The 115,343-nt window shown below is 71.5% G+C and carries 89 protein-coding genes and 3 tRNA genes (1 of these 92 running past the window's edge); 85 read left to right on the top strand and 7 right to left on the bottom strand.

Annotation, left to right across the window (positions count from 1 at the left end; all coding sequences use genetic code 11):
• The 4 genes from WC326_07755 to WC326_07740 all read left to right on the top strand — a co-directional run.
• Positions 1-948, top strand: partial view of a PorV/PorQ family protein gene (locus WC326_07755; GenBank protein ID MFA7330950.1) — the 3' portion only. 51 nt of this gene lie to the left of the window's left edge; the window shows 948 of its 999 coding nt (coding positions 52-999); its start codon lies off the left edge, out of view; its stop codon occupies positions 946-948.
• A 115-nt stretch (positions 949-1,063) separates the two neighbouring features.
• Positions 1,064-1,477: a Co2+/Mg2+ efflux protein ApaG gene (gene apaG, locus WC326_07750; GenBank protein MFA7330949.1), complete on the top strand. Its 414-nt coding sequence runs from the start codon at positions 1,064-1,066 to the stop codon at positions 1,475-1,477.
• 542 nt (positions 1,478-2,019) lie between these two features.
• The gene (der, locus tag WC326_07745) at positions 2,020-3,642 is read left to right on the top strand and encodes a ribosome biogenesis GTPase Der (protein MFA7330948.1); all 1,623 of its coding nucleotides are present in this window, start codon (positions 2,020-2,022) and stop codon (positions 3,640-3,642) included.
• 61 nt (positions 3,643-3,703) lie between these two features.
• On the top strand, positions 3,704-4,609 hold the full coding sequence (locus tag WC326_07740; protein MFA7330947.1) for a carbohydrate kinase family protein: 906 nt from the start codon (positions 3,704-3,706) through the stop codon (positions 4,607-4,609).
• A gap of 201 nt (positions 4,610-4,810) precedes the next feature.
• Here WC326_07740 and WC326_07735 read toward each other — a convergent pair whose 3' ends face one another.
• Positions 4,811-6,664 (bottom strand): tetratricopeptide repeat protein, encoded by a 1,854-nt coding sequence (locus tag WC326_07735; GenBank protein MFA7330946.1) that lies wholly within the window; start codon positions 6,662-6,664, stop codon positions 4,811-4,813.
• Positions 6,665-6,908: 244 nt separating this feature from the next.
• On the opposite strand from WC326_07735, the gene WC326_07730 reads away from it, so the two are divergent.
• The 14 genes from WC326_07730 (at position 6,909) to WC326_07665 (ending at position 22,618) form a co-directional block, all read left to right on the top strand.
• Positions 6,909-9,584 (top strand): S8 family peptidase, encoded by a 2,676-nt coding sequence (locus WC326_07730; GenBank protein MFA7330945.1) that lies wholly within the window; start codon positions 6,909-6,911, stop codon positions 9,582-9,584.
• A 137-nt stretch (positions 9,585-9,721) separates the two neighbouring features.
• Positions 9,722-11,419, top strand: a complete 1,698-nt coding sequence (gene hutU / locus WC326_07725) for a urocanate hydratase (protein MFA7330944.1) — start codon at positions 9,722-9,724, stop codon at positions 11,417-11,419.
• Positions 11,420-11,502: 83 nt separating this feature from the next.
• Positions 11,503-12,105 carry a lysophospholipid acyltransferase family protein gene (locus WC326_07720; protein ID MFA7330943.1) on the top strand — a complete coding sequence of 201 codons (603 nt, stop codon included), beginning with the start codon at positions 11,503-11,505 and terminating at the stop codon, positions 12,103-12,105.
• Entirely contained in the window at positions 12,102-13,334 is a 1,233-nt protein-coding gene (gene hutI, locus WC326_07715; GenBank protein MFA7330942.1) for an imidazolonepropionase, read from the top strand. Before WC326_07720 ends, hutI begins: the two co-directional genes overlap by 4 nt.
• A gap of 59 nt (positions 13,335-13,393) precedes the next feature.
• The gene (locus WC326_07710; GenBank protein ID MFA7330941.1) at positions 13,394-14,938 is read left to right on the top strand and encodes a sensor domain-containing diguanylate cyclase; all 1,545 of its coding nucleotides are present in this window, start codon (positions 13,394-13,396) and stop codon (positions 14,936-14,938) included.
• Between the two features lie 33 nt (positions 14,939-14,971).
• On the top strand, positions 14,972-15,877 hold the full coding sequence (locus tag WC326_07705) for an isopentenyl transferase family protein (protein ID MFA7330940.1): 906 nt from the start codon (positions 14,972-14,974) through the stop codon (positions 15,875-15,877).
• Positions 15,878-16,682: 805 nt separating this feature from the next.
• Positions 16,683-17,396: a glycosyltransferase family 2 protein gene (locus tag WC326_07700; protein MFA7330939.1), complete on the top strand. Its 714-nt coding sequence runs from the start codon at positions 16,683-16,685 to the stop codon at positions 17,394-17,396.
• Positions 17,393-18,055: a protein-L-isoaspartate(D-aspartate) O-methyltransferase gene (locus WC326_07695; protein ID MFA7330938.1), complete on the top strand. Its 663-nt coding sequence runs from the start codon at positions 17,393-17,395 to the stop codon at positions 18,053-18,055. The genes WC326_07700 and WC326_07695 overlap by 4 nt, the downstream gene beginning before the upstream one ends.
• 32 nt (positions 18,056-18,087) lie before the next feature.
• Complete coding sequence (locus tag WC326_07690) at positions 18,088-18,672, top strand: YqaA family protein (protein MFA7330937.1); 585 nt, start codon at positions 18,088-18,090, stop codon at positions 18,670-18,672.
• Between the two features lie 92 nt (positions 18,673-18,764).
• On the top strand, positions 18,765-19,001 hold the full coding sequence (locus WC326_07685) for a ferredoxin (GenBank protein ID MFA7330936.1): 237 nt from the start codon (positions 18,765-18,767) through the stop codon (positions 18,999-19,001).
• Positions 19,002-19,061: 60 nt separating this feature from the next.
• Positions 19,062-20,099 (top strand): GNAT family N-acetyltransferase, encoded by a 1,038-nt coding sequence (locus tag WC326_07680; GenBank protein ID MFA7330935.1) that lies wholly within the window; start codon positions 19,062-19,064, stop codon positions 20,097-20,099.
• A 20-nt stretch (positions 20,100-20,119) separates the two neighbouring features.
• The gene (locus WC326_07675; protein MFA7330934.1) at positions 20,120-20,737 is read left to right on the top strand and encodes a YbhB/YbcL family Raf kinase inhibitor-like protein; all 618 of its coding nucleotides are present in this window, start codon (positions 20,120-20,122) and stop codon (positions 20,735-20,737) included.
• A gap of 10 nt (positions 20,738-20,747) precedes the next feature.
• The gene (locus WC326_07670; protein MFA7330933.1) at positions 20,748-22,190 is read left to right on the top strand and encodes a GNAT family N-acetyltransferase; all 1,443 of its coding nucleotides are present in this window, start codon (positions 20,748-20,750) and stop codon (positions 22,188-22,190) included.
• 32 nt (positions 22,191-22,222) lie between these two features.
• The gene (locus tag WC326_07665; GenBank protein ID MFA7330932.1) at positions 22,223-22,618 is read left to right on the top strand and encodes a VOC family protein; all 396 of its coding nucleotides are present in this window, start codon (positions 22,223-22,225) and stop codon (positions 22,616-22,618) included.
• A gap of 94 nt (positions 22,619-22,712) precedes the next feature.
• Here the strand turns inward: WC326_07665 and WC326_07660 are convergent, their stop codons facing one another.
• Positions 22,713-23,480, bottom strand: coding sequence for an acyl-CoA dehydratase activase (locus WC326_07660; protein ID MFA7330931.1), 768 nt, complete (start codon positions 23,478-23,480; stop codon positions 22,713-22,715).
• Between the two features lie 22 nt (positions 23,481-23,502).
• Complete coding sequence (locus WC326_07655) at positions 23,503-24,777, bottom strand: double-cubane-cluster-containing anaerobic reductase (GenBank protein MFA7330930.1); 1,275 nt, start codon at positions 24,775-24,777, stop codon at positions 23,503-23,505.
• 310 nt (positions 24,778-25,087) lie between these two features.
• On the opposite strand from WC326_07655, the gene WC326_07650 reads away from it, so the two are divergent.
• The 38 genes from WC326_07650 to WC326_07465 all read left to right on the top strand — a co-directional run bounded on the left by WC326_07650 (position 25,088) and on the right by WC326_07465 (position 74,119).
• Complete coding sequence (locus WC326_07650) at positions 25,088-25,996, top strand: hypothetical protein (GenBank protein MFA7330929.1); 909 nt, start codon at positions 25,088-25,090, stop codon at positions 25,994-25,996.
• Between the two features lie 39 nt (positions 25,997-26,035).
• Positions 26,036-26,959, top strand: coding sequence for a hypothetical protein (locus tag WC326_07645; GenBank protein MFA7330928.1), 924 nt, complete (start codon positions 26,036-26,038; stop codon positions 26,957-26,959).
• A gap of 4 nt (positions 26,960-26,963) precedes the next feature.
• Positions 26,964-27,410, top strand: a complete 447-nt coding sequence (locus WC326_07640; GenBank protein ID MFA7330927.1) for a DUF420 domain-containing protein — start codon at positions 26,964-26,966, stop codon at positions 27,408-27,410.
• A 46-nt stretch (positions 27,411-27,456) separates the two neighbouring features.
• The gene (locus tag WC326_07635; protein MFA7330926.1) at positions 27,457-28,449 is read left to right on the top strand and encodes a glycosyltransferase; all 993 of its coding nucleotides are present in this window, start codon (positions 27,457-27,459) and stop codon (positions 28,447-28,449) included.
• A 28-nt stretch (positions 28,450-28,477) separates the two neighbouring features.
• Positions 28,478-29,443, top strand: a complete 966-nt coding sequence (locus WC326_07630) for an NAD-dependent epimerase/dehydratase family protein (protein ID MFA7330925.1) — start codon at positions 28,478-28,480, stop codon at positions 29,441-29,443.
• 143 nt (positions 29,444-29,586) lie between these two features.
• Positions 29,587-30,147, top strand: coding sequence for a DUF6305 family protein (locus tag WC326_07625; protein MFA7330924.1), 561 nt, complete (start codon positions 29,587-29,589; stop codon positions 30,145-30,147).
• Positions 30,148-30,165: 18 nt separating this feature from the next.
• On the top strand, positions 30,166-30,645 hold the full coding sequence (gene smpB, locus WC326_07620) for an SsrA-binding protein SmpB (protein ID MFA7330923.1): 480 nt from the start codon (positions 30,166-30,168) through the stop codon (positions 30,643-30,645).
• Positions 30,642-31,874, top strand: coding sequence for a tyrosine--tRNA ligase (gene tyrS / locus WC326_07615; GenBank protein ID MFA7330922.1), 1,233 nt, complete (start codon positions 30,642-30,644; stop codon positions 31,872-31,874). The genes smpB and tyrS overlap by 4 nt, the downstream gene beginning before the upstream one ends.
• A complete protein-coding gene (locus WC326_07610; protein ID MFA7330921.1) occupies positions 31,871-32,845 on the top strand; it encodes a polyprenyl synthetase family protein in 975 nt (324 codons plus the stop codon). The genes tyrS and WC326_07610 overlap by 4 nt, the downstream gene beginning before the upstream one ends.
• A 48-nt stretch (positions 32,846-32,893) precedes the next feature.
• Positions 32,894-33,820 (top strand): FAD:protein FMN transferase, encoded by a 927-nt coding sequence (locus WC326_07605; protein MFA7330920.1) that lies wholly within the window; start codon positions 32,894-32,896, stop codon positions 33,818-33,820.
• Positions 33,817-34,803 (top strand): glycosyltransferase family 9 protein, encoded by a 987-nt coding sequence (locus WC326_07600; protein MFA7330919.1) that lies wholly within the window; start codon positions 33,817-33,819, stop codon positions 34,801-34,803. Before WC326_07605 ends, WC326_07600 begins: the two co-directional genes overlap by 4 nt.
• Positions 34,797-36,101 (top strand): glycosyltransferase N-terminal domain-containing protein, encoded by a 1,305-nt coding sequence (locus WC326_07595; protein MFA7330918.1) that lies wholly within the window; start codon positions 34,797-34,799, stop codon positions 36,099-36,101. The genes WC326_07600 and WC326_07595 overlap by 7 nt, the downstream gene beginning before the upstream one ends.
• A 170-nt stretch (positions 36,102-36,271) precedes the next feature.
• A complete protein-coding gene (locus WC326_07590; GenBank protein MFA7330917.1) occupies positions 36,272-39,190 on the top strand; it encodes a response regulator in 2,919 nt (972 codons plus the stop codon).
• Complete coding sequence (locus WC326_07585; GenBank protein ID MFA7330916.1) at positions 39,187-40,578, top strand: sigma-54 dependent transcriptional regulator; 1,392 nt, start codon at positions 39,187-39,189, stop codon at positions 40,576-40,578. The genes WC326_07590 and WC326_07585 overlap by 4 nt, the downstream gene beginning before the upstream one ends.
• A 15-nt stretch (positions 40,579-40,593) precedes the next feature.
• The gene (locus tag WC326_07580) at positions 40,594-43,278 is read left to right on the top strand and encodes a diguanylate cyclase (GenBank protein MFA7330915.1); all 2,685 of its coding nucleotides are present in this window, start codon (positions 40,594-40,596) and stop codon (positions 43,276-43,278) included.
• A gap of 45 nt (positions 43,279-43,323) precedes the next feature.
• Positions 43,324-43,397, top strand: a tRNA-Ala gene (locus WC326_07575).
• A gap of 50 nt (positions 43,398-43,447) precedes the next feature.
• A tRNA-Gly gene (locus tag WC326_07570) sits at positions 43,448-43,520 on the top strand.
• 35 nt (positions 43,521-43,555) lie between these two features.
• Positions 43,556-43,626, top strand: a tRNA-Cys gene (locus WC326_07565).
• A 253-nt stretch (positions 43,627-43,879) separates the two neighbouring features.
• Positions 43,880-44,575 carry a hypothetical protein gene (locus WC326_07560; protein ID MFA7330914.1) on the top strand — a complete coding sequence of 232 codons (696 nt, stop codon included), beginning with the start codon at positions 43,880-43,882 and terminating at the stop codon, positions 44,573-44,575.
• Positions 44,568-47,474: a GAF domain-containing protein gene (locus WC326_07555; GenBank protein ID MFA7330913.1), complete on the top strand. Its 2,907-nt coding sequence runs from the start codon at positions 44,568-44,570 to the stop codon at positions 47,472-47,474. The genes WC326_07560 and WC326_07555 overlap by 8 nt, the downstream gene beginning before the upstream one ends.
• A 95-nt stretch (positions 47,475-47,569) precedes the next feature.
• The gene (locus WC326_07550; protein MFA7330912.1) at positions 47,570-47,950 is read left to right on the top strand and encodes a response regulator; all 381 of its coding nucleotides are present in this window, start codon (positions 47,570-47,572) and stop codon (positions 47,948-47,950) included.
• Positions 47,947-48,330 (top strand): response regulator, encoded by a 384-nt coding sequence (locus WC326_07545; GenBank protein ID MFA7330911.1) that lies wholly within the window; start codon positions 47,947-47,949, stop codon positions 48,328-48,330. Before WC326_07550 ends, WC326_07545 begins: the two co-directional genes overlap by 4 nt.
• A 15-nt stretch (positions 48,331-48,345) precedes the next feature.
• Positions 48,346-50,025 carry a nucleoside kinase gene (locus WC326_07540; protein MFA7330910.1) on the top strand — a complete coding sequence of 560 codons (1,680 nt, stop codon included), beginning with the start codon at positions 48,346-48,348 and terminating at the stop codon, positions 50,023-50,025.
• Positions 50,026-50,209: 184 nt separating this feature from the next.
• Entirely contained in the window at positions 50,210-50,488 is a 279-nt protein-coding gene (locus WC326_07535) for a BMC domain-containing protein (protein ID MFA7330909.1), read from the top strand.
• Between the two features lie 41 nt (positions 50,489-50,529).
• Positions 50,530-51,027, top strand: a complete 498-nt coding sequence (locus WC326_07530; GenBank protein ID MFA7330908.1) for a BMC domain-containing protein — start codon at positions 50,530-50,532, stop codon at positions 51,025-51,027.
• Positions 51,028-51,167: 140 nt separating this feature from the next.
• The gene (locus tag WC326_07525) at positions 51,168-53,897 is read left to right on the top strand and encodes a S8 family serine peptidase (protein ID MFA7330907.1); all 2,730 of its coding nucleotides are present in this window, start codon (positions 51,168-51,170) and stop codon (positions 53,895-53,897) included.
• A 20-nt stretch (positions 53,898-53,917) separates the two neighbouring features.
• Positions 53,918-59,128: a right-handed parallel beta-helix repeat-containing protein gene (locus WC326_07520; protein MFA7330906.1), complete on the top strand. Its 5,211-nt coding sequence runs from the start codon at positions 53,918-53,920 to the stop codon at positions 59,126-59,128.
• A 120-nt stretch (positions 59,129-59,248) separates the two neighbouring features.
• Positions 59,249-59,689 carry a YraN family protein gene (locus WC326_07515; protein MFA7330905.1) on the top strand — a complete coding sequence of 147 codons (441 nt, stop codon included), beginning with the start codon at positions 59,249-59,251 and terminating at the stop codon, positions 59,687-59,689.
• A complete protein-coding gene (locus WC326_07510) occupies positions 59,682-62,120 on the top strand; it encodes a DNA internalization-related competence protein ComEC/Rec2 (protein MFA7330904.1) in 2,439 nt (812 codons plus the stop codon). The genes WC326_07515 and WC326_07510 overlap by 8 nt, the downstream gene beginning before the upstream one ends.
• Positions 62,121-62,193: 73 nt before the next feature.
• Complete coding sequence (locus WC326_07505; GenBank protein ID MFA7330903.1) at positions 62,194-64,179, top strand: hypothetical protein; 1,986 nt, start codon at positions 62,194-62,196, stop codon at positions 64,177-64,179.
• A gap of 323 nt (positions 64,180-64,502) precedes the next feature.
• On the top strand, positions 64,503-65,204 hold the full coding sequence (locus WC326_07500) for a TetR/AcrR family transcriptional regulator (protein MFA7330902.1): 702 nt from the start codon (positions 64,503-64,505) through the stop codon (positions 65,202-65,204).
• Entirely contained in the window at positions 65,201-66,271 is a 1,071-nt protein-coding gene (gene aroF / locus WC326_07495; protein MFA7330901.1) for a 3-deoxy-7-phosphoheptulonate synthase, read from the top strand. The genes WC326_07500 and aroF overlap by 4 nt, the downstream gene beginning before the upstream one ends.
• Positions 66,262-67,554, top strand: a complete 1,293-nt coding sequence (locus WC326_07490; GenBank protein MFA7330900.1) for an isochorismate synthase — start codon at positions 66,262-66,264, stop codon at positions 67,552-67,554. The genes aroF and WC326_07490 overlap by 10 nt, the downstream gene beginning before the upstream one ends.
• Entirely contained in the window at positions 67,551-70,004 is a 2,454-nt protein-coding gene (gene menD / locus WC326_07485) for a 2-succinyl-5-enolpyruvyl-6-hydroxy-3-cyclohexene-1-carboxylic-acid synthase (GenBank protein ID MFA7330899.1), read from the top strand. The genes WC326_07490 and menD overlap by 4 nt, the downstream gene beginning before the upstream one ends.
• Positions 70,005-70,018: 14 nt before the next feature.
• A complete protein-coding gene (gene menB / locus WC326_07480; protein MFA7330898.1) occupies positions 70,019-70,855 on the top strand; it encodes a 1,4-dihydroxy-2-naphthoyl-CoA synthase in 837 nt (278 codons plus the stop codon).
• 29 nt (positions 70,856-70,884) lie between these two features.
• A complete protein-coding gene (locus WC326_07475; GenBank protein MFA7330897.1) occupies positions 70,885-71,784 on the top strand; it encodes a 1,4-dihydroxy-2-naphthoate polyprenyltransferase in 900 nt (299 codons plus the stop codon).
• A 2-nt stretch (positions 71,785-71,786) separates the two neighbouring features.
• Positions 71,787-72,746, top strand: a complete 960-nt coding sequence (locus WC326_07470; GenBank protein ID MFA7330896.1) for an enolase C-terminal domain-like protein — start codon at positions 71,787-71,789, stop codon at positions 72,744-72,746.
• Positions 72,743-74,119, top strand: a complete 1,377-nt coding sequence (locus tag WC326_07465) for an AMP-binding protein (protein MFA7330895.1) — start codon at positions 72,743-72,745, stop codon at positions 74,117-74,119. Before WC326_07470 ends, WC326_07465 begins: the two co-directional genes overlap by 4 nt.
• Here the strand turns inward: WC326_07465 and WC326_07460 are convergent.
• Positions 74,107-76,482 (bottom strand): ATP-binding protein, encoded by a 2,376-nt coding sequence (locus WC326_07460; GenBank protein ID MFA7330894.1) that lies wholly within the window; start codon positions 76,480-76,482, stop codon positions 74,107-74,109. The two genes, WC326_07465 and WC326_07460, sit on opposite strands and share 13 nt — an antisense overlap.
• Positions 76,483-76,645: 163 nt before the next feature.
• Between WC326_07460 and WC326_07455 the strand changes: the two genes are divergently transcribed.
• Positions 76,646-77,929, top strand: coding sequence for an MFS transporter (locus tag WC326_07455; GenBank protein MFA7330893.1), 1,284 nt, complete (start codon positions 76,646-76,648; stop codon positions 77,927-77,929).
• A gap of 10 nt (positions 77,930-77,939) precedes the next feature.
• On the opposite strand, the gene WC326_07450 is transcribed toward WC326_07455, so the two are convergent.
• Together WC326_07450 and WC326_07445 are read right to left on the bottom strand one after the other, a co-directional pair.
• Positions 77,940-80,585 carry a methyl-accepting chemotaxis protein gene (locus WC326_07450; protein MFA7330892.1) on the bottom strand — a complete coding sequence of 882 codons (2,646 nt, stop codon included), beginning with the start codon at positions 80,583-80,585 and terminating at the stop codon, positions 77,940-77,942.
• Positions 80,586-80,613: 28 nt separating this feature from the next.
• Positions 80,614-81,375 carry a substrate-binding domain-containing protein gene (locus WC326_07445; protein ID MFA7330891.1) on the bottom strand — a complete coding sequence of 254 codons (762 nt, stop codon included), beginning with the start codon at positions 81,373-81,375 and terminating at the stop codon, positions 80,614-80,616.
• A gap of 240 nt (positions 81,376-81,615) precedes the next feature.
• Here WC326_07445 and WC326_07440 point away from each other — a divergent pair, with 240 nt between their 5' ends.
• The 9 genes from WC326_07440 to WC326_07400 all read left to right on the top strand — a co-directional run bounded on the left by WC326_07440 (position 81,616) and on the right by WC326_07400 (position 93,806).
• Positions 81,616-83,445 carry a long-chain fatty acid--CoA ligase gene (locus tag WC326_07440; GenBank protein MFA7330890.1) on the top strand — a complete coding sequence of 610 codons (1,830 nt, stop codon included), beginning with the start codon at positions 81,616-81,618 and terminating at the stop codon, positions 83,443-83,445.
• A gap of 261 nt (positions 83,446-83,706) precedes the next feature.
• Positions 83,707-84,714, top strand: coding sequence for a phosphoribosylformylglycinamidine cyclo-ligase (gene purM, locus WC326_07435; protein ID MFA7330889.1), 1,008 nt, complete (start codon positions 83,707-83,709; stop codon positions 84,712-84,714).
• Between the two features lie 193 nt (positions 84,715-84,907).
• The gene (gene alaS / locus WC326_07430; GenBank protein MFA7330888.1) at positions 84,908-87,517 is read left to right on the top strand and encodes an alanine--tRNA ligase; all 2,610 of its coding nucleotides are present in this window, start codon (positions 84,908-84,910) and stop codon (positions 87,515-87,517) included.
• 40 nt (positions 87,518-87,557) lie between these two features.
• Positions 87,558-88,343 carry a fumarylacetoacetate hydrolase family protein gene (locus tag WC326_07425; protein ID MFA7330887.1) on the top strand — a complete coding sequence of 262 codons (786 nt, stop codon included), beginning with the start codon at positions 87,558-87,560 and terminating at the stop codon, positions 88,341-88,343.
• A complete protein-coding gene (locus WC326_07420; protein MFA7330886.1) occupies positions 88,333-89,103 on the top strand; it encodes a phosphoglycerol geranylgeranyltransferase in 771 nt (256 codons plus the stop codon). The genes WC326_07425 and WC326_07420 overlap by 11 nt, the downstream gene beginning before the upstream one ends.
• A complete protein-coding gene (locus WC326_07415) occupies positions 89,100-89,675 on the top strand; it encodes an SIS domain-containing protein (GenBank protein ID MFA7330885.1) in 576 nt (191 codons plus the stop codon). Before WC326_07420 ends, WC326_07415 begins: the two co-directional genes overlap by 4 nt.
• The gene (locus WC326_07410; GenBank protein MFA7330884.1) at positions 89,675-91,702 is read left to right on the top strand and encodes a BatA domain-containing protein; all 2,028 of its coding nucleotides are present in this window, start codon (positions 89,675-89,677) and stop codon (positions 91,700-91,702) included. Before WC326_07415 ends, WC326_07410 begins: the two co-directional genes overlap by 1 nt.
• Before the next feature lie 3 nt (positions 91,703-91,705).
• The gene (hflX, locus tag WC326_07405) at positions 91,706-93,028 is read left to right on the top strand and encodes a GTPase HflX (protein MFA7330883.1); all 1,323 of its coding nucleotides are present in this window, start codon (positions 91,706-91,708) and stop codon (positions 93,026-93,028) included.
• 127 nt (positions 93,029-93,155) lie between these two features.
• Positions 93,156-93,806, top strand: coding sequence for a hypothetical protein (locus tag WC326_07400; GenBank protein MFA7330882.1), 651 nt, complete (start codon positions 93,156-93,158; stop codon positions 93,804-93,806).
• Between the two features lie 55 nt (positions 93,807-93,861).
• Here the strand turns inward: WC326_07400 and WC326_07395 are convergent, their stop codons facing one another.
• Positions 93,862-94,068: a hypothetical protein gene (locus tag WC326_07395; protein MFA7330881.1), complete on the bottom strand. Its 207-nt coding sequence runs from the start codon at positions 94,066-94,068 to the stop codon at positions 93,862-93,864.
• A gap of 206 nt (positions 94,069-94,274) precedes the next feature.
• Here WC326_07395 and WC326_07390 point away from each other — a divergent pair, with 206 nt between their 5' ends.
• The 19 genes from WC326_07390 (at position 94,275) to ftsY (ending at position 114,716) form a co-directional block, all read left to right on the top strand.
• The gene (locus tag WC326_07390; protein ID MFA7330880.1) at positions 94,275-94,667 is read left to right on the top strand and encodes a Rid family detoxifying hydrolase; all 393 of its coding nucleotides are present in this window, start codon (positions 94,275-94,277) and stop codon (positions 94,665-94,667) included.
• A gap of 23 nt (positions 94,668-94,690) precedes the next feature.
• Complete coding sequence (locus WC326_07385) at positions 94,691-95,185, top strand: DUF5683 domain-containing protein (GenBank protein MFA7330879.1); 495 nt, start codon at positions 94,691-94,693, stop codon at positions 95,183-95,185.
• A 26-nt stretch (positions 95,186-95,211) separates the two neighbouring features.
• Positions 95,212-96,609, top strand: a complete 1,398-nt coding sequence (locus tag WC326_07380; protein MFA7330878.1) for a sodium-dependent transporter — start codon at positions 95,212-95,214, stop codon at positions 96,607-96,609.
• Positions 96,606-98,063: an amidophosphoribosyltransferase gene (purF, locus tag WC326_07375; protein MFA7330877.1), complete on the top strand. Its 1,458-nt coding sequence runs from the start codon at positions 96,606-96,608 to the stop codon at positions 98,061-98,063. The genes WC326_07380 and purF overlap by 4 nt, the downstream gene beginning before the upstream one ends.
• Positions 98,060-98,335: a hypothetical protein gene (locus WC326_07370; protein ID MFA7330876.1), complete on the top strand. Its 276-nt coding sequence runs from the start codon at positions 98,060-98,062 to the stop codon at positions 98,333-98,335. Before purF ends, WC326_07370 begins: the two co-directional genes overlap by 4 nt.
• Positions 98,332-98,820 carry a response regulator gene (locus WC326_07365; GenBank protein ID MFA7330875.1) on the top strand — a complete coding sequence of 163 codons (489 nt, stop codon included), beginning with the start codon at positions 98,332-98,334 and terminating at the stop codon, positions 98,818-98,820. Before WC326_07370 ends, WC326_07365 begins: the two co-directional genes overlap by 4 nt.
• The gene (locus WC326_07360; protein MFA7330874.1) at positions 98,811-100,028 is read left to right on the top strand and encodes an ATP-binding protein; all 1,218 of its coding nucleotides are present in this window, start codon (positions 98,811-98,813) and stop codon (positions 100,026-100,028) included. The genes WC326_07365 and WC326_07360 overlap by 10 nt, the downstream gene beginning before the upstream one ends.
• A gap of 239 nt (positions 100,029-100,267) precedes the next feature.
• Complete coding sequence (locus WC326_07355) at positions 100,268-101,683, top strand: sigma-54 dependent transcriptional regulator (protein ID MFA7330873.1); 1,416 nt, start codon at positions 100,268-100,270, stop codon at positions 101,681-101,683.
• 107 nt (positions 101,684-101,790) lie between these two features.
• Positions 101,791-103,950 (top strand): adenylate/guanylate cyclase domain-containing protein, encoded by a 2,160-nt coding sequence (locus WC326_07350; protein MFA7330872.1) that lies wholly within the window; start codon positions 101,791-101,793, stop codon positions 103,948-103,950.
• Positions 103,947-104,813: a lysophospholipid acyltransferase family protein gene (locus WC326_07345; protein MFA7330871.1), complete on the top strand. Its 867-nt coding sequence runs from the start codon at positions 103,947-103,949 to the stop codon at positions 104,811-104,813. Before WC326_07350 ends, WC326_07345 begins: the two co-directional genes overlap by 4 nt.
• Positions 104,814-104,907: 94 nt before the next feature.
• Positions 104,908-105,954 (top strand): glycosyltransferase family 9 protein, encoded by a 1,047-nt coding sequence (locus WC326_07340; protein ID MFA7330870.1) that lies wholly within the window; start codon positions 104,908-104,910, stop codon positions 105,952-105,954.
• A gap of 135 nt (positions 105,955-106,089) precedes the next feature.
• Positions 106,090-107,370, top strand: coding sequence for a cystathionine gamma-synthase family protein (locus tag WC326_07335; protein MFA7330869.1), 1,281 nt, complete (start codon positions 106,090-106,092; stop codon positions 107,368-107,370).
• A 161-nt stretch (positions 107,371-107,531) separates the two neighbouring features.
• Positions 107,532-108,257 (top strand): hypothetical protein, encoded by a 726-nt coding sequence (locus WC326_07330; GenBank protein MFA7330868.1) that lies wholly within the window; start codon positions 107,532-107,534, stop codon positions 108,255-108,257.
• Positions 108,258-108,467: 210 nt separating this feature from the next.
• Positions 108,468-110,666 carry a LysM peptidoglycan-binding domain-containing protein gene (locus WC326_07325; protein ID MFA7330867.1) on the top strand — a complete coding sequence of 733 codons (2,199 nt, stop codon included), beginning with the start codon at positions 108,468-108,470 and terminating at the stop codon, positions 110,664-110,666.
• On the top strand, positions 110,663-110,947 hold the full coding sequence (locus tag WC326_07320) for an HU family DNA-binding protein (GenBank protein ID MFA7330866.1): 285 nt from the start codon (positions 110,663-110,665) through the stop codon (positions 110,945-110,947). Before WC326_07325 ends, WC326_07320 begins: the two co-directional genes overlap by 4 nt.
• A 200-nt stretch (positions 110,948-111,147) precedes the next feature.
• Positions 111,148-112,599: an exodeoxyribonuclease VII large subunit gene (xseA, locus tag WC326_07315; GenBank protein MFA7330865.1), complete on the top strand. Its 1,452-nt coding sequence runs from the start codon at positions 111,148-111,150 to the stop codon at positions 112,597-112,599.
• Positions 112,596-112,829 (top strand): exodeoxyribonuclease VII small subunit, encoded by a 234-nt coding sequence (xseB, locus tag WC326_07310; protein MFA7330864.1) that lies wholly within the window; start codon positions 112,596-112,598, stop codon positions 112,827-112,829. Before xseA ends, xseB begins: the two co-directional genes overlap by 4 nt.
• Positions 112,826-113,770 carry an NAD(+)/NADH kinase gene (locus tag WC326_07305; GenBank protein ID MFA7330863.1) on the top strand — a complete coding sequence of 315 codons (945 nt, stop codon included), beginning with the start codon at positions 112,826-112,828 and terminating at the stop codon, positions 113,768-113,770. The genes xseB and WC326_07305 overlap by 4 nt, the downstream gene beginning before the upstream one ends.
• Positions 113,771-113,792: 22 nt before the next feature.
• Positions 113,793-114,716, top strand: coding sequence for a signal recognition particle-docking protein FtsY (gene ftsY, locus WC326_07300; protein MFA7330862.1), 924 nt, complete (start codon positions 113,793-113,795; stop codon positions 114,714-114,716).
• The last annotated feature ends 627 nt before the right edge of the window (positions 114,717-115,343 follow it).

Below are 115,343 nucleotides of genomic sequence, written 5' to 3'. Positions count from 1 at the left end.
CCCGCGTCGGCCTTCCGGCGCGCGGGCACCTCGGGGGCGACCTTTCTCAAACTGGTCCAAGACGCGCGTTCCGCCGGTCTGGCCGGGGCCACGGCCGCGCTGCCCGGCGCCTTCCAGGGCCGCTGGCCGGGTCCGGGCAACGCCTTCGTCAACCCCGCCGGCCCGGCGGGCGGACTGGAACGCTCGCTCAGCCTGTCCCAGGAGCGGCGCTTCGCCGAGATCCGCCACGGCCTGCTCCAGGCCAGCTGGCCGCTGTCCGAGAAGAGCGCGCTGCTGGCCGGGGCCAACTGGCTGACGGTGCCCGAGCAGGAGATCACCACCCTGGAGCAGCCCGAGGGCACGGGTGCGAGCTACGCCTACCGCGACCTGAGCCTCGAGCTGGGGCTCTCCACCCGGCTGACCGACCGGCTCTCCGTGGGCGGGACCGTGCGCTGGATCCGCCAGGAGCTGCACCGGGAGAAGGCCGAAGGTCCGGCCCTGGACCTGGGCCTGCTGTTGGAGACCGGCTGGCGCGACCTGCGGCTGGGCATGGCCCTCTCCAACTTCGGGCCGCGCCTGAGCCTGGCGGGCGAGGATCTGCTGCTCCCCAGCGCCGACGGCCGTCCGGCGCAGCTGGACGTGGAGGAGTTCGCGCTGCCCCTCTTGTTCCGCGTGGCGCTCTCCGACCGCCTCTGGAGCCGGGGCGAGCAGCGCGTGCTGGGCCTGTTGCAGGCCGAGCATCCCAACGACGGGCGCGAGAACCTGCGGGCCGGGCTGGAGTACGCCTGGCGCGAACAGCTCTACTTGCGGGTGGGCCGCTACTTCCGCCGGGACCTGGAGCAGGCCGCGCTGGGCGTGGGTTTCGTGCTGCCCCTGCCGGACCGCCAGCGCCTGGTGCTGGACTACGCCTGGACCTCCCAGCAGCGCCTGCAGGGCACGCACCTGCTGAGCGCCAGCCTGCTCTATTAGGCTTGGCGGGGGCTGTCTGAACAAAAACAGGGCGGGGCCTTGGATTGCCGCCCGCGCCTGCGTTCCTTTCGCCGCACCGCAGACCGCCAGCGACCGGTGCGGAAAGGATCTCGCCATGCCCAGCAACACGGCCTCCGAGCGGGTGACCCGGCAGATCCGGGTCGTGGCCGAGCCCCAGTATCTGCCGCACTACTCCGAACCCGAGAACGACCACTACGTCTATTCCTACCGCATCCGCATCCGCAACGAGTCCCCCCGCACCGTGATGGTGGCCGCGCGCCATTGGCTGATCATCGACACGGACGGCAACCGCGACGTGGTGGACGGCCTGGGCGTCGTGGGCGAGCAGCCCGTCCTCGAGCCGGGGATGGATTTCGAGTACAGCAGCTTCTGCCCGCTGTCCTGCACCTTCGGGACCATGGAGGGCTGGTACGAGGTGGTGGGCGAGGAGGGCGAGCGCTTCCAGGTGGAGATCGGGCGCTTCTATCTGGTGGCCCGGCCGGACGAAGAGCTGGAGCAGGTCAGCTGAGCGGCTGCCCGACTGGAATTCCCAACCCGCTGCGGCGGGTTTTTTCATGCTGGGGGGAGGTGGAGACCAGCGGAGCGGGCAACGCGGGCAGGCGGTGATTCGTCCGGGAGCGTGGGAGCGGACGGAGGAGGAGCGGGCTAAAAAGTCGAAAGGGCCGACCTGGGTGGGTCAGCCCTTCCGATTGTGCCCTAAAACCTGCTTTGTGGGGATGTAAAGCAGTAAAAGAAGGAGCTTATGGTCACTCGCCGTGGCGAGGAAACGTCGTTCTCCAAAATGCCGTGCTGTTGGGGTGCTGTTTTTGCTATTGCCCGAAGGACAGGCCAAGAGTATCACTTGCGGCGGAACCGCGCAAGGCGATTCACGGAAAAATGCCGGCCGGCGGGAAAAAACTTTGGAACCACGTAGAGCGGGGATGGGCGCAGGGTTTGGACGCTCTCCTTACCTTGGACCCCGCGACGCTGCCGCCGGACCTGGTCCGGCGCCGCGTCCGCACGGATCATCCGCCGGTCGGACGCCCTCCGGCCGCAAACAACAAGGCAGGCATGTCTCACAAACCCATCGTCGCCGTGGTCGGCCGTCCCAACGTGGGCAAGTCCACGCTCTTCAACCGGCTGGCCAAGACCCGCAAGGCCATCGTGGACGACCAGCCGGGGGTGACCCGCGACCGGCACTACGCCGAGGTCCAGTGGGGGCACCGCGAGTTCATGTTGATGGACACGGGCGGCTTCGTGCCCGAGGGCCACGACATGTTCAACGTGGCCATCCGCGAGCAGGTGGAGGTGGGGCTGGCGGAGTCCGACCTGGTGCTGCTGGTGGTGGACGCCAAGACCGGCGCCACGGAGACCGACCAGGTGCTGGCCCGGATGATCCGGGACACGGGCAAGCCCGCCCTCTTGGTGGTGAACAAGGCCGACAACGAGCGCCTGGAGCTGGAGGCGGCGGAGTTCTGGAAGCTGGGCCTGGACGAACCGCTGCCGGTCTCGGCCATCAGCGGGCGCTTGAGCGGCGACCTGCTGGACCGGGTGGTGGCCCTCTTGCCGGAGCGCGGCGGGTCGGGCCTGGACGGCGACCTGCGCGTGGCAATCATCGGCCGGCCCAACGTGGGCAAGTCCAGCCTGGTGAACCGCCTGCTGGGCGAGGAGCGCGTGATGGTCACACCCGTGGCCGGCACCACGCGGGATTCCATTGACAGCCTGCTGCCCTACAAGGGGTTGCGCTACGTGCTGGTGGACACGGCCGGCCTGCGCCGGCGCACGCGGATCCGCGAAAACGTGGAGTTCTACGCCAGCCTGCGCAGCCAGGCGGCCATCGACAGCGCCGACGTCTGCGTGCTGCTGGTGGACGCCGAAGAGGGCCTGACGCACCAGGACGTCCAAGTGCTGGAGGAGGCCATCACGGCGCGCAAGGGCGTGCTGATCGCGGTGAACAAGTGGGACCTGGTGCCGGACAAGGCGACCAACAGCGCCCGCGACAAGGAGCGGCGCATCCGCGATCAGATCCCCACCCTCTCCTGGGTGGAGGTGGTCTTCATCTCGGCGCTCACCGGGCTGCGCGCGCGCCGGATCCTTGACCTGGCCTGGGAGATCCACCAACGCCACCACCGGCACCTCTTGCGCTCCGAGCTGGAGGCCGTGCTGCTGCCCGAGGTGATCAAGCATCCGCCCGCCTCCCACGGCGGGCGCTGGGTACGCATCGAAGGCGTGCGCCAAGTGCGGGACAATCCGCCCTGGCTCGTCTTCCAGTGCAATTTCCCGGAAGCCCTGGACTCGCATTACGCCCGCTTCCTGGAGAACCGCCTGCGCGGGGCCTTCGACCTGCGCGGCGTGCCCGTGCGGCTGGATTTCCGCCGCCGCCGCGAATTTTTGGAAGCCTTTGGACCCATTCCGCCGGAGGACGAGGTGATGAAGACGGAACGCATGCTGGCCGAGGATGCGCGCAACCGGGACATCGAGGACGACGACTACGAGCTGGATCAGGATGGTGCGCTGGAGCCCCGCGGCCCCCGGGGCCTGGATCCGGACGAGGACGAGGAGGGCGAGGAGGAGGACGGACCGCTGATCTGGGATCCGGACTCGGACGAGCCCTTCGACCCCGAGGAGGAGGAACTCGATCCGGACGAGGACGAGGACTGGAGCGAGGACGGGGACGAAGACGAGACCCGCTGAGCCGGCCCCGCTCCGCGTCGGCCTGATCGGCACCTTCAACCTGGACCGCCTGCTGCTGCAGGTGGAAGGGGAGGAACGCGTCCTGGTCTCGGCGGGCGGGCTGGCCTACAGCCTGCTGGCCCTGCGTTGTCTGCTGCCCGGCGCGACCCTGCTGCCGCTGGCCTGGTTGTCGGAACCGGACGCGGAGCCCTTCCGCCCCTTGCTGGCCCAGCCGGGCGTCGCCCCGGAGGGCCTGCTGCGCTGGCCGGAGCCGGGCAATCAGGTCACTCTGGACTGCCGGACGGAGGCCAAGCCGGAAACCGCCTGGCTGCGCGTGCCGCCCCTGCCCCGGGAGGCGCTGGAACCCGCCCTGAGCTGTCCGCATCTGCTGCTCAATTGCACATCCGGCCGGGACCTGGAACTGGAGACCTGGCGCGCGCTGGTGCGCGACTGGCGCCGGGTCCACCCGAAGGGTTGGCTGCAGCTGGACTGGCACTCCCTGAGCCTGGACTGGGAAGAGGATCGCCCGCGACGGCTGCGCCAGGTGCCCCAAGCCTTCGCCTGGGTGGAGGGGCTGGACCTGCTCCAATTGACCCTGGCCGAGTGCGCCTCGTTGACGCCGCGACCGCCCCGGCGGCTGGAGGACGCGGCGGACCTCTGCCTGCGCCTGCGCAAGGCGGGCTGCCGGCGGGTGGTGGTCAGCGATGGGGCGCGGGGATTCCTCTACTCAGATGCGGGCGGTTGCCGCCGCCAGGCGGCCTGGCCGCTGGACCGGGTGGTGGACACCACGGGCTGCGGAGATGTGCTGGGGGCCGCGCTGCTGGCCACTCTCGGTCAGGGCTGGAAGGTGGAGGAGGCGCTGGCGCTGGCGGCGGAGGCGGCGGGCCGGGTCTGCGAGGCGGCGGGGCTGGAAAGTCTGGCGGCCTTGTCGGATCTATCCGTGCCAAGTCCGGGTGGTGGCGGCGGTTCAACTAATCCAGTTAAGTGAACACACGAGCCCTCCCACCTCCCCCCACCCGCCCAAAGGCGTTGGGGAGCGGCGGCTGAACAGAAAAATCGTCCATTCAGGTTCCCCTGCAATTCCCACGATTTGACCCCATTCAGAAGTTTCTGTCCAGAATGACGGTCATTCATCTCCAAACATCCCCCATTGCCCTCCGGACTTGCTGCACGCCCCGCGCTGAGCCGTTCACGGCGACTCGGGCAGCCCGTCCAGGGTCTGCCGCAACCGGCTCAATCCCCGGCCCCGATACGGCGTGGCCCAAGCCGCGCGCCAGGCCTGCTCCGCCGCCGCCCGCTCGCCTCGCGCCGCCGCCGCCAATCCCAGTTGGCATTCCACCAGCCCCAGATTCCAGGCCGCGTCCTGCAGGCCCGGCCGCAGCCGCAACGCTTCCCGGTAGCAGGCGCGCGCTCCGGGCAGATCGCCCAGCCCCTGGCGCAGGGTGCCCAGGTTGTTCCAGGCCTTGGCGCTGCGCGGATCCAGCTCCAGTTCCGCCCGGAACAGGCTCTCCGCCCGGGCGGGATGTTGCGCGCGCGCCAACAGGCCCAGGTTCAGGCGCACCTCCGGCAGGGCGGGCCAGGCCGCCAGCGCCCGTTCGTAGGCCACCCGGGCCGAATCCTCGGCCCCCAGCCGCAGCCAGGCGTTGCCCAGCTGGAAGTGCTGCCAACCCGCCTGGGATCGGGCCTCGTCGCTGTCCAGCGCCCGGGCCTCGAACAAGCCGGCTGCGCCCAGCGCCAGCACCACGAGGCCGGCCAGTCCCATCCTGAGGCGGTCGGGCCGCCAGGGCGGCGCCGCGGAGTCCCGGCGCAGTCGGCGCCCGAGCTCCACCAGCAGCTCGGCTGCCGGGAAGGCCAGCAGCGGCAGCAGGGGCAGACGGAAGCGGCCGGTGATGAAGAAGGGCAGGAAACTGCCGGCGTAGAGCAGCAGGGCGCCCAGCAGCCAGTGGCGCAGGGCCCGGTTGCGCGGCAGGCCCAGGGCCAGACCCAGCAGGCCGGGCAGCGCCAGGCTCCACCAGGAGAGCGCCAGCAGGCCGGCCAGCCAACTCCGGCGCGCGGCCAGCACGGGCGGACTGGTGTTGTTGCCCAGCTCCGCCGGGCCCAGCAGCCAGCCCAGTTTGCGCAGGGTCAGGCGCGCCGCGGCGACGGGGTGCTCCAGCACCCAGCGCCGGGCTTCGCGCTGGAAGAGGCGATCCTCCTCCCCGGCCGTGAGGGTCCGGCCGGCCAGCCGCTGGGCCTGTTCGCGGGCGTCCGCGCGCTCCCAGGCGTGGCCCGTTCCCGGCAGCACGGCGCTGCGTCCGTCCGCCTGGGGATTGTTGCCGATCCAGAGGTTGACCCCGCCCTGGCTGGCCACCAGCACGCCGGAGCCCGGCCAACCGTTCAGCGCGGCCACCAGCAGCAGCGGCGGGAGCCAGCCCACGCTCCACCAGGCCAGCCGGCGCAGCCGTTGCCCCGCAGGTTCGGCCATCCGCAGCAGCAGGAACACGGCCAGGGGCGCCAGCAGCAGGGCGTTGGGTCGGGTGAGGGCGGCCAGGGAGAGGGCCAGGCCCAGGCCCGCGTCGGCGAGGCCGGGGGGCCGCTCCTGCAGCCCGAGCCAGGCCAGGGTGGCGGTCAGCAGCAGGAAGAGCACCTGGTGCTCGAGCAGCAGCTGCGGCTCGTAGTAGATCCAGGCGCCGCTCAGTCCGCCCAGCGCCAGCAACCAGAGCGCAGCCCCGCGCCCCAGCCAGCGCGCGCCCATCCAGGCCATCAGCAGCAGGCTGCCCAGCCCCAGCAGGCTGCCGGCCCAGCGCAGGCCGGCCAGGCCGAGCTCTCCGCGTTGCAGCAGGCCCAGCCACCACGGATAGAGCGGCGCGCGGAAGTAGGGTCGCTCGGGCGAGCCGAGGCCGGCCGCCAGACGTTGGGCCCAGTCCCAGTGCAGGGCTTCATCGATGGCGGGGGAGAAGTAGAGCGGCAGTTCGCGGAAGGCCAGGTGCCAGTCCACGCGCAGCAGGACGGCCACCAGGATGAGCAGTGCGGCGATCCAGCGCGGCCGGGATTCCGTCGTCATGGGCACGCGCTTCCACACGCTTGTCTGGATTTCCAGATGGATCCGCCGCCGGTTGCGCGGGGGGAGGAATGCAAGAGCATGTCACTCAACCAACTTGACTTTTCTGTTTATCGAAGGGCGCGCCGCTTCGCAAGGCATGAGAATTGCACGATATTGCTGGGCGAAGCCAGGCCCGGTGCGGGCCGGCGATTTCCGGAACTTGCTTCTACACGCAAGCCAAACATATCAAAGGGGAGGGTTCCTCTTGCGACTCACCATGCTGTTGATGGCCGGCCTGACGGCCGCTCCGGGCCTGTGGGCCTCACCGGGTCATTCCTACGTCCCGGGCCGCTTGTCCGTCCGCTTCCTCGAGCACCCGGACGTCACGGACCGCGCCGGCGGCATCAGCCTGGGCGCGGAGTTCGACGCCCTGTTGGCCGGGCAGCCGGCCCTGGGCGTGCGGCCCCTCTATCCTCACCTGCGGATGGCCACCACGCCGGATCTCTCGCTCAACTACGTGCTGAGCTTCGACGCGGGTCAGGACATGGAGGCGCTGGCCGCGGCCTTCGAGGCCAGCGGGCTGGTGGAATACGCCGAGCCCGACTACCTCATGCCCGTGTATCGCACGCCCAACGACCCGAGCATCAACCAGCAGTACACGCTCAGCCGCGTGGACGCCTACGAGGCCTGGGACCTGATTCCCACCACGCCCAGCAACCCGGACATGATCATCGCGATCATCGACTCCGGCGTGGACTGGAACCATCCGGACCTGATCAACCGCATCTGGGTCAACCCGGCCGAGGACCTGGACAGCGACGGCGTCATGTCCACCAACTCCACCCCCGGCGAACCGGGCGACATCAACGCCAGCGACGACGGCGGCAACGGCTACGTGGACGACTTCTACGGCTATGACTTCGTGGACGGCGTGGACGGCGCCAACGGCGAGGACAGCGACGACGAAGACAACAACCCGATGGACTTCGACGGGCACGGCACCCACTGTTCGGGCATCGCCGCGGCCCAAACCAACAACGGGGTGGGCGGAGCCTCCATCGCCTGGGACGCGCGCATCATGTGCCTGCGGGCCGGCTACCACGCGCAGGACGGCAACGGCTACGTGCTGCAGACGGCGGCCTCCGAGGCCATCTACTACGCCATGGCCAACGGCGCCAAGCTCATCAGCATGAGCTTCGGCGGCTCGGGCAGCATCCGCACCGCGGCCACGGCGGCCTACAACGCCGGCCTGCTCTGCTTCCACGCCGCGGGCAACGACAACGTCACCACCCAGGACGCCCTTGACCGCTCCGCGGGCATGATCAGCGTGGCCGCCACGGAGTCCAACGACTGCAAGGCGGACTACTCCAACTACGGCGACTGGATCGACGTGAGCGCCCCGGGCTCCAACATCTACTCCACCTTCTTCAACAACACCTACGCCAGTCTCTACGGCACCTCGATGGCCTGCCCCAACGCGGCCAGCTGCGCGGCGCTGATCTGGTGGATGAACCCCGAACTGACCAACGTGGAAGTGCGCGAGCGCCTGCTGGGCACCGTGGACGACATCTACGGACTGGGCTGCAACTCGGACTACGATGGCCTGCTGGGCACCGGCCGGATCAACGCCCGCAAGGGCCTGCTCAACCTGCGCGAGACCACGCTGGGCCTGAGCGGCGTGCACGTGGTGGACCTGGACGGCGACGGCCACTACCTGGCCGGCGACACGCTGCGGGTGGGCTACACGGTCTCCAACTCGGGCATCAATCCCAGCCAGGAGCTGAGCGTCGCCCTGAGCTGCCCCGACGCCGCCGTGGAGGTCATCACGCCCACGCTGGGCCTGCCCGCGCTGGCGCCGGACGGCACCCTGGACGGCGACCTGCACCCCGTGCTGCTGCGCATCCTGGACGGCAGCCCGCACTACATCGACCTGACCCTCACCCTCGCGGCGGCCAACGCGCCGGAGCAGTCCGCCGAGGCCTCGGCCATGCTGGGCCTGCCCACCATCCTGCTCTACGACGACAGCGCGGGGGAGAGCAACCTGGTCACCTACTACAAGGCCGCCTTCCGGCAGCTGGGCTGGATCCTCGACTGGTACCGCTCCAGCACGGCCAGTTTCCCGGAATTGACGGGCATGGAACTGGATCCCGCCCGCTACGAGTGGATCCTCTACGCCTCGGGCCAGAACCCCGTCACGGCGGATTCCAGCGAGCAGGCCCTGCTCACGGACTACGTGGCCGCCGGACACGACCTGATCTTCGTCAGCCAGTTCGCCGACGAGGAGTTGAACGGCACGCCCTTCTTCAGCCAGTTCCTGGAGGCCGCGGACGGCACGGCCACCAGCAACACGCGCGGCGCCAAGGGTGTGGCCGAGACCCTCACGGCCGGCATGAGCCTGATCCTGCAGGGTTCGGGTGGCGCCAACAACCAGTCGGTCCCCATCACCGAGGTCACCCCCGCCGGCGACGGCCAGACCATCTTCCTGGACAACGCCAACGTGTTCTCCGTGGGCGTCCACAACGGCTACGACGCCAACCGCGTGGTCTACCTGGCCTTCGCGCTGGAGTCCGCCGGCGGCGCCGGCTCCTCGGTGAACACGGGCGAGGTGCTCCAGGTGCTGGTGGACCAGTACCTGCACGGCACGGACGTGGCGGGCGGCGCGGCCCTCCGGCCCTTGCGCTCGCACTTGACCCCGGCCTGGCCCAATCCCTTCAACCCGGTCACGCGCGTGGGCTTCGAGCTGCTGCAGCCGGCCGACGTGCGCCTGAGCGCCTGCAACGTGCTGGGCCAGGAAGTGGCCGTGCTGCAGGACGGCCGCCTGGCCGCGGGCACGCACAGCCGTCTCTTCCAGGGCGCCGGGCTGCCCAGCGGCCTCTACCTGCTGAGCCTGCAACTGGACGGCCGCCCGGCCGACCAGCAGAAGATCATGCTGGTGAAGTAGTCCGCCGACTTTCGACAACGACACGCGCAGCGGCGGTCCCCCGGGGCCGCCGCTGCTGGTTTCGGGCTTGGCGCGGACCCGTTCTTTCCTACCTTTTTCCGCGTTCGAACCCCATCACGCTGGATCACGAGGACCGCATGTCGAACCCCATCGTCCGCCGCGCGCCGCGCGGCACCGACCTCACCTGCAAGGGCTGGCTGCAGGAAGCCGCCTACCGCATGCTGCTGAACAACCTGGACCCCGAGGTGGCGGAGGACCCCGAGCAGCTCATCGTCTACGGCGGCACGGGCAAGGCCGCGCGCAATCCCGAGTGTCTGGAGGCGATCCTGGCCGCCCTGCGCGGGCTGGAGGCCGACGAGACCCTGCTGGTGCAGAGCGGCAAACCCGTCGGCATCGCGCGCACCCACGCCGACGCCCCGCGCGTGATGATCGCCAACTCCAACCTGGTGCCGCGCTGGGCCACCTGGGAGCACTTCCACGAGCTGGAGGCGGCCGGCCTGATGATGTACGGCCAGATGACCGCCGGGTCGTGGATCTACATCGGCACCCAGGGCATCCTGCAGGGCACCTACGAAACCTTCGTGGCCGCCGCCCGCCAGGACCTGGGCAAGGACGACCTGAGCGGCACGCTCACGGTCTCGGGCGGGCTGGGCGGCATGAGCGGAGCCCAGCCCCTGGCCGCCGTGATGGCCGGCGGCGTCTATCTGGGCGCCGAGGTGGATCCCGCCCGGCTGGCCCGGCGCGCCGCCAGCATGCGGCCGCGCTACCTGGACGAGGTGATCGAGGACCTGGACGCGGCCATCGACCGCGCGCTGGCGGCCCGGGCTGCGGGCCAGGCGCTGAGCATCGGCTGGCGCGGCAACATCGTCACCCTGCTGCAGCGGTTGCTGGAGCGCGGCGTGACCCCGGACCTGCTCACCGACCAGACCAGCGCGCACGACGAGCTCAACGGCTACGTACCCGACGGCCTGCCCTTCGCGGAGGCCCTGCGCCTGCGCGCGGCGGATCCCGCCGCCTACTGCGCGGCCAGTTTCCGCACCATGGCCGAGCACGTGCGGGCCATGCGCGCCCTGCAGCAGCGCGGCGCCATCACCTTCGACTACGGCAACAACCTGCGCGCCAAGGCCCTGGACGGCGGCTTCCTGCGCTCGGAGGAGATCCGCGCCGCCGACGGCCACTGGCTCTATCCGGGCTTCGTGCCGGCCTACGTGCGCCCGCTCTTCTGCCAGGGCAAGGGCCCCTTCCGCTGGGCGGCCCTCTCCGGAGACCCGGCGGACATCGCCGAGACCGACCGGATCATCTTGGAGCTCTTCCCGGACAACGCGCCCCTGGCCAACTGGATCCGCAAGGCCGGGGAGATGATTCCCTTCCAAGGCCTGCCCGCGCGCATCTGTTGGCTGGGCTACGGCGAACGCCACCTGGCGGGCCTGGCCTTCAACCGCGCCGTGGCCGAGGGCCGCCTCAAGGCGCCTATCGTCATCGGCCGGGATCACCTGGATTGCGGCAGCGTGGCCAGCCCCAACCGCGAGACCGAGGCCATGCGCGACGGCAGCGACGCCGTGGCCGACTGGCCCCTGCTCAACCTGATGCTCGCCACGGCCTCCGGCGCCAGCTGGGTGAGTTTCCACCACGGCGGCGGCGTGGGGATGGGCTACAGCCTGCACGCCGGCCAGGTGGTGGTGGCGGACGGCACGCCCGCCGCCGCGGCCCGCCTGGAGCGCGTGTTGACCAACGATCCGTTGATGGGCGTGCTGCGCCACTCGGACGCCGGCTATCCCGCGGCCCTGGACTGCGCCCGCCGGACGGGCGTGCGGATCCCCCTGGCGGACCGCTGAACGGCGCCGCTCCGCCACCCGGTGGAGTCCGGCGGCCGCTCTCCGGACCGCGAACCTGGGTTTCGACCCTCAGCCGCTGGGGCGTGCGCCTGATCGCCGTGCCCTACGGCCGCTTTCAGGTGGAGGCCCGGGCGCCCCTGCCCCAAGGCGCCTGGATCGGCATCTTCAACCACGCCTCGGTGGCGGACGTGCCCGCGCTGGCCTGGTCCATGGACGTGCCCGTGGGCTTCTGGGCCAAGGCGGAACTGGGGCAGCGGCCCCTGCTGGGCCGCTGGCTGCGCGCCTGCGGGGCGGTCTTCGTCCGGCGCGGCCAGCACGACGAGGAGGCCTTCCGCGAGGCCCTGGGCCGCGTGCGCGCCGGCCAGCCCTTCGTGCTGGCCCCCGAAGGCACCCGCCGCCACGGCGAGAGCCAGGCGCGCGTGCACACGGGCTTCGTGCGCCTGGCCCTGGAGGCGGGCTGTCCCGTGGTGCCCTTCGCCATTGCCGGGGCCCGGCGCGTGCTGCCTCCCGACGCCCGCCTCCCGCGCTGGGGCCGGCCGCTCGTACGAGTCGTGCGCGGCGCGCCCATCTGGCTGCCGGAGCGGCCTCTGGGCGAGGAGCACCGCGACGAGCTGGCGCTCCTGGCCGGCGAGTTGATGGCCGCGATCTACCGCACGCGGGACGAACTGGAGGATCGGGAGCGATGAAGGACCTGCTGCTGACCGGTTGCGGCTCCCTCTGGCACCCCAGCACGGAGCAGGACTATCAGCTGGAGCGCCTGGCGGGCGACTGCCTGCTGGCCCGCCAGGGCCGGGTGGAGTGGATCGGCGACTCCCACGACGAACCCGCGCGCCGCGCCCGGGACGAGGGTGTCCCCGCGCTGGACGCCGGGGGCGCGCTGGTGCTGCCGGGCTTCGTGGACAGCCACACCCACCCCGTCTTCTTCGCCGACCGCGCCGGCGAGTACGAACTGCGCAACGCCGGCCGCAGCTACCTGGAGATCCAGCAGGCCGGGGGCGGGATTCTCAGCAGCCGCCGCAGTTTGCTGGCCGCCGATCCACCTGAATTGAAAGAGCGCGTGCGCGCCCGCCTGCGCCGCTTCCTGCAATTGGGCACCACCACCATCGAGGCCAAGAGCGGCTACGGCCTGACCGTGGAGCACGAGTTGCTCTCGCTCTCCATCCTGAAGGAACTGGCTCGGGAGGAGCCCATCGGGATCCACCCCACGCTGCTGGCGGCCCACAGCGTGCCGCCCGAGCACCGCGAGAACCGCGCCGAGTGGTTCCGGCTGATCCGCGAGGAGCTGCTGCCCGTGGTGGTGCGCGCCGGGCTGGCGGAGGCCCTGGACGCCTTCTGCGAGCCGGGCGTGATCAGCGTGGAGGAGACCGAGGCCCTGATGCGGGCGGGGCAGGAGCTGGGCCTGCAGGTCCACCTGCACGCCGACCAGCTGGCGGCCGGCGGGGCGGGCGGACGGCTGGCGGCACGACTGGGCGCGCGCTCCGCCGACCATCTGGAGCAGCTGGACGAGGAGGGTCTGCGGGCCATGGTCCGCGCGGGCGTGGTCTTCGGTCTGCTGCCCGGTTCAACCTTCTTCCTGGGCCAGCATGACTACGCCCCGGCCCGGCGGATCATCGCGGCCGGCGGACGCATCGCCCTGGCCACGGACTTCAACCCGGGTTCGAGCCACATCCAGTCCATGCCCTTCATCCTGACCCTGGCCACCTGCCAGCTCAAGCTGACGGCCCGCGAGGCCCTCTGGGCGGCCACCCGGGGCGGTGCCCTTTCGCTGGGGCAGGAGAACCGGGTGGGTGGACTGAAGCCCGGCTATCAGGCGGACCTGGCCCTCTGGCCCTTCGAGAACCTGGAGCAGCTGCCTTACACGGCGGGGGACAACCGGCCCACGGCGGTCTTCCGCGGCGGCGAGCGCGTGGCCTGAGGCCGGACCGGCCGCCTGTGGACGCTGTTCATTCCAGCGCCGGCGTGTTACCTTCGTCCATGGATGCATTGATCCGCCAGCACCTGGATGCCCCCAACCCCCTGCATCTGCAGGAGGAGTTCTCTCAACACACCCTGGGCCAGCTGATCCTCACGCTGGAGAACCTGGCCGCCGAGGAGCGCCGGGCCTTCCGCGTGGTGCACGGTTGGCGCGCCGGGCTCTTCCCGGATCTGCCTCTGCTGCCCGTCAACCGGCACCTGCCGCTCTCCGCCTACCAGGACCTGGGCTCCCACCTGGAGGAGGACTCCCCCACCCTGCTCTACCTGTTCGACAACGGCTCGGAGTGCTTCTCCCTGCTGGGGCAGCTGGTGGACCGGCCGGAGGTCAGCGTCTTCCAGCAGCGCCTGCCCGTCCGGACCCTCTGGAGTTTCAGCCGCGAGCTGCAGGAGACCCTGCTGCACGAGCTCGAGCGCCGCGTGCCCTTCCGGCCCATTCCCCTGCCCGAGCGCGCCGAGCCCTCGGGCCTGGACGCGCGCTTCCACGGCCACCTGATCAAGTACCTGGAGGAGAGCCTGCTGGAGACCCGGCAGTCGCTCAACTTGATCACGGGCATCCTGCGGGTTCAGAAGACCATCAGCCGCGAGCTGGACTTCGAGCGCCTGCTGGAGCTGATCGGCGACACGCTGCTGGAGACCTTCCGCTTCCAGCTGGGCGAGCTGGAGCTCTGGGTGCCCGAGGAGGGGCGGCTGGTGCACCAGGTCACCTGGAACATGAACGGACCGGGCCAGGCCCTGAGCCAGCACCTGCAGATCCTGCTGGACGTGGAGCGCGAGATCAGCCTGTTCCAGGCCGGCGCTCCGGTGGTGATGGACGCCCTGCGCCGCCATCCGCTGGTGCTCAACCATCGCCTGGTGGAGATCCTGGGCCTGCGCTTCGCCATCCTGCTGCCGCTCTTCGCCGGCGAGGAGAAGGTGGGCCTGCTCAAGCTCTACTACGGCCACCCCGAGGTGATCAGCCCCATGCGGCTGGCTTGGCTGGAAGAACTCTCCAGCCTGATGGCCAGCGCCATCCTCAACGCCCGGGAGCACACGCGGGTCTTCGAGCTGGCCACCAAGGACGGGCTCACCAGCCTGCACAACCGGCGCTATTTCGAGGAGCAGTTCAACCTGGAACTGGCCCGCACCCGGCGTACCGGCGCGCCCCTGAGCCTGCTGATGCTCGACGTGGACAACTTCAAGACCTACAACGACCGCAACGGCCACGTGGCCGGCGACCACGTGCTGGTCCAGGTGGCGCGGCTGGTCAAGCAGGGCATCCGCTCCGTGGACCTGATCGCCCGCTACGGCGGCGAGGAATTCATCGTCCTGCTCACCGGCGGCGACTTGGGCGTGGGCCGCAGCGTGGCGGAGAAGATCCGCGCCGCCGTGGCCGACTTCGACTTCCCCCATGGCGAGGGCCAGCCCGGCGGCCGTCTGACGGTCTCCATTGGCGTGGCCGAACTCAAACCCTCCATCCGCAGTCTGGAGGACCTGATCCGCCGCTCCGACGCCGCGCTCTACCAGGCCAAGGAGCAGGGGCGAAACCGCGTGGTGGCGGCCGGCTGAATGAGGCTGGACGCGCTCCGAGCGGGGGATTGGGTGCTGCTGGGACCCACGGCGGCGGGCAAGACCCGGCTGGCCGCGCGGCTGGCCCGGGCCCTGGGCGCGGACGTGGTGGTGGTGGATAGCCGCCAGGTCTACCGCGGCCTGGACCTGTGCAGCGGCAAGGACCGGGCCGACTACGAACTGGACGACGGCCCCGTCCTCGTCCACGGGATGGATCGGGTGGAGCTGGCGGACGAGTACTCGCTCTTCGAATTCGCCCGGGACGCCCGCGACTGCGCGGCCGGGTTGAGCGCGGCCGGCCGGAGCGCCGTCTGGTGCGGCGGAACGGGCCTCTACCTGGACGCCCTGCTGCGCGGCTATCACCTGCCCGAGGCGCCCGTGGACGAGGCCTGGCGCCGGGTGGCCGACTCGCGCCCGCTGGCAGAGCTGGAGCGCGAGTTGCGCGCGGGCGCGCTTCCCCTGCACAACCGGACGGATCTCGAAGGGCGCGGGCGCCTGCTGCGCGCCCTGGAGGTGTCCCGCGCCGGCCGGGGCCGGCAGGCCGAAGGTCCGGAGCGCGGGCGCGACGTGACGGTGCTGGGGCTGCGCTGGCCGGCCGGGCGGCTGCGCGAGCGCATCGCGCGCCGGCTGGACGAGCGGCTGGAGCAGGGCCTGGTGCGCGAAGTTGAAGAGCTGCTGGCGGCGGGGGTTCCCGCCTCGCGCTTGCACCGGTTGGGCCTGGAGCCGCGCTGGATCCTGCGCCACCTGCAAGAGGGGTTGAGCCTGCCCGAGCTGCGGACGGGCCTGGCCGGCGAGATCTGGCAACTGGCCCGCGGCCAACTGTCCTGGTTCAGGCGCCTGGAGCGCGCCGGCGTGCGCATCCACTGGCTGGACGCCGAGGCGCCCGGCGACTTGCTGGAGCGGGCCCTGGCCCTGCGCAGCCAAGCCGCGCCGCTCTAGGGGGGCGTCAACACAGAGGCACAGAGGCACAGAGTGTTGATTGGTCCTGGCCGGGGTTGTCGGTGACATATCCCAGAGTCTGCTTGAGCACGAAGGCTCTAAGGCTCAAAGACTCAAGAGCGATCGATGATTCGTGAGGTGAAGGCCGTCAGGCCTGAACCAGAACCAGGTGGTGACGGCGTCAGCCGGAACCAGCTACGTGGTTGCAGGAAGTAGTCGCTGCCGCCAGCGGAAGCCCGCCGGGAGGCGGGCTGACTCTGGCGGGTGAGAAAAAGCGCCTCTTTGGCTCCACCTTTCTGGCGCAAGCAGAAAGGTGGAAAACAAGGCGTCCCAGGCCCCTGCTGGGTTGGTAACGGTGACGTCGACTCAGGAACACAGAGGCGCAGAGGCACAGAGCGCTGATGGGTCTCGGCCCGAGTCGGGTGTGACACATCCCGGAGTCACTTTGAACACGAAGGCTCGAAGACTCAGAGGATCAAAGGCCCATCTGAGGCCATGTTTCGCGAGGTGAAGGCCGTCAGGCCTGAACCAGAAACTGGGTGAAGTCCGCAGGACGAACCAACTACCTGGTTGCAGGAAGTCCAAACGCCGGCTAGCGGAAGGCCACCGCGAGGTGGCCTGACTCTAGCCGTTGAGAAAAAGCGCCTCTTTGGCTCCACCTTTCTGGCGCCAGCAGAAAGGTGGAAAACAAGGCGCCCCAGCCTCTGACGGGAGGAGGGGATCCCCCGGTCAAGCCGGGGGATGACGGACGCTGGAAACCATCACGGCCCCCGGCGAGAGTCGGACGAACGGACGAGAGGAGCTCATGAGCCAGCCGGCAGAGACCCGCGTCAGCGCCCTTGCAGTGCTGATCCCGGCCTACCACGCCGAGCGCAGCCTGCCCGCGCTGCTGGGCGAGTTGCGTGCCGCGCTGCCCGGCGCGCCCGTGCTGGTGCTGGACGACGGCTCGCGCGACGGCACCGCCGCCTGCGCCGCGGCCGCCGGCGCCGAGGTCTTCTCGCACCTGCGCAACCAAGGCAAGGGCGCGGCCCTGCGCCGGGGCTGGGACCTGCTCTTCAAGCGCGGCCACGCGGCCGTGCTCTGCCTGGACGCCGACGGTCAGCACGACCCGGCGGAAGCCGGGCGCTTCGTGGAGCTCTGGGAGCGCGAGCAACCGGACCTGATCGTTGGGGACCGCGGCCTGGCCGCCGCCCCCATGGCCTGGGACCGCCGCCTGAGCAACCGGCTCTCCACGGGCCTGCTGAACCGGGCCAGCGGCCTCGAGCTGCGCGACAGCCAGTGTGGGTTCAGGCTGCTGGGGCGCGGGCTCTGGCAGCGCCTGCGGCTGACGGGCCGGGCCTTCGACCTGGAGAGCCAACTGCTCCTGCAGGCCGCCCGGCTGGGCGCCACGGTGCGCCAGGTGCCCGTCCGCCAGCGGCCGGCCGTGGTCCCCAGCCACATCCGGCGCCTGCCCGACAGCCTGCGCTTCCTGGGCCGGCTGCTGGAGGCGCGGCTCGCGCACCCCGGGGAGGACGCGTGAGCGAGCACCTGGAAGAGGCCCGCCGGGAGATGGTGGAGCGGCATCTGCGGGCCCGGGGCATCCACGACGAGCGTGTGCTGGAGGCCATGGGCCGGCTGGAGCGCCACCAGTTCGTGGACGGGCCGATGATGAACCGCGCCTACGAGGACCGGGCCCTGCCCATCGGCCAGGGCCAGACCATCAGCCAGCCCTGGATCGTGGCCCTGATGACCGAGGCGCTGCAGCTGGTGGGGGACGAGCGCGTGCTGGAGGTGGGCACGGGCAGCGGCTACCAGGCCGCGCTGCTCTCCTTGCTCTGCACCAAGGTGTACACCATCGAGCGCCACAGCGAGCTGTTGATCCGCGCCCGGCGCATCTTCGAGACCCTCGAGCTGGACAACATCATCAGTCGGCGCGGGGACGGCAGCATCGGCTGGCCGGCGGAAGCCCCCTTCGACCGGATCATCGTCACCGCCGGCGCGCCCCAGGTGCCCGAGGCCCTGGTACGCCAACTGGCCATCGGCGGCCGGCTGGTCCTGCCCGTGGGGGACCGGCGCGAGCAGGAACTGAAAATCATCGACCGCCTGTCGGAGAGCGCCTTTCGCGGGCGCTCCGCCGGGTCCTGCGCCTTCGTGCCGCTGCTGGGCAAGGAAGGCTGGTCGCCCAACCAGCCGGGCTGATCACAGCCTGTCAACCCGTGAGGAATGCGTCCATGCTGCGCCGTCTCTACGCCTGGATCCTGCACTGGGCCGACCACCGCTTGGCCGTGCCCGCGCTGTTCGGCCTGGCCTTCGCCGAGTCCAGTTTCTTCCCCATCCCGCCCGACGTGCTGCTCATCGCCCTGACCCTGGGCCGGCCGGCCCGGGCCTGGTGGTACGCGGCCGTCTGTTCCGTGGGCTCGATCCTGGGCGGAATCGCGGGCTATGCGATCGGCGCCCTGCTCTGGGAGGTCCTGCACGACTGGTTCATCCCGCTGGTGTTCTCCCAGCAGGTTTTCGACCACGTGGGCGAACTGTACCGCCAGAATGCCTTCCTGGCGATTTTCACCGCCGCCTTCACGCCCATTCCCTACAAGGTGTTCACCATCGCCGCAGGCGTTTTCCACGACCAGGTCAGCCTGGGCATGCTGGTGCTGGCCTCGGCCATCGGCCGGCCGCTGCGCTTCTTTCTGGTGGCCGGCCTGCTGCGCTGGTTCGGCGAACCGATGAAGGGGTTCATCGACAAGCACTTCGATTGGCTGGCGCTGCTGTTCACGGCCCTGCTGGTGGGCAGTTTCCTGCTCATCAAGCTGCTTTGACCCTGAGCTTTTTATCCGGCGAGTGGCTCCGACCCCCGGGGTTTGCCACTTTCCCTCACGACCCGAATCCGTCCTGTGAAAGGAGTTCCCCAATGGCCGACAAGGCACGCAAATTCCCCGACAACGTCCCCGGCAAATTCTACGTGGACGAGGATTGCATCTGCTGCGGCGCGTGCGTGGACGCGGCGCCCAACAACTTCAAGGAATCCGCCGAAGGCGATCACGACTTCGTCTACAAGCAACCGGAGACTGAGACGGAATTGCAGCAGTGCAAGGACGCCATGTCCGAATGCCCCGTGGACTGCATCGGCGAAGACGGCGAAGACTAAGCCCCCCGCCGGGGCGACGAAAGGGGCGCCTGGGCGCCCCTTTGCTTTTTGGAGGGGACCATGGCCATCACGGCTGAAGAGCTCTTCCGCTCGCACGTAGACAACTGCACGCGCCTGGTGGACCAGGCCGCCGGCCTGCTGCACGCCGCCGGACCCCAGGGCCTGAGCCCGCGGGGCGGCCGCTGGACGGCGCCCGAGATCCTGGGGCATCTGTGGGACAGCGCCCAGCTCAACCACCTGCGCCTGCTGCGCAGCCTGGACGGGGAGGACCTGCTCTTTCCCGGCTACGACCAGGACCGCTGGGTGGCCCTGCAGGAGCCCGCCGGACTGCCCTGGGGCTGTCTGGTGGAAGGCTGGCGCTGCGCCAACCTGCGCCTCCTGCACCTGCTCGACCGGCTGGATCCCGCCCTGCGCACCCGTCCCCATGCCCGGCACAGCCTGGACCGCATCGGCTGGCAGCCCTTCCTGGCGGGCGAGCCCGCCAGCCTGGAGGATCTGGCCCGCGACTACCTGGGCCACCTGCTCCACCACCTGCGGCGCCTGGAGCCGCAGCTGGTGCCGCCCCTGCCCCTCGCCCCCGGCCTGGGCCGCGCCGGCCTGCCGCTGGAAACCGCCCGCCTCAGGCTGCGCGCTTTCCGGGAGGACGACCTGAATGCCCTGGCGCCCATTCTGGCGGATCCCGAGGTGGTGCGCTACCTGCCGGGACCGCCCCGCACGCGCGAGCAGAGTGCGCGCACCCTGGCCTGGTTCCGCAATCAGCAAGAGCGCGATGGTTGCAGCGCCTGGGCGCTGGAGACCCGCGCCGAGGGCCGGCTGATCGGCTGGTGCGGGCTGGCCGAGTTCGACAACACGGGCGAGGTGGAGCTGCTCTACTGCCTGGAACCCGGCAGCTGGGGCCAGGGCCTGGCCAGCGAGGCCGCCCGGGCCTGCGTGGACTGCGCGCGCGAGGGGCTCGGCCTGCCCCGGCTCATCGCCGCCGTGCTGCCAGAGAACAAGGCCTCGCGCCGCGTGCTGGAGAAGAGCGGCCTGAGCTACTGGAAACCCGGGCGCTGGTTCGGCCTGGAGCTGGACATGTACCGGCTGGAGTTCCGCCCTTGACCCGGCTGCCGGGAGGCCCCATGAATCTGCTGTTCCGTCGATCATTTACCACCGGGCTCCGGGCCGGGCTGGCGAGCCTATGCCTGGTCCTGCTGCAGGCTTGCGGGGTGCCCGCTCCGGCGCCACCGGCGCAGCCGGCCGGCGGAGGCGGGGCGGCGGACGGGTTCCGCCTGAGTTCGGTCGCCTTCGCCGACGGCGGCCCCATCCCGGCGCGCTACACGTGCGAGGGTCTGGACCTCTCGCCGCCCCTGGCCTGGAGCGCGCCCCCCGCCGGCACGCTCAGTCTGGCCCTGCTGGTGAGCGATCCCGACGCGCCGGACCCTGCCGCCCCGCAGCTGACCTGGACGCACTGGGTCCGGCTCAACCTGCCGCCCGAGGCCGGCCGGCTGGACGAGCAGGCCGGCAACGGCCCCGCCGCCCCACCGGCGCTGGACGGCTTGAACGACTGGGGACGCGGCGGCTGGGGCGGGCCCTGTCCGCCCGTCGGCCGCCATCGCTACCAGTTCCAGCTTCTGGCGCTGGACACCCGGCTGGAGGCCCGCGGCGACTGGACGCGCACTCAGCTGGAGGAGGCCGCCCGGGGCCACGAGCTGGGCCGCGCCCGGCTCACCGGCACCTACCAGAAATCCCAACCCTGAGGGAGCCCGCATGAACCACTCCACCCGCGAGCCCATCCCGCCCGCCGAAGTCTCGGAACACTACGCGCACTATCTGGCCTGCTGCCCGGCCGGCGACCTGCCGGAGATCCTCGAAGAGCAGCGCCTGCGCGTGCTGGAGGAGCTGGGCGGCTGGGACGACGAGGCCGGCCGGCTGGCCTACGCGCCCGGCAAGTGGAGCGGTGCGGCCCTGCTGGGCCATTTGGCGGACACCGAGCAGGTCTTCTTCGAGCGCGCCCTGCGCGCGGCCCGCGGGGATTCCAGCCCCCAGCCCGGCTTCTCCGAGGACGCGTTCGCCGCCGCCTTCGAGCCCCTGCTCTCCGCCCAGCTGGAGCGCTGGCACCTGCAGCGCCGCTTGATCGAGCTGGAGGTCGCGCGGCTGGAGCCCGCCGCCTGGCTGCGGCTGAGTCGCGTGCTGGACCGCCATGCCAGCGTGCGGGCCCTGCTGCGCATCCTGGTGGGACACTGCGAACACCATCTGACGGTCTGGCGCGAGCGCTACCGTCCGCTGCTGCCCGCCGGCCGCCGGCCGCCGGTGGCCCAGCTGGAGCAGGGTTTGAGCCTGCGTCAGGTGGACCTGGCGGATCTGGACGAGCTGTTGGCCCTAAGCGTCGCCAATCAGGAGCGCCTGGGCCGCTGGCTGGGCTGGGCCGAACCGGGCATCGATCCGGCGGGCACGCGCCGCTTCCTCGTGGCCGCCCGGGAAGCCTGGCTGCTGCGCGGGCTGCCCAACCTGGCCCTGCGCCTGGAAGACCGGCTGGTGGGCCTGATCGGGCTGAACCCGCTGGAGGCGCGCAGCGCGCACATCGGCTACTGGATCGCCGCCGGCGCGGAGGGGCGCGGCCACGTGCGCGCCGCCGTGCGCTGGCTGACGGCCCACGCCTTCGACACCTTGAACCTGGACCGGGTGGAGATCCGCTGCGCGCTGGAGAACCGCCGCAGCCGCGCCGTGCCCGAGTCGCTGGGCTTCCGGCTCGAGGGCGTCCTGAGGGGCGCCCAGCGCTTGGAGCGCGGCGTGCAGGACCTGGCCCTCTATGCCCTGGCCGCCGCAGACTGGCCCGTGCTGAGGGCGGCCTGGGCGGCCGGGGGGCCGGAGCGGAGCCCGGGGGGCGCCTGTCGCGTGCTGCGGGCAGCGGAGGCCGAGCCCGTGCTGGAGCAGGCGGGCCTGCGCGGCTGGCGGCTGGGCCAGGACGGCGAGCGCCGCTTCGTGAGTGTCCGGCTGGAACCCGGGGCCGTGCTGGCGCCCCATCCCGTCCCGGACCGCGCCCTGTTCTGGGTGGCGGCCGGCGCGGGCCGGCTGGAGGTGGACGGCCAGTCGCTGGAGCTGGTGGCCGGCGATCTGGCCCTGGTGGAGGGCGGCGCCGCCCGGGGCTGGACCGGTACGGGGTCTGTGCCGCTGGAGCTGCGCGTGGTGCGCGGCTGGCCCGCGGCCTGAGTCCGGGCGGATGGACGATGGGGGAGGGCCGGATGGGCGGGCTGCATCACGTGGAACTCTATGTCGCGGATCTGGAGCAGGCGCGCGCCTTCTGGCCCTGGTGGCTGGGCGAGCTGGGCTGGACGCCATACCAGGACTGGGAGCAGGGCTTCAGCCTGCGCCTGGGCGCCAGCTACCTGGTCTTCGTGCGCTCGCAGCGGCCCGCCGAGGCTTTTCACCGCTGCCGGCCCGGCCTCAACCACCTGGCCTTCCACGCCACCGACCGGGCCCAAGTGGATCGCCTGACCCGCGCAGTCCGGGACCGGGGTTGGACCGTGCTCTATCCGGAGCGCCACCCCCACGCCGGCGGACCGGATTCCTACGCGCTCTTCTTCGAGGGTCCCGAGCGGCTCAAGCTGGAGCTGGTGGCGCCGGACGGAAACGAGTGACGGGATCCTGTTGCCAGGATCCCGTCGATGAGGCGCGCGGATCGACCCGCTGGGGAGCAGGTCGTCACCTGGATTCCGCGCCCTCGCCAGGAATCTACGAACCAGAGGCAGAAAAAACCGTCTCCGGTATGGAGGCGCTGAGCGCGCAGCCCAGGGACGCCACGTGCTGGGCGTGCTCAGGAAGCAGCAGCTCCAGCTGGAGCGACAGTTCGCGCACCAGGCAGGCGTTCAGGGCCCCGCCCCCCGTGAAGAGCAGCGGGCCTTCCAGCTCCAACCCGCGCACCAGGGCCAGCGTGCGCTGAACCACGCTGCGGTGGATGCCCAGCGCCAGTCCTTCGCGGCCCGCCCCGCGCGCGATGTGGCTGATCACCTCCGACTCGGCGAAGACCGCGCACATGCTGGAGAGGGACTCCGCCCCGTCGGCGGCCAGGGCCGCGGCCACGAATTCCTCCAGCCGCAGACCCATGGCCGTGGCCATCACTTCCAGGAAGCGGCCCGTGCCCGCTGCGCAGCGGTCGTTCATCACGAATTTCTGCAGCCGGCCGCGCTCGTCCAGCCGGATGGCCTTGGTGTCCTGTCCACCGATGTCCACCACGCCCCGCACTTCCGGGTGCAGGAGCGCGGCGCCCCGGGCCACGGCCTTGATCTCCGTCAGGGCCGGGCAGCCGTAGTGCCGCGCGCCCAGGTGCCGGCCGTAGCCGGTCACCGCCAGGGCGTCCCAGCGCTCGCCGGCCAGCAGGTCGTCGCAGACCTTGAGGGGATCCCAGCCGCCGGGCGCCAGCTTGTGCGCCCGCAGCCGGCCGTCGTCCAGCAGCGTGACCTTGACGGCCCGCGAGCCGATGTCCACGCCCGCGCATCTCATGGGCGCGCCTCCGCGGCGGGTCTCACGCTTCCAGCCTTTCCAGAAAGGCCTCCACGCGCGTGCGCAGCTGGCCCGTGTCCTCGGGGCTGTAGTCCGTGTCGATGCGCAGCACCGGGCGGCCGCGCTCCTCGAGCACGGGCTCCACCTGCAGGGCCTCGAACTGGTAGGGCTGGCAGAACTGCAGGCAGTAGTGGATCACGCCGTCTGCGGCCAGCTCGCCCGCCATCCCGTCGATGTGCCCCAGGCGCTCCGGATTGGGGCTGAAGATCGCGCAGTCGATCTGGAAGTAGCGCCCCACCAGGGCGTCCAGCTGGTCGGGCAGGGTGGCGGCCTCGGCCACCAGCGTGCGCAAGCCGCGCGCGCCGATGCAGGACTCCTCGCCCACGATCACGGCGCCGGCCTGCTCCACGATCTGGGGCAGCTTCCAGTTGGGCACGGCCATCGGGCAGCCGCTGAGCAGCAGGCGCGGGCGCCGGTCCGCGTGCACGCCGCTGCCGGCCTGCACGCGCTGCTCGAGTTCGTCGCAGAGGGCGTTCAGCGCGCCGGTGAAGCGCACGGGATCGTCGTAGAAGGAAATCTGCTGGATCAGCAGGGCGTCCAGGCCGCTGATCGGCGCGGGGACGGCGCGGCGCAGGCCGTTCAGGCGGGCCAGGGCCGCGCGCTTGGCGTTCACCACGCGGATGGCCTCGCCCAGGGCTTCGGCGGTCACCGGGCGGCCCAGGGTCTCCAGCCGCCGCTGCAGGATCTCGTACTGGTCGCGCAAAAGGTTCCGCCCGCTCTCGTTCTTGACCTGGGGCAGATCCAGCACGTGCAGGTCGCGGACGAAGCGGCCGAAGCTCTCCCAGGCCTTCTTCTTGCCGTCGCAGGTGTTCTCGCCCACCACCAGGTCGCTGGCGGCCAGGTAGGGGCAGACCCTGGCGGAGGCGAAGCCGAAGGCGCCGCGGATCAGCGCGCAGGTGTTGCGCGGCAGCAGGCGGTCCACCTCGGGCGTGCTCCACTCCGCCCCGGCGCAGAGCCCCACGCAGATGCCGCCTGCGGCGAGCACCAGCTCCTCGGGCACGAAGGTGCAGAAGGTTCCCACCACGAAGCCGCCCCGGGCCTTGTGGTCCAGCAGTTCGCGGATGCGCAGGCCGTGGACCTCGCTCATGACGAAGTTGAAGTAGTCCATCCCCTGGGGACGGTTGGGCTGGCTCAGGAAGACGTCCTGGTAGAGGGGTCCCAGCACGCCGAGCAGGGCGTCGTGGGCCTCCAGATCCAGGCCTAGTTCCTGCCACATGGGATGGTAGTCGACGGACATGATGCCTCCTTGCGACGCCTCCGCGTCCAAGGGGCGGGGAGGAGTCAGTTGCTGGGGTGGGTCGAACTCGCCGCAGGAAGCGGGCCTCAGGTATGGCCCGCCGGGCGGTTCAGTTGATAAGGCTGGATTCGCTCAAACATCAGGATCACTCCTTGAACGACCCCAAGAAGGAATTTTGTCAACAAACCAACAAGTCGCCGGAATCGGGGGCCTGTCGCGTCGCCGGCTCTCGCCTTCCCGCCCCTCACTTCCGATGTTGAGCCCGCGCCGCCGGCCCGGTCCGACTGGCCCAGCTTGCAGGAGATCCCCCATGCCTTGTTTCGTGCCGCTCCCGAAGTCCTGGAACCCCTGGCTCCGTCTTGGTCCCGCCCTGCTGGTCCTGGGAGGGCTGCAGGCCTGCAGCGAGGAGGAGTCCTCGGAAGAGACGGGCTTACGCCTGGCTCTCGTGGAGGGCACCGTGCTGGGCTACGAGCTGCGCGAGGTCTGGACCTATCACGATCTGGCGGACACGACGGCGGCCCTGGGCGGCGACAGCCTGTGGGCCTACGTCAGCCAGACCGTGGCGGAGGCCGGCGCGCTCTACGGCCAACCCGCCCGGCGGGTGCGCGAACGCACGGACTGGTTCGAGTGGGACAACTCGCTCCAACCCGTGCTGACCGAGAACGCCGACCTCTACTACCAAGAGCGCGACGAGGCCCTGTTGCTGCTGGCCAGCAGCGGTCCCTACACCCTGACCCTGGGCCAGCCCGGTCCGGGTTTCTGCCTGCCCCGGGACGGCACCCTGACCCGCGGCGGCCTCCTGCCCGGCCGGGACGCCCCCGCGGCCACGAAGACCCAGCGCTTCGGCGACGACATCTACCTGGAGGATCCGCCCCTGGTGGTGCTGCTGTATCCGCTGGAGGTGGACCTGCAGTGGTCCTACCGCCAGGCGGGCTATCCCTGGCGCATCGACAAGCGCGTGACGGCGCTGGGGCCGGCGGATCCGGACAGCCTGGGCGAGCGCGAGTGCGTCAGCACCGAGTGGTGGTTCGACCTGGACCGGGACGAGGTCTGGGACACGGACACGCGCCTGAGCAGCGTGATGGACGAGCGGGGCCTGGTGAGGTCCGTGCTGGTGCAGGAGGACCTGCGGGTCACGGATCCCGAGACGAACCTGCAGCTGGGCGCCACCCGGCGCGTGGAGCTGTGGCGCGTGACGGACTCCACGCTGGATGATTGAGCGTGCGGGTGGCCGCGAAATGATCGGACTCTGCCGGACATGAAACTGGAAAGCTGGTTGCACCGCCTGGAGGAGGCCCGGGAGACGGATCCCTCCACTTCGGTGGGAATCTGCCTGGACGCCTTGCGCCAGGCCCCGGGCGCCGTGGTGGTGCGGGCCCTGGGACAGCTGCGACGCCTGGGCCACGACGGTTTCGCGGAGGCGGCCCTGGCGGCCTTCCCGCGCCTCTGCCAGGACGGCCGGCGCGCGGATCCGGGCTGCGCCGGGCGGATGGCCATCGCCGAGGGCCTGCTGGCCCTGGACTGGAACCAGACCGAGCCCTGGCACACGGGCATCGGCCTGGTGCAGTGGGAGCCCGTCTTCGGCGGTCGCGTGGACGCCGCCGCCGGCCTGCGCGGCCTCTGCGCCCTGGGCCTGGTGCGGGCCGAGGATGCCCGGGCGCCCCTGGCCCTGGCGCGCCTGCTGGCCGATTCCCAGGGCGAGGCCCGGCGCGGCGCCATCCGCGCCCTGCGCGAGGCCCCGGAGAGCTGGGCCCTGCCGCTCTTGGCCCATCGCGCCCTGCTGCGCACGGAGGACGTGGACGCCCAGCTGGATCTGTTCCACGGCCTGCTGGAGCGCGAGCACGCCGCCGCCTTCGAGCTGGTGGCGGACTTCCTCTGCGCCGACTGGGAGGAGGGCCGCGAGGCCGCGGCCATCGCCCTGGGCGAGCGCGGCGGCGAAGCGGGGGCCAGGCGGCTCTGGGAGTGCCTGGACGCCGAACCGCTGCGCGAGCGGCGCCGGCCCTACTGGCTGGGCCTGGCCCTCTCCCGGGCCGAGGCCGGCCGGGGCGAGCTGCTGGCCCGCCTGGGCACGGGCGGACGCGAGCTGAGGCGCGAGGTGGAACTGGCCCTGGACGGCGTGCTGGACGACACCCTGCGGGCCGCCCTGGCCGGCGGCCGGGCCTCGGCCCGGCGGGGAGGCTGAGCGCATGATGATCCCCGGCACCCGCGCCTCCTGGCTGGCGGGCGTGGAGCTGCTCCTGGGCCTGCTGATCACGGGCGTCCTGCTGGCCGGGGTGCGCCAAGCCTGGCTGGGCCGTCGGGAGGTCCACGTGCGCACCATGCGCCGGCTGCTCCTCCTGCTGGGAGCCTTCCTGGCTGTGTTCGTGGCGAATGTCGCCCGGCGCGGCGGCGTGGAGGCCCTGGGCCCGGCCAGCGGCCCGGCCTTTCTGGGCCTCTTGCTCCTGCACGTGCTGCTGGCGCTGGCCGGCGGCGTGCTGCTGCTGCGCGTGATCGGCTGGGGCTGGCGGGGCCGGCGGCCGGGCGGCGCGGCCCAGCTGGCGCGGCACCGCCGCTGGGGCGGCTTCACGGCGGGCTTCTGGCTGGTGAACAGCCTGCTGGGCGCCCTGGTCTTTCTGGTGGCCTACGTCCTGTGACCGGCGCGCCGCCGGCGCGAACACTCATGCAAGGGGAATCCGGCCGGTGCTCAGCGTGCTCATCCCGCTCTTCGACGGCGTTCGCACCCTGGCGGCCTGCCTGGCGGACTGGCGCGCCCAGGTTGGCGTGGAGCTGGAGCTGGTGGTGGTGGACAACGGCTCCAGCGACGACAGCCTGGCCCTGGCCACGGAACTGACCGCGCGACCCGGGGCGCCCGTCCGCGTGTTCCGGGAGGCCACGCCCGGCCAGTCCGCGGCCACCAACCGGGCCGCCCGGGAGGCGCGCGGCGAGTGGCTCCTGCTCAGCGCCCAGGACATGCGCGTGCCCGCCGACCTGGCCCGCCGCCACCTGGAAGCCCACGCCCGCCACGCCCGGCCCGGCGAGCTGCTAGCCCTCCAGGGCCACATCGCCTACCCGCCCGCGGCCCTGGCCACGCCCTTCATGCGCTGCCTGGTGGAGGAGACCGCCTTCCAGTTCGCCTTCGAGCAGGCAGGCAACCTCCTGGACGCGGACCCCACGGTCTGCTACGCGCCGCACCTCTCGCTGCACGCCGCCGTCTACCGGCGGCTGGGCGGCTTCGACGAGGACTTCCCTTACGGCTGGCAGGACACGGACCTGGGCTGCCGCCTGCGCGCGGCGGGCGGGCGGCTGGTCTACGAGCCCGGGCTGGTGGCCTGGCACGACCATCCGGTGGAGGGCCGGGCCTATTGCCGGCGCATGGAGACGGTGGGGCGCGACCTGCCGCGCTTCGTGGACAAGCAGCCCGGCGTGCTGGATCTGGAGCGGATCCGCCAGGGCGTGGGCGTGCACTTCCTCCAGGGCGGCCGGCTGGCCTCCGCCGCCCAGCGCCTGCTGCGCGTGGCCGAGGAGCATCCCGGGGCCCTCCTGCCGCCGCTGGAGGTGGAGGAGGTCCGCCACGACCCGGTCCACGCGGCCTGGGTCATCCTGCTCAAGTACCATTTCCACAAGGGCGTGCACGACGGCGGGCGCCGGCACTGGGGCGCGGACTGCTGGCGCGGCCTGGGCGGACGGATCTGAACCACGGACTCAACAAGCGGGGTGCGACGTGCGCGTGCTGATGCTGGGCGGCGGGATCTTCCTGGGGCGGGCCATCGCCCGGGAGCTGGTGGCAGGCGGCGCGGAGCTGACCTGTCTGACGCGCGGGCAGCACGGACCCGGCCCCGTGGCCGGCGTGCGGCTGGTGACGGGCGAGCGCCGGGATCCGCAGGTCTTGCGCGAACTGGCCCGGACGGACTGGGACGCGCTGGTGGACACCTGCGCCTACCGGCCCGCCGACCTGGAGGCGCCGCTGGAGATCCTGGGGGAGAGCTGCGGCTGCTGGCAGCTGATCAGCACGATCAGCGTCTACGCCCCGCCCTATCCGCCGCGACCGGCCGAGGACGCCCCCTTGCTGCCGCCGGTGGACCCCGCGGCGCCCCTGGCGGAGAACTACGGCGCCCTCAAGGCCATGTGCGAGGACATGCTGGAGGAGGAGCTGGGCGAGCGCGCCCTGGTGCTGCGGCCGGGCCTGATCGTCGGTCCGGAGGACCCCAGCGAGCGCTTCGGCTGGTGGGTGCGCCAACTGGCCGCCGGCGGTCCCGTGGGCTGGCCCGACGCCCGCCGCCAGCCCTGCCAGTGGGTGGACGTGCGCGACCTGGCGGCCTTCTGCGTTCACCTGCTGCGCGAGGGCGCCGCGGGCATCGTCCAGGTGGCCGGACCCGCCGAGCCCCCCAGCCTGCCCGAGGTGCTGGAGCGGATGGCCCGGGTCTTCCAGCCCGACATCCGGCCGCGCCTGCTGCCGGAAGCCCGCTGGCTGGCCGCCGGCGTGCGGCCCTGGGCCGACCTGCCCCTCTGGCTGCCCGAAGAGGAGTACGAGAGCTTCCGGGTGGACATCTCCCAGGCCCTGGCCGCCGGCCTGCAGCTGCGGCCCCTGGAGGAGACGGTGCGCGACACCTGGGACTGGCTGCGCGACCGGCCGGCTCCCGCCGCCGGCCCCACGCTGGCCCACTGGCTGCAGACCCTGGGTGCGTAGGTCGCCCGCCGGCGGGCACGGCTGACGGCACGGGTTTCCTACATTTTCCGCGCAAATCGCGGCGTCGGGACGCTCCGCGGGCACAGCGCCCGGGCAGCGGCGCGCCGCCTCCACCCGTCGTCCGGATCAATCACGAGACAAGCATGCGCCTTCTTCTCTTCGTCCTGATCAGCTGGCTGGGCCTGGCTCCCGTCGTGGCCGGCGCCGCCGCCCCGCGCTTCAGCGGACCGGCCGTGATCACCTCCGCGGGCCAGAGCAGCGACATCCTGCTGGCCCGCCAGCTCTTCGTCAAGGCGGGCGTGCCGGCCCGGGTCAGCGAAAAGTTCGCCGCGGATTCCCTGGCCGGCGTCAAAAGCCTGGTCCTCGTGCTGGGTGGCAGCTCCAAGGGGCTGGGCCAGGCCAAGAACGCCACGGACAAGGAGCTGGCGCGCGTGGACGCGCTGCTCAAGAAGGCCCGCGCGGCCCGCGTGCCCGTCCTCTGCCTGCACATGGGCGGGGAGGCCCGCCGCGGCCCGCTCTCCGATCCCTTCATCAAGCCCGTGGTGGGACTCTGCCAGCAGGTGCTGGTGCTCAGCGGCGGCAACAAGGACGGCCTGTTCACGCGGCTGGCCCAGGCCGGCAAGGTGCCGCTGCAGGAGGCCACGGACTACAAGGCGCTGGTCGCCCGCATCGCCGAGGCCTACGGCAAGCCGGCCGGCAAGTAGAAGAAAGCTCCCCCACCCATGAGCAAGAAAGCGGCCGCGGCGGAACCCCGCTACATCGCGCAGAACCGCAAGGCCCGCCACGACTACCAGATCCTCCAGACCTGGGAGGCCGGGATCGCCCTGTGCGGCACAGAAGTGAAGTCCTGCCGCGAGGGCCACGCCAGTCTGAAGGAGGCCTGGGCCCGGGTGGTGGCGGGCGAGATCTTCGTCATCGGCATGCACATTTCGCCCTACGCCCAGGGCACGGTGGGCGCCCACGACGAGACGCGCATGCGCAAGCTGCTGCTCCACGCCACCGAGATCCGCAAGATCTCGCGCGAGGTGGAGGGCGAAGGCCGCACGCTGGTGCCGCTGGCCCTCTACTGGAAGAAGCACCTGGTGAAGTGCCGCCTGGCCCTGGTGGCCGGCAAGCGCCAGTCCGACAAGCGCGCCGACGTCTCCAAGCGCGAGGCCGAGCGCGACATCAAGCGCATCATGAAGGAAAGGAACCAGCGGTGAGCGCATCCACGCCGAGCGCGTTTCCACCCGTGAAGGAGCAGCTGGCCGAGATCCGCAGCGGAGTGGCGGAGATCGTGCCCGAGCCCGAGCTGGAGAAGAAGCTGGAGCGCTCGCGGTCCACGGGCCGGCCGCTGCTGATCAAGTTCGGCGCCGACCCCAGCGCGCCGGACCTGCACATCGGCCACGCGGTGGTGATCAACAAACTGCGCACCTTCCAGCGCCTGGGGCACCAGGTGGTCTTCCTGATCGGCGACTTCACCGGGATGATCGGCGACCCCAGCGGCAAGTCCAAGACGCGCAAGGCGCTGAGCCGGGAGGACGTGCTGGCCAACGCCGAGACCTACAAGGCCCAGATCTACAAGCTGCTGGACCCCGAGCGGACCCAGATCCGCTTCAACAGCGAGTGGTTCGCCCCGATGCCCATCGACGAGTTCATGAAACTGACCAGCCGCTACACGGTGGCCCGGCTGCTGGAGCGCGACGACTTCCGCAAGCGCTTCACGGAGCAGACGCCCATCACCATGATGGAGATGCTCTACCCGCTGATCCAGGGCTACGACAGCGTGGCCCTCCAGGCCGACGTGGAGCTGGGCGGCCGGGACCAGACCTTCAACCTGCTGGTGGGCCGCACGCTCCAGGAGGCCTACGGCCAGGAGCCGCAGGTGATCCTGACCATGCCCATCCTCGAGGGCACGGACGGCGAGCAGAAGATGAGCAAGAGCCTGGGCAACTACATCGGCGTCTGCGACAGCCCGCGCGACATCTTCGGCCGCACCATGAGCATCCCCGACGGCCTGATCCTGCGCTGGTTCCGGCTGGCCACGGACCTGCCCGCGGCGGAACTGGACGCCATCGAGGCCGCGCTGGGCTCGGGCGAGAATCCCAGCACCTTCAAGCGCCGGCTGGGTCGCGAGCTGGTGCGCCTCTACCACGACGGGGAGCAGGCCCGGGCCGCGGAGGAGGAGTTCAACAGCCTGTTCCGCCAGGGCGGCGTGCCCGAGGACGTGGCCGAGCGGGTCCTGACCGAATCCGTCGCGCTCGTCGACCTGCTCTGCCAGGCCGAGTTGGCCGAGAGCAAGGGCGAGGCGCGCAAGCTCATCCGCCAGGGCGCGGTCAGCCTGGACGGCGTGAAGCTGCTGGACGAGGTCGGCCGCTTGGAGCCCAGCGCGGCCGCGCGCGTGCTGAAAGTGGGCAAGCGGCGCTTCCTCAGACTCACGAGCGGCGCATGATCCGCCTGGACGACGTGCAGGAGCTGGTCAAGCCCGAGCTGGCTGAGTTCAAGCGGCGCTACGACGAGGCCATCAAGACCGGCAAGTCGCCGATCATCGACCAGGTGGTGCGCTTCCTGGCCGGCAAGCGCGGCAAGATGTTGCGCCCCACCCTGACCTACCTGTCCGCCCGCCTGCTGGGGGAGAGCAACGAGCGCACGCACTTCGCCGCCGTGGTGGTGGAGCTGCTGCACAACGCCACGCTGCTCCACGACGACGTGGTGGACGGCAGCGACAAGCGCCGGGGCATGCCCAGCCTCAACGCGATTTTCGGCAACAAGATCAGCGTGCTGTTCGGCGACTACCTGCTGGCCAACAGCCTGCTGGCCATGCTGGAGTGCGGCGACACGCGGGTCTTCGAAGTGCTGGCCCGAACGGCCCGGCGCCTGGCCAAGGGCGAGCTCGACCAAGCGGCGCGCAGCCGCAACCTGGACATGGACGAGGAGACCTACTACCGGATGGTCTCCAACAAGACCGGCGCGCTGGTGGCCGCCAGCTGCGTGCTGGGCGGCCTCTCCAACCGGGCCGACGAATCCCAGGTGGAGGCGCTGCGCGCCTTCGGCGAGGCGCTGGGCGTGGCTTTCCAGATCCAGGACGACCTGCTGGACTACACGGGCAAGGAATCCATCCTGGGCAAGCCCGTCGGCGAGGATCTGAAGGAGCGCAAGATCACCCTGCCGCTGATCCACGCCTTCGCCCAGAGCGACTCCCAGGACGTGCGCGAGATCAAGCGCATGGTGGCCCGGCCCAAGCTGGGCGAACTGCGCAAGGTGGCGCGCTTCGCCCAGGAGCGCGGCGGCGTGGACTACGCGCGCCAGCGGGCCCGCGAGTTCAGCGCCCAGGCCCTCCAGGCCCTGGAGGTCTTTCCCGACAGCCAGGTGCGCCGCCTGCTGCATGACTTCAGCTCCTTCGCCGTGGAGCGCACGCACTGACGCCAGTGGACCGTTCCCGGTGAATGGTCCAATTCGGAGGCCGGACCCATGAATCGACTGCGATGGCTCGTGCTGTTCTGGCTGGCCGCGGGCGCGGCCGTGGCCGGGGACCCGGTGGTCTGGAAAGCTCCGGTGGGCGCCTGGGAGGCCCGGCTGCGCGTGGAGCAGCCCAATCCGGCCCGGGACCTGGCCGCCGATCTGGCCGCCACCGGAGCCATGCTGGAGCGCCACTGGAGCCAGCTGCGGCGGGAGGGCGCGGGCTCGGAGATCACCCAGGTCAACGTCCTGGCCGGCCAGCGCAGCGGACGGCTCAGCCGCCCGAACTACGACGCCGTGCTGCGCAGCCTGCAGTGGAAGGACAAAACCCGAGGCGCCGTGGACCTGCTGGCCGGACCGCTGCGGCGCTGGCAGGCGGCGGGCGGCGTGCTCCCCGCGCCGGATTCCGTCCTGGCGCTGGTGCGCGACGGCGGCGCCTATTTCGTGGAGCTGGGCGTGCTGCTGCGCACCCCGGGGATGGAATTGGACCTGGATCCCATCGCCGACGGCCTGCTGGCCGACCGGGCCCTGGACAGCCTTCGGGCTCGCGGCCACCGGGGCGTGTCCGTCGGGCTCGGCTCCGTTTGGCGTGTCACGCCGGGGGATTCCATCCGCATCCTGGACGATGGCAGCGCGGCGAGTGGCGCCGGACCCTGGTTGGCCGGCCGGGCCTGGGCCAGCCGGCCGGCGGGTGGAGCACAGCTGGATCCGCGCACGGGCAGACCCGTGGAGAGCGGTTTCCGGGCCGCCGTGCTGGCGCCCACGGCCGAGGAGGCCGCGGTCTGGGCAACGGCCCTCAGCCTGCTGGGCTGGGAGGGCCTGGAGCTGCTGAACGACCTGCCGAAGGTGGACGCCGCGCTGGCCGGGCCAGGTCCGGCCGGGCCGGAACTGCGCCGCACGGCCGGGTTCCCGGCGGGCACGGGGCTGGATCCGCGGTGAGCGCCACGGCCCTCCTGCGCCTCTCCGCGCTGGGGGACATCCTGCTCTGCGAACCCGTGGTCCGGGTGCTGAAGGAGCGCGAGCCCAATCGCCCGCTGATCTTCATCACCAAGGAGCGCTTCGCCGAGATCCCGCGCGGCTGGCCGGACGTGGACCACGTGCTGGCCCTGCCGGATCCCATCGACGGCCGGGCCCTGGCCGGGCTGCGCGCGGAGCTTGCGCGCCTGGGTGTGGACCGGCGGCTGGACCTGCACAACACGCTGCGCTCCCGCCGGCTCTGGCCGTGGGGCGCGACGCGGCTGCCCAAGCACCGGCTGCAGAAGTGGCTGCTCGTGCACGGCCGGGCGCTGCCCGCGGCCTGGCGCGGGGATCCCGGCCCGCTCTGGCGCCGCAACCTGCGATTGGTGGGAGTGACGGAGCCTGGGACCGACCTGCGACCCCGGCTGGTGGTGGAGGGCCACGTGCTGCGTCACGGCGCCCGGCGCCACGTGGCCCTGGTGCCCGGGGCGGGCTTCGCCACCAAGAGCTGGCCCGAGGCGTGCTGGCGCGAGTTCCTGCCCCTGCTGCTGGAGCAGGTGCCGGAGCCCGTGCTGCTGCTGGGCGGGGCGGCCGAGCACGCGCTGGGCGAGCGGCTGGCGGCCCTAGCGCCGGACCGCGTCCGCAATTGCTGCGGCGCCTGCAGCCTGTCCGAAAGCGCCCGGCTGCTGGCTGACGCGCGCTTCGTGGTCAGCGGGGACACGGGCCTGCTGCACATGGCCGACGCCGCCGGCGTGCCCGGCGCGGCCCTGTTCGGGTCCACCGTGCGCGAACTGGGCTTCTACCCGCTGGGGGAGAGCCTGCGAGTCCTGGAGATTCCCTTGTCCTGTCGGCCCTGCAGCCACGTGGGAAGGACCGCCTGTCCCCTCGGGCACCTGGACTGCCTGCGGCGCATCGCGCCCCGGGACGTGCTGGCGGCCTGCCTGGCCGCGGAGGCCGCATGCTGACCCTCTACCGCTGGCTGAGCCTGCCCGCCTGGCTGCTGCTCATGAGCGTGGGCCGGCTGATTCCCCGGGTGCGCGAGAACATCCTGGCCCGGCGCGGCTGGTCCGCCGCCCTGCGCCAAGTGCGCGCCCAGCGCGGCCCGAACTGGCGCCCGGTCTGGATCCACTGCGCGTCCATGGGCGAGTTCGAGGCCATCCGGCCGCTGGCCCGCGCCCTGCGCGCCCAGGGCCGGCCCGTCGCCCTGAGTTTCTTCTCCACCTCGGGGCCGCGTCACCTGAAGGAAGGCGTGGAGGCCGACTGGGTGGGCTACCTGCCCTTCGACACGCCCGGCGCGGCCCGGCTCTTCCTGCGCCTGCTGGACCCCGCCGTGGCCGTCTTCACCAAGCACGACCTCTGGCCCAATCACATCCTGGCGGCCCGGAGCGCGGGCGTGCCCCTGCTGTTCGTCAACGCCAACTTCCACCCGCGCTCACGGCTGGCCAGCCCCTGGCTGCGCCGCTTCCATCGCCGGCTGCTGCCGCAGTTCGACTGGATCGCCGCCGTCAGCCCGGCCATGGCCGAGCGCTTCCGCGAACTGCTGGCCGGCCTGCCCGTGGCGGTGGAGGCCTGCGGCGACTCGCGCTTCGACCGCGTGGTGGAGCGGGCCCACGAGAGCCGGGCCCTGGAGCGCCTGCCCCGGGACTTCCTGGCCGGACCGCGGCTGGTGGGCGGCTCCACCTGGGAGCCCGACGAGGACTTCCTGCTGCCCGCCTTCGCCGAGCTCTGGCGCGCCCGCCCGGAGCTGCGCCTGCTGCTGGTGCCCCACGAACCGCGCGACCACCACCTGGAGCGCATCGGCCAGCTCCTGGCCGGGCTGGGTCTGGCGTCCTGCCGCCTGAGCGCGCTGGAGGCCGGCGAAACGTGGAGCGGCCAGCCCGTCCTGTTGGTGGATCAGGTGGGCCTGCTGGCCGGCCTCTACGGCTCGGCCCGGGCGGCCTGGGTGGGCGGCGGCTTCACCACGGGCGTGCACAGCGTCATCGAACCCGCCGCCTTCGGCCTGCCCGTGTTCATCGGGCCGCGCCACCATGTCTCCCAGGAGGCCCAGGACCTGCTGGCCTGCGGCGGCGCCATGGAGATCCACAGCCTGGACGAGGCCCGCGACTGGCTGGGCCGCGTGTTGGCCGATCCCGCTCTCCAGGCCCGGATGGGCGCGGCCTCCACGGCCCTGGTGGGCAGCCGGACCGGGACCACCGCCCGCTTGCTGGAGCGCGTGCTGGCCAGTGCGGCCCGCCCCGCTCCCCCCGAAGTTCCCGCTGCCTAAGCCCTTCGCCCTTCAAAGCTGTCGGCATGGCCCCGTCCCATTCTGCCCTTGCACCTTCGCCCCGTCTGCCTGACCTTGGGCAGGCCCGGGGTCCAAGCTGGAAGCAGGGGGACCGGTGGGCCGGAGACTAAGCTCCGGACGCCGGAAAGCGCCGCCGAGGAAGCCGTCACATGCCCTACATCCGCCGCATCCTCTGCATCGACGACGACCCCGATGCCCTGCGCGTGCTCACCGAATACCTGGCTCTGGAAGGCTACGAGGTGGTGGCGGCCCCGGACGGCGCCTCGGGCATCCAGATGCTCACCCTGGAAAACGTCCAGCTGATCATCACGGATCTCAACATGCCCGGCCTGACGGGCATGGACGTCATCGAGATCGTCCACAAGAACTATCCCCACCTGCAGATCATCGTGGTGACCGGCTTCGGCACCATCGAGACCGTGCTCGAGGCGCTCCACAAGGGCGCCATCGACTATCTGGTCAAGCCCTACCTGCTGGAGATCCTCAAGCTCTCGCTGGGCAAGGCCGAGCGCCAGGCCGAGATCGAGGACCGCCTGCGCCGGGCCGAGGAGGCGGGCAGCCTGCCGGGAAACCGCCATCTGTTGGAGGCCCTGCCGCTGCCCACGGCCCTCTTGGGCGCCGGGCGCCAGGTCCTGCAGCAGAACGAGCGCTTCGCTGCGCTGTTCGGGGACTGGGGGCCCGACGGTCCCCAGCTGCTGCCGCCCAAGGCCCGCCGCCGGCTGGAGGACTTCCTGCACGCCAAGGGCGCACAGGAGGACAGCCTGCTGCTGCGGCTGGGCGGCAAGGGCGGCGAGCGCGTGCTGGAATTGAGCCTGCTGCCGGTGGAGGGCGAGCGCGAGGCCTTCCTGCTGCAGGCCAGCGAAGTGGATCTGCCCCAGGCCGCCGAGGCGGACGGCCTGGAGGAGGCCCTGCTGGTGATCTCGCCCGGCGGCAGCCTGCTCTGGGGCAACGGCGCGGCCGTGGACTGGTTCGGCCTGGACGAAGACGCCTTTCCCACGGTGACGGAGCTGCTGGGCGAAGCGCTGGATCCCTCCCAGCTGGCGCCGCTGGCCGACGACCTGCCGGCCACGGCCACCTTCAGCTGGAACGTCCGCCTGCCCCGCGGCCGCGGCCCGCAGCAGGTGCAGATCCTGGCCACGCCCCTGCTGGACGAGCGCCTGCGCCGGCTGGGCAGCGTGCTCAGCCTGCGGGCCGTGGGTCCCTTCCAGGGCTCCGCACCCTTCGACCGGCGCAACCAGGGCGAAGAGGGCCTGCCCCTGCTCAAGGTGGGCGGACAGGGCCGCGTCCGCTGGATCAGCGAAGGGTTGGCGCGCCTCTCCCGGCTGCCCGTGGAGGACCTGCTCCAGCGCCCCCACGAGGAGTTGCTGGCCGAGCTGCAGGCCCCCGGCGGCGCCGCGGCCCGCCAGTTCGAGGAGCGCGCCCGGGTGGCCCAGAGCGACGGCCTGCTGGTGGAGCTGCGGCCCCGGGATCCCATCCCCATCGCCCTGGACATCGAAGAGCAGAAGGCCAAGCTCTACCGGGCTTCCAACTTCCTGCACCACCTGCTGAGCGAGGCCGGCGCCGTGGACCACGCCCGCCTGCGCGAGCGGCTGGACGAGGTGGCGCACACCCTGGTGCAGTCCGGCCTCAGCCGCCGGGCCGCGGTCTACCTGCGCAACGGCGAGACCCTGCTGGGCTGGGGCTTCGCCGGCTACACGCCGGAGGCGGAGGAGGCCATCCGCCGGGATCCCGCCTGGCGCGCCACCTGCGAGGACGAGGAGCGCATTCCCCGCCGCGTGGGCGCGGCCTGTCTCTGCCCCGCCGAAGGGCACGACGGCTCCGAGGCCTGGCTCGTGCTGCCCATCCAGGACCGCCACCAGCGCGAGGTGGGGCGCCTGCGCCTGGAAGGCCTGCCCAGCGACGCCCTGCCCGGCGAGGCCCAGATCCACCTGATCGAACTGATGCTGCGCCACGTGGCCCTGGCCCTGGACGAGTTGGAGCTGGAGCGCCAGGTGGCGCGCAGCGAGGCCCGCTATCACGACCTCTACGAAAACGCCAAGTACTCGATCATCGTCGTGGACGTGGAGAACGGCCGCATCCTGGACGTGAACCGCGAGGCCGAGCTGCTGACAGGCTTCGCCCGCAGCGAGCTGATCGGGATGCGGATCTGGGAGACGCGCGTGGAGGACTACCAGGAGGCCGCGCGGCGCAACTGGCTGAAGACCCTCCAGCGCGAGAGCACGTCCTTCGAGAACGTGCCCCTCAAGCGCAAGGACGGCAGCACGCTCTACGTGGAATACAACTGCATGTTCAGCGAGTTCAACGGCCGGCCCGTGGTGCAGAGCTTCTACCGCGACGTGACGGAGAAGCAGGCCCTGGAATACACGCTGATCCAGAGCCAGAAACTGGCGGGGCTGGGCCAGCTCTCGGCGGGCGTGGCCCACGAGCTGCGCAATCCGCTGGGCATCATGGGCTCCTCGCTGTACTACATCAATTCGGTGCTGGACAAGGAGGAGAAGGTCCCCGACCAGGTACGCAAGCACCTGGGGATCATCAAGAACGAAGTGGACCGCTCGCGCAAGATCATCGAGAACCTGCTCTCGTTCTCCCGCGTCTCCAACCAGGAGCGCGAGCGCGTGGACCTGAACGACCTGCTCCGCGTCACCCTCGACCTGGTGAAGAAGGAGCTCCTGGTCAACAACATCCGCCTGGTGACCGAGTTCGGCGAACTGCCCGGCGTGCAACTCAACCTGGACGAGCTCAAGCAGGGCTTCCTCAACATCATCCTCAATGCCACCCAGGCCATGCCCGACGGCGGCCTGCTGCGCATCCGCTCGCGCCTGGAGGCCTCGCGCGTGCTGATCGCCTTCGAAGATACCGGGCAGGGCATCAGCAAGGAGAACCTGCCCAACGTCCTCAACCCCTTCTTCACCACCAAGGAGCCCGGCATGGGGACGGGGCTGGGTCTGTCGCTGACCCACTCCTTCATCCGCCGCGCCGGCGGCGACCTGACGGTGGAAAGTGAACTGGGCATCGGCACCACGGTCCGCATCTGGTTGCCGGCCTGCGAGCAACAGGAGCTTACATGAGCCAACGGCTGCGCATTTTGCTGGTGGACGACGAGATCAACATGCTGGAGTCCCTAGGGGACGTCCTGCGCGCCGAGAAATACCAGGTGGCCACCGCCTCGAGCGGCGAGGAGGCCATGGCCCGCCTGGAGAAGGAGCGCAACTTCGATCTCATGATCACCGACCTGAAGATGCCCAAGATGAACGGTCTGGACCTGCTGGACCGTGCCTCCAAGGCCTTCCCGTCGCTGGACGTGATCGTGCTGACCGGACACGGCAGCGTGGAGAGCGCCGTCCAGGCCATGCGCCGGGGCGCGCACGACTTCCTGCTCAAACCCTTCCAGCCCGAGGACGCGCTCTCGATCATCTCCCGGCTGGACGAGAAGAAGAACGGCCACCTGCAGAACAACTCCTTCATGAGCGAGCTCTCGCAGACCTACGGCTTCGACTCGATCATCGGCAACAGCCCGGCCATCATGAGCGTGTTCAAGAAGGTGGCCACGGCGGCCAAGTCCAACGCCAGCATCCTGATCACCGGCGAGTCCGGGACGGGCAAGGAGCTGGTGGCCCACGTGATCCACTACTTCAGCCACCGCGCCAACCGGCCCTTCATCAAGACCAGCTGCGCGGCCTTCGGCGAGGGCGTGCTGGAGAGCGAACTCTTCGGCCACGAACGCGGCGCCTTCACCCACGCCGTGGAGCAGCGCAAGGGGCGCTTCGAGCTCGCCGACCGCGGCACGCTCTTCCTGGACGAAGTGGGCGACATCCCCATGCACACGCAGACCAAACTGGTGCGCGTGCTGCAGACCAAGGAGTTCGAGCGGGTGGGCGGGACGGAGACGCTCAAGGTGGACGTGCGCGTCATCGCGGCCACCCATCGCAACATCCGCCAGATGATCAGCGAGGGCCGCTTCCGCGAAGACCTGTTCTACCGGCTCAACGTGATCCCCATCGTGCTGCCGCCGCTGCGCGAGCGCCAGGAGGACATTCCGCTGCTGGTGAACCACTTCCTCACGCAGCTCAGCCGCGAGATGGCGAAGAAAATCGACAAGGTGGCCGACTCGGCCATGGACGAGCTGGTCAACTACCCCTGGCCGGGCAACATCCGCGAGCTGCGCAACGCCGTGGAGCGCGCCGTGGTGTTCTGCGAGGGGCGCCAGCTCAAGGTGGACGACCTGCACGCCGAGCGCCTGCACGACGCCCAGGAGGACGGCCACGCCCTGAAATTGAAGAGCCTCAGCCTCCAGGAGGCGGAGTCGTCGCTGATCACGCACTGCCTCAACCTGACCAAGTGGAACCTCTCCAAAACGGCCAAATTGCTGGAGATCAGCCGGGGCACGCTGTATTCCAAAATGGTCAAGCTCGGACTGCGGGACACGGAGGAAGAGGAGGCGCCGGAGGAGGAATAGCGAAAGGGTGGGCGCATGAGGTCCAGGCCCGTTGACGGTGCCATTCGGGACCAGACTCGACAGCTGATGGGCGGCCTGCTGGACGCGGCTCTGCACCTGGTGGAGAGCCCGCGGGGTTCGCTCATGCTGCTGGACGAGCAGAAGTGCCTGCGCCTGCGGGAAGCCCGCGGCCTGCGCGAGGACTGGCTGTCCGCCCCGGAGCGGGACCACCGCGACGGACCGGCGGGCCGGGCGCTGGCGGAGGGCCGGCCCCTGCACCTGCTGGGTTCCAGCCTGGGCCAGGCCGCCGTGGACGAGTCGCTGATTCTGCCCCTGCGCACGTCCCAGGGCCCGGTGGGCACGCTGAACCTCTCCCGGCAGGGCGGACAGCCCTGGTCCGACCGTCTGCGCGAGCAGGCCGTCTGCTTCTCCGAGAGCATGTCCCAGGCCCTGGAAGTGGTCCGCCTGAGCCAGGACCGCGACCGGCGCATGGCCGAGCTGGACCGCGTGCTGGCCTTCTCGCGCATCTTCGGCTCCACGCGCGAACTCTCCAAGATCCTCGAACTGCTGCTCTCCTGCGCGCGCGAACTCAGCGCCTGCCAGGCCTCGGTGGTCACGCTCTACACGCCCGCCGGCGAAAGCCACGAGGCCTGGGCCGGCCACTGCCTGGCGGAGCCCGTCCTCCAGCGCCTGGTCCAGGGGCTGCGCGAGCGCTTCGGCCACCGCTTCTTCGCCCGGGCCCGCCCGGAGGTCCACGAGCGGCTGGACTCGCTGGACGCGGAGCATCCTCTGCGCTTCCTGGCCGACGAAGGCGTGGCCCAGAGCGCCGTGGTGGTGCCGCTGGTCTTCGGCTACCGGATCCTCGGGCGCCTCTACCTGCTGGACTCCACCGAGCGCCTGCTGCACCGGGACACCCTGCGCCTGCTGATGCTGCTGGCCCAGGAGGCCTCCATCGCCATCGACCAGGGCCGGGCGATCCGCGAGCTGCAGGAGCTGGCCTTCGTGGATCCACTGACCCGCGTCTTCAACCGCAACTACTGGATCCAGCGCTTCGAGGAGGAGCTGGTGCGCGGCGAGCGGCGCGCCCAGCCGCTCTCGCTGATTATGATCGACATCGACCACTTCAAGGCCTACAACGACACCTACGGCCACCTGGTGGGCGACGAGGTGCTGCGCATGGTGGCCCAGGTGATCCGCTCCTGCCTGCGCGAGGTGGACGTGGTGGGCCGCTTCGGTGGCGAGGAGTTCGGCGTGCTGCTGCCGGACACGGACGAGGGCGGCGCGGACTTCGTGGCCGAGCGCATCCGCATGATGGTCCAGCGCCTGGACCTGGGCCGCCCCAGCTCGCCCCTGGGCGGGCTGACCATCTCGCTGGGCTTGGCCTGCGCGGGCGGGCAGCGCCTGACGGTGGAGGAGTTGATCCGCCAGGCGGACACGGCGCTGTTCGTCTCCAAGGAGCAGGGCCGCAACCGGGTGAGCATCTATTCCACTGAAGGTGTGCGGCAGTCCCCCGAGCTGCCGCCGGATCCGCCCCCGGACAGCCCGCCGGGCACGCCGCTGGTCAGCATGAGCGACTTCCTGTTCCAGACGGCGGACCGGCTGGGCGGGACGCGCGAGCAGCGGCCCATGGGCGCCCAGCTGGGCTTCCAGATCCTGGTGCTGGGGGGCGCGCCCCACGAGCACCTGCCACTGGTCCACCTCTTCGATTCGCTGGGCTACCACACGGTCCTGGAGCAGCCCGACACCCCGGGCGCCCAGGTGCTGGAGCCGCTGGGCCAGTCCCGCCCCGACCTGGCCGTGCTCGACCTGGAGTCGCCGCCCGCCGGTCTGGACGGACTGATCCAGCTGCGCGAGCTCAAGACCCGCGACCCGCTGCTGCCCGTGGTCGTGCTGGCCGGCCAGGACGGCATCGAGAGAGCCGTGGAGGCCATCCGGCTGGGCGCCGACGACTACCTGCTCAAACCCTACGGCGCCAAGGAGATCCGCATCTGCGTGGAGAAGGCCTTCAGCAAGCGCTTCCGCATGCTGCAGGGCGACCGCCAATCCACCCGCTCCTCCAACCTGAGCGTGGACCTGAACCGCGCCTCGGAGGAGGTGCGGCGCGAGTTCGTGCGCAGCGCCCAGGAGCTGCGCATCATGCAGGAGTTCAACCGGCGCAGCCTCGAGCATCCCACCCAGGGCGCCCTGATGCTGGATTCCCAGCGTCGCCTGTTGCAGATCAACCGGCTGGCCTGCGAGATGCTGGGGCTGGAGGAGAGCGCGGGCACGGGCCGTTCGCTCTTCCACGCCGCCCCCTCGCTGGACAATCCCCGCCTGGCCAACGCGCTGACCCATGTGGAGCAGACGGGCGAGGCCGTGGACATCAACGATTTCTGGCTCAAGGCGCCAGGCACCGAGGCCAGCGCCCTGCACAAACTGCGCTTCATCCCGGTCTTCCTGGAGACGGGCGAGACCCTGCTGCTGCTATTGCTGGAAAACATGCGCGACCGCCGCTTGATCCGCGAAGAGGGCCGCCGGCTGCGCATGCGCATCGCGCGCGAGATCCACGGACGCATCGCCCAGCACTTGCAGGTGATCACCGGCCGGGCGGAACTGGCCGAACTGGGCGCGACGACGGATCCCCATTCCCTGCAACAGATCCAGCACGCCGCGCGCCGCGTCAGCCAGATTCTGGGCGAATTGGGGGCCGATCTTCCCGACGAACCCCCGGCGACCCCTTGACAAGCTCCTTCGCATCCGCTTACTTTTGGGCCTTTGAAATCGCACGGGGCATTAGCTCAGTTTGGTAGAGCGCTTGACTGGCAGTCAAGAGGTCAGCGGTTCGACCCCGCTATGCTCCATGGTTCTTGATCTTTCAGCCCTGGCGCTGTAGATTGGGGCCCTGTTCTACGCGAGAGTAACTCAGTTGGTAGAGTACCACGTTGCCAATGTGGTTGTCGCGGGTTCGAACCCCGTCTCTCGCTTGCGCTGGCGTCCGCTTCGGCGGACGCTTTCGTTTGGCGGCGTAGCCAAGTGGTAAGGCAGAGCTCTGCAAAAGCTCGACCACCAGTTCAAATCTGGTCGCCGCCTCTTTCCAAGTCCCGGTTTTGCCGGGACTTTTTTTGTGGGCGCGCCCCGCGGTCACGCAAGCTGCGCAAGTGGCTCAAGACGCTCTTCCCAACAGCGGATAAGTCTTGTCGGGGCCACCGGCAGAAGGCATATTCAGCCCGCCCTGAACATGGCTCGGGACACAACCTGTTGCAATCCCCCCCCGGTGCGTGCGCTCCGTCCGCCGCGCCGCGCTGTGCGTTTGGGAAGTTGGCAGCACAAGACCTTGGTGGGCATGGACAAACGAATCTCCAGCCAACGGCTTGCGGAGGCCCCGCTGGCCCCGGCCCACTGGCTGGAGCTGCGGGAAGGGCTGGACGCCCGGCCCAACGGTGAGTCCCTGGCCCGGCTGGCCGAGACCCACGCCCCCCTGCTGCTGGCCCTGCTGCGGCGGGCGGGCAGCGCCGCCGCCCACCCCGCGGACTGTCCGCGCTCGGCCCGCGAGGCCGTCGAGCGTCTGGGTCTGCCCGAATCCCATCGCCTGCTGCACGCCCTGCTGCTGCTGATCCAGCCCTGTCCGGACGCCCCCGGCTCCCGTGCCCAGGCCTGCCGCCGCGCCGCGCGCCGCCTGCTGGAGCAGGTGCCGGCGGCCGAGTACCGGCCGGGCGAACTGGAGCGGACCCTGCTGCACCTGCTGGAGTGGGCCGGCCAGTGCGCGGCCGCCGCGGGCGCGGAGCCCCCGGCCGGGCAGCTGGGCCCCTGGCTGCTGGACAGCCTGGGTGGGGCTGCGGGCCTGCATCCCGAGCTGACGGCCGCCCTGCTGGCGACCTCGGCGCCGGCGGACTCCGACCCCACGGCGGCCCGGCGGGGCGACCTGCTGCGCGCGGCCTGGAAGCTGGGCGCCGCGGAGACGACGGAGCTGCCCATCGACGAGGCCCTGGCCCGGCGGCTGGGTTTGCCGGCGCGACCCGCCGGAGGCCGGCATGCCTGAGCCGGGAGTGGATCTGCGCCGCCTGCTGCAACGCGCCCTGGATTCCCTGCTGGCCGGCGGCCAGCCGTCGGACCTGGAGCTGGTGCTGCTGCGCTCGGATCACGCCCTGCGCGCCCAGGACGGCCTGATCCGCGACTTGCGCCAGTCCCTGGGCGAGCACATCGACGAGCTGCAGGCGCAGCTGGACCAGCTGGCCGCGCTGCGCGGCGTGGGCGCACTGCTGGCGGCCTGGACCGACAGCGAGAGCCTGTTCGACCGGCTGCCCGGCGAGCTGCGCCGGCTCTTCGGGGCCGACAGCGTCTCGCTCTACCTGCTGGACATGGAACATCAGCAGTTGGAAATCGTGGGCGCGGACCCCGCCGACGAGCCGCGCAACACGCGCGCCCTGCCCCTGGAGCGCGGCACGGCGGGCTGGGTGGTGCGCCACGGGCGCGGCCGCCTGGTGCCGGACTGCCGGCTGGATCCCGTCTTCCTGGAGCTGGCCCCCTCGGAGGACGCGCCCTTCCGGACGCCGGGCTGCCTGCTCTGCGCGCCGCTGCAGGTGGGCGGACAGGTCCTGGGTGTGGTCAACGTCTCCCACGCCGAGCCCGGCCGGCTGGACGCCCGGGACGAGAACCTGCTGGGCCTGCTGGCGCCCTTCATGGCCCAGGCCCTGGCGCGCACGCGCCTGCAGGACGGCTTCCGGCTGCGGCTGGGCGAACAGACCCGCGAACTCCAGGACGTGCGCGAGTTCTTCCAGAGCATCATCAACTCCAGCGACGACCTGATCGTGGTGCTCAGCCCGGACTACGAGATGATCCTCATCTCCACCGTGCTCGAGCGCTTGCTGGGAGTGCCGGTGGGCCGGCTGCTCAACCAGCCCGTGGAGCACGAACTGCTGGACGAGGCCACGGGCGCCGAGCTGCGCGGCCTGCTGGGCCAGGGCGAGTGCCTGCGCGACCGCGACGTGCTGCTGCACCACGCCGACGGCCGCGACCTCCACGCCTCGCTCAACGCCAGTCCGATCCTCGGGCCGGCGGGCGAGCGCCTGGGCCACCTCTGCATCTTCCGCTCCATCGAGCGGCGCATGCGCACGCACCACGAGCTGACGCGCCTCAACACCCGGCTCAACCTGCTCTTCGAGGCCGCCGTGGACCTGGGTTCCAGTCTGGACCTGCCCCAGGTGCTGGAGCGCAGCCTGGCCTGGATCCACCGCCTGATCGAGGCCGACGAAGCCAGCCTGCTGCTGCTCAGCCCGGACGGCCGCAGCCTGACCCGCCTGCGCGCCGGCCAGCCGCCGGAGGAGGGGATCGCCCTGGGCGAGTGCCCCGAGGGCCTGGTGGTGAGCCAGCTCAAGCCCCTGCTGCTGGCCGAGCCCGCCGCCGTGCGCCAGTTCCTGCCCGAGGCCGGCGGCCGCCTGCAGAGCTGCATCATGGTCCCCATGCGCGTGCAGGACTCGGTGCTGGGCATCCTGCGCGTGGACAGCCACAATCCGGACCGGCTCTTCACGCACCAGGACCTGCGCCTCTGCTCGACCTTCACCAACCAGGCCGCACTCTCCATCGAGAACAGCCGGCTCTACGCCGCCACCCGCCGGGAGAGTTCGCGCCTGCTGGGCCTGCTGGACCTCTCGCGGCGCATCCGCGACCTGCGCACCAGCCAGGCCATCCTGGCCCAGTTCGGCCAAACGGCCCTGGACCTGGCCGGCGTGCAGGCCGTGGTGGCCTGGGAGTACCGGCGCAACGAGCACCAGCTGCGGCGCGCCTGCCTGCTGGGCAAGGACCTGAGCCTCGAGCCCGGCGAGAGCGTGCTGCCCGCCAGCCTGCCCGGGGACGACCCCCTGCCCTACCTGCTGGGCAACCGGGAGCGCCGCCTGCGCTACAAGCCGCTGCCCGAGCAGCTGCCGCCCTGGGCCCCCGCCGTGCGCGGCCGTGCCGGCGCCGCCTCGCTGCTGGCCGTGCCTGTGATGGACGAGGGCGAGGTCTACGGCCTGCTGCTGGTCTACGGCGACGAGCGCCACCCGCCGCTGGAGGAGGAGGAGAGCTTCATCAGCGTGCTGGCCCTCCAGGCCGCGGCGGCCATCCACAGCCAGCGGCTGCTGATGGAGAACCAGACGGCGCGCGAGTTCCTGACCAGCGTGGTGACCTCCGCCACTGATGCCATCGTCGTGACGGATCGGGTGGGGCGGATCACGCTCTTCAATCCCGGCGCGGAGAGCATGCTGGGCCTCTCGGCCACGGACATGGTGGGCCGGCACGCCCCGGCCCTCTACCCGGAGGCCGGCGCGCTGCTGACGGACATGCGGCGCGCCATGCGCCAGGGCCAGGACCACCTCACCTTCGAGACCAACCTGCGGGCCCGGGATGGGCGACAAGTCCCCGTCCAGCTCTCGCTCAGCTGGATGCGCGACGCGCGCAACCGGATCACCGGCGTGCTGGGCGTGGCCAAGGACATCCGCGAGCTCAAAAAGCTCGAGCAGACCCGGCTGGAGGCCGAGCGCCTGAGCGGCATCGAACGCATGGCCGTCACAGTCTCCGACAAGATCAACACGCCGCTCTCCGTCATCCTGGCCCAGCTGGACATGGTGCGTCTGCTGCAGAAGGATCTGGGACCCGGCGCCCTGGAGGCCCTGCAGTCGGTGGAGAACCAGGTGGTGGTGATCAAGGCGATCCTCGACCAGCTGAACGAGCTCAAGCACGCCCGGATCAAGGCCTACGCCTTGCCCAACGTGCACATGTACGACCTGGAGCAGGCCGAGCGCGCGCAACCCGAAGCGGCGGCGCGGCCCGAAGCGCCGCTGCGCGACGAGTCTCCCGGACGCGAGCCGGGAGCGGCGGAGCCCGACCTGCACGCCCGGCCCCTGCCCCGACCCCTGCGGCGCAAGGCGCCCCATGGCCGCGGGCGCTCCGATCCCTCCTGACCCGCCGTCCGGCCCGGCGCGTTGCGATTTGACGACGGCGGGCGTAAGTTGCCCACGCCCGACAGGCCGTTGGGCGCACCAAACCCCGGGGCCCGATGGACGCTCAAGCAACCCGCAGCGTGATGGTGGTGGAGGACAACGACGACTACCGTCGGGTGCTGGCCCAGTTCCTCGAGTACTACGGCTTCGCGCCCGTCCTGGACGCGGCGGACGGCCAGGCGGCCTGGGATCTCCTGCAGACCTGCTCCGTGGACCTGCTGATCACCGACATCAACATGCCGCGGATGAGCGGAATCGAATTGATGGAAAAAGTCCGCGCCAAGCAGCCGGCCTTGCCCATCATCGTGATCACGGGCTACGCCCAGGAATTGCACCATCTGGCGCCCTTCGATGTCCAGGCCACATTGATCAAACCCTTCAAGATGCCCCTGCTGGATGCCGAAATACGACGCATCTTCAGTCAGGGGAACGCATGAAGGGTCGCATCCTGATCATCGACGACTATCCCGGCGTGCGGGAGACCCTGGGCGCGTTCCTGTCCGCCCTGGGACACGAGGTGCTGCTGGCCGGCGACGGCCCCGAAGGCCTGCGCCTGCTGGCCGAAGAGCATCCCAGCCTGCTCTTCCTGGACATCGTGATGCCCGGCATGAGCGGCCTGGAGGTGATCCGGCGCATCCGCGAGATCCACTCCAGCGTGCCTGTGGTGATGATCACGGGCCACGACGCGCCGGAGATCGCCCGCGAACTGCTGCTGGCCGGCGCCACGGACTTCATCCGCAAGCCCCTCAACCTGGACTACGTGCAGCGCGTCACCGAGGCCTGTCTGGCCAAGCAGCCGCGCCCGCGCGACGCCTGATCCACCGGAGACCCGATGTTCCCCCAGCCTTCCGCCTGCCTGCGCGTCACCCTGGAACACGACGCCGTGCACGAAGTCCCCGCCGGCACCCTGGTGGGTTCGCTGCCGGGCGCAACCGCGCTGTGCGCCGGACTGGAGCCCGTGGCCGCGCTGGTCAATCACGACCTGGTCTCGCTCTCCTATCCGCTGGAGATCAACGCGCGCGTGCGCTTCCTGACCCTGGCCGACGCCCACGGCTGGCGCGTCTACCAGCGCTCGCTCTCCTTTTTGACCGCCCAGGCCCTGCGCGAGTGCTTCCCCGCGGCCGTGGTCTCCCTGCAGCACTCGCTGGGCCAGGGCCTGTTCTGGAGCTTCCGCAACAACGCCCACGACGGGATCAGCCCGGAGCAACTGGACGAGCTGCGCTCCGTCATGCGCGGGCTGGTGGAGCGCGACCTGCCCATCGAGCGCCGCAAGGTCTCCTTCGAGGAGGCCATCGAGCAGTTCCAGGCCGCCGGGCAGACGGACAAGCTGGACCTGCTGCGCTTTCGCAACCCGCCCCACGTGGTGCTGCACGCCTGCGCGGGCTTCACCGACCTGGCCCACGGCCCGCTGGTCTCACGCACGGGGCTGCTGGAGCGCTTCGACCTGGTGGAGTACGAGCGCGGCTTCGTCCTGAACCTGCCCACTCCGCGTCCGCCCCACCAGGTGGAGGAGCTGGAGCGCCAGCCACACCTGTTCCAGATCTATCAGGAGCACAAGGAGTGGGGCCGGATCCTCGGCGTGAACACCGTGGGCCGCCTCAACGAGACCATCGCAACGGGGGAGATCGAGGCCTTCATGCGGACGGCCGAGGCCCTGCACGAGCTGAAGATCGGCCGGATCGCCGAACGCATCGTGGCCCGGCGCGCCGAGCTGCGCCTGCTGCTCATCGCCGGACCCTCCTCGGCGGGCAAGACCACCTTCGCCAAGCGCCTGACCACGCACTTGACCGTCCACGGCCTGCGCCCCGTGGTGCTGGGCACGGACGACTACTTCGTGGGTCCGGAGCAGACGCCCCGGGACGAGGACGGCAAGCTGGACTTCGAACACGTGGAGGCCGTCGACCTGCCCTACTTCAACGAGAGCCTGGCCCGGTTGACGGAGGGCCAGGAGATCGAGGTGCCGACCTTCAACTTCCAGACCAAGCAGCGCGAGTTCCACGGCCGGCGCATCCGGCTGGAACCCGACCAGCTGCTGATCGTCGAGGGTATCCACGGGCTGAACCCGCTGCTCAGCGCCATGGTCCCGGCGGAGCGCAAGTTCCGGATCTTCGTCAGCGCGCTGACCCAGCTCAACCTGGACCGCAACAACCGCATCTCCACCACGGACAACCGCCTGATGCGCCGGATGGTGCGCGACCACCGCTACCGGGGCCACTCGGCGCTGGACACCCTGCGCAGCTGGGCCAGCGTCCGGCGCGGGGAGGAGCGCTGGATCTTCCCCTTCCAGCGCGAGTCCGAGGCCACCTTCAACTCCGCCCTGGACTTCGAACTGGCCGTGCTCAAGCCCAAGGTCGAGCCGCTGCTGATGCAGATCAAACCCTCGCATCCGGAGTACGCCGAGGCCCGCCGGCTGGCCCAATTCCTCTACAATTTCCTGGCCGTGGAGGACCGCAGCGTGCCGCGCACGTCCATCCTGCGCGAGTACATCGGCGGCAGCGCGTTCAAGTACTGAAGCCGGACCGCGGGTCCGGTCGGCAGCGGAATCCCGGGCCCGCCGGGACCGCAGAATGTGCCGCGGCGATGGACACCGGCCGCTCCTCTTTCCTACCTTGCAGCCGCTGGAGCCGCCGCCCGTCTCGCAGGCGAGCGCAGCCGGTCTCCGTCGGGAGTGATCAATCTGTCTGGAGGATGCAGGCATGTCTCTTGAAGCCCTGGGCATGGTGGAAACCAAGGGCCTGGTGGGCGCCATCGAAGCGGCGGATGCCATGGTCAAGGCCGCCAAGGTGGAGCTGATCGGCCGGGAACAGGTGGGTGGCGGCTACGTGACCGTGATGGTCCGCGGCGACGTGGGCGCGGTGAAGGCCGCCACGGACGCCGGTGCCACGGCCGCCGAGAAGGTGGGCGAGGTGGTGTCGGTCCACGTGATTCCGCGTCCCCATGCGGAAGTGGAACTGATCCTCCCGCGTCGGTCCTGAAACGGAGCGCGCCGCCCACACCGGCGGCGCGTGTTTTTTCCATGGATGAAGCACTGGGCTTCGTGGAAACCCGTGGTCTGGTGGCCGCCATCGAGGCCTGCGACGCCATGTTGAAGGCGGCGCGCGTGCGTTTGGTGCAACGCCAGGTGGTGAATCCCGCCCTGATCACCATCTGCGTGGAAGGCGAGACCTCCGCCGTCCAGGCGGCCGTGGATGCCGGAGCCCGGGCCGCCGAGCGCGTGGGCCGCGTGGTCTCCGTCTTGGTGATTCCCCGTCCCGCCGCCGGCGTGCGCGCCCTGGCGGGCTCGCTGGAACGGGAGGCTTGGTCTCCCGCGGATCCGCTTCCCGCCCCGGGTCCCACGCCCGCGACGACCCTCCGGCACCCGGCCACGCCGGAGGACCTGCGGGCCCTGCCGGTGCGCGAACTGCGGGCCCTGGCCCGTCGCCTGCCGGGCTTTCCCCTGGGTGGTCGGCGCATCTCCCAGTCCACGCGCGAGGAACTGCTGGGCCATCTGGGCCACCTGCTCTTCTCCCGCTGACGCCTCCCCCTCGGGCCGGGCGGACGAGCGCAGCGGCGGACCCGGTTGCTGACAGGCACTCACGACATCCACTCGCGCCCGATCGCAGGCCGGGATCCGACCCGGCGGGTTCGGGCGCTTCGGCAGGAAGGGGGGGGGACATGCCGCGCTGTTCGCACCCGCACGTGTCCGCCGGATTGCGCGCGGCGCTCGCGGCCTTGCTCCTGATCCTGCTGCTGGCGACGCAGGCCACGGCGGGACCCGCCACGGACTGGGTCTTCCGCTGCGCGGACGCGGCCACGGCCCGGCGCCTGCTGGAACCCGCTTCGACTCTCCGAGGGCACCTGCCCGCCGGCGCCCGGCTGGAACAGGCCCTGCCCGGTACACCACCTCCCGAACTGGCGGCCGTCCTGCGCCTCAGCCTGCCGGCGGAGGCTTCACTGGCCGAAGTCTTCAAGCACGTGCAGGCGGAGGCCGCGCCGCACTGGCTCGAGTCCGCCCCCCTGCGCCAGACCGACCGCCTCCCCGACGACCCCCTCTACAGCCAGCTCTGGTCCCTGCCCCAGATCCAGGCCCCGGCGGCCTGGGATCTTCACGTGGGTCAGGGGGAGGTGTTGCTGGCCGTGGTGGACACGGGCGTCGAGCTGAGCCATCCCGACCTGGCCGGAGCCCTCTGGACCAACCCGGTCGAGAGCACGGGCCTGGCCGGCGTGGACGACGACGGCAACGGCATCGTGGACGACCTGCACGGCGCCGACCTGCTGGACGGGGATGGCGATCCCAGCCCCGCCGCCGGCGACCAGAGCCACGGCACGCACACGGCGGGCACGGCGGCCTGTGTCACGGACAACGGCGCGGGCCTGGCCTGTCCGGCCTGGAGCGCCCGCCTGCTGGCCGTGCGCGCCGGCCACCAGAGCACGGTGAGCCGCGGCGTGGAGGGCATCTGGTACGCGGCCCAGGCCGGCGCGCGGATCATCAGCTGCTCCTGGGGCGGCGACAGCCGCTCCACCTACGAAGACGAGGTGATCCAGGCCGCCCGCGCGCTGGGCGCCCTGGTGGTGGCCTCGGCGGGCAACGACGGCACGGAGCGCCTGCACTACCCGGGGGCCTACGACGGCGTGCTCTGCGTGGCGGCCTCCACGCCCGAGGACACGCGCCTGGCGGGCAGCCAGGTGGGCTGGTGGGTGGACCTCTGCGCTCCGGGCAGCGCCATCCTCTCCAGCGTGATTGGCGGGGGCTACGGCTTGAAGAGCGGCACGTCCATGGCCACGCCGCTGGCGGCCAGCCTCTGCGCCCTGGCCTCCAGCCGCTTCCCGGGCGAGACAGGCGACCAGCTGCGCGAGCGCGTCAAGGCGGGCTGCGACAACGTGGACGAACAGAACCCCGGCCTGGAAGGCAAGCTGGGCAGCGGGCGGCTCAACGCCTGGCGCACCCTGAGCCAGTCGCCGCGGGCCGTCCAGTTGGAGGGCTTCGTCGTGGCGGACGCCGACGCGGACGGCGTGGCCGAGCCCGGCGAGGCCGTCCAGGTCCGGCTGCGGGTCCGCGCGCTGCTGGGCACTTTCGGCAGTCTGCAGGCCGCCTGCTTCCTGCAGGCCGGCGAGGGCACGCTCCAGGATGGCCTGATCCAGCTGGGCGCCCTGTCCCAGGGCCAGCTGGTGGAACCGACGGACGCTTTTTCCCTGACCCTGGCCAGCGGGCTGGAACCCGGCCAGGACCTGCGCCTGCACCTGCTCTTCACGGCGGAGGGCGGCTTCAGCCAGGGCGCGGACCTGCTGCTCCGCGTGGCACCCACCTACGTCACCCACGACAATTCCCGCCTGCAGCTCAGCGTGGGCGGCGCGGGCGTGCAAGGCTACTACGATTTCGAGCAGAACCAGGCCGTGGGCGACGGCCTGCGCTGGCCGCCCGGCTCGCCCTCGCATCTCTATCACGGCAGCCTGCTGCTGGCGCTGGCCGACGGCCAGGTGGCCCACAACGCCACCATGGTGCCCGGCGATCCGGCGGAGCTGCTCAGCCTGCCCGGCGGCGAGATCCGCCGCGAGGAGAACGCCGGCGCGCTGCACAGCGAGGCCGAGTTCTCGGCCACGGGTCTGGCGGGCCTGCGCGTGCGCCAGGACGTCCACAGCTGGCCGGACGCGGATTGGGTCCTTCTGCGCTGGACGCTGCAGAACACGGGCAGCCAGCCCCTGAGCGGCCTCCAGCCCGGCCTCTGGCTGGATCTGGACGTCGCCGGCAGCTACAACAACGACACGGGCGGCTGGGACAGCCAGACCGGCACGGGCTGGATCACGGACGCCGGCGGCCTTGAAGTAGGCGCGCGCTGGCTCTCCGAGGCGGCCTGGGCCTACCGGCTCTGCCACTGGAGCGAGTGGTCGGGTTTCGGGCTGGAGGACGGCGAACTCTTCGGCTGGCTGAACGCCGGTTTCGGACAGACGGCCACGGAGACGCCCGCCGACCAGCAGATCCTGCTGGGCGCCGCGCCGCTGGATCTGGCGCCCGGACAGCAGCGCGAGCTGGCGCTGGTTTTGTGCGCGGGGTCCGACCTGGAAGCCCTGCGCGCGGCGGGCCAGGCCGCGCTTGACCAGTGGGAGGCCCTGGACCTGTCCGGGGAGCCCGCGCCCGGGCGGCCCGGCGGCCTGGAACTGGGCGTGGCGCCCAATCCCTTCAATCCGGACACTCGCTTCCAGGTAACGCTGCCCCGGCCGGGCGCGCTGGGCTGGCGCGTCTACGATCTGCGGGGCCGGCTGGTGCTGGAGGGCCGGCGCGCGGCGCTGCCGGCGGGGCTCTGGACGGAGCGGCTGGCCCTGTCAGGGCAGGCGAGTGGACTGTATCTTCTGGTGGTGGAACAGGGCCCGCTCCAAGCGGCGGAGCGCCTGCTGCTGATACGCTGAGTGTGTTGCGGAGGTGGGTCATGATCGGCACGGGACGGGTTGGTGCGGTGCTTCTCCTGCTGGCGATGGCCGGGAGCGCGGGAGCCGTGGAGCTGCGGGGCACCCTGCAGGGCAAGCGCGTGGTCCGGGCCGACGAATCCCCGCTGCTCATCCCCGCCACGCTGACGGTGCCCGCGGGCGCCAGCCTCTGGCTGGAACCCGGCGTGAACGTGCGCCTGGGCGAAGGTGCCTGCCTGGTGGTGGAGGGCGAGCTCCACGCGCTGGGTGAGAAGCGGGCCCCCATCCGTTTCGAGCCCCAGGTCGAAGGCCAGCGCTGGGGCAACGTCAAGCTCCTGGGCGACAAGGACCTGCCCTGCTACGACGGCGACGGCCGCTACCTGGACGACTCCGGCGGCAGCCGCCTGCTGTTTTGCGAGTTCCGCTCCGGCGGCCAGGTGGTGGACGACCAGTACGACGGCGGCGCCGTCTACCTGAACGGCAGCGCGCCCATCATCCGCGACTGCCTCTTCCTGGGCAACAAGGCCGACCGCGGCGGCGCCCTGGTGGCCTACAACTTCGCCACCCCGCTGATCGAGTCCTGCACCTTCGAGGGCAACGAATCGCTGCTGGACGACGGCGGCGCGCTCTACTGCTTCTTCTACAGCGACGCCCAGATTCTGCGCAACTTCATCGTGCAGAACCGCTCCGCGCGCCACGCGGGCGGCCTCTACATCTCGGTCTCCAACCCGCTGGTGAAGGAGAACGCCTTCATCGACAATTCGTGCGTGGGCTGGGGCGGCGCCATCTATGTCTCCTCGTCCAGCCCGCGCATCCTGGACAACGCGCTCTACGAGGCCACGGGGGAGGACCGCTCCACGGGCCTGGTCTTCCAGACCGACTGCCGGCCGGAGGTGAAGGGCAACAGCCTGCAGTCCGGCGGCGTGGAGGTCTACGGCCTGAATCTGGCCGAGGACCTGGACCTCTCCGGCAACTGGTGGGGCACCACCGACGAGTTCCTCGTGCAGGGCAAGGTCCAGCAGCGGGGCCGCGGCCAGGACCGCAAGCTGGTCACCGCCCCCTGGCGCGACCGCCCGGTGGCCAACCTGCTCACCCAGCCGGTGGAGATCCTCAGCCTGCACGCCATGGGCGACCGCAATTGGGCCGACACCCTGGCCTTCGATCTCTGCGACCAGGCCGTGGCCCGCATCCAGATCGGCGCCGTGGACCGCAACCGCTACGCCTTGGACCAGACCAGCGCCGAGGTGCGCGTGCTGGAGCGACCCGAGGAGGCCCTCACGCTGATCTTCCTGGAGACCGAGAAGGCCAGCGGGATCTTCCGCGCCCGGCTGGCCCTCAACCGCTCCGAAGAGGACACGCCGCGCCTGAATGTGCGGGTGGGCGAGCACGTGCTCTTCACCTCCACGGCCAATCGCGAGCTCAAGCGCCTCTACCGCGTGGACGAGGCGCGGCCCGTGGTGCACCAGCTGGCCGTGCTCTCCGACCCCGACCCCACCCACCTGGTGGCGGACACCCTGCGATTGGGCTGGCAGTACTTCAGCCTGCTGGGCGTCGACCAGCAGGCCTGGCAGCTCCAGGTGGCTTCGGACTCCAGTTTCACCCCGGCGGACCTCTGGGATTCCGGCCCGCGGCCGGCCGCGGCCCAGTCGCGCAGCCTGAGCTACCAGGGGAAACCCCTGGCGGACGGCGAGCGCTATTTCGTGCGCCTGCGCGTCCAGGGCGGCGGCGCCTGGAGCGCCTGGAAGCGCTTCCTGATCCGCAGCGACAACGCCCAGACCACCCTGCGGCTGAATTCCCTGCCCAACGTGCCCGTGCTGCTGGAGCCGGCGGAGAGCGCCCTGCTGCCCACCCTGCGGCCCCAGGTCAAGGCCGGTCCCGTCCGCGACCGCGAAGGCGATCCGGTAGGCTACGAGTTCCAGCTGGCCCAGGACGAGTTCTTCCAGCACGTGCTGGCTGCGACGAATCCCGCCGACTGGCGCGAGGCCAGCTGGACCCTGGAGCGCGACCTGGAGGACGACGGCGGCTACTGGGTGCGCGTGCGGGTCAGCGACGGCTTCGAGGCCGGCGCCTGGAGCGCGCCGCGCCGCTTCTACGTGAACCCCGTCGAGGAAGCCCCGGCGTCCTTCGAGCTGGCCGGCCCCACGGGCACCAGCGCCGACCTGCAGCCCGAGTTCAGCTGGGCCGCGGCGCCGGACCCGGATCCGCTCTCCAGCGTCGAGTACACGCTGCTGCTCAGCGCCAGCGAGGACCTGCGCGAACCGAAGCGCGTGCCGGCGGGCGTCGGACTGGCCCTGCGCCTGAAGGACGAGTTCCCCAACCGCGTGCCCCTCTGGTGGGCCGTGGAGGCCAAGGACAACACCGGGCGCACCACGCGCAGCCGGCGCGCCCTGCGCCTGCTGCCGGATTCCACGCCCTCCACGCCCGTGATCCTCTTCCCCAGCGGGGGCGAGGAGGCGCGGGCCGACCAGACGCCGCGCTTCACGCCCAGCCAGGATCCCTGGCCCCAGGACCGGTTGGTCTACGAGATCCAGGCCATCGCCCAGGGCGGCGAGTTCGCCAAGCCGCTCTTCCACCTGAAGAACCTGCAGGGCCCGGACCTGGCCAGCCAGTCGCTGGAGGCGTGGAGCGAGAGCCGCCTGCTGGCGGAGGACAAGGCCCACAGCTGGCGCCTGCGCGCGCTGGACAACCACGGCGTGGCCTCCGAGTGGTCGGAGCCCGCCACCTTCTGGTACAACCGCTCCAATAGCGCGCCGGGGCCCGTGGTCCTGCAGGCGCCGGCCGACAAGGCCCTCCAGCGCCAGGAGCCCACCTTGAGCTGGAGCGCGGCGACGGATCCCGACCACAGCGATCCCGCCAGCAGCCTGTCCTACGTCGTGCAGCTCTCCCAAGACCCGGGCTTCCAGGGCCGGCTGCTGGAGGAGCGCCTCACCGGCCGCACCGAATGGCTGCCGACGGGTCGGATCGCCGACAACGCGCGCTGGTACTGGCGCGTGCAGGCCCTGGACAACGAGGGCAGCGCCAGCGGCTGGAGCGCGGCACGCCAGTTCGTGTTCAACCAGGCGGACGAGGCCCCCGCCGGGCTGGCCTGGCTGGAGCCCGCCGAGGGCGCCCGGCTCTTCAAACTGGACCAGCTGGAGCTGGCCTGGCAGGCCGCGACGGATCCCGACGTGGACGCCCGGCTGACCTACTCGTGGCAGCTGCTCTCCGCCGCGCAGCCTGCCCAGGTGCTGGCCCAGGGTCAGACCAGCGAGACCCGCGCCACGGCCAAGGCGGCCCTCGCCAGCCGCTCCGACTACCTGCTGAAGGTCAGCGTCAAGGATGAGAGCGGGCTGGAGGCCGGCCTGCCCGCCCGCCGGGTGAGCGTGGACAGCCATCCCAGCGCGCCTGAGCCCCGGGTGGAGAAAGACGAGCTGGGCCTGCCGGACCTGCTGAGCTGGTCGGCCGCCCAGGATCCGGATCCCGCCGACCGCCTGAGCTACCGCGTGGAGATCCAGGATGCGGCGGGCAAGGCCCTGGCCCAGGCGCCGGGCCTGACCGCCACCCAGCTGGCCCTCGGCCGCCTGCCGGGCGTGGAGCGTCTGCCCGAGGATCAGGAACTGCGCTGGACCGTCACGGCGCGTGATCCCCACGGGCTGGAGTCCACGTCCACAGCGGGCCGCTTCTGGTTCAACCGCGCCAACAACGCCCCCAGCGCGCCGGTTTTCACCGCGGAGCTGGGCCAGGGCGGGGCCCTGCGCACGGACCGGCCCAGCCTGGCCTTCACGCCGGGCACGGATCCCGACCACAGCGATCCCCCCGCCAACCTCTGGCACGAACTTCAGCTGGCCACGGCGGCGAACTTCCAGAATGCCGCCACCCAGCGGGTCCCGGCCGGCGAGCGGGCGGTGAGCGGCCTGACCCTGGGCGACAACGCCCGCTGGCACCTGCGCCTGCGCTGCCTGGACGACCAGGGCACGCCCGGCCCCTGGAGCGCGCCGCTGGTCCTGGCTGTCAACCTGCAAGACGAACCGCCCGCCGTGCCGCAGCTGCGCACGCCTGGCGCGGGCCAGAAGCTCTATGACCTGAGCGGCCTGCAGGTGGCCTGGAGCGCCTGCGCCGATCCCGATCTGGACGCGCAGGTGCGCTACCGGGTCACCCTCGAGGACGGCAACGGCGCCCTGCTGCAGAAGAAGGAGACATCGGAGACCGCGCTGCGGCTCACCCAGGCCCTGCAGAACGACCAGGAGCTGCGCCTGACCGTGACGGCCCTGGACGAAACGGGACTCGAAGCCAGTTCGCTGCCCCTGCGCTTCACGGTGGACAGCCGGCCGGGCCCCGTCAGCCTGAGTGGGCGCGCCGGCCAGCTGCTGGGTTCGACCGACGCCCTGGCCTGGACGGAGTCCGCGGATCCCGATCCGGCGGACCGGCTGGTCTACGAACTGGCCTGGTCGAGCACCCGCTCGTTCAGCGACGGGGCCGTCAAGGAGGTGCCGGGCCTGCGCCTGCCCCTGGCGCAGCTCAGCGGCCTGCCGGAGAACGGCGAGGTCTGGTTCCGGGTGCGCGCCCGGGATCCCCACGGCCTGACGGGACCCTGGTCGGAGAGCTGGAACGGCGTCTGGGACGCCGTGAACGAGGCGCCGCGCTGGAGCGGCCGGCTGAGCCCGGCGGGCGGCCTGCAGAGCGCGCCCGTGGTGCTGGGCTGGGACGCGCCCCAGGACCCCGACCGCCGTCCCCAGCGCCTGCAGGTGGAGCTGAACAGCGCGGCGGACGCGGGCTTCCGGGAGGCGCCGCTGAGCCAGAAGGTGGACGCGGCGGCGGGGTCGGCCCCGCTGGCGCTGAAGGAAAACGGCCGGCGCTTCGTGCGCGCCCGGGTGGTGGACCAGGACGGCAAGAGCAGCGACTGGACGCCCGTGGAGGAATACGTGCTGAACGCCCGGGCCGAGGCGCCGGGCACGCCGGGCGGGCTGACGCCCAAGGACGGCAGCCAGGTGGCGCCAGGTTCGCTGACCTTCCGCTGGACGGAAGCCCGCGATCCCGATCCGGGGGAATCCGTCCGCCACGAGCTGGTGCTGGAAGGCCCTGCCGGTGAGCGTCGCGTGCCAGTGTCCGGCGGCACGGCCAGCGTGGAGCTGGAGCCCGGCGTCTGGCGCTGGAGCGTGCTGGCCAGCGATCCCGGCGGCCTGCAGACCCGCTCGGCCGTGCAGCGGCTGACTGTCCAGGCCCCGCCCCCGCCGCCGCCGCCCGCGCGGCCCTGAGCCCAGCCTGACCTGATCCCTGGACGGGCCGACGGATTTTCCGCCGGCCCGTTTTCCTTGCTGCAACCCCGGCCCCGGCGCGGCCGTTGGGACCCCTCCACGAAGACAAGGAGCGGGACCATGGCCAGACGACCGGGCGCGGCGCAGCAGGGGATGCTGGACGGAATGGAATGCTGCCGGCGCCGGGGCCAGCGGGGGGAGGACCTGGCCGCCGACTGGCTGGAGGCGCGCGGCTTCCGGATTCTCAAACGCAACCTGCGGCGCCGCCAGGCCGGCGAAGTGGACCTGCTGGCCGAGCGGGACGGCGTCCTGCACGTGGTGGAGGTGAAGTGCGGGCGCGGGCCGCTGGAGCTGCTGCTGGAGCGCGTGGACGAGCGCAAACTGCGCCTGCTGCTCAAGACCCTGGCCCGCTCGGGCTGGCTGGAGGGCGGCCCCGGCCGGCCGACCCACTGTCGCGTGGACGTGCTGCTCGTGCAGCTGGACCCCCAGGGTCCGCAGCTCCACTTCCTGGAGGATCTCTGTCCGCCCGAGCTGCGCTGGGAGGGTGGGGCGGATGTCTGAGCCGCGGCCGGAGCGTCCGCACCTGCCCCGCGTGCACGCCTGGTTGTTGGGCGGGACGCTGGCCGGGGCGCTGCTCTGGCGCGTGCTGCCCGCCCCGCCGCCCGGGGCCTGGCTGGTGCTGCCCGTCCTGCTGCTGGCTCCCAACCTGCGGCGCGGCGCGGGCAGCCTGCGGCTCGGCCTGGCCCTGCTCCTGCTCTTCTGGCTGACCCACGGCACGCCGAGCGGGGATTCGCGTCCGCCCTCCGCTGCGCCCGCTCCGCGGGCCGACGGATCCCAGAGCGCGGCCCTGCTGCTGCGTCCGCTGGTCGACGGCGGCGAATCCTTAAGCGAGCTGCGCCGGCAATCGGAGGACGGGCCACCCCTGCACCGTCCGCTGGTCTGCGCGGCCTGGGCCTGCCGGGACTCGGGCTGGCAGGCCCTGCCCGGGCGGTTGGAGGTCTGGCCGCGGGAGAGACGCTGCCCGCCCCTGCGCTCCGCGGGCGCGTGGCTGCTGGTGCGTCGGCCCGGGCACGACGAGCCGCTCTGGGAGCCTTTCCGGCCGCCCCCGGCGCCCCACGCCCCCGATCGCCGCGCCCAGGGCTGGAGCCGCGGGCGCTGTGGCCGGCTGGGACTGGACACCACGCGCGTCCTGCTGCGCGCGGTGGCCGGTGCCCCGCCCGTCGCCCCGCCGGGCTGGAGTGCGCGGCTGCGGGCCTGGTGCGCGCGCCGCCTGCTCTGCGGTTCGGGCACAGGCGGTCCCTGGTTGGTGGCCGTGCTGCTGGGGGAAACCGCCTGGCTGCCGCCTTACGACGTCGCCGTCTGGCAGGCGACGGGGCTGGCCCACCTGCTGGCCGTCTCGGGCCTGAACGTGGGCGTGCTGGCCCTCACGTTGGGCCAGGGCCTGGGCCCGCTGCCGGTGCCGGGCCTCGTGCGCGACCTGCTGCTGGCCGGCCTGCTCGGACTCTACGTGCCCCTGGCCGGCAACCAGGTCTCGGTGGAGCGGGCCGTGGGCATGGCCCTGCTGCTGCTGGCCGCGCGCCGCCTGGGCCGTCCGCTGGGCGGACTCTCCGTGCTGGCCTTGGCGGCCACCTGCGCGCTCTGGCTGGATCCGGGCGAGCTGGTCCGCCCGGGCTTCCAGATGAGTTACGGCGCGGTGGCCGGCCTGCTGCTGGGAATGGGCGCCGGCGCCCCGCCGGTGGCCGGCCGGCTGCGGCGCGGGCTGCGCGCCCTGGCCACCGCCCTGCGCGTGACCCTGGCCGCCCAGGCCGGCACGCTGCTCACCCAGCTGGCCTGTTTCGGCGTGCTGCCCCTGAGCGGCGTGCTGCTCAACCTGGCCGCCGTGCCGCTCTCGTCCGCGTTGACCGTGGGCGGCTTTCTCCACCTCTGGCTGCCCCTGCCCGGCGAGCCGCTGGGCGCGCTGAACGAGGTCCTGGCGGGTCTGATCGTCTGGCTGGCCCGGCGCACGCCCGTGCTCAGCCTGAGCTGGGATCCGCACCCCCTGCAACTGCTGCTGCTGGGTCTGGCCCTGGCCGCGCTGCTCTGGCCGGGCGCCCGGTGCCGCTGGAGCTGGCCCCTGGCGGCGGGCCTGACCCTGGCGGCGGCCGACCTGCTGCCCGCGCTGGACCGGCCCCGTTCCGCCGTCTGCCTGCTGGACGTGGGGCAGGGGGACGCGCTCCTGGTGCGCAGCCCCGCCGGACGGGCCGTGCTGGTGGACGCGGGCTGGTCCAATCCCTTCACGCCGGACCGCCGGGGCGCGGAACTGGCCCGGGCGCTGGGCCGCCTGCACGCCGGCCCGCTGGACTGGCTTGTGCTCACGCATCCGGACCAGGACCACCTGGGGGGCGCGGCCGGCCTGCTGGCGGAGATCCCCGTGCGGCGCGTGCTCTGGAACGGCGAGTGGAAGGCCAATGCGCCCCAGGACCGTCTGCGTGCGCAGTTGGAGCGTCAGTCGCTGCCGCTGGTGGAGGCGCGTCCCGGCCAGTGGCTGCAACTGGAGCCGGGCTGGCGGCTGGGCGTGCTGGGTCCGCCGCCGCCGACCCAGGGGCTGGAAGGCAACGAGCGCAGCATCGTGCTGCGGCTCGAGACACCCCGGGACACTCTGCTCTTCACCGGCGACATGGGTCACGAGGAGGAGCGGCGCCTGGCGGACTGGGGCCCCTGGTGGCGGGCCGGCACGCTCAAGCTGGGCCACCACGGGTCGCGCGGCTCCAGCAGCCCGGAGTTGCTGGCGGCGGTGGCTCCCCGCCGGGCCTGGATCTCCTGCGGCCGGGGCAACCGCTACGGCCATCCCCACCCGACGATCCTGGCGCGCCTGTCCGAGCGGGGCGTGGCGAGCTGGCGCACCGATGAACAGGGCTGGCTCTGGCAGGGACTGGAAGCGGACGCGGCCCGGCCGGCACGGGCGCTGCCGCGGCCCCGCCTGCGCTGGCAGCCGGCCGCCGGCCCTCCCTAGCTGCGCGCATCCCGCTCCGCCGGATCCTCCCGGGCGCCAACCGCAGTCCTGGATTCACGGATAGGGAGACGACATGAAACACGGAGTGGTCGGACTGCTGCTGCTGATCCTGCGCGTGCAGGCGGCGCTGCATTTCTCGGAGGACTGGCAGGGAGCCGTTGTCTGGCCGGGCGGCCGGGCGGCCTGGGGCGCGCACCACGTCTGGCTGGCGACGGGCACCACCGACGCAGCGCACGAAGAGGGGTTTCCGGCCGGCGTGGTGGCTGTGATTCCAACCCCGGCGGGGCCCTGGGCCGTGCTGGCGGACGGCCGGCTGGCCGGCCTGGCCGCGGCCTCGCCCCAGATCTGGCAGGCGGACCGGCTCTGTCTGGCCGCGGAAGCCGCCGGACCCGCCGCCTGCTGGCTGCTGGGCGCCGCCAGCCTGCGCCGCGTGGCCCTGCACGGGCTCTCCTCACCGGAGATCCTGGAACTGATTCCCCTGCCCGGCGAGCCGGGGGCGCGCGAATTGCGCGTGGCGGAGGGCCGCCCCTGGCTGCGGCTGGGCGGGCGGATCTGGCGCCTGGGCGGCGGCGGACTGCGCCCCGTGGCGGAGCTTCCGGCGGACTGGCGCGACTGGTGCCCGCGCCAGGACCGCCTGCTGGGGCTGGACCCCGGCGGCCGGCTGCGCTGGCTGGACGACGACGGCGGGCATCCGCCGGTCTTCGATGGGGCGTCCGGCGGGCGACCCGAGTGGCCGTGCTGGCGCCGGCTGCGGGCCACGCCCGCCGGCCTCTGGCTGCAGGACGTGGCGGGGGGCTGGTGGCTCTGGGAGCGGGACGTGGAGCCCCGGGCCGTGCTGCCCGCTCCGGAGGCCGGGGCGCAGTGGCTGCCCGTGCAGCCGGACCTGAGTCTGCGCCAGGATGCCCGGCAGCGCGGCTGGTGGCGGCCGGGACCGGCGGGTTGGCGCGGGGAGCTGGAACTGGAGCGGCCTCCCGCTCTGCTGGATCGCCTGCCGCGCTGGACCTCCGATTGGCGGCTGGCCGCGGACGGCGGGTTGGAGCGGCGGGTGGGCGGGCGCTGGGACCGGGTGCGGCAGGCCCGGGGGCCGCGCGGCCTGCTGCCCGCCGGAGCCGGTCCGCTGCTGCTGGACGCCGAGGGCCTCTGGGCCTACGCGGACGAGGGCGGGTCGCTGGGCGGTTGGCCGGCTCCGGGCCTGCGCTGCGCCGCCCCCCTGGAGGACCACGTGCTGGTGGCGGACAGCGCGGGGCTTCACACTCTCTCCACGGAGGACTCGCCGCCGCGCGAGCTGCACGCGCTGCCCCTGGCGGGCTGCCAGAGCCTGAGCGCCGCGCCGCTCTGGGCGGCGGCCTGGGCCGGGGGCCGGATCTGGCTGCTGGAGCGCTGGAATCCCGCCGCGCCGCGCCTGGTGGACGGGCGGGCCGCGCCGCCGGAGCTGACTGGCCTGCTGCTCCTGGAGGACCGGCTCTTCCTGCTGCAGCCCGACCACGTGCGGGTCTGGAGTTGCGGAGCCGGCCACTGGGAGGAGACGGAGCCGGCGTTGGAACTGCCCGGGGCCCGCTGGGCCTGTGCGCGGGGGGCGGACCGGCTCCTGACCCTGGACGAAGCCGGCTGCCTGCGTCAGTACCGGCTCTGGGACAACCTGCCCGTCCGCGAGGAGTGGCGCCGCGACCTGCCGCTCACCGGCGCCCTGCGGCTGGCCCGGGACAGCCTGCGCGTGACGGGTGCCGCAGGCTGGCTGGATCTGGCCCTGCCCGCGCTGGCGGACCCGCTGCCGCCCGACCGGCCTGCCCGGCTGGCCGCGCGGGCCGCTGGACCGGCCTTGCGCCAGGAGGCCCGGGCCCTGGTGCTGAACTGGCCCGACGCGGGCCGGGCCCCGGCGGTCCTGGTCCTGCACGATCTGCTCGGTCGGCAACTGGCTCGCGTGCCCGTGCAGGCCGGCCGGGCGCGGCTGGAACTGGGAGCGCGGGCGGCGGGCTGCTATTTCCTGAGCGAGCTGGAGGCCGACGGGCGCCTCCGTTCCAGCCAGACGCTGCGCTGGCCGCTGGAGTGGGGGAATTGAACCCAGGCGGGGCCTTTCCCCCGAAGCGGGGCATTTCCCTCGGACGGCAAATGGGATAAGTGGTTGCCGGTCAACTGACTCGCACTTGGCACGGTGTCTGCATTCTCCTCTGGCGTCGGTGTGGGAGCCGACCGGTCTGCGTGGGAGCGGCCTGCGGCAGACAGGGTTTCCCGTGGGAAGCCACGTTTTGTGGGGATGAGTCAGGGCGCGGTGACGCGCCCTCGCTCGTTTTTGGCGCGGCCCTCCGGCCCGGGTCTTGAAGAGCGGCCCGGACCGCGCTACCTTGACCGGGTGGTCAATGACCGCTTGGTCAAGGAGCCGAGATGCCTGTTTCCCTGCCTTTCCCGAATCCCGCTTCCCCGCCGCCCGCGGGGGAGAGTCCGGGCACACCCCTCTGGCATTCGCTGCCCGCCGGCAAGCGCGAACTGGTCGTGCAGGCCGCGGTGGAGGAGTTCGCCAGCCACGGCTACGAGGGCGCCTCCCTCAACACGGTGGTCCGCCAGGCCGGCATCAGCAAGGGCAGCCTGTTCACCTACTTTCCCAGCAAGGCCGTGCTCTTCGACGCCCTGGTGCGGCTGGCCGCGGGCGGCATCCGCGAGGACCTGCGGGCCCTGCGCGACCGCACGCGGCAGGAGAGCTTCGCCCAGCGGCTGGAGGCGCTGGTCCGCACGGGCCTGGACTTCCTCGAGCAGCGGCCCCAGTTGGCGCGCATCTGGTTTCGCGTGCTGCCCGGCAGCCAGGTGCCGCTGGGTCGCCGGCAAGTGGAGGCTCTGCGCCGCCGCAGCCGGGACTTCCTGGAGGAGCTGATCCGCGAAGGCCAGGAGCGCGGCGAGCTGCGCGGGGACCTGGAGGCCGGCCGGCTGGCCTTCCTGCTCAACCTGCACCTGGAAGCCCTGCTCAACGCTTGGCAGGAGCGGGACCAGCAGCTCGAGGTCGAGCCCGGCCCCGGGCGCGAGGAGCTGGTGCGCGATTTTCTGGCCCTGACCCTGCGCGGCATGGCCCACCAACCGGAGGGCGCCGCATGAGCGCGCGGCTGCTGATCCTCGAACTGCCGCCCGGAGCCGAGCCCGGCGCCGAGCTGTTGCGGCGGCTGGAGGAGGCGGAGCTGGACTACCAGCACATCCAGGCGGACTGGACGAGTTTCCTGCGCGTGCCCTGGCCCGCGGGCGGACGGCGGGCGGATGACGAAGCGCCGGATGCGGCGGCCTGGCGGCTGCCGGGCGTGCGGCGGGCCTGGTGGCAACCGGAACCCTTCGTGCTGGCCGGACGCGCCTGGCAGGCGGCGGACAGCTGCCTCGAGGCCCGCGGGCACCGGCTGGGCGGCGGGGATCTGCAGCTGATCGCTGGTCCCTGCAGCGTGGAGAGCCTGGAGCAGATGCGCGAAGTGGCGGCCGCGGCGGCTGCGGCCGGCGCGGGTTGGCTGCGCGGCGGCGCCTTCAAGCCCCGCACCAGTCCCTACCACTTCCAGGGGCTGGGGGCCGCGGCCCTGGACCACCTGCGCCGCGCGGCCGACGAGCACGGCCTGGCCGTGATCACCGAGCTGCTGGATCCCCGCGACCTGGCGCGCGTGGCCGAGCACAGCGACGTGATCCAGGTGGGCTCGCGCAACGCGCAGAATTATCCGCTGCTGAAGGAGCTGGGCCGCTGCGGCCGACCCGTGCTGCTCAAGCGCGGCTTCGGCAGCACCCTCGAGGAGACTGTGTTGGCCGCCGAGTACGTCATGAGCCACGGCAACCCCCACGTCGCCCTCTGCGAGCGCGGCATCCGCTCCTTCGAAAGCGCCACGCGCTTCACCTTCGACATCAACGCCCTGCCCTGGCTGAAACAGCGCGTCCATCTGCCGCTGGTGGCGGATCCCTCCCACGGGACGGGGGACGCGACGCTGGTGCCCGCCGTGGCCCGGGCGGCGCTGGCCGCGGGCGCCGACGGCATCATGCTCGAGATCCATCCGCGGCCCGCCCAGTCCTTCAGCGACGCGGCCCAGGCCCTGACCCTGGACGCCTTCGCCGGGCTGGCGCGCCAGCTGCTGAGCCTGGACCGCTTCCTCAAGGCCGAGTGTGGCGCCGCGCGGGAGGCGGGTTCGTGGACCTGAGTTCCGCCCGGCGCGCCATGGCGGAGTGGTTGCGGGCCTGCGGCCCGGGGCCGCAGGAAGGCTTCGTGGCCGCGCCCGCCCTCGCGCCCCCCGCCGGTTTCCAGCGGGCGTCGGCGCGTCTGCCCCAGGCCCGGTTGGGTCCAGGGCGCTGGGGCCTGGATGCGATCTGGCGCCGGGAGGGCCTCGATCCGGGACTACTGGATTGCCCCGCCCCCGTGGCCACGCGCTGGTTCAGCCTGCGCTTCGATCCGCAGGGGGAGCCGGACGCCCGCTGGCGTTCCTTCGGCCGCGTGCGGGTCTGGACCCCCCGGCTGGAGTGGCGCGCCGGGGTGGGGCTCTTTCTGCGGCTGGAGGACGGCGCGGATCCGCGGGAGCGCCGGCGCTGCCGGCAGCTGCTGGATCTGCTGGATCCGGCGGAAGATCCGGCGCGAATCCCGACCTGGACGGCGCTGGAGCCGCCGGCGGAGAGCGCCGGGGCGTGCCGGGCCTGGCAGCGGCAAGTGGAACAGGTCCTGGCCACTCTGACCCGGCCGGGTGCGGAATTGGACAAGGTCGTGCTGGCCCGGCGCCGTGGATTGCAGGTGGCGCGTGCGGACCTCGCGCCCGACTGGCTGGCGCGGCTGGCCCGGGCCCAGCCCGAGAGCTGGCCGTATCAGCTCAGTTGGGGCGGGCCCGTCTGGCTGGGCGCCAGTCCCGAGCGCCTGTTCACGCGCCGGGGCCGGCAGCTCGAGGCCCAGGCCCTGGCGGGCACGCGACCCCGCGGCGCCGACATGGCCCGGGACCGGCGGCTGGGCCGCGAGCTGCTGCATTCGGACAAGGAGCGGCGCGAGCACGCCGTGGTGCGGGACTGGCTGCGCGAGCGCCTGACGGAGCTAACGGGCGTCCCACCCGCCGCCCGCGGCCCGCGCCTGCGCCGCCTGGCCAGCCTGCAGCACCTGGAGAGCCGCCTCAGCCTGCGCCTGCCCGCCGACGTGACGGACGGCGCCCTGCTCGCGGCCCTGCACCCAACCCCCGCGCTCTGCGGCCGGCCCCGGGGCGCCGCCCTGGCCCTGCTGCGCGAGCTGGAGCCCCACGACCGCGGCCTCTACGGCGGCGTGCTGGGCTTTCGCGACAACGGCGGCTGCGAGGCCCGGGTGGCGATCCGCGGCGCCCTGCTGCAGGGCCGCCGGATTTGGCTCTGGAGCGGGGCCGGGCTGGTGGCGGGCAGCGATCCGGGGGACGAATGGCGCGAGACGACGGACAAGCAGCAGGCACTGCTGCAAGCCTGGGGGAGGCCGGCATGAGCCCGCTGGAGCAGTCCCGCCGCGTGCTGGAGCAGCTGGTGCAGGCCGGGGCGGGTTTTGCCGCCCATGCGCCCGGGGCGCGGGATCTGCCGCTGCTGGCCGCCCTGCGTGAACGGCCGGAGCTGGAACGCGTGGACTGCCTGGACGAGCGCGCGGCGGGCTATCTGGCCCTGGGTTGGATCCGCGGCCGCGCCCTCTCGGACCCGGCCGCCGGACTGCCACCGGCGCTGGTGGTCTGCACCTCGGGCGGCGCGGCGCTCAACCTGCTGCCCGCGGCGGCGGAGGCCAGCGAATCCGGCCTGCCGCTGATTCTGCTGACCGCCGACCGGCCGGAAGAGGAGATCGGGCGCGGCGCCAACCAGACCGTCGACCAGTTCGGGCCCTTCACCCCGCTGGTGCGCGCCCAGCTGCGGCTGGATCCCGGGCGGCCGGGCTGGGCCGCTGAGTTGGAGCGCGTGCTGGCCGACCTGCGCCGGCGACCCGGCGCCCTGCAGCTCAACCTGGCCTTCCGCGAGCCCCTGCTGGCGGATCTTGCGGACCCGCCCGTCGTCCCGGCGCTCGCGCCGGCCCTGTCTGCCGAGAACCTTCCGCTGCCCGAGTCCCTGGGCGAATTGTGGGCCGCCGGACCGGCCCAGGCCCGGCGCGGCCTGGTCTGGGCCTGCGACCTGCCGCGGCTGGCGGATCGCCAGGCCGCCCGCGCGCTGGCCCTGCGACTGGGCTGGCCCCTCTTGACCGACGGCGGCAGCGGACTCTGGGGCCAGTGGCCTGGCGGGCCGCTGATCCTGCGCCAGGGCGAGGACCTGCTGCCCCTTCTGGCGAACTGTGACTTCGTGCTCCAGCTGGGCAAGCGGCCGGTGAGCCGGCGCCTGCTGGAGGCCCTGCACCGGCGGCCGGGGGTGGTGGTGGACGAGCACCCGGGCCCGCAGGACCCGCTGGGTCTGGGGCGCGAGCGCTGGCGCTGCCGGCCGGCCGCGCTGCTGGCCGCGTTGCTGGTCGGGGCCTGGTCCACGGGCACGCCCGACCCCGGCTGGAGCGCGGCGTTGGGGGCCGCCCAGCGCCGGGCCGCTTGCCGGCGCAGCGCCGTGTTACATGCGCCGCCGCGACTCTCGGAGGCTACAGTGGTCCGCCACCTGCTGGCCCAGCTGCCTGCGGGCTGCGGCCTCTTCGCCGGCAACAGCCTGCCCGTGCGGCTGCTGGACCAGTGGCTGGGCGGGCTGGAGCACGACGTGCCCGTCGCGGGGAACCGCGGCCTGTCGGGCATCGACGGTCAGCTGGCCTGCGCCCAGGGCTTCCAGCGCGGGCTGGGCCGGCCCGCCGTGGCCCTGCTGGGGGATCTGAGCCTGCTCCACGACCTCTCCAGCCTGGCCCTGCTGGCCCGGGAGCGCACGCCCCTCTTGGTGCTGGTCCTGCACAACGACGGCGGCGGGATCTTCCGCCTGCACCCGGACTCGGCCGACCACCCCTGGGCGTGGAGCTCCCACGGCCTGCGGCTGGTGGAGCCCGCCCGGGCGCTGGGTCTGGAGGCCGCCCGCCCGGCGGATCCGGAACAGCTGGATCTGGCGCTGGAAGGCTGGCGCGAGCGGCCCCGCCCGCTGCTGCTGGAGCTGCGCGTGGAAGGCGCCGACCACGCCCGGCGCACGCGCCGGCTGGCGGCGGCAGCGATTCAGGCCGCTCCCGCCGGGCCGGCGCGGCGCGTCTGGCTGCACGGCTTTCTGGGCGCTCCGGACGATTGGGATGAGGTGCGGAGCCGGCTGGGACCGGCCCCGGGTCTCGAAGCCTTGCCGGTGCTGCCCGGCCACGGACTCCGACCCACGCCGGTCCCGGAGCGGCTGGAAGGCTGGCTGGACGCGCTGCTGGAGGAACTGGCCGGCGACGATCCGCTGGAGCTGATCGGCTATTCGCTGGGAGCCCGGCTGGCGCTGCGGCTGGCGCTGCGGCTGGCGCTGCGGCTGCCGGGACGCGTGCGCCGGCTGGCCCTGCTGGGGGCCGGCGTGGGCCTGCCCGGCGCGCAGGAGCGCGTGCGCCGCGCGCGCCTGGACGACGAGCGGGCGGAGCAGTTGCGCGCGCAGGGCCTGGCCGCCTTCCTGGACGACTGGTACGCCCAGCCGCTCTTCGCCACGCTGCGTGCCCGGCCGCGCTTCGCGGAGTGGCGCGCACGCCGGGAGCAGGGCGACGCGGCGGCCCTGGCCCGCGCCCTGGCGGTGGCCAGTCCCGGCCGCCAGCCCGATCTCTGGCCGCGGCTGGGCGGGCTGGCCCTGCCCGTCCTCTGGCTGGCCGGCGAGCACGACGCGCCCTACGCGGCGGCCCTGGAGCGGGCGGCGGCGCGCTGTCCCGACGGCCGGGCGGCCCGTGTGCCGGGGGCCGGCCACGCCGCCCACCTGGAAGAGCCGGCGGCCCTGGCCCGGCTGCTGGGCGAGTTCCTGGCCGCTGACAGCGAACACACCGCATGAACCGGGAGGATTCCATGAGCGAACTCTGGCAGGCCGTGGGCGAGTGGAGCGACATCCGCTGCGACTTCGGCGTGGAGGGCGGCCCGGCGGCGGGCATCGCCCGGCTGACCATCAACCGACCCGAGCGCCACAACGCCTTCCGTCCCCTGACGGTGAGCGAGCTGCGGCGCGCGCTGGACCTGGCCCGGGAGGACTCCCGGGTGGGCGTGGTGATCTTGACCGGCGCCGGGGACCGGGCTTTCTGCTCGGGCGGCGACCAGAAGATCCGCGGCGACGCGGGCTACGCGGACGAAGGTGGAGTGGAGCGCCTGAACGTGCTGGACCTCCAGCGCGAGATCCGCAGCTGCCCCAAGCCTGTGGTGGCCATGGTGGCCGGCTGGGCCATCGGCGGCGGCCACGTGCTGCACCTGGTCTGCGACCTGACCATCGCCGCGGACAACGCGCGCTTCGGCCAGACCGGCCCCAAGGTGGGCTCCTTCGACGGCGGCTTCGGCGCCAGCTACCTGGCCCGCGTGGTGGGGCAGAAGAAGGCGCGCGAGATCTGGTTCCTCTGCCGCCAGTACGACGCGCGCCAGGCCCTGGAGATGGGGCTGGTGAACACCGTCGTGCCGCTGGAGCACCTGGAGGAGGAGACCCTGCAGTGGTGCCGCGAGATGCTGGCCCACAGTCCGCTGGCCCTGCGCTGTCTGAAGAGCGCGCTCAACGCCGACTGCGACGGCCAGGCCGGCCTGCAGGAGCTGGCGGGCAACGCCACGCTGCTGTACTACATGAGCGCCGAGGCCCAGGAGGGGCGCGACGCCTGGGTGCAGAAGCGCCCGCCGGACTTCGGGCAGTTTCCGCGCCGACCCTGACAGGTCCTCGGACAACGCTGGAGGAACCCATGAGCGAGCTCCTGGCCGCCTGGTGGAGTGCAGCCCGTCCCAAGACCCTCTGGGCAGGCGTGGCCCCCGTGTTGATGGGCACGGCTGTGGCCCGCTTCGAGGGCGGCCTGCATCTGCCGGCGGCGGCGGCCGCGCTGGTCTGCGCGCTCTTGATCCAGGTGGGCACCAACCTGGCCAACGACTACTTCGACGCCCGCAAGGGCGCCGACACGGCCGAGCGCCTGGGGCCGCGCCGCGGCCTGCAACACGGCCGGCTCACGCTGGCCCAGGTGCGCACGGGCTTTCTGGTCTGCTTCGCGCTGGCCGTCCTGCTGGGCGCCTACCTGCTGGCCCGCGGCGGCTGGCCCATCCTCTGGATCGGGCTGAGCAGCGTGGCTCTGGGCGTGCTCTACACCGGCGGACCCGCGCCCCTGGCCTACCTGGGACTGGGTGACATCTTCGCCTTCGCCTGGTTCGGGCCCATCGCCGTGGCGGGCACGACCTATGTCCAGACCCTGGCCTGGTCCACGCCCGCGCTGCTGGGCGGGCTGGCGGCGGGCTGCTTCTCCGTGGCCATTCTCACGGTGAACAACTTCCGTGACCTGGAGCAGGATCGGGCGGCAGGCAAGCACACGCTGGCCGTGCGCTTCGGCGCGGACTTCGCGCGCTGGGAGTTCCGGCTGGCCCTGCTGGCGGCCGCGCTGCTGCCCCTTGTCCTGCTGCTGCGCGCCGGGCAGCCCCAGGGCCTGCTGACGCCCGCCCTGTTGCTGCTGGCCCTGCTGCCCCTGCTTTGGCGGACCCTGCCCGCCCAGCCCCGGCGCGACGCGCGCTTCGGCGATGCCATGAACCGCCTGCTGGCCCTGACCGGCAAGCTCGAACTGCTCTACGCCCTGCTGTTCAGCGCGGCCTATTGGCTGTGAACGTGCCGCGCCTCAGCTGGCGACCGGCCCGCTGGGCCCTGCTCCGCCCACTCAGCACGGGCGCGCCGGATCAGGTGCGGCAGGTGGTGGAGCTCCGCTTGCAGCGGGCAGGCCGGACGGGCTTGGGTGAGGCCGCGCCCCTGCCCGGTTTGCATCGCGAAACGGTGGAAGACGTGGTGAGCCATCTGCGCCGCTTGTCCATGCACCTGCGGCAGCAGCCTCCCGCGTCGTCGCCCGTCGCCGCCGCGCGCCAGCTGGGTCTGGCCCTCCCGCCCAGTCTGGGCTGGGCCCTGGACTGGGCCTGGCACGATTTGACGGAACCCGAACCCGCCCTTCCCGCGCCCCCGTCCGCCGGCCTGCTGCTGGAGCCGCCTGAGAGCTGGCACGCCGCCGTGGCGGCCGCGCCCGACTGCCGGTGTTGGAAGCTGAAGATCGGCCGGCACGATCCGCTGGCGGAGGCCCGGGCCTTTCGCGGGTTGGCGCGGGACTTTCCCCGCCACGAATGGCGCCTGGACGCCAACCGGGCCTTCCCGTTGGCGGAGGCGCGCGCCTTCCAGGCCGCCGCGGCCCCGGCGCGGCCGCGCTGGATCGAGGAGCCGCTGGCCTCGGTGGCCCAGCTGGCGGACTGGCTGGCGGGCGGTGGTTGGCCCCTGGCCCTGGACGAGAGTCTGCGCGAAGCGCTGCCCGCCGGGCTGGCGGAGCGCGCGGCGGCCTGGGTGCTCAAGCCCCAGCTGCTGGGCCTGGCCACCGTGGAGGAGAGCTTCGAGCGCGTCCGGCGTCTGGCGGCGGCGGGCGGCTCCGCGCCCTGCTGCGTGATCAGCGCCTGTTTTGAGAGTCCGCTGGGTCTGCGCGCGCTGGAGCAGCTGGCCGCCCGCGCGCCGGGCCGGCCCGCGCCGGGCCTGGGCACGCGCGCCTGGCTGGGTGCCCGGCTGGACGAGCTGGACTGGGAGGACGGGGCATGAGGCGGGAGCCCGCACCCGGCGGCGTGAGTCGCTGGCTCTGGGGGCGCGACGGCGCGCCCTGGCTGGAGGCCGGCTCCACTCTCTGGACGCGCGGCCAGGCCCGGCACGAGCTGCGCCGGCAGGCCAAGCGGCTGCGCAGGCTGGGGCTGCGGCCCGGCCAACGGGTGGGCTGGCTGCCGGCGGCACAACCCGAGGAGCTGGTGGCCGCGCTGGCCGTGCTGGAGGCGGCGGGCGAGCTGGTGCTGCTGCCTCTGCGCGAGACTCCGGCCCGCCGGGCCGAGGAGGAGGGCCGGCTGGCCCTCTGGGGTCGCCTCCAGTCCGGCGACTATGAGCCTGGACCGCGCGCCGCGACGGCGCCGGCGGGTTGCCCGGCCCGCGTCTGGCTGCGCTCGTCGGGCAGCCTGGGGCGGCCGCGCTGGCTGCGCCATGGGCTGGACGGGCTGCTGGCCGGGGCGCGGGCCGCCGCCGCCCGGCTGGAACTGGACCCGGGTCAGGGCTGGCTGCTCTCGCTGCCGCTGGATCACGTGGGCGGACTGGGCATCCTGCTGCGCGGGCTGGTGTCCGGCTGCCGGCTGCGCTGCCCGGACGCGGGCGGAGTGCCGGGCGCGCTGGCCGCCGGCGGGCTGGACTGGCTCTCGCTGGTGCCGACCCAACTGGAGGATCTGGTGGCTGCGGAGGTCTCAGCGGCCGGCCTGCGCGGCGTGCTGCTGGGCGGGGCGCCGCTGCCGGCCGGAGTGCGTCGGCGGGCCTTGGCGGCGGGTTGGCCGCTCTGGACCAGTTACGGGGCCACGGAGACCGGGGCCCTGGTCTGCGCGGAGCGCCAGGACCCCGCGCGGCCCGCCTCCAGCGGCGCGCCCTTCGCCCCGCACCAGCTGCGGCTGACGACGGCGGGCCGGGTGGAGGTGGAATCCCCCGCGCTTTGCGAGGCCGAGCTGGACGACGCGGACCAGCCGCGCGAGCGCCCCGCGGGTCCCTGGCTCTCGGGCGACCTGGGACGCTGGGAACGCGGCGCCCTCTGCCTGCTGGGCCGGGCGGATCGCGTGCTGATCTCGGGCGGGGAGAAGATTCCGGCCGAGTTCGTGGAGGAGGCCCTGGCCAGCCTGCCCGAAGTGCGGCGCGTGGCCGTGGTGGCGCTGCCGGACGCGCGGCTGGGGGAGCGCCCCGCAGCCTTCGTGGATTGGACGGGCGGTGCGTTGCCTGAAGTGGCGGTGCTGGCTCAGCGGCTGGCCGCTCGGCTGCCCCGCCATATGCTCCCCGTCCGGATCTGGCCCTGGCCGGCGGAGCTGGCGGACCCGCTCAAGCCGCCCCTGGCCCGCCTTGCCCGGCTGGCCCGGGAGCGGGTGGCGGCGGAGTCCGGCCCTCAGGCTCCCTGACTGAGCAGCTCGCGCACCTGGCTGTGCAGGTCGTGCAGGTCGAAGGGCTTCTGAAGCAGGCGGGCGTCGCTCTGCAGCTCGCCCTGCCGCCGGATGGCCTCCTCGGAGTAGCCGCTCAAAAAGAGCACGGGCATGCGCGGCAGGAACTGGCGCAGCTCGCTGACGAATTCCACGCCGCCCATCTCGGGCATCACCACGTCGCTCACCACCAGGTCGATGTCCGAGCCCAGCCGGCGGACCAGGTCCAGGGCGATCCGCCCGTTGCCCGCCTCGTGCACCGTGTAGCCCTGGCGCTTGAGGCTGTCCACGGTCATCCGCCGCACGGCCGGCTCGTCCTCCACCACTAGCAGGGTCTCCGTGCCGCGCTGCAGGGCCGCCGGCAGCGTGTTGCGCGTCTCCAGGGCGTCCCCCGCCTGGCGGGGCAGGCAGATCCGGAACAGCGTGCCGTGGCCCGGCCGACTCTCCACCTCGATGTGCCCGCCGCTCTGCTTGACGATGCCGTAGACCGTGGCCAGGCCCAGGCCCGTTCCCACGCCCTCGGGCTTGGTGGTGTAGAAGGGCTCGAAGATGTGCTCGACCACTTCCTCGGGCATGCCGCAGCCCGTGTCGCTGACCTCGATCACCAGGTACTCACCGGGGGCCAGGTCGTGGCCGGGGCCGGCGGATTCCACCCGCTCGTTGCGCGTGCGCACCAGCAGCTGGCCGCCGCGCTCCATGGCGTCGCGCGCGTTCACCACCAGGTTGACGATCACCTGCTCGAGCTGGGCCGGATCCACCTTGACGGTCCAGGCCTCCGGGTGCAGATCGGTGCGCAGCTCGATGGTCTCGCCGATGATCCGCTTGAGCATGCGCTCCATGTCGTGCAGCGTGTCGTTGGCGTTGAGCAGGCGCGGCCGGATCACCTGCTTGCGGCTGAAGGCCAGCAGCTGGCGCGTCAGATTGGCCGCCCGCCCGGCGGTGGAGCGGATCTCCTTCAGCTCCACCCGGGCCGGATTGTCGTCCCCCAACTGCAGCATGGCCAGCTCGGCGTTGCCCGAGATCACCGTCAGCAGGTTGTTGAAGTCGTGGGCCACGCCCCCGGCCAGATGCCCGATGGCTTCCATCTTCTGGGCCTGACGCAACTGCTCGCGGATCCGGGTGGGTTCGGAGATGTCGCTGATGAAGCCCATCACGCCGTCGAAGACGCCCTCGGGCGTCAGGCGCAGGGAGGCGCTGAGCAGGCAGCGCAGCTCCTGATTGTCCCGGCGCCGGAACAGCACCTCGCGCTTGCTGATGGAACCCTCGCTCACCAGGACCTTCTGCAGTTCCTTGAGCCGCTCGCGGTTGAAACTGAGCCGCGTGATGGGCATGCCCAGCACCTCGCCCCGGGTGTAGCCGAACACCGCCAGGGCCGAGCCGTTGGCGTCCACCAGCCGGTTGTGGCGGTCCAGGATGAACACCCCGTCCAGCGAGCTCTGGAAGAGTTCGCGGTAGCGCTGTTCGCCCGTGCGGATCTCCTGCCGCCACTTGTGCAGGTACCAGGTCAGCCAGCCGGCCAGCAGCGAGAGCAGGGCGCCGATCCAGGGCAGCAGGCGGTCCAGCGGGCTGCTCAGGGCCTTGAGGTGCGCCTTGGTGGGCACCATCTGGAAGGACCAGCCGGGATCCACCAGGCTCAGGGGTAGCCGGGCGGGCTTCACGTCGCGGGTCAGCACGCGGTCGCGGTGGCATTCGTAGGCCACGGCGCGCGTGTCCGTGTACAGCGAGAGGTTGTACTGGCGGCGCAGGCTCTCCTCGGGCAGGCAGGCGTCGATCAGGCGCTCCGTGCGGAACACGCCGTTGACCAGACCCTGCAATTCGCCGGAACCGTCCCGCACCGCGAGGTAGCAGGCGAAGCCGCGCCCGCCCTGCAGGAGATGGATGACCTGGGAGCGGTGGATCTGGCCGTCGTCCAGGGCCCGGTTGATGGCCAGGGTGACGCTGGGATCCGGGTGCTTGTGCAGGTCGCGGCCCAGCGCGCCCTCGTTGCCGGCCAGCGGCACCACGCTGCGGATGACCTGGTCGCGGTCCACCCAGTTGACGGCCTGGAAGTCGGGATACTGGCTGAGGATCCCTGCGGCGGCCTGTTCGAAGGCCGCGCGGTCGCCCCGGCGCACGGCGGGCAGGGAGGCCAGTTCGCGCAGGCGCTCCAGCCGGGCTTCGGTTCCGGCCTGGATGCGCAGCACCACCTGTTCCGCCGTGATCCGCGTGGCCATGGACAGGCTCTCGCCGCGGTGGGCGTCCTGGGAGGAGTTGTAGGCGAGAAACAGCAGCTGCACCAGGCCGGCCACGCCCAGGGCGAGAGCCAGCCGGCGCAACACGCTTCCGAATTCAGGGATCCCGAACATGGCCACTCCCGCATGATTCCCTGTGGCTATCGGTTGCGCGGCCGGGGGAATTCAGTGGCCAGGCGGCGGGCGGACGCCACGCGCCCCCGCGCCGTCCACCTTAGCCAACAAACTGCCGGCGATTGCGACCTTGCGGCCTGGAAGTCCCAGCAGCGAGCGCCGCATGTCTGATTCCCACCTGAACTCGCTGGCCCGGCGCACCCTGCGCCTGCAGTGGCTGGCCATCGGCTTCGAGAGCCTGCTGCAGACGGGCATGCAGTTCGGTTCCACCATCGCCAAGAAGAGCCTGGCGGCCACGGACTGGCAGATAACCCTGTTGATGATGACCGCCCCGCTCTGTTTCCTGCTCAGCGTCTACTGGGCCGAACTGATCCGTTTGGTGCCGCGCTGGCGGCGCCTCTTCCTGCTGGCCGCGGCCTTCGGCGTGCTGCCCCTGGCCCTGATGGCCGTCTACGGCAGCATGCCCGTTTTCCTGGCCCTGCTGCTGCTCTACGAGTTGGGCAATTCGCTGACCATCCCGCTGCGCAACCGCGTCATGCAGGCCAACTATCCCGCCAACCGCCGCAGCCGGATCTACAGCCGGCTGGCCGCCGCCTCCGCCGGCCTGATCCTGCTGGCCTCCTGGCCGGTGGGGCGCTTCCTGGACGCCGCGCCGGAGAACTGGCGCTGGCTCTTCCTGGCCGCCGCCGGCTTCGGCGTGGTGGACCGGCTGATCTGGCACCGCATCCCGACCAACCCCACGGCGGCCTACCAGCGGCCGGCGCTCTCCAGCCCGGAGTGGATGGGCCGCATCCCCACCTGGCACCAGCTGGCCCAGCCCATCCAGCGCATGCGCGACGTGCTGGACCGCAACCGGGATTTCGCCCGCTGGGAGGGCCAGTTCATGATCTACGGGCTGGCCTTCTTCATCATCTCCACCGTGCAGCCCAGCTACCTGGTGGAGGGGTTGGGCCTGAGCTACACGCAGATCAGCGTGGGCCAGCTGGCCCTGCTGCGGCTGGGCGGCGCGCTCACCCTGCCGGTGATGGGCTTTCTGCACGACCGCTACAACCCGGCCAAGTTCTGCGCCCGGGTCTTCCTGCTGCTGGCCTTCTTCCCCCTGTTTCTCAGCAGCTGCATCTGGCTGCCCGAGGGGATCCGCCTCTACCCCTTCTACCTGGCCTTCCTCTTCCAGGGGATGGCCATGAGCGGCGTGGCCGTGGCCTGGTCCATGTCCAGCCTGGTGTTCGCGGGGGATGAGGACGGCGCGCTCTACCAGGGCATCCACGTCACCCTGACGGGCTTCCGCGGACTGCTGGGACCGCTGCTGGGCTTGTTGATCATGCAGACCCTGGGCTGGACGGCGGCCTTCTGGATCGCCGCCGGCCTGCTCTTCGTGGCCTCGGCCCTGATGCAGCGCCAGGGCCTGGAGCTGGACCAGCGGCCTGCCGCCGCCCACCCGCGCTGATGGACGGCCTCTAGGCCAGGCGGAACTGCTCGACCTCCGTGCGCGTGGCCTCGGCCAGGGTGGCCAGCTCGGCCATGGTGACGGCGATCTCCTCGGCGGAGCCGGCGTTGTTCTCGGCGATGGAGCTCAGGCTCAGGACGCTGTGCTCGATCCCGTCGATGGCCTGGCGCTGGTCCGCCAGGGCCTGGGAGACCCGGCCCAGCATGGCGTCCGCCTCCTCGGAGCCGGCCTGGATCTCGTCCAGCATGCGGCTGACCTCGTGCACGGCCTCCACCGCCTGCCCGGCCTCCGCGGCGGCCTCCTGGACCAGCCGGGCGATCTCCCCCGAACTGGTGGAGCTGGTGCCCGCCAGGATTCCCACCTCGTCGGCCACCACGGCGAAGCCCAATCCCGCCTCCCCGGCCCGGGCCGCCTCGATGGTCGCGTTGAGGGCCAGCAACCGCGTCTGGGCGGCGATCTTGCCGATGGCCTCCGAGATTCCGCTGATCTGGACCGAGTTCTCCGCCATGTGCTGGACCACCTCCACCAGCCGGGCCATCCGCTCCTTGCCGGCGTGGACGCGCTCCACGGCCCGGCGCGAGGTGGCGCTGGCGTCGGTGGTGTGCTGGGCGATGTGGCCCGCGCTGTCCGCCGCCCGGCGCACGGCCGCGCTCACTTCGCCGATGTGGCGCGTCTGCACCTGCACGTCGGAGCTGATCTGGCCCACCGCCGTGGAGGTCTCGCGCGAGGCCAGCGCCACGTGCCCGGCGTTGGCGTGCAGGCGGGTCAGGGTCTGGCCCAGGGCCTCCAGCGAGGCGTTGAGGTGGTCCTTGAGCAGGGCCAGCTCGCCGCGGCCCTCCACGGTCACGCGCCGGCTCAGATCGCCGTGCGCCAGCGCGCCCACCACCTCGACGGCGTCGCCCAGCAGCAGCTGGATCCGGCCCGCGCTGGCGTTCACGGCCGCGGTGAGCCGGGCCAGGTCGCCCCGCAGCTCGGTCGTGACCCGCTGCCCGAATTCACCTTCGGCCAGCGCGGCCATCACGCGGTTCACGGCCCCCAGCGCCTGCTGCTGGTTTTCCAGCAGCGCGTTGAAGGCCGTGGCCATCCGGCCCACCTCGTCGGCGCCCTCCACCGGCACGCGGATGGACAAATCGGAGCTGCGCTCCACCTCGCCGATGGTCGCTTCCACCTGGCCCAGGGTGCGGGCGATGGAGCGGTAGACCCAGGTGCCGAAGAGCACGCCGAAGAGCAGCGCACCGGCGCTGATGCTGAGGATCAGGATCAGGCTCAGGCGCACCATCCGGTTCACCGTCCCGATGGCCTTCTCCTGCTCGCCGCGCGCGCTGCTCAGCGTCTCCCGGCCCTGGGCGGCCTGGCGCGCCACCAGCTGGCGCAGCCGCTCGGAGGCCTGGGCGGCCTGTTCGCCCATGCTGAGCTGGCGCCGGATCAGCGCGATCACGCCCTCGGCGGCGAACAGCCGCTCGCGGCTGGACTCCAGCAGGCCGCGGGCGGACTCCAGCAATCGGCGCTCCGGACGGGCATCCAGCTTGCCCAGCAGCCCGCCCAGGGCGCGCGATGTGGCCTGCCCGCGGGTGAAGGCCGCGGCCAGCCGCGTCTCCAGGCTGTCCACCTCGCCCGCGCGGCGCGCTGAGATCAGGCGTGTGGCCTCCGCCTGGATGGTCAGGCCCAGCGCCACGAGTTCCGAGGCCTGGAGCAGGACGGAGCTGGCCAGCGTGGACTGGCCCACCACGGCCGTCTGGCGTTCCTGCTCCTGTCCGCTGCGCTGGGAGGCCGTCTGGCCGGCCTCGGCGATGGCCAGCTGGAGCACGGCGAAGGTCTCCTTCAGCCGCGTGTTGATTTCCGCCTGCTGGGTGCCGGCCTCGGCCCCGGCCGTCTCGGCGGCGGCCTGCTTGGCCTGGACCAGCGCACCTACCTCGTCCAGGTAGGCCGCGGTGCCCGCGGCGATGGAGCGATCGCTCCCCAGCACCTCGTTCTGGTTGATCTTGTTGATCTGGGAATTGATCCGGGCCCGGGCGATGGTCACGGCGGACTTGGCCTGCACGGCCTGCAGGTCCAGCACGGCCACCTGCAACTCCAGCAACTGGCCTTTCAACTGGTCCACCGCACGCAACTGGCGCGTGCTGCGCTCCACGCCGGCGGAGGCCGCCCCGAAGGTGGCCTGCTGGGTCTTCTGCAGCTGGCGCACGCCCGCGTCCAGCGCCCCCATCTGGCGGTCCAGCTCGGCGAACTGGGCGGCGATCTGCCGGCTGGCCACGCCGGCCGCACTGTCGGCGGCCAGGCGGGAATCCGTGACCTGGAGGATCTCGCGCGCCAGCCCGCCCAGCTCGGCGGAGCCTTCGTCCCCGGCGCCGCCCGTCAGCGCGGCCAGCGCCTGGGCGGCGGAGTCCGCCTCCTGCAGCGCCTGGCGGGCCGCCTGCCCGGCCTGCCGGTACTCGTGGCGCGTGCGCGCGCGGCCCAGCCGGTCCAGTTCGCCGATGGCCAGCTGGGTGGCCCGCTGGGACTCGGTGGTGCGCAGCTGGAAGGGCGTGCTGCGTTCCGTCAAATCGAAGAGGCGGCTGCGCACCTGGCTCATGCCGGTCACGCCGGCCGCCGCCACGCAGCAGATGGTGCCCAGCACGATGGCGATATTCAGGGTCAGCTTGCGCTTGATGGTCATGGATTCCCCCCCGGGATCAGCGGACACGCTATTGGCGGATCAGGGCCGGGCCTTCCTTGGCGATGAAGTCCAGCAGCTGCTGCAACTCGGGCGACGGATTGCCGCGGCTGAGCAGCGTGATCGGGCGCGCCACTTCGGGCGTGTCGGGGGAGGCCACGCTGGCATCGAGGATCGCCAGCGGACCGATGCCGATGGCCTCGGGGTTGGAGGCGACGATCTGGCGCACGTCCTCGGCCGTGGTGGCCTCCAGCAGGTTCCCGCCCGGGGCGGCGCCTTCGAGCATGTTCTTCTGGAACAGGCTGTTGGTGCCCGGGATCAGCGAACCCCAGACCACGATCACCGGCGCGTCCGCCCCGCCCACCGCCTGCCAGTTGTCCAGGCTGCCCGTGAACAGGCCTTTGAGCTGCTCGCGGCTGAGGGTCTTGACCGGATTGTCCTTGTGCACCAGCACGCGGATCTTGTCCTGGCCGATGACCACGGCCTTCAGACCGGCGGGGTCCGCCACCTCGACGTTCTCCTTCTTCATCAGCGCCAGCCAGTCCTCCAGGGACAGGCCGGCCGCCGCGGCCTCCACCAGCCCCTTGTCGAGGTCCGCCAGCGCGTTCTTGGGCCCCGTGGCCAGGATGGTCAGCGTGTGGCCCGTGGCCTTCTCGAAGGCCGCCTTGACGGGCTTCAGGACGTTCTCCGTGGGGGCGGCGCCGGCGCCGATGCGAATCTCCCGCGCGGCGGCTCCGCCGGCCAGGGTCAGTCCCGCCACCAGGCCGAGAGCCAGCAACTGAGCGAGCTTCATGTGAATTCCTCCGGTGAGTTTCGACTGGAATGCAAAGGTTTGTGGACTTTCGACGAGATCCAGTATCGGCAGTGCGAGGACCGATCCTGAGGGGCGTTCAGCCCGGGCGGGGTTCCGGCGCCCTCTGCCCGCCGGTTTGAACAGTGTTCACGCTGGACGCACTTTTCGATATTGAGCGCCGGGCGGAGCCTCCCTTCGTCCACCGATCACCCGACAAGACCTCTAAACGCAGGACCCAACATGAGCCAGACCCTGCCCCGTACCCTGCCCGAGCTGTTCCTCCAGACGGTGGAGCGCTTCCCCGAGCGCGTGGCCTACGGCATCCGCACCGACCGTGGCTTCGACACCCGCACGTGGGCGGAGACCCTGGTCCAGGTGGAGATCGTCTGCGCCGGGCTGCTGGAGGCCGGGCTGCGGGAGGGCGACCGCGTGGCCATCTTGTCTTCCAACCGCTTCGAGTGGATGCTGACGGACATGGCCTGCCTGTTCGCCGGGCTGGTGGTGGTGCCGGTCTATCCCAGCCTGCCGGCGGGCCACGTGCACAAGGTGCTGGCCGACTCCGGCGCCCGGGCCGTGGTGGTGGAGGACGACCGGCAGCTGAACAAGCTGCTCAAGCACCGGGACGGCCTGCCGGCCCTGGAGAAGATCATCCAGCTGGAGGGCGAGGGCCGCAGCCAGGACGGCATCAGCAGCTTCTCGGATCTGCAGGAGCAGGGCGAGGAGCGGCGCCGCAACCTGCCCGACGAGGCCCGCGCCCTGGCCCGCGCCCGGCGCGGGGAGGATGTCTTCACCTACATCTATACCTCGGGCACCACGGGAGACCAGAAGGGCGTGATGCTCACGCACCGCAACATCCTCTCCAACATCGCCGGCGCCCAGGAGCGCTATCTGATCAACGAGCAGGACGTCTTCCTCTCCTTCCTGCCGCTCTCGCACATCTTCGAGCGTCTGGCCGGCTACTACTTCCCGGTCTCGGTGGGCGCCTCCGTCTACTACGCCCGGGACATCACCAGCGTGGGCGACGACCTGCCTGTGGCCAAGCCCACGATCCTGATCGCCGTGCCGCGGCTCTTCGAGAAGATCCACGCCCGGATCCTCGAGAACGCCATGAAGGGGCCCAAGGTCAAGCAGGCCATTTTCAACTGGGCGCTCAGCGTGGGTCGCAGCGCCGCCCAGCGCGTGCTGGACGGCAAGGAGCCCGGCGCGCACCAGCGGCCCGGGCTCTGGCTGGCGGACCGGCTGGTCTTCGGCAAGATCCGCGAGCGCACCGGCGGCCGGATGCGCTTCGCCGTCTCGGGCGGCGCGCCGCTGCGCCGGGACCTGGGCGAGTTCTTCCTCTCCGTTGGCCTGCAGATCTACGAGGGCTACGGCCTGACGGAGAGCAGCCCCGTGCTCTGTTCCAACTACCCGCAGAATGTGCGCTTCGGCAGCGTGGGCAAGCCCTTCCCGGGGGTGGAGATCATCCTCGCCCCCGACGGCGAGATCCTGGCTCGCGGCGCGGGCATCATGCCGGGCTACTACCGGCGCGACGAGGAGACGGCGCGCACGGTGATCGACGGCTGGCTGCACACGGGGGACATCGGCCAGTTCAGCGCGGACGGCTTCCTGACCATCACCGACCGCAAGAAGAATCTGATCGTCACCTCCGGCGGCAAGAACATCGCGCCCCAGCCCATCGAGAACCAGCTGCTGAGCAGCCCGCTCATCGAGCAGGTCATGCTGGTGGGCGACCACCGCAACTTTGTCAGCGCCCTGATCGTGCCCAACTTCGGCCTGCTGCGCGACGTATTGGGCCTGCACGAGGGCTCGCCGCCGCCCTCCACCCAGGAGATCGCCGCCCACCCGGAGGTCTACGAGCGCATCGACAAGGAGATCCAGCGCCTGAGCAAGGACCTGGCGCCCTTCGAGCGCGTGCGCAAGTTCAGCGTGCTGGGCAACGAATTCTCCATCGAGACCGGCGAGCTGACGCCTTCGCTGAAGATCAAACGCTCCTACGTGCTGGAGAAATACCAGGACGTCATCGAGGGCATGTACCTGACCAGCGACCACCGCGACCGCCAACCGGCTTGACCTTTGGGGGAACGGGGATTCACCACAGAGGCACAGAGACACAGAGATTTTTAAGAGAAGACAGGGCCTTGGGCGCAGATGGCGGCCCGGGTCTGACTCAATTCAATCTTCGATGCTGTGCCTCTGTGCCTCTGTGTTGAGTGTTCCTGGTCTTCGTGTTGAAGTGTTCCTGGTCTTCATGGGGAAGCCGGACTCCTCAGTTATCTTGCTGCCCGTCGGGCCCCGTCGTTGGGGCCCTTTTTGAATCAGAACGGGGCATCCATGAGCACCTACCGCCAGGCGGGCGTCGACATCGACGCGGGCGAATCCCTTGTGGCCCGCATCAAACCCTGGTGCGCGCGCACGCGCACGGCGGGCGTGCTGGGCGGGCTGGGCCTGTTCGGCGGCTTCTTCCGCGCCGACTTTCCAGGCCTGGCCGAGCCCGTCCTGGTCTCCAGCGTGGACGGCGTGGGCACCAAGCTGAAGCTGGCCTTCCAGACCGGCGTGCATCACACGGTGGGCCAGGATCTGGTCAACCACTGCGTCAACGACATCCTGGCCTGCGGCGCGCGTCCGCTCTTCTTCCTGGACTACTTCGCCACCGGCAGGCTGGACGTGGACACGGCCGCCGAGGTGATCCGTGGCCTGGCCCAGGCCTGCGAGGAGAACGGCTGCGCGCTCATCGGCGGCGAGACCGCCGAGATGCCCGGTTTCTACGCGGATGGTGAGTACGACATGTCGGGCACCGTCGTGGGCGTGGTGGACAAGCCGCGCCTGGTGGACGGCGCGCGCATCCGGCCTGGCGACCGGCTGCTGGGGCTGCCCTCCACGGGCCTGCACACCAACGGCTACAGCCTGGCGCGGCACGCGCTGTTCGAACAGGCCCGCCTGCCGCTGGACCACCGGCTGACAGACGGGCACTGCCTGGCGGACGCCCTGCTGGCCGTGCACCGCAGCTACCTGCGGCCGGTCCAGGCCCTGCTGGCGGACGTGGACGTGCGCGGGATCAGCCACGTCACGGGCGGCGGGCTCAAGGGCAACACGCGGCGCATCCTGCCCGCGGGCTGCGACCTGCTGGTGGACGAGGGCGCCTGGGAGTGGCCCGCGCTTTTCCGGCTGATCCAGGAATGCGGCCAGGTGGCGCGGCCGGAGATGGAGCGCGCCTTCAATCTGGGGATCGGCCTGGTGCTGATCCTGGCCCCGGAGGATGTGGAGCGCGCCGAGCACGTGCTGCGCGAACAGGGCGAGCAGCCGCTGCGCATCGGCCAGGTGGTGGCAGCCGGGGCGTAGGTCACCACAGAGGCACAGAGGCACAGAGAAGAGCGAGAAGGACTTGGGGCAATGGGCTGCCCGACTCCGGTTGAGGCTTTCATCAATTCCCATTCTCTGTGTCCCCGGTGCCTCTGTGACTCTGTGTTGACGACCGGCTTTGTCTCTGTGTTGACAACCGAGAAGTGAATTCAAGTAGCAGACAGAGGACTTCATGATTGGCTCGGCCCAGATCCGCCGCGACTTCCTGCGCTTCTTCGAGGAGCGCGCCCACCAGGTGGTGCCCAGCTCGCCCGTGGTGCCCAAGGACGATCCCACCCTGTTGTTCGCCAACGCAGGCATGAACCAGTTCAAAGACGTCTTCCTGGGCCAGGGCGAGCGCGCCTACCCGCGGGCGGCCTCCACCCAGAAGTGCCTGCGCGTCTCGGGCAAGCACAACGACTTGGAAGAGGTGGGCCGGGACACCTATCACCACACCCTGTTCGAGATGCTGGGCAACTGGTCCTTCGGCGACTACTACAAGCGCGAGGCCATCCGCTGGGCCTGGGAGCTGCTGACCGGGGTCTGGGGCCTGCCCAAGGACAAGCTCTACGTCACGGTCTTCGCCGGCGACGAACACGTGCCCTTCGACGCGGAAGCCGACGAGATGTGGCGGACCGAGACCGACATCCAGCCCGACCACATCCTGCGCTTCGGGCACAAGGACAACTTCTGGGAGATGGGCGAGAGCGGCCCCTGCGGCCCCTGCACGGAGATCCACATCGACCGGGGCGAGGCCTTCGGCGAGCAGAGCGAGAGTTGCTTCGTCAACACGGGCCACGCGCGCTACATCGAGCTCTGGAACCTGGTCTTCATCCAGTACAACCGCGAGCCCGACGGCACGCTGGTCCCGCTGCCCAAGCGCCACGTGGACACGGGCGCGGGCTTCGAACGCCTCTGCGCCGTGCTCCAGGGCGTGGCCTCCAACTACGACACCGACGTCTTCCAGCCGCTGATCCAGGCCGTGGCCCGCTTGTCCGGCGTGCCCTACAGCGAGGCCGGCGGCACGCCCCACCGGGTGATCGCCGACCACCTGCGCGCGCTGGCCTTCGCCGTGGCCGACGGCGCCACGCCCTCCAACGAGGGGCGCGGCTACGTCCTGCGCCGCATCCTGCGCCGGGCCGCGCGCTTCGGCCGCGAGCTGGGCCTGCGCGAACCCTTCCTGGGCCCGCTCTGCCGGGACCTGGCCGAGTCCTCCCTGGGCGAGGCCTTTCCCGAGCTGCGCGGCAAGCTGGGCCACATCCAGCACGTGCTGACCCTCGAGGAGGAGAGCTTCGGCCGCACCCTGGACCGCGGGCTGGAGCGCTTCGCCCAGCTGCACGCCACTCTGGTCAAGGCCGGCCAGGCCGTGATCCCGGGCGACGAGGCCTTCCGCCTCTACGATACCTACGGCTTCCCGCTGGATCTGACCCAGCAGATGGCCGCCGAGCAGGGGCTGAGCGTGGACGAGGAGGGCTTCACGCGCGAGATGGAGCGCCAGCGCGAGGCCAGCCGCGGCGCGCGCAAACAGACCGCCTACAAGGAGCGCGCGCCCTGGAACGTGCTCTCCTCGGATTCCAGCGTCTTCCTGGGGTACGACCTGCTGGAGACCATGACCCGCGTGCTGCGCTGGCGCGCGGGGGAGGAGGGCGAGCTCGAGCTGGTGCTGGAGAAGACGCCCTTCTACGCCGAGTCCGGCGGCCAGACGGGCGACCGCGGCCTGATCGAGGGCGAGGCCTGGAGCCTGGTGGTGGGCGAGACCCGCCTGGAGGAGGAGCTGCGCGTCCACGTGGGCCAAGTGCGCGGCACCTTCAACCCGACGGACCTGGTGAGCGCGCGCGTGGAGCCGGACCTGCGCCGGGCCACCGAGCGCAACCACAGCGCCACGCACCTCCTGCAGGCTGCGCTGCGCCAGGTGCTGGGCGGGCACGTCAACCAGGAGGGCTCGCTGGTCGAGCCCGGGCGCCTGCGCTTCGACTTCAGCCACCCGGCCCGGCTGGAGGAGAGCGAGTTGGAGCGCGTGGAGAAGCTGGTCTTCGAGCAGATCCTGCGCGACGAGCCGGTCAGCTGCCGCGAGACCAGCCACGAGCGTGCCCTGGCCGAGGGCGTCACGGCGCTGTTCGGCGAGAAGTACGGCGACGTGGTGCGCGTGGTGCGGATGGGCGAATTCTCCGCCGAACTCTGCGGCGGCACGCACGTGGCCCGCACGGGCCAGATCGGCGCGTTCAGCATCCTCTCCGAGGGCAGCGTGGCGGCGGGCATCCGGCGCATCGAGGCCGTCACCGGCCTGCAGGCCCAGCAGCTGATGCAGCAGCAGCGCCGCACGCTGGACAGCCTGCGCGACCTGCTGGGCGCCCGGGGCTCCGACGAGCTAGAGGCGCTGGAGAAGACCCTGTCCGAGAAGAAGGACCTGCAGCGCGAGCTGCGCCGCCTGAAGGAGCAACTGGCGCTGAACAACCTGCGCGAGCAGCTGGCCGCGGCGGAATCGCCGGCGGGCATCCGCCTGTTGGCCGTGCGGGATGACGAGGCGGAGTTCGAGCTGCTCAAGGGCCGCGCCGAGCTGCTGCAGGGAAAAGAGACGGGCTTCGCCGCCCTGCTGGTCTCGGGCTTCGACAACAAGGTCTCCTTTGCCATCTCGCTCTCCGCGGAGGCCGTCCAGCAGGGCTGGAACGCCAACGCCCTGGTCAAGGAGCTGGCCCCGCTGGTGGACGGCAAGGGCGGGGGGCGACCGAACCTGGCCACGGGCGGGGGCAAGAACGTGGCCGGGATCGACGGGATGATCCAGGCCTGGAAGCGGCGCCGGTGAGGTCAAGGGTCCGCTTGATCTGCGCGCCGGGAGAGGGAGCATGAAAATCTGCCGCTATCACACGCCCAAGGATCCCACCCCGCGCTGGGGCCAGGTGGAGGGCGAGCAGGTCCGCGAGTGGAGCCTGGTGGACGGCGAACCCAGCATGGGCAAGGGCGTCTCCCTGCACAAGGTGATCCTGCAGCCGCCCACGGACGGCGGCCGCATCTTCGGGATCGGCCGCAACTACGCCGAGCACATCCAGGAGCTGAATCCGGGCTGGAGCGCGCCGGAGCCCCTGGTCTTCATGAAGCCCGACAGCGCCCTGCTGGGGGCCGGCCAACCCCTCAAGCTGCCTGCGGAGATCGGCCGGGTGGACTTCGAAGGTGAGCTGGCCCTGGTCATCGGGCGCGGCGGGCGGCGCATTCCCGAGGAGACGGCGCTGGAGCACGTGCTGGGCGTCACCTGCGCCAACGACATCAGCGCGCGCGATCTGCAGCAGAAGGACGGGCAGTGGATCCGCGCCAAGGGCTTCGACGGTTTCTGCCCGCTGGGACCCTGGGTCCTGCGCGGGCTGGACCCCGGCGACCTGCTGCTCCGCACGTGGCGCAACGACGTGCTGATACAGGAGGCCCGCACCTCGCAGATGCTCCATTCGCCGGCCCGGCTGGTGGCCTTTCTTTCCAGCTTCTGCACGCTGCGGCCCGGGGACGTGATCCTCACCGGCACGCCCGCCGGCGTGGGTCCCATCGCCGTGGGCGACCGCCTGCGCGTGGAACTAGAGGGCGTGGGCGTGCTGGAGACGCCCGTGGTGGCCGACGAGGGGGAGTCCGACCATGAGGCTTGAGCTGGGGCCCGTGGAGAGCTGGCTGCGCGAAGGGATGGGCCGGCCGCGCCTGCTGGTGCTGGTGGATCCCGACCGGCTGGAGCCCGCGCGCCTGGAAGCCCTGGCGCGCCTGGCGCCGCGTGCGGGCGTGGCCGCCTTCCTGGCCGGCACCAGCCTGCTCTGCCGGGCCGGGATGGGCCGGCAACTGGCGCGCCTGAAAGAGCTCAGTGGGCTTAAGGTGATCCTCTTTCCCGGCGACGCCGGTCAGGTGGTGCCCGAGGCGGACGCCATCCTGTTCCTGAGCCTGATCTCCAGCCGCAATCCGCAGTACCTGATCGGCGAGCAGGTGCGCTCGGCGCCCCTGCTGGCGGCCTCCGGGTTGGAATGCCTGCCCACGGGCTACCTGCTGGTGGAGTCCGGCACGCACACCAGCGCCCAGTTCATGAGCGGCAGCCAGCCCCTGCCCCGGCTCAAGGCCGACATCGCCGTGGCCCACGCCCTGGCGGCCCGGGCACTGGGTCTGCGCCAGCTCTATCTGGAGGCGGGCAGCGGCGCCCGCTGGCCCGTGCCCGAGGAAATGATCCGCTCCGTGCGCGCGGCCTTCGACGGACCCTTGCTGGTGGGCGGCGGCCTGCGCGAGGCCGCGGATGTGGCCTGCGCGGCGCGGGCGGGGGCGGATCTGGTGGTGGTGGGCAGCCGGCTGGAGAGCTGCCCGCTGGAGGAATTGGAAACGACGCTCGGGCAGCTGACGGCCGCCCTGGCGGGAGAGGTCGCACCGTGAGGGAGCGGATCAACGCCGCGTTGGAGGAGGGGATCCGTCTCCGGCTCTGGCTGCGGGACGAAGGCGCGGACACGCTGCTGGCCATGGCCGAACGCGGGGCGGACTGTCTGCGCGCCGGGGGCAAGCTGCTCTTCGCCGGCAACGGCGGCAGCGCGGGGGACAGCCAGCACCTGGCCACGGAGTTCGTGGTGCGCCTGAGCGCGGCCCGGGAGCGGCCGGCGCTGGCGGGGCTGGCCCTCACCACCGACAGCTCGCTGCTGACGGCCTGCGCCAACGACTTCTCTTTCGAGATGATCTTCCAGCGCCAAGTGGAGGCCCTGGGCCGCCCGGGCGATCTGCTGCTGGCCCTGAGCACCAGCGGACGCTCGCCCAATCTGCTGGCCGCGGCGCGCCGGGCGCGCGAGCTGGGCCTGGGCGTGCTGGGCTTCCTGGGCGGTGACGGCGGGCCCCTGGCCGAACTCTGCGATCTGGCGCTGCTGGTGCCCGCCAAGGATTCGGGCCGCGTGCAGGAGCTGCACATCACGGCCGGCCACCTGCTGGTGGAACTGATCGAACAGCGGCTGTACGACTGATGGTCTTCCTCAACAGCGCGCTGCTGGCCTTCCTGGGCGCCCTGGGACTGCCGGTCCTGGTGCACCTGCTCACCCTGCGCCGCCGCCGCGCGCACGCGCTCTCCACCCTGCGCTTCCTGAAGGAGATCGAGAACACGCGCCTGAAGCGCGTGCGGCTCACCCGCTGGCTGCTGCTGCTCGTGCGCGTGCTCTTCCTGCTGGCCTTGATCCTGGCCTTCGCGCGGCCGGTGCTGGACGCGGGCGCGGCCTTCCTGCCCGGCGCGCGCGAGCCGCTCAGCCTGCTGCTCCTCCTGGACGACAGCGCCTCCAGCCGTCTGCCTTCCGCCGCCGGCCGCAGCGTTTGGGAGAGCGGGCGCGAGCTGGCCCTCGAGCGCCTGCAGGGATTGGAGCCCCGCGACCGTGTCTGGCTGCTGCCCCTCTCGGATCCTGGCCAGAGCGCCGGCCCGCTGACGCCCGCCGCGGCCCGCCAGCGGCTGGCCCGCTGGAATCCCGCCTGGTCCGCCGCCCGGCTGGACGCGGCGCTGGAGGCAGCGCTGGGCATTCTCGAGCGCGACGCCCCAAGCCGGCCCCAACTGCTGCTGCTCAGCGACCTGCGGCTGGAGCCGACGGAGCTGGGCGGTCGCCTGCCGCGCACCCTCACACCCCTGCTGGGTATCCTGCCCTCCCGGGCGGCGGGAGCCGCGCCGCTGAAGCTCGAGCTGCGCTCGGGCCTCTTGCGCCAGGACCGACCGGTGAGTCTGACCGTCGAGTTGGCTGGCGAGGGAGCGAGTGAGGGGTTGGGCCTGGAGCTGGCGGTGGAGGGCGAGACCCGGCTCAGCCGTCCCGTGCCCGCCCACGGCGAGGAGCGCTGGCGCGGCCGCGAGGAGCTGGAGTTCCGCCTGCCGGAGTCCGGCTGGCTGCGCGGCACGCTGCGCGTGACGGGCGACCCCGTGGACGTGGACGACGAGCTGCCCTTCATCCTGCACGTGCCCCAACGCCGCCGCGTGCTGCTGCTGGCCGGGGATCCCGCCCTGGAGCACGTGCTGGCCGCGGCCCTCCTGCCCGACGAACGCTACGGCCGCGGGCTCGAGCTGCTCCGCGGCGGATCCGAGCTGCTGCGGCGGGTGGATCCCGCGGCGGTGGACCAGCTGGTGCTGGCGCTGGGCCAGCCGTTGGACGCGCAGGAGCTGCGCCAGGTGCGCGAACTGGCGGCGCGCGGCGTGCGCCTGCTCTTGTTGCCCGCGCTGGCCGCGGATCCGCGTCTGGTGGATCGCCAGCTGCGTGAACTGGCCCTACCCGGCCTGGCCGGCCTGCGCGAGTCCGGCGCCCAGCCCTGGCGCCTGGAGCGGCTGGACCGCGGACACGAGATCCTGGCCTCCATCCTGGAGGAGGGCGAGGCGGGCGAGGCCGTGCCCGTGCGCCGGCTGCTGGAGTTGGAGACTGCCGATCCGCCCGGCCTGGCGCGCCGCACGCTGGCCGAGGCCGGCGGTCGTCCGGTGCTCCAGACCCTGGAGCGCGAGACGGGCCGCACGCTCTGGCTGGCCACGGCGCCCGGCGCGGAGTGGTCCGGACTGGCGGCCAGCGGGCTGCTGGCTCCCTTGCTGCAGCAGGGCCTGCGCTGGCTGGACGCTGACGAGCGCCTGCCCGCCGTGCTCGAGTGCGGCGTGCCCGGCCGCTGGCAGCCGCCCCGCAGCGCCCGGGGCCGCGACTGGACGCTGGTCCGCGACGGCGTGGTGCGGCGCGTGCGGCTGGATCCGCTCAAGGGCTGGCTGGAGCTGCCGGCGCTGGCGGAGCCCGGCCACTACGAGGTGCAGGTGGACGGTCGCCCGGCGGGGTGGGTGGCGGCGCGCCTGCCGGCGGGGGAGACCACCCACGAGGTGACGCCCGTGGCGCGCTGGACCCGGCCCGAGGCCGGCGGCTGGCGCGTGTTGCGGGAGAGCGAGGTGCGGGGCGGCGGGGACGCGGCGGCGGAGTTGTCGCCCTGGCTGCTGCTGGCCGCGCTCCTGCTGCTGGGAGTGGAAACCTGGCTTGCCAGGGGAAGGAACTGACCCATGCGCCAAAGTTTTGACGGCCCGCTCCGGCCCGGGGACACGCCGGGCGTGGAACGGCGCGAGCGCGCCATCGCCGTGGCCCTGATCCTCGACGCCTCGCTGCGCGAGGAGACCCTCGAGCACCTGGACGAGCTGATCCAGCTGGCGGACACGGCGGGCGCCGACGTGGTGGACCAGGTGTTGCAGCAGCGCGCGCGACCCGAGACCGCCACCTGGATCGGCAAGGGCAAGGCCGAACACCTGGCCGCCGTGGCCGACGAGCTCCAGGCGGACCTGATTCTCACCGACGACGACTTGACGCCCGCCCAGGCCCGCAACCTCGAGAAGCTGGTCAAGCGCCCTGTGGTGGATCGCAGCGGCTTGATCCTGGACATTTTTGCCCGGCGCGCCCGCACGCGCGAGTCCCGCACGCAAGTGGAACTGGCGCAGCTGAAGTACCTGCTGCCGCGTCTCACCCGCGCCTGGTCGCACCTGGAGCGCCAGCGCGGCGGCATCGGCGTGCGCGGGCCGGGCGAGACCCAGCTGGAGACCGACCGCCGTCTGGTGCGCACGCGCATCCGGCAGCTGGAGGAGGAGCTGGAGCGCATCGACCGGCAGCGCGAGACCCGCCGCAAGGGCCGCGAGGATCTGTTCCGCGTGGCGTTGGTGGGGTACACCAACGTGGGCAAGTCCACTTTGCTCAACCGGCTCACCGGCGCCGACGTGCTGGTAGAGAACCGGCTCTTTGCCACCCTGGACGCCACTGTGCGCCGGCTGGCGCTGGAGGACGGCACCGAGGTTCTGCTCACCGACACGGTGGGCTTCATCCGCAAGCTGCCCCACCACCTGGTGGCCTCCTTCCGTTCCACGCTGCGCGAGGCGGCGGACGCCGACCTGCTGCTCCATGTGATCGATCTGGCCCATCCGCAGATGGAGGCGCAGATCCGCGCCGTGCGCGACGTGTTGCAGGAGCTGGGCGCGGGGGAGACTCCCGTCCTGCACGTCTTCAACAAGGTGGACCTGGTGGAGGACCCGGCGCGCATGCAGCGCGCGCTGGCGCTCTACGCGCCCGCCGTGCTGGTGAGCGCCACCCAGGGGCTGCGTCTGGACCAGCTGCTCGCGGGCGTGGAAGCCTACCGGGCGGCCGGCGAGCGCCGGCTCTGGCTGCTGCTGCCCTGGGCGCGGCACGGGTTGAGCGCGCGCCTGCGCTCCACCATGCGCGTGCTGGAAGAATGTTCCGTGGAGGAGGGAACGCGCTTTTTAGTGGCTGTTCCCGAGGCGGATGCGGACGCGGTGTTGCGCCCGTTTCTTCACGAAGGCTGTTTGATTGAAGAAAAGGGGTGATACAACCGATACTCCTCTTGACAACGACTCGCAAGAGGAGTAGTTTCGGGTGAACATGTATCACCGCGATGCATGGACCCGACCAAGGGGATGCTTCCCTCGTATCACACCTTTACAGGAGGAATCCATGGCCAAGACGGTGACGGGATCCAAGACTGCGGCTCCGAAGAAAGCAGCTCCCAAGGCGACCAAGCCGGCAGCCAAGCCGGCCGCGAAGCCCGCTGCCAAGCCCGCCGCGAAGCCTGCGGCGAAGAAGGCTGCCGCTCCCAAGGCCAAGCCCGCCGCGAAGCCTGCGGCGAAGAAGGTTGCGGCCCCCAAGGCCAAGCCCGCCGTGAAGACCGCCGCGAAGAAGGTCGCGGCCCCCAAGGCCAAGCCCGCCGCGAAGCCCGCCGCGAAGAAGGTTGCGGCCCCCAAGGCCAAGCCCGCCGCGAAGCCCGCCGCGAAGAAGACGGCCGTCAAGGCCAAGCCCGCCGCGAAGCCGGCTGCCAAGCCTGCCGCGAAGCCGGCCGCCAAGAAGGTCGCCGCGAAGAAGCCCGCTGCCAAGAAGGCCGCGGCCCCCAAGGCCAAGCCCGCCGCCAAGAAGGCCGGCAAGACCAAGGCCGGCGACGAGAAGTCCGGCGGCTCCGACAAACCTGCCCCCGCCCGAGGGAGTGAAGCTCAACTCAGCTCGGTTCTCCACGTGCGGCTCTCCGAGCGCACCATGGCCCGCCTGAAGAAGAAGGCCGGCGCGAAGACGGTGAGCACGTGGGTGCGGGAACTGTTGGAAGAGAAAGCCTGACCCACACAAAGGGCCGCGTGAGCGGCCCTTTGCTTGTCCAGATGCGCCTGGCGGCTCAGTCGATCTTGTGCACGCGGCGCCGGTCGATCTTCTGCGTGTTGCAGATCTGCTTGATCAAATCGAGGTATTTGTCGGGCTCGGGGAAGGCGATCAATTGCATGATCTCCACCAGTTCGTTCTCGCGGGGGTTGGCCTTCTCCAACTCGGCGTCCGGTTCCTTCTCCTTTTCCTTCTCCTTCTCCCGGACTTTCTTCTCGGCCATGGCAGTCCTCACTCTCTGGTCAGTCTGTCCCCGCCGTGCGGCGGGGCGATTACCCCGGTTGCGCAGCCAATATAAGGAGAGGGGGCCCGTCCTGCCTCCCAGGGACGGATGGGTGCGCGATTGACCCGGAAAAAGCTGCCGCCTGAGCGCTTCGCGGCGCGGGGATTGGTACTTTGCAGCCGAGGCAAACCCAGATCGGAGTCCGCATGAAATCCACGGTCAACACTCCCGACGCGCCCGCCGCCATCGGACCCTACAGCCAGGGCACCATCTGCCGCAGCGGCTGCCGCCTGCTCTTCACGGCGGGCCAGATTCCCATCAATCCACTCACCGGCGAGGTGGCGGGCGACACGGTGGAGGTCCAGGCCCACCAGGCGCTGGAGAACGTGCGCGCCATCGTCGAAGCCGCCGGCGGCTCGCTCAGCAGCGTGCTGAAGGTGACCATTTTCATGAAGAACATGCAGGACTACGGCAAGATCAACAAGGTCTACGCCACCTACTTCGGCGACCAGCCGCCGGCGCGCAGCGCGGTGGAGGTCGTCCGCCTGCCCAAGGACGTGCTGGTGGAGATCGAAGCCGTGGCCGAGCTGGAGCGCTGACTCTCGTGCGTGGCTTGTCGTCTGTGCGCGCCAGCGTGCTGCTGGCGTACCTGCTCTGGGCTTGCCCGGGCTGGGCCGAGGGGCGCGCCGCGGTGCGGGACAGCGTCTCGTTGCAGCAGGGCAAGGCCGCCATGTGGCGGAGCGTGGCGCTGGACGGCTGGGGCCAGGCCTACAACAAGGAGCGGGTCAAGGCCCTGTTGTTCTCCGGCGCGGAGCTGGCCATGCTGGCGGGCGCCTACGGACAGCACCAGGAGTGGCGGGACTGGGACGAGCGCCGGCGCCGCGAGCTGGAGCCCGCCGCCCAGGAGTATTTCGCCACGCGGGCGGACTTCTATCTCAGGGATCGCAACAAAATCCTCTGGTGGTGGCTCTGGCTCAAGTTGGCGTCCGTGCTGGACGCCTACGTGAGCGGCTCGCTGAGCAACTTCGACGCAGGCTGGGGCGAACAGGCGATCGTGGAGCCCGTTTTCTTGCGGGAGGACACGCCGGGCGTGCGGGTGAGGCTGACGCTGCCCTGAGCGGGCGGCAGGACAGGGAGGGGGGCATGGCGGACCATCCGGAAGGCAGCCGTCCACTGTGGGGAAGCCGGCTGGGCTTCATCCTGGCCGCGGCGGGCAGCGCCATCGGACTGGGCAACATCTGGAAGTTCCCCTACATCACGGGGGAGAACGGCGGCGGCCTCTTCGTGCTGATCTACCTGGGCTGCGTGGTCCTGGTGGGCTTGCCCATCATGATGGCCGAGATCCTCCTGGGGCGCGCCAGCCGGCAGAGTCCGGTGGGAGCCTTCGCCGCCTTTTCCCGCAAAGGCAGCAGCTGGCCGCTGGTGGGCTGGCTGGGCGTGGCCGCGGGCTTCGTGATCCTCTCCTACTACAGCGTGGTGGCCGGCTGGGCCCTGCACTACGTGCTGCTCTCGCTGACCGACCACTTCCGCCACCTGCAGCCCGACCAGGTAAGCGGCATCTTCGACACCTTGTACGGCGCCGGCGACATCAACCTGTTCTGGCACCTGCTCTTCATGCTGTCCACGGTAAGCGTGGTGCTGGCCGGCGTGCAGGGCGGCATCGAGAAGACCTGCCGCGTGATGATGCCGGCCCTCTTCCTCATCATTCTGCTCCTGGTGGGCTACTCGCTCTTCCTGCCCAACGACGGCTTCCTCAAGGCGCTGGACTTCACCTTCACGCCGCACCTGGAGCGCCTCAGCCGGCGCAGCGTACTCGAAGCGCTGGGCCACAGCTTCTTCACCCTCTCGCTGGGGATGGGCGCCATGCTCACCTACGGCAGCTACCTGGACCGCCAGGCCAGCCTGCTGAAGACCTCGCTGCAGGTCGTGCTGCTGGACACGCTGATCTCGCTGTTGGCCTGCCTGATGGTCTACCCCGTGATGTTCTCTTTCGGGCTGGCGCCCCAGGCGGGCCCGGGCCTGGTCTTCAAGAGCCTGCCCATGCTCTTCGCCCAGCTGCCCGGCGGGCTGCTGATCTCGCTGGCCTTCTTCATGCTGGTGGTGTTCGCCGCGTTGACCAGCGCCATCAGCCTGCTGGAGGTGGTCACGGCCACGGTGATGGACCGCGCGGGCTGGAGCCGCCGGCGGGCGGCCCTGGTCACCGGGGCGGCGATCTTCGCCTTCGGCATCCCGGCGGCCTACGCCGGGGACGGGCGACTCTTCGGGGCCTGGGCTTCCATGTTCGGGATGAACTTTTTCGACACGATGGATTACCTGGCCAGCAATTGGATGCTGCCCCTGGGCGGGCTGTTCATCGCGATTTTCACCGGCTGGGTGATGCCCGAGGCCGCGCGCCGCGAGGCCTTCGGTGCCCCGGCGGGCCGGGCCTGGCTCTACACGGGCTTCGTGTTCGTCCTGCGCTGGCTGGCGCCCCTGCTGGTGCTGCTGGTGCTGCTTCACAAGATCGGCGTCCTGCAGGAATTGGGAGTGATGGGCTCATGAGCGGCGTGCGCGGCATCGGCGAGTATTGCGGCATCTTTGGACTCTACGGCCCGGAGCACGCCTCCAGCCTGGCCGTGCTGGGGCTGAACGCCCTGCAGCACCGCGGCCAGGAGTCCTGCGGCGTGGTCAGCTCCGACGGCCGGCGCCTGCACCGGCGCATCGGCATGGGCCTGGTGGGCGACGTCTTCAACCACACCGACCACCTGGCCCTGCTCCCTGGGACGGCGGCCATCGGCCACACGCGCTACTCCACCACGGGTTCCAGCGATTACCACAACATCCAGCCCATCCAGGTGATCACCAAGGACGGCGAGCTGGCCATGGCGCACAACGGCAACCTGACCAACGCCGCGGCCCTGCGCCGCGAGCTGGAGGCCGAGGGCGCCATCTTCCAGACCACCACCGACTCGGAAGTGATCCTCCACCTGATGGCCCGCAGCCGGGGCTCCAGCTGGGAGGAGCGGATCCGCGAGGCGCTGGTGCGCCTGCAGGGCGCCTTCTCGCTGATCTTCCTGAGCCCCGAGGGCATGGCCGTGGCCCGCGATCCGCTGGGCTTCCGGCCCCTGGCGCTGGGGCAGCTGGACGGCCACCCCGTCTTCGCCAGCGAGACCTGCGCCTTCGACATCATCGGCGCCAAGACGGTGCGCGACGTGGAGCCGGGCGAGCTGCTGGTGGTGAACGGCGACCTGCACTCCACGCGCTTCGCCCAGAGCCCGCGCCGGGCCCACTGCATCTTCGAGTTCGTCTACTTCAGCCGGCCGGATTCCAAAATCTTCGGCGAGAACGTGGACAAGACGCGCCGCAAGCTGGGCAAGGCCCTGGCCTTCGAGCACCCGGCGGAGGACGCGGACATCGTCATCCCCGTGCCGGACTCGTCCAACACCGCGGCGCTGGGTTTCAGCCGGCGCAGCGACGCCAAGTTCGAGCTGGGCCTGATCCGCAACCATTATGTGGGCCGCACCTTCATCCGCCCGGGCCAGCAGAGCCGGGCCGACGGCGTACGGCTCAAGTTCAACGCCGTCGAGGGCGTGCTGAAGGACCGGCGCGTGGTGCTGGTGGACGACAGCGTGGTGCGCGGCACGACCATGCGCAAGCTGATCCACCTGCTGCGCGAGGCCGGCGCCAAAAGCGTGCACGTCAGGATCGCCAGCCCGCCCGTGCGCTTCCCGTGCTACTACGGGATGGACTTTCCCGACGAGCACGAGCTGGCCGCCCACGGCCGGGACGTGGAGGAGCTGCGCATCGCGCTGGGCTCCGACAGCCTGGCTTTCTTAAGCCTGGACGGCATGCTGGCCGCCACCGGGATGGATCCGGCCTCCTTCTGCACGGCCTGCTTCTCCGGCGACTATCCCCAGGCCGTGGTGGACGCCGGACTGCCCGCGGGCCGGCAACCCGCCGCACCCGACCGGCTGTTTCCCCGGACATCAACCACCCAGACAGGAGAGCGCGAGTGAATTCCGAGAGCTTCCGGTTGGACGACCGACACCTGGACGAGGCCAAGCGCATCGCCGGCTCCCACTGCAAGCGCAGCGGCTGCAAGACCTGCTACGGCCGGGGCTGGCAGGGCGTGGCCCAGGACAACACCATCGTTCTCTGCCACAAGTGCGTGGATCCCGAGGCGGCCTTCCGCGACTGGAAGGACTACGTCGCCGAGATCCCCGAATTGCGCGAGCACTACCACGAACTCTTCGAGGACGCGAAAGAAACGGGCGGGGAGACCGCATGAGGATTCTCATCGTCGAGGATGACGGCGGCAGCCGGGGCATCCTGCTGGAGCACCTGAAGGCCCGGGGCTGGCAGGTGCTGAGCTGCGGCGATCCCGCCCGTGGCCTGCGCCTGCTGGAATCGGAGCAGCCGGATCTGGTGCTGACCGACATCCATCTGCCGGGGGCCACGGGCACGGACCACGTGCGGGCCTTCTGCCAGGAGCGCGCCGGCCACCGGCCCGTGGTGGTGGCCATGACTGGCTATCCCGCGCTGGAGAGCTGCCTGGACTGCCTCCAGGCCGGCGCCTCGGGCTACCTGGTCAAGCCCTTCCGCGTGGACGAGTTCGTCCAGCTGGCCGAGCGCGTGCTGGACGAGCGGCGCCTGCTGGGCCACGCGCGCAACCTGGAGCAGCGTATCACGGAACTCGAGGCCGAGCTGGCCCGCCTGCGGGCGCCGGGCGCGCCCCCGGCCGCGCGACCGGAACGGGAGACCCCGTGCCACTGAGCCCCGAAGGACCGGCCCTGCCGGGTTGCGAGACCGTTCCGGCGCCGCGCGGCGAGCCCGATCCCCGTCAGCTCGAGCGGCGGCTGGAGGAGCTGACCCGCGAGCTGGAGATCAAGGACCGCCTGCTGACGGGCAATCTCCTGCAGATGGAGCGCGTGGCGGGCAAGCTGCGCCAGATCCTGGCCTCCATGTCCAGCGCCGTGCTGATGGTGGAGCTGGACGGCTACCTGAGCGAGGCCAACCCCCGGGCGCGCACGCTGCTGAACATCGAGGGCGAGCTGCCCATTCTGGCCTCCGCCGTCCTGCCCGAACCCTTGCAGAACATCCTGGACGAGGTGGTGGGCGAGGGCCGGCACGTCAGCCAGGACGAGCTGCTGCTGGAGGGCCGGCACGGGGTGCAGACCCTGCGTGTGGACTGCCGCCTGGTGCGCGACGACATGGGCAACCCCATCGGCGTGCTGCAGATCCTCGACGACCAGACCCACCTGATCCACATGGAGCGCCGCCTGGAGCAGAGCCGCACCCTGGCCGCCCTGGGCGAGATGGCCGCCAGCGTGGCCCACGAGCTGCGCAATCCGCTCGGGGGCATCGGCGGCTTCGCGGCCCTCTTGAAGGACCTGCTCGAACCCGAGAGCGATCCGCACCGCTACACGCTGCGGATCATCGAAGGCGTCGAGGGGCTGAACAAGGTGGCCACCAACCTGCTGACCTACACGCGCCCCGTCGAGCCGCGCCTGCAGGTGCTGGATCTGCGCCAGCTCCTGCGCGAGGTGCTCAGTTTCATCCAGATCGAGGTGGAGCAGGCCCGCCTGCCGCTGGAGCTGGAGATCGACCTGGGGTTGACCGAACTGCCCGTGCGCATGGACCCCGAGCTGATGCGCCAGAGCTTCCTCAACCTGTTCAAGAACGCCGTGCAGGCCTTCGAGGGCGGCCCGGGCCGGCTGGGCTGCCGCGTGCGCGAGACCCGCGCGCCGGGCGGCGCCGGACGCATCGCCGTGGAGGTCTGGGACACGGGGCCGGGCATTCCCGAGAACCTGCACGAGAAACTCTACAACCCCTTCTTCACCACGCGCGCCAAGGGCACGGGCCTGGGCCTGGCCATCGTGCGCAAGAACGTGGAGCTGCACGGCGGCGTGATCAGCCTGCGCTCCAAACCGGGACAGGGCGCCTGCTTCACCGTCCAGCTGCCCCTGGCCAACGAGTTGTGAGCGTGGGATTGTTGATGGAGGGGTCGAGGCGCGATCCCTGAGGCTCCGGAGCCTGGGATCCCGTTCGGGGAGTCGGAGGAACCAATGAGGCGGACCACAGGCAAGCGCTGTGCGCGCGCCCGACACGGTCGGCCCCGATCCTACAAGCGGGGCTCGGACTCGATCAACGCCTTCGTGCTCTCTTCGCAGCTTCGTGACCTTCGTGGTTCGATCGGGTTGTTCTCCCAGAAGAGGTGGCCATGAGCGACGTGATGGGCAGCCGGCAAGTCCTGGTGGTGGACGACGAGAAGCTGATCCGCGAGCTGCTCCAGGAGGGGCTGGGCCGGCTGGGCTACCAGATCCGCACCGCGGGCGGGGGCCGGGAGGCCCTGGAGCTGCTGGCCCAGGAGTCCGCCGACCTGGTGCTGACGGACATCAAGATGGACGGGATGGACGGCTACGAGTTCCTGGAGGAGCTGCGCCGGCGCGTGCCCGACCAGATGGTCCTGATGATGACCGCCTACGGCAGCGTGGAGAGCGCCATCCGGGCCATCAAACTGGGCGCTTTCGACTACATCCAAAAGCCCTGCATGGTGGCCGAGGTGGACCACCGCCTGCGCAAGGCCTTCGAGCACCGCGACCTGCTGCTGGAGACGCGCATGCTGCGCGGCCGGCTGGAGGGCCGCGAGGAGTTCGGGCGCATCGTGGCCCGCAACAAGGTCATGAAGCAGATCTTCGACATGATCCGCACCGTGGCACCCTCGGGTTCCAGCGTGCTGATCCAGGGCGAGAACGGCACGGGCAAGGAGCTGGTGGCCCGCGCCCTGCACCACTACAGCGACCGCGCCGACAAGAAGTTCGTGGCCAAGAACTGCGCGGCCATCCCCGACGCCCTGCTGGAGAGCGAGCTCTTTGGCCACGTCAAGGGCGCCTTCACGGGCAGCGTGGGCGACCGCAAGGGCATCTTCGAGGAAGCCGACGGCGGCACGCTCTTCCTGGACGAGATCAGCGAGATGCCCCTCAATCTGCAGAGTAAGTTGCTGCGCGTGTTGCAGGAGGGCGAGCTGCAGCGGGTGGGCTCCAACGACGTGGTCAAGGTGGACGTGCGCCTGATCAGCTCCACCAACCGCGACATGAAGTCCGAGGTGCAGGAAGGCCGCTTCCGGCGCGACCTGTTCTACCGCTTGAACGTCATTCCCATCACCCTGCCGCCGCTGCGCGAGCGCGTGGACGACATCCCGCTATTGGCCGAGCACTTCCTCAAGAAGTACGCCCAGCGCATGAACCGCACCATCCTGGGGATCGAGGAGGGCGGGATGCGCTACCTGGTCTCCCGGCGTTGGGAGGGCAACGTGCGCGAGTTGGAGAACACCATCGAGCGCGCCGTGGTGATGGCCACCGGCCCGATCCTCGACGCCGGCAGTTTCAAGCCCCTGGAACAGTTCGCCGAGGAGGGCGGGGACTTCGAGCTGCCCGCCGCGGACATCACGGTGGACGAGATGGAGAAGCGGCTGATCCTGGCCACGCTCAAGCGCTACAACAACAACCGCACGCGCACGGCCGAGGTGCTGGCGATCAGCATCCGCACCCTGCGCAACAAGCTTAACGAGTACCGCGCGGCGGACCCCGGCCTGTCGGCGATCATCGACAAGGGCGCGCCCGACGCCGGCGAGTGAGCCATTTGGTTTGAACCACGGAGTCACAGAGACACAGCCCGGAACCATCAAGCTGGGTTCTTGCCGTGCCTCTGTGCCTCTGTGGTGATTCCAACGGAGGTGGATGAGTGAGCAGGCCGAAGCTGCAGCGTTGGTGGCTCGCCGCGGGCGTGGCCTTTCTGCTGGCCGTGCTCTTCAGCCTGCTGGACGCCGGGCTCTTCGGGCTGGAGGACCGCAGCCTGGACCTACGCTTCCAGCTGCGCGGGCCGCGCTCCGTGGAGCACAGCCCGCTGGTGCTGGTCACCGTGGACAACCGCAGCTACAAGGACCTGAACCAGCGCTGGCCCTTCCCGCGCGGTCACTTCGCCCGCGCGCTGCGCAACCTGAAGCGGATGGGCGTCCGGCTCATCGTGCTCGACATCCAATTCACCGAGGAGGCGGTGGGGGACTCCGCCGGCCTGGCCGAGCTGGCCGCCGCCGTTCGCGAGTGCGCCCCGGTGGTGCTCTCGGGCGAGCTGGTCTACGAGCGCGGCGGCTACCAGCGGCTGGACCGTCCGCTGCCCGTCCTGCTGGAGACCGGCCAGCCCTGGGCCCTGGTCAATGACCTGAGCGACCCCGACGGCGTCAACCGACTCTACCCGCTCTTCCTGCCCGATCCCGGCGACGGCACGCCGCGGGCCGTGCTGGGGGCGCGCCTGCTCTACACGCTGGATTCGCTGGAGGGCCGCGGTGGCGCGGGCCTGGCCTTCGGGCCCATCGCCGGCGGCCTGCGCCGCCTGGGAGAGCGCGCCCTGCGCCTGGAGCCGGGCAAGGCCAACGCTGTCCGCATCAACTATTACGGCCCCGCCGGAACCTGGACCCACCGCAGTTTCTCCGACTTCCTCGACGACGCGGAGTTCACCCTGGCCGACCCGGACCAGGACGCCGACTACGTGGAGCAGTTCGCCGACAGCGCGCTCTTCCAGGCCCTCTGGCCCGGCGAGGTCCATCCCTTCGCGGGCAAGGTGGCCCTGGTGGGCGTGAGCGCCACGGATCTGCACGACGACAAGCGCACGCCCTTCTTCAACTACCAGGGCCTCCGCCAGCTCATGCCCGGGGTGGAGGTGCACGCCCACGCCGTGCAGACGATGCTGGACGGCGCCTGGATCGTCAACCCGCTCACCGGCGCCCGCGCCTGGCTGCTGCTGGCCGCCATGGCCCTGGCCGGCGGCTGGATCACGCGCCGGCTGGGCCCCCTGCGCGCCCTGCTGCTCCTGTTGCCGCTGGCGGCCGGCTGGCTGGCCCTGGCCCAGTGGGCCTTCGTCCGCCACAACCTCTGGCTGGAGCTGGTGGCGCCGCTGGCCGCGCTGGCCTTCGCCTGGACCGCCGGCACGCTCCTGCACTTCCTCCAGGCCCGCCGGGAGCGGGCCCAGATCCGCGGCATGTTCGCCCAGTACGTGCCCGAGGCCGTGGTGGCCGAGCTGATCAAGAGCCCGGACAAGCTGGTGCTGGGCGGCGAGGAGCGCGAGATGAGCGCGCTGTTCAGCGACGTGGAGGGCTTCACGTCCGTCTCCGAGCATTTGAGCCCGACCCAGCTGGTGGAGCTCCTGAACGAGTACCTGACCGAGATGACCCAGTGTGTCACGGACGAGGGCGGGATCATTGACAAGTATGAGGGCGACGCGATCATCGCCGAGTTCGGCGCGCCCCTGCCCTGCGCCGACCACGCCCTGCGCGCCGCCCGGGCCGCGCTGCGCATGCAGGAGCGGCTGGTGGGAATGCGCGAGGATTGGGCCCGGCGCGGCAAGCCCCAGCTCAAGGCCCGGGTGGGCGTCAACAGCGGCCTGATGGTGGTGGGCAACATGGGCAGCCGGCAGATCTTCGACTACACGGCCATGGGCGACGCCATGAACCTGGCCTCGCGCCTGGAGGGCGTCAACAAGTACTACGGCTCCTACATCCTGCTCTCCGGCGACAGCTGGCGCCGGCTGGACGGGGCCTTCCTGGGCCGGCAGCTGGACGCCATCCGGGTCAAGGGCCGCCGGGAGCCGGTGGACCTGTGGGAGTTGCTGGACCGGACTGACTCCCCCCGGGCTGCCGAACTGCAGGAGCGGATCCGGTGCTGGGACGCGGCGCGCGCCCTCTACCTGGCGCGCGACTTCAGCGCCGCCGCCGCCGCCTTCGCGGCCCTGCTGGAAGAGAATCCCACTGACGGCCCGGCTCGCACGCTGGCTGCCCGTTGCCGTGCGTTCGGGCTCCAGCCGCCCGCTCCGGATTGGGACGGCGTGCAGGAGATGACCGAGAAATGAAAGCCTTCCTGTTGCACGCGCTGGTGGCCCTGCTGCTGCGGCTGCCCTATCCCGCGCTGCTGGCGCTGGGGCGGGCCATGGGCTGGCTCTGGTTCCACTTGATCCCCGTCCGGCGCGCGCTGATGCTGGCCAATCTGCACAAGGCCTTTCCCGACTCCACGCCGGCTTGGCGCCGCCGGGTCTGCCGGGACTGCATGACCCACTTCGCCACCATGGGCCTGGAGCTCTTCTGGCTGCCGCGGATGGACCACGAATGGCAGGCCCAGCGGGTGCGCTTCCTCGCTCCGGAAGTGGCCCGGCGCCTGCTGGAGCGGGGCCGGGGCTTGATGGGCGTGGGCGGCCACCTGGGCAACTGGGAGGTGATGGGGATCGGCTGCGTGGACCTGGGGCTGGACGTGAGCTACATCGTCAAGCGGATCCACGACCCCGTCCTGGACGAGATCGTCAACCGCGCGCGCGCCGGGCACGGGGTGGAGATCATCTTTTCCCGCGACGCCTCGCGCGGCGTGCTGAAGCACTTCCGCCGCAACCGGCTGATTGCTTTCCTCTCCGACCAGGACGCGCGCAGCCACGGCGTCTTCGTGCCCTTCTTCGGCCACCCGGCCTCCACGCCCAAGGGCGCGGCGGTCTACGCCCTGCGGCTGGGCGTGCCGCTGATGTTCGTCAACTGCGTGCGCGTGCCCGGCGGCCGCTTCGAGGTGGAGTTCCTCGAGGTGCCCCTTGACGAAGGCTGGACCTTCTGCGACGAACACGTCGAGGCCCTGACCGCGCGCTACACGGCCCTGCTGGAGGAGCGCGTGCGCCGCACGCCCGCGCAGTGGTTCTGGATGCACCGCCGCTGGAAGACCCAGCCGGAGGCTTGATTCCCAGGGCCCGTCCCGGGCGGCCGATGGCTGGACCGAGCTTGTTCCCCGTCCGGCTCCATCCCGCCCCTTGGTCTGTTACCTTGGAAACAAGATGCGCACCCTCGTCATCCACACCGCCTTTCCCGGCGACCTGATCCTCTTGACCCCGCTGCTGGACCGCCTGCGGCGGGAGCCCGACTTGGAGTGGCTGGGCCTGGTGACCCGGCCGAGCTGCGGCTCCCTGTTCCAGGGCGATCCGCGCCTGGATGAGCTCATTCTCTACGACAAGCGCGGCGCCGACGCCGGCTGGGCGGGTTTCCGCCGCCTGGTGCGCCGGATGCGCAGCCACCAGGTGGACCGGGTGATCTGCCCGCACCGCAGCCTGCGCTCCAGCGCGCTGGCCTGGAGCAGCGGGGCCTTTGAGCGGGTGGGTTTCTCCAGCGCCGTGGGCAGTCTGGTCTACACCGAGCTGGTCTTCGACGCCCGCCGCCTGCACGAGATCGACCGCAACCTCAGTCTGGCCGGTCCGCTGGAGGAGGGCGCGGAGCCCGCGCGCCCCAGCCTCTACGCCGATCCGCTGGAGGAGGCCCGCGTCCGCGATCTGTTCGAGGCCCGCGGCCTGGTGCTGCCCGTGGCCCTGGCGCCGGCCTCCCTCTGGGAGACCAAACGCTGGCCGGCCCGGCACTTCGGCACCCTGGCGGATCGGGTGATGGAGGCCAGTGCGGCGGACATCGTCCTGCTTGGCGGCCCGGGCGACCGCGCCCTCTGCACCGAGGTGGCGGATCAGGTCCACGGCTGCCGCAAGGGTCGCGTGCACGTGCTGGCCGGCGAGCTGGAGCTGCGCGAGAGCTTCCAGGCCCTGCGCCTCTGCCGCCTGGCCGTGGTCAACGACAGCGCGCCCCTGCACCTGGCCCAGGCCGCCGGCATCCCCACCTTCGCCCTGTTCGGTTCCACCATCCCCGGTTTCGGCTTCGGCCCGCGCGGCCCGCGCGACCGGGTCTTCCAACTGAAGTTGGACTGCATTCCCTGCGGCATCCACGGCCACCGGCGCTGCCCACTGGGCACCCTGGCCTGCTTGAGCGAGCTGGATCCCGAGAGCGTGGCCCGGGCCGTGGTGGAAGAGATCAACCAGCCCGCCGCCGGAGGGTCGGCCGCGTGAGCGCCGCCTGGCCCCAGCCCGCCCCTGAGGGGGCCGAGTCCGGCACCTCGCCCCCCGCCCGCGCCTGAGCCCGCCCGGCGAGCGCCCGCCGGCCCTTTCGTCAATCCGTTCATCCACCAATAGATGGAGCACGCCATGAGCATGCACCGCCGCTCCGCCCTCACGGGCCGGCCCTTCGCCCCCGACACGCTGATGATGGGCTACGGCTACGATCCCTTCCTCTCCGAAGGCTCCGTCAAGCCGCCGGTCTTCCTCACCAGCACCTTCGTGTTCCGAAATGCGGAAGAGGGCAAGCGCTACTTCCAGTGGGCCTACGGCTTGAAAGAGCGCGACCCGAACAGCGATCCGGAGATGGGCCTGATCTATTCGCGGCTCAACAACCCGGACCTGGAGATCCTTGAGAACCGGCTGGCCTGCTGGGAGAGCGCCGATTTGAGCCTGGTCTTTTCCAGCGGCATGTCGGCCATCACCACCACCGTGCTGGCGCTGGTCAAGCCCGGCCAGGAGATCATCAGCACCAATCCCGTCTACGGCGGGACGGACTTCTTCTTCGAGCATATCTGCCCGCGCCTGAACATCACGGTCCACCGGGTCTGTGCCGGCAGCGACACGCCGGCCAAGGTCGAGGCCCTGCTCAAAGAGCGCGCCGGACGCGTGCGGCTGGTCCACGTGGAGACGCCCTCCAACCCCACCAACTCGCTGGTGGACATCCGGGCCCTGGCCCGCGTCATCAAACAGACGGGCGAGGCTCCGCCGGACTCGGAAATCCTCCTGATGGTGGACAACACCTTCCTCGGGCCGCTCTTCCAGCAGCCGCTCACCCTGGGGGCGGACCTCTCCGTCTACAGCGCCACCAAGTTCATCGGCGGCCACAGCGACCTGGTGGCCGGCGCGCTGATGGGCTCGCACAAGCTGCTCAAGGAGGTGGCGGTCTTCCGCACCATTCTGGGCACCATGGCCGAACCCTTCACCTGTTGGCTCCTGATGCGCAGCCTGGAGACCCTGGACGTGCGCATGCGCCGGCAGCAGGAGAACGCCCGGCGGCTGGTGACCCTGCTCAAGGCCCACCCCGCCGTGGCGCGCGTCTACTATCCGGGCGAATTGGGGGAGACCCAGAACGCCATCTGGCAGCGCCAGTGCTCGGGCTCGGGCAGCCTGATCGCCTTCGAGGTCCAGGGCGGCGAGGCCGAGGCCTTCCAGGTCCTCAACCGGGTGGAGATCTGCAAGATGGCCGTCTCGCTGGGGGGCACGGAGAGCCTGATCGAACACCCCTCCACCATGACCCACAGCGATCTGGACGAGGAGACCAAGGCCAGCGCGGGCATCACGCCGGCGATGATCCGCCTCTCCGTCGGCCTGGAGAACATCGAGGACCTGGAGGCCGACCTGCGCTCGGCTCTGGCGGTCCTGGAGTAACTCGCCGTCCATGGACCGGGTCGCGCCCCGCCGGCGCGGCCCGGTGTTCTTCCTTCTGTCCAGCCTCCCGCACCCTTCCACTCGCAAGCAACCGTCCTGCCCGCCAGTGCCGCAACCTGGCGGCGGCGGGACCCGTTGATCCGGCCCCAAGGGAGGATCCCATGCCTGGCTTGAAGCTGCTGGCCCGCCTGCTCCTGCCCGCCGCCTGCGAACTCTGCGGCCGCCCACTGGATGCCGAAGCCTCCAACTGGCGCCTGCCTGTGGTGGCCTGCGCCGATTGCCTGGCCGCCCTGCGCGCCCGCGCCCACCAGCCGGCCTGGCAGCTGGACGGGCGGCCGGTGCGGGCCCTGTTCTGGTACGAGGACGAGGTGCTGGGCTGGGTGCGCCGGCTCAAGCGCGGCGGCCAGGAGGCCCTGCTCCACCGGCTGGCCGGGGGCTGGCCGGACTGTCCCTTGCCGCGGGGGGCCGGCCTGCGCCTGACGCCGGTTCCCGCCGACGCCCGGCGCACGCGGGAGCGGGGCGGCGACCACGTGGCGCGGCTGGCCTGGCTCTGGGGACGGCGCTGGGGCCTGGACTGCGTGCAGCCGCTGCGGCGCCGGGGCGGGGCGCATCAGATCGGGCTGGACCGGCGGGAGCGGCGACACAACCTGGCCGGCCAGCTGGGTCTGCGCCGCCGCGCCTGGGGCGGCCGGCGCCTGCATCCTGGTCCCGTCCTGCTGGTGGATGACGTGGTGACCACGGGGGCCACGCTGCTGGCGTGCGCCGAGGTGCTGGCCGCCGCCGGTTGGGAGGTGCGGGGCGCCCTGGCCCTGGCGTTGACCCCCCACCCGGAACTGCGAGGTCCCCAGCTGGCCGGATTGACGGCCTGGCTCGACGGAAGTCCATGAGGCGTTGCGCCATACCCGGAGAAAAGGCCGCGTCCCAGCCCGCGAAACGTTTGTTTTTCCCGGGTCAGCTACTACTTTGGCACTTCCTGTCGCGGCCAGGCACTTCCACGCCCGGCTCGCCGCGGAACGCCGCCCGGAGCAGACCCTCCAGCCAGGAACTGCCACGACACGGGCCTTTCAATTCAGGCATGGGACCAGGGAGTCGAGCGTATGTGGGAAAGCCGCACGGGATGGACGCGCGCCGTCACGAACCTATTCGCCGTCTCCCTGTTGGCCAGTACCCTGTTCACCGCCTCCTGCACGACCCTGCGTCCGGCCCTCCAGGCGACAGCCAGCCCGGAGCTGGCGACCCCGCCGGACACCCTCAGCTCCGCCGACCAGTACTACCTGCTGCGCAGCCGCTTTCAGCAAGCGGAGGGCCTGTCCCAGACCGGCCAGGACGTGGCGGCCCTGGACAGCCTGCGCGACTTGATGCTCGACCTGCGCCAGCCCGGCGTGCGGATGGACTCCCTGCGCTGGGCCCTCCAGTTGGACGTGGTGCGGCAGATGGCCGCCCTGTTGGAGAAAACAGGTCCCGATCCTAGCGAGGATGAGGGCTACCGCTCGGTGGACTTCCAGGTGCAGCTGCTCAGCGACAGCCTGAGCGCCTACGCCTCCGCGCCGGATTCCCTGCTGCAGGCCGTGTTGGTGCCCAGTGCGGCCGACCAGGAGAGCGATTCCCTGCTCGCCGAGGTGCTGCAGGCGCCGGACAGCCTGGCCCTGCGCCGGATCTCCATGCCGGACATTCCGGACTGCGACCGGCGCGAAGTGCAGCAGATGGTGGACTACTTCGTCAGCGGTCGGGGCCGGCGCTTCTACCAGATCTGGCTGGACCGCTATCCCAAGGTGGCCCCCACCATCCGCCAGGTTCTGCAGGAAGAAGGCATGCCCGAGGACCTGATCTTCCTGGCCATGATCGAATCCGGCTTCCGGATCTCGGCCACCAGCCGGGCCAAGGCCAAGGGTCCCTGGCAGTTCATTCCGGGCACGGCCACGCTCTTCGACCTGCGCGTGGACTACTGGATGGACGAGCGGCTCGACCTGGAACGCGCCACGCGCGCCGCCTGCCGTTTCCTGCGCCGTCTCTACGACCGCTACGACGACTGGTACATGGCCATGGCCGCCTACAACTGGGGGCCGGGCAACATCGACCGCGCCATCAAGCGCGGCGCCGACGACTACTGGAGCATCACGCGCATGCCCAGCGAGACCCGCAACTACGTGCCCACCTATCTGGCGGCTCGCCGGGTCTTCCAGGAGGCCGAACTGCACGGCTTCAGCCTGGAGCAGCCCGTGGACCTGCCCGAGCTGGACGTGCTCGAGGTCGCCGGCTGCATCCACATCAACCGCCTGGCCGAGCTCTTCGAGCTGAACCAGGAGTCTCTGCGCGAATCCAACCTGCACCTGGTGCAGGGGAGCACGCCCCCCGACGGCGGCCACATCTACGTGCCGGCGGAATCCTCCCAGCGCTGCCGCGACCTGCTGCTGGAGCTGCCCGAATCCGCCTTCCAGGACTGGGTCCGCCACAAGGTGCGCAAGGGCGAGACGGTGACGGGCATCGCCCAGCGTTACGGCGTGAGCGCGTCGGAACTGCGCACTGTCAACAAGCTCAGCCGGCGCTCGAAGCTCAAATCCGGGCGCGTCCTGCTGATTCCGCTCTCCACCCAGGAACGCGAGCCCCGCGAGGAGCGGGCCGAGGCCGAGCCGCGCAAGAGCACGCGCAAGGCCGGGTCCAAGACCCAGACGCGTTCCGACGGCCTGCCCGTCCACAAGGTCCGGCGCGGCGAGGTGCTCGATCGCATCGCCCGCACCCATGGCCTCAGCGTGGCCAAGTTGATGGACTGGAACCAGCTCAAGCGCGCGGACCGGATCTACCCCGGCCAGGAGCTGCTGCTGGCGGATCCGGATTCCGTGGAGCAGGTCGACGAGCGGAGCACGGAGTTGGCGGATGCCGGCCAGGAGAACCTCTCCCGCCGGGAATCGGCCCGCAGCGCCGGGCGCGAGAGTGCGTCGCCCCCCAAGGCCAGCAAGGGCCAGAAGACCCGCACCCACGTGGTGCGGGCCGGCGACACCGCGGGTGCCATCGCCGCCAAGTATGGGATCAGCGTCAAGCAACTGGTGCAGGCCAATGGTCTGGGGCGCCGGGCCAAGATCGTCACGGGCCAGCGTCTGCGCATCCCGGGAAAAGCGGCGGACACTGCGGGCGGCCAGCGGCAACTGGTGCACGTCGTCAAATCCGGCGAGAGTCTGTGGGCCCTGGCCCGGCAGTACAAGGTCAAGGTCACAGATTTGAAGCGTTGGAATAACTTGCGCGGCAACGAGATCCATGCGGGCAGCCGCCTGGTGATCATTCTATCGGAGGAAGGATGAATCGAGAAGCCCTGGTGGAGGCGGTCACCACCACGAGCGGATTGTCCCGCGAGGAAGTCAAGGTCGTGCTGGAAAACCTGCTGAACACCATCTCGGACGAGCTCTGCAAGGGCGGCCGGGTGGAACTGCGCGGGTTTGGCGTGTTCAGCATTCAAGAGAGGCGCCCGCGGCCGGCCCGCAACCCGCGTTCGGGCGAGACCGTCTGGCTGGAGGAGCGCCGCGTGGCCAGCTTCAAGCCGGCCCAGAAGCTCAAGCAGCGTATCCAGGATCATCAAGCCTGAAATCGCATCAGTCCATAGGAGGCTACCGTGCCCTGCGGTAAGAAGCGCAAGCGTCATAAGATCTCAACGCACAAGCGGAAGAAGCGGCTTCGCAAGAACCGTCACAAGAAGAAGTAGTCCGCCGCGTAGCTGTGGAATCTCCCATGGGGGCGCGCCGCGCCCCCATGGTCGTCCTGGCCTCCCGCCATTCGTGAGGCGCCGTGAGTCCTACCCAGAGATCCCGCCCCGATCCGGACCGGGTCTGGCCGCTGCATGAGTTGGCGCGGGAGTTCTCCGCCCGGTTGGAGGAGGACTGGCCCCCGCTCTGGGTGCAGGGCGAGATCTCAGGTCTGAAGCTTCATGCTGCCTCGGGCCATCGCTACTTCACCCTGAAGGACGAGCGCTCCCAGTTTCCGGCCGTGCTCTGGCGCAGCCGGCTGGCGCCCGGCGCCCCCGAGCCCCGGGACGGCCAGCGCGTGGAGGCCCTGGTCCAGCTGGTGTTCTATGGCCCCCAGGGTCGCCTGCAGCTGGACGTGCAGCGGCTGCGGGGCACGGGCCAGGGCGAGCTGCTCCAGGCCTTTCTGGAGCTCAAGGAGCGCCTGGCCCGGGAGGGTCTGTTCGACCCGGCCCGCAAGCGGCCCCTGCCCGCCTATCCCCGCCACATCGGCCTGCTCACCTCGGAATCCGGCGCTGCCCTGCAGGACATGCTCAAGGTCTTCCGGCGCCGCTGGCCGGGCCTGCGCTGCAGCCTGCTGCCGGTGCCCGTCCAGGGTCCCCAGGCCGGTCCGGCGCTGGCCCGCGGGCTGCAGCGGCTGGCTGCTTGGCCGGGGCTGGAGCTGGACCTGATCATCCTGGGCCGTGGCGGCGGCTCCTTCGAGGATCTCTACTGCTTCAACGACGAGGCCCTGCTGCGGGCCATCGCCACCTGCCCGCTGCCCGTGGTCTCCGCCGTGGGCCATGAAATTGACACGCCGCTGAGCGATCTTGCCGCCGACCTGCGGGCCCCCACCCCCACGGCGGCGGCGGAACTCTGCGTGCCCGACCTGATCCAGGTGCTGGAACGCGTGGAGCGCGACGGGCGGCGCCTGACCCAGAGCCTGCGGCTGCGCCTGGAGCGCGAGAACCGACGCCTGCGGGCGGCGCGCACGCATCGGGCGCTGGCCGAGCCCCTGCGCCGGTTCCACGAGACGCGCCAGGCGCTGGACGAGCAGGGGCAGAGCCTGCGCGCAGCCTTAAGCGGCCGGCTGGGTCGCTCCGAAGAAGGACTGCGGGCCGCCCAGCGGCGCTTGCGCGGCGCCTTGGAGCGCGGCCAGTCGGGGGCGGCCACCCGCCTGCAGGGCTGGCCGCGACGTCTGGCGACCCTGGCCGCGCGGCTGGGCCGCGAGGCCAGGGAGCGCGAGGAGCGCCAGGCGGCCCGGCTGGATCCGCTGCTGCGGCGCCGGCTGGAGGACCTGTCCCGCCGACTGGCGGAGGCGGGCCGGGGGCTGGAGCGGCTGGAGGCGGGGCGGCTGGCGGCCCTGGCCCTGCGGCTGGGGTTCGCCCGGGTGCGAGACGAGGACGGCCGGCCCGTGGAGCGCGCCGGCGCGCTGCAGCCCGGCCAGCGGATTGAGCTGGGCTTCCAGGACGGGCGGGCCCGGGCCCGGGTGGACGAGATTTCCAAGGAGGATGCATGAGCGAAGCGCCGGCCACCTTCGAAGAGGCCCTGGAGCGGCTGGAAGAGATCGTCCAGAAGCTCGAAGAGGGCGAGATCGGGCTGGAGGAGAGCCTGGCCGCCTACCGGGAGGGCATGCTCCTGCACCGCTTCTGCCAGGAGCGCCTGCGCCACGTGGAGGAGGAGCTGCTCACGGTGCTGCGCGAGGCGCCGGCGGGCGAGGACGCCGCCGCGCCGGCGCTCCAGCCATGAGCCCCTCGTCCGCGGCGGACACGCCGGGCTGGTGTCCGCCCCCCGGCGCCGTGCTGGGCATCATGGGCTCCGCCCGGCCGGAGGGTCTGCGCGAAATCTGGCCCGGGCTGCGGCGCGGGCTGGAGGCCCAGGGCCTGCGCTTCCAGCTGGCCCGCGAGCTGGTGGTGCGCGCCGCCTTCCGCGACCACGAACTGGGACCCTCCTGCCTGGCCGTGCGGCCGGAGGCCGAGCTGGGTCCCGGGCTGGATCTGCTGCTCAGCCTGGGCGGCGACGGTTCGCTCTTGGCCGCCGTGGGCCTGGTGGGCGACACGCTGCCCGTGATGGGCCTGCACATGGGCTCCATGGGCTACCTGACGGCCACCACGCCCGACCAGCTCGCCCGCAGCCTGGAGGACCTGGCCGCGGGCCGGCTGCGCGAAGAGCGGCGCATGATGCTGCGCGTGAGCGTGGAGGAAGCCGGCCACCCGGGCGTGGAGCGGCTCAGCGCCGACGCCCTGAACGACGTGGTGGTGAGCAGCGGCCTGCCCGGCCGCGTGGTGCGGCTGGTGACGCGGATCAACGACGAGACTTTGTTCATGGTCACCGGCGATGGGCTGATCCACGCCACGCCCACGGGCTCCACGGCTTACAACCTGGGCGGGGGCGGGCCGATCCTCGATCCCGGGATGGAGGCCATCGTGCTCACGCCCGTGATGCCGCACTCGGTCAGCGTGCGGCCCATCGTGGTGGCGCCGGGCTCGCGCATCGAGACGCGGATCCGCTCGCGCCACGGCTGCATGGAGCTGAGCGTGGACGGTCGGCTGAACCGCTCGCTCTCCGAGGACGCCGTGGTGCGCGTGGAGCGCTCGCCCAAAGTGGCGCGGCTGCTCAAGCCCCGCCTGCCGGGCTTCATCGGCGTGCTGCGCGACAAGTTGAAATGGAACCAGGAGGAAGACGCATGAGCCAGCCCGGGGCCCGCGCGGCATGAATCTGCTGAAACGCCTGAGCCAGGCCATGACCCGCACGCGCGAGGAGTTGGGCGGGCGGTTGCGCGAACTGCTGGGCACCGGCCGGCGGGTGGACGCGGCCATGCTCGACGAGCTCGAGGAGATCCTGCTCTCCGCCGACCTGGGGCTGGACACGACGGAAAAGGTGATCGAGGCCCTGCGCCAGCGCATCCGCGGCGACGCGGACACGCCGCTGGAGCAATTGATCGAGGAGGAGCTGCTGGCCCTGCTGCACGGTGCCACCGCCGAGCTGCGCCAGCCCGCTCCGGGCGAACCCCGTGTGGTGCTCGTGGTGGGCGTCAACGGCAGCGGCAAGACCACCACGGCGGCCAAACTGGCGGCCCGGGGCAAGGCCGAGGGCCGCAGCGTACTGCTGGTGGCCGCGGACACCTTCCGCGCTGCGGCGGCCGAGCAGCTGGAAGTCTGGGCCGGGCGGGCGGGCGTGGATCTGGTGCGCGCCGCGGCCGGGGCGGACCCGGCGGCCGTGGCCTTCGACGGGCTGAGCGCGGCCCTGGCGCGCGGCCACGACCTGGTGCTGGTGGACACGGCGGGACGCCTGCACAACAAGAAGAACCTCATGCTGGAACTGGACAAGATCACGCGCGTGCTGAGCCGCAAGGTGCCCACGGCCCCCCACGAGGTGCTGTTGGTGCTGGACGGCACCACGGGGCAGAACGCCCTCAGCCAGGCGCGGATCTTCACGGAGGCCACGGGCGTGACCGGCTTGGTCCTCACCAAACTGGACGGCACGGCCCGGGGCGGGATCGCCCTGGCCATCCACCAGGAGCTGGGCATCCCCGTGCGCTGGATCGGCGTGGGCGAACAGTTGCAGGACCTGGAGCCCTTCGACGCCAGCCTCTACGCGCGGGCCCTGTTCGAGGGGCTGACCGCCCTCGAGTGAGTGCCCCTGCCGGGGGTTCTCACCACAGAGGCGCAGAGGCACAGAGCTAGAAGAGGTTTTTGCCTGGGTTGGGTGTGGCGGGTTCGATGGTCTGTTAGAGCACGAAGGCTCGAAGACTCGAAGAAGATTTGTGTCACGTGAGGTGAAGGCTGATCGAGGAATCACCACCACGGAGGCACAGAGGCACAGAGTTCTCATTGGATTTGGCTTCGGTCGAGACGTGGACTTCCAGTGGACTGTTTGCGCACAAAGGCCCGAAGTCTCGAAGACGATGTAGCGATTTGCATTTCGTGAGGTGAAGCCCACAGGGCTGAACCAGAACCCGGTGGTGACGCCGTCAGGCGGAACCAATTACATGGTGGCAGGAATCAGTTGGCTCGGCCGTCTGTTCGACGCCCGCCGTGAGGCGGGCTAGTTACGGCCGCTGAAAAAAGCGCCTCTTTGGCTCCACCTTTCTGGCGCAAGCAGAAAGGTGGAAAACATGGTGCCAGGCCGGTGCCAGGCCGGTGCCAGGTCGGTGCCAGACCGGTGCCAGGCCGGTGCCAGAGCACTGTCAAGCGGGGTTTACATCTGCGCATTAGCGGCCGGATGGCAGCCCTGTGATGGGATCCCCCGGTCAAGCCGGGG

The sequence above is a fragment of the Candidatus Delongbacteria bacterium genome (assembly GCA_041675285.1).
In the GTDB taxonomy this organism is placed as follows: domain Bacteria; phylum CAIWAD01; class CAIWAD01; order CAIWAD01; family CAIWAD01; genus CAIWAD01.
Note: the sequence above shows the minus strand (reverse complement) of the source record. Positions and strands in the feature narration are given on the sequence as shown.

Coding starts and splice junctions, on each gene's coding strand:
- WC326_07390 (MFA7330880.1), top strand. CDS start 94,275: ATGAAATCCACGGTCAACACTCCCGACGCGCCCGCCGCCATCGGACCC.
- WC326_07680 (MFA7330935.1), top strand. CDS start 19,062: ATGGCCATCACGGCTGAAGAGCTCTTCCGCTCGCACGTAGACAACTGC.
- WC326_07580 (MFA7330915.1), top strand. CDS start 40,594: ATGAGGTCCAGGCCCGTTGACGGTGCCATTCGGGACCAGACTCGACAG.
- purM (MFA7330889.1), top strand. CDS start 83,707: ATGAGCACCTACCGCCAGGCGGGCGTCGACATCGACGCGGGCGAATCC.
- hutU (MFA7330944.1), top strand. CDS start 9,722: ATGTCGAACCCCATCGTCCGCCGCGCGCCGCGCGGCACCGACCTCACC.
- aroF (MFA7330901.1), top strand. CDS start 65,201: ATGAGCGCGCGGCTGCTGATCCTCGAACTGCCGCCCGGAGCCGAGCCC.
- WC326_07305 (MFA7330863.1), top strand. CDS start 112,826: ATGAGCCCCTCGTCCGCGGCGGACACGCCGGGCTGGTGTCCGCCCCCC.
- WC326_07460 (MFA7330894.1), bottom strand. CDS start 76,482: ATGTTCGGGATCCCTGAATTCGGAAGCGTGTTGCGCCGGCTGGCTCTC.
- WC326_07685 (MFA7330936.1), top strand. CDS start 18,765: ATGGCCGACAAGGCACGCAAATTCCCCGACAACGTCCCCGGCAAATTC.
- WC326_07540 (MFA7330910.1), top strand. CDS start 48,346: ATGTTCCCCCAGCCTTCCGCCTGCCTGCGCGTCACCCTGGAACACGAC.
- WC326_07335 (MFA7330869.1), top strand. CDS start 106,090: ATGAGCATGCACCGCCGCTCCGCCCTCACGGGCCGGCCCTTCGCCCCC.
- WC326_07545 (MFA7330911.1), top strand. CDS start 47,947: ATGAAGGGTCGCATCCTGATCATCGACGACTATCCCGGCGTGCGGGAG.
- WC326_07590 (MFA7330917.1), top strand. CDS start 36,272: ATGCCCTACATCCGCCGCATCCTCTGCATCGACGACGACCCCGATGCC.
- WC326_07520 (MFA7330906.1), top strand. CDS start 53,918: ATGATCGGCACGGGACGGGTTGGTGCGGTGCTTCTCCTGCTGGCGATG.
- WC326_07535 (MFA7330909.1), top strand. CDS start 50,210: ATGTCTCTTGAAGCCCTGGGCATGGTGGAAACCAAGGGCCTGGTGGGC.
- WC326_07645 (MFA7330928.1), top strand. CDS start 26,036: ATGAAACTGGAAAGCTGGTTGCACCGCCTGGAGGAGGCCCGGGAGACG.
- WC326_07710 (MFA7330941.1), top strand. CDS start 13,394: ATGGATGCATTGATCCGCCAGCACCTGGATGCCCCCAACCCCCTGCAT.
- WC326_07320 (MFA7330866.1), top strand. CDS start 110,663: ATGAATCGAGAAGCCCTGGTGGAGGCGGTCACCACCACGAGCGGATTG.
- smpB (MFA7330923.1), top strand. CDS start 30,166: ATGAGCAAGAAAGCGGCCGCGGCGGAACCCCGCTACATCGCGCAGAAC.
- WC326_07425 (MFA7330887.1), top strand. CDS start 87,558: ATGAAAATCTGCCGCTATCACACGCCCAAGGATCCCACCCCGCGCTGG.
- WC326_07510 (MFA7330904.1), top strand. CDS start 59,682: ATGTCTGAGCCGCGGCCGGAGCGTCCGCACCTGCCCCGCGTGCACGCC.
- der (MFA7330948.1), top strand. CDS start 2,020: ATGTCTCACAAACCCATCGTCGCCGTGGTCGGCCGTCCCAACGTGGGC.
- hflX (MFA7330883.1), top strand. CDS start 91,706: ATGCGCCAAAGTTTTGACGGCCCGCTCCGGCCCGGGGACACGCCGGGC.
- WC326_07650 (MFA7330929.1), top strand. CDS start 25,088: ATGCCTTGTTTCGTGCCGCTCCCGAAGTCCTGGAACCCCTGGCTCCGT.
- WC326_07475 (MFA7330897.1), top strand. CDS start 70,885: ATGAGCGAGCTCCTGGCCGCCTGGTGGAGTGCAGCCCGTCCCAAGACC.
- WC326_07530 (MFA7330908.1), top strand. CDS start 50,530: ATGGATGAAGCACTGGGCTTCGTGGAAACCCGTGGTCTGGTGGCCGCC.
- WC326_07450 (MFA7330892.1), bottom strand. CDS start 80,585: ATGACCATCAAGCGCAAGCTGACCCTGAATATCGCCATCGTGCTGGGC.
- WC326_07440 (MFA7330890.1), top strand. CDS start 81,616: ATGAGCCAGACCCTGCCCCGTACCCTGCCCGAGCTGTTCCTCCAGACG.
- purF (MFA7330877.1), top strand. CDS start 96,606: ATGAGCGGCGTGCGCGGCATCGGCGAGTATTGCGGCATCTTTGGACTC.
- WC326_07380 (MFA7330878.1), top strand. CDS start 95,212: ATGGCGGACCATCCGGAAGGCAGCCGTCCACTGTGGGGAAGCCGGCTG.
- hutI (MFA7330942.1), top strand. CDS start 12,102: ATGAAGGACCTGCTGCTGACCGGTTGCGGCTCCCTCTGGCACCCCAGC.
- WC326_07515 (MFA7330905.1), top strand. CDS start 59,249: ATGGCCAGACGACCGGGCGCGGCGCAGCAGGGGATGCTGGACGGAATG.
- WC326_07700 (MFA7330939.1), top strand. CDS start 16,683: ATGAGCCAGCCGGCAGAGACCCGCGTCAGCGCCCTTGCAGTGCTGATC.
- menD (MFA7330899.1), top strand. CDS start 67,551: ATGAGCCCGCTGGAGCAGTCCCGCCGCGTGCTGGAGCAGCTGGTGCAG.
- WC326_07595 (MFA7330918.1), top strand. CDS start 34,797: ATGCTGACCCTCTACCGCTGGCTGAGCCTGCCCGCCTGGCTGCTGCTC.
- WC326_07325 (MFA7330867.1), top strand. CDS start 108,468: ATGTGGGAAAGCCGCACGGGATGGACGCGCGCCGTCACGAACCTATTC.
- WC326_07690 (MFA7330937.1), top strand. CDS start 18,088: ATGCTGCGCCGTCTCTACGCCTGGATCCTGCACTGGGCCGACCACCGC.
- WC326_07585 (MFA7330916.1), top strand. CDS start 39,187: ATGAGCCAACGGCTGCGCATTTTGCTGGTGGACGACGAGATCAACATG.
- WC326_07655 (MFA7330930.1), bottom strand. CDS start 24,777: ATGTCCGTCGACTACCATCCCATGTGGCAGGAACTAGGCCTGGATCTG.
- WC326_07735 (MFA7330946.1), bottom strand. CDS start 6,664: ATGACGACGGAATCCCGGCCGCGCTGGATCGCCGCACTGCTCATCCTG.
- WC326_07410 (MFA7330884.1), top strand. CDS start 89,675: ATGGTCTTCCTCAACAGCGCGCTGCTGGCCTTCCTGGGCGCCCTGGGA.
- WC326_07665 (MFA7330932.1), top strand. CDS start 22,223: ATGGGCGGGCTGCATCACGTGGAACTCTATGTCGCGGATCTGGAGCAG.
- WC326_07525 (MFA7330907.1), top strand. CDS start 51,168: ATGCCGCGCTGTTCGCACCCGCACGTGTCCGCCGGATTGCGCGCGGCG.
- WC326_07400 (MFA7330882.1), top strand. CDS start 93,156: ATGGCCAAGACGGTGACGGGATCCAAGACTGCGGCTCCGAAGAAAGCA.
- WC326_07505 (MFA7330903.1), top strand. CDS start 62,194: ATGAAACACGGAGTGGTCGGACTGCTGCTGCTGATCCTGCGCGTGCAG.
- WC326_07625 (MFA7330924.1), top strand. CDS start 29,587: ATGCGCCTTCTTCTCTTCGTCCTGATCAGCTGGCTGGGCCTGGCTCCC.
- menB (MFA7330898.1), top strand. CDS start 70,019: ATGAGCGAACTCTGGCAGGCCGTGGGCGAGTGGAGCGACATCCGCTGC.
- WC326_07605 (MFA7330920.1), top strand. CDS start 32,894: ATGAATCGACTGCGATGGCTCGTGCTGTTCTGGCTGGCCGCGGGCGCG.
- WC326_07355 (MFA7330873.1), top strand. CDS start 100,268: ATGAGCGACGTGATGGGCAGCCGGCAAGTCCTGGTGGTGGACGACGAG.
- apaG (MFA7330949.1), top strand. CDS start 1,064: ATGCCCAGCAACACGGCCTCCGAGCGGGTGACCCGGCAGATCCGGGTC.
- WC326_07610 (MFA7330921.1), top strand. CDS start 31,871: ATGATCCGCCTGGACGACGTGCAGGAGCTGGTCAAGCCCGAGCTGGCT.
- WC326_07345 (MFA7330871.1), top strand. CDS start 103,947: ATGAAAGCCTTCCTGTTGCACGCGCTGGTGGCCCTGCTGCTGCGGCTG.
- WC326_07465 (MFA7330895.1), top strand. CDS start 72,743: ATGAGGCGGGAGCCCGCACCCGGCGGCGTGAGTCGCTGGCTCTGGGGG.
- alaS (MFA7330888.1), top strand. CDS start 84,908: ATGATTGGCTCGGCCCAGATCCGCCGCGACTTCCTGCGCTTCTTCGAG.
- WC326_07675 (MFA7330934.1), top strand. CDS start 20,120: ATGAATCTGCTGTTCCGTCGATCATTTACCACCGGGCTCCGGGCCGGG.
- xseB (MFA7330864.1), top strand. CDS start 112,596: ATGAGCGAAGCGCCGGCCACCTTCGAAGAGGCCCTGGAGCGGCTGGAA.
- WC326_07420 (MFA7330886.1), top strand. CDS start 88,333: ATGAGGCTTGAGCTGGGGCCCGTGGAGAGCTGGCTGCGCGAAGGGATG.
- WC326_07455 (MFA7330893.1), top strand. CDS start 76,646: ATGTCTGATTCCCACCTGAACTCGCTGGCCCGGCGCACCCTGCGCCTG.
- ftsY (MFA7330862.1), top strand. CDS start 113,793: ATGAATCTGCTGAAACGCCTGAGCCAGGCCATGACCCGCACGCGCGAG.
- WC326_07560 (MFA7330914.1), top strand. CDS start 43,880: ATGGACAAACGAATCTCCAGCCAACGGCTTGCGGAGGCCCCGCTGGCC.
- WC326_07340 (MFA7330870.1), top strand. CDS start 104,908: ATGCGCACCCTCGTCATCCACACCGCCTTTCCCGGCGACCTGATCCTC.
- WC326_07550 (MFA7330912.1), top strand. CDS start 47,570: ATGGACGCTCAAGCAACCCGCAGCGTGATGGTGGTGGAGGACAACGAC.
- WC326_07445 (MFA7330891.1), bottom strand. CDS start 81,375: ATGAAGCTCGCTCAGTTGCTGGCTCTCGGCCTGGTGGCGGGACTGACC.
- WC326_07640 (MFA7330927.1), top strand. CDS start 26,964: ATGATGATCCCCGGCACCCGCGCCTCCTGGCTGGCGGGCGTGGAGCTG.
- WC326_07330 (MFA7330868.1), top strand. CDS start 107,532: ATGCCTGGCTTGAAGCTGCTGGCCCGCCTGCTCCTGCCCGCCGCCTGC.
- WC326_07660 (MFA7330931.1), bottom strand. CDS start 23,480: ATGAGATGCGCGGGCGTGGACATCGGCTCGCGGGCCGTCAAGGTCACG.
- WC326_07555 (MFA7330913.1), top strand. CDS start 44,568: ATGCCTGAGCCGGGAGTGGATCTGCGCCGCCTGCTGCAACGCGCCCTG.
- WC326_07500 (MFA7330902.1), top strand. CDS start 64,503: ATGCCTGTTTCCCTGCCTTTCCCGAATCCCGCTTCCCCGCCGCCCGCG.
- WC326_07670 (MFA7330933.1), top strand. CDS start 20,748: ATGAACCACTCCACCCGCGAGCCCATCCCGCCCGCCGAAGTCTCGGAA.
- WC326_07395 (MFA7330881.1), bottom strand. CDS start 94,068: ATGGCCGAGAAGAAAGTCCGGGAGAAGGAGAAGGAAAAGGAGAAGGAA.
- WC326_07365 (MFA7330875.1), top strand. CDS start 98,332: ATGAGGATTCTCATCGTCGAGGATGACGGCGGCAGCCGGGGCATCCTG.